We start from the raw sequence: 114,295 nt of genomic DNA on the forward strand, positions 1-114,295 counted from the left end.
ACAAGCAGTAGGAGCTCGCAAGAGTGACTGCGTACCTTTTGTATAATGGGTCAGCGACTTACTGTTCGTGGCAAGCTTAACCGTATAGGGGAGGCGAAGGGAAACCGAGTCTGATAAGGGCGCATAGTCGCGGGCAGTAGACCCGAAACCGGGTGATCTAGTCATGCCCAGGGTGAAGGTCAGGTAACACTGACTGGAGGCCCGAACCCACTCCCGTTGCAAAGGTAGGGGATGAGGTGTGATTAGGAGTGAAAAGCTAATCGAACCCGGAGATAGCTGGTTCTCCTCGAAAGCTATTTAGGTAGCGCCTCATATGTATCCTCTCGGGGGTAGAGCACTGTTATGGCTAGGGGGTCATCGCGACTTACCAAACCATTGCAAACTCCGAATACCGAGACGGACTGTATGGGAGACACACGGCGGGTGCTAACGTCCGTCGTGAAAAGGGAAACAACCCAGACCCACAGCTAAGGTCCCAAATTCACTGCTAAGTGGAAAACGATGTGGAAAGGCATAGACAGCCAGGAGGTTGGCTTAGAAGCAGCCACCCTTTAAAGAAAGCGTAATAGCTCACTGGTCGAGTCGGTCTGCGCGGAAGATTTAACGGGGCTAAGCAGTGAACCGAAGCTTGGGGTGCATCGCGATAAGCGATGCGCGGTAGAGGAGCGTTCCGTAAGCCTGCGAAGGTGGATTGAGAAGTCCGCTGGAGGTATCGGAAGTGCGAATGCTGACATGAGTAACGACAATGCGGGTGAAAAACCCGCACGCCGAAAGCCCAAGGTTTCCTTGCGCAACGTTAATCGGCGCAGGGTGAGTCGGCCCCTAAGGCGAGGGCGAAAGCCGTAGTCGATGGGAAGCAGGTTAATATTCCTGCACCTCGCGTAAGTGCGATGGAGGGACGGAGAAGGTTAGGTGTACCGGGCGTTGGTTGTCCCGGGGAAAGGCGGTAGGTTTGGATCTTTGGCAAATCCGGGATCCTTTAAGACCGAGCACCGAGACGAGTCTTTTAGACGAAGTCACTGATACCACGCTTCCAGGAAAAGCTCCTAAGCTTCAGCTTACGCAGACCGTACCGTAAACCGACACAGGTGGGTAGGATGAGAATTCTCAGGCGCTTGAGAGAACTCGGGTGAAGGAACTAGGCAACATGGCACCGTAACTTCGGGAGAAGGTGCACCCTTTTTGGTGGCTCGTGCGAGCTATAGCTGAAGAGGGTCGCAGAAACCAGGCCGCTGCGACTGTTTATCAAAAACACAGCACTCTGCAAACACGAAAGTGGACGTATAGGGTGTGACGCCTGCCCGGTGCTGGAAGGTTAATTGATGGGGTCAGCCGCAAGGCGAAGCTCTTGATCGAAGCCCCAGTAAACGGCGGCCGTAACTATAACGGTCCTAAGGTAGCGAAATTCCTTGTCGGGTAAGTTCCGACCTGCACGAATGGCGTAACGACAGCGGCGCTGTCTCCACCCGAGACTCAGTGAAATTGAAATCGCTGTGAAGATGCAGCGTTCCCGTGGCAAGACGGAAAGACCCCGTGAACCTTTACTATAGCTTTACACTGAACGTTGAGTTCGTCTGTGTAGGATAGGTGGGAGGCTATGAAACTGTGGCGCTAGCTGCAGTGGAGCCATCCTTGAAATACCACCCTGTCGTGCTTGACGTTCTAACCTAGGTCCGTAATCCGGATCGGGGACCGTGTATGGTGGGTAGTTTGACTGGGGCGGTCTCCTCCTAAAGAGTAACGGAGGAGCACGAAGGTACGCTCAGCGCGGTCGGACATCGCGCACTGTGTGCAAAGGCATAAGCGTGCTTGACTGCAAGATCGACGGATCAAGCAGGTACGAAAGTAGGTCTTAGTGATCCGGTGGTTCTGTATGGAAGGGCCATCGCTCAACGGATAAAAGGTACTCCGGGGATAACAGGCTGATACCGCCCAAGAGTTCATATCGACGGCGGTGTTTGGCACCTCGATGTCGGCTCATCACATCCTGGGGCTGTAGTCGGTCCCAAGGGTATGGCTGTTCGCCATTTAAAGTGGTACGCGAGCTGGGTTCAGAACGTCGTGAGACAGTTCGGTCCCTATCTGCCATGGGCGTTGGAGATTTGAGAGGGGCTGCTCCTAGTACGAGAGGACCGGAGTGGACGAACCTCTGGTGTTCCGGTTGTCACGCCAGTGGCATTGCCGGGTAGCTATGTTCGGAAGCGATAACCGCTGAAAGCATCTAAGCGGGAAGCGCGCCTCAAGATGAGATCTCCCGGGACACAAGTCCCCTAAAGGAACCATGTAGACTACGTGGTTGATAGGTCAGGTGTGTAAGTGCAGCAATGCATTGAGCTAACTGATACTAATGATCCGTGCGGCTTGACCATATAACCTCAAGATGCTTCCTCATTAAGCATCCCTTAGCGCGACACACGTCGATCGCTCTCACTCGCTCGCTACATCACACCCTATGAGAGGCTGGCGCCCATGCCGTCCTCGGTCCAACAACCGAGTACCGTGCACGTGGCGACACTCCAACCGTCTCCCTGGTGAAATTAGCGCTGTGGAACCACCCGATCCCATCCCGAACTCGGAAGTGAAACGCAGCTGCGCCGATGGTAGTGTGGCTCAAGCCATGCGAGAGTAGGTCATCGCCAGGGGCTTTACCCCAAATCCCCGTCCCAAAAGGACGGGGATTTTTTATTGCGCGAGAAAAAAGCGATTGCGCGAAAAAAACTTCGATCCATGCGATTGCTGCGTCAGTCACGCGAACGCCGCCGCGTCGGCCGTAAACCACAGCACCAGCGGCGACCTCACGCCCTCTGCTGCGACCCTGATCCTGCGCCGATCATGCAACTGGCTTCCCTCGCTGCAACGGCATGACCGCGCCGTAGAATCGGCCCAACCGCCGGAGCCACGCAGACCTGCACCCACCGGATACCTGCGACTGCCGCCGCCATCGTGGTCGCTGCCACGGTCACGTCGTCTTCTGCACCGTGCGTTTCACGGATCGCCCTGATGGCGTTGTAAGGCAGCTGGCTCGCCTCGATGGCAAGCGCTGAACCAGTGGGATGCGCCGGCAGGGACGGATGCGGCAAGACATGCGACGGCATCCTGGGTGGCGGGTGCCGACAAGGGGCTCTGCGGCCTACCGAACAGATCGCCAGGGCCACCCGGATGCACAGCGCGACAGGCTGCCGGCTCAATTAAACAGCCTTGCTGCCCGGCACCAGGTCCCGTGCGATCAGCCGCCATTCAATCCCGTCCGAACGCCACTGCATCCGGCGGCGTCTCGCGTCCAGCCGGGCGCCCAGCGAGTCGGCGCCCGGCGCAACCGCGGCGCCACGAGGGGGCCGCGCTACCGTGCCTTGTCCGGCAACAGGCTGATCCCCAAACGCCAGGACGATGTGCCGTGGCCGAGTTGTTGGGCCAGGCGCGCGCAGGCTGGATCGTAGGCCGCCGCAAGCACCAGCAACGGTACCGCGCCCTCCGCTGCGTACGGCGCACCGATTACGTGGCCGGCTTCGCCGTTGTCCGAGCGCGCCTTGTCGAAGGGCACCTGGCTGCCGACGAACTCGGCATGGCTGCGTTCGCCGCGCAGATACGGCAGCAGCCAGTCGACGCTGCGCGCCAGCGATGCGCCGTTCGGCGCGCGCCAATGGTACAGATCCTCGCCGCGTTCGGAGAACAGCAGCGCCAGCGTCACCAGCGGGCGCAGGTCGTAGACGTGATAGGACAGCGCATCGCGCTCGACGAAATCGATGCTGCGGCCGTCGGGCAGCAGATTGTCGGCGATCTGTTGGCGAAAGCCGGTGCGGGCGTAGTCCAGCAAGCGGGTGTCGTCGAGCGCGGCGCCGATCATGCCTACGGTCTTCAGGCGGTGACTGTGCCAGTTGTTGGTGGCGGTCTTGCGCTTGAGATCGCGCGAGCCGATTTCGGCGTCGGCGATCTTTCGCATCCACGCGTCGATGGCGCGGCGTTGCGCGTCCGGCAGCGCCGGGCGGACGATGCGGTAGGCGAAGATCGCCGGTTCCAGCCCGGTCTCGTCGATCGGGTTGCCGTTGGGCACGTTGCGCGCGGCCCATTGCGCAAGTTGGTCGCCCGCGGCCAGCGCGTCTGCGCGCTCGCCCTGCAAGGCGAAGCGCAGGGCCAGTGCCTGGATGCGTGCCATATCGCCGAGGCTGGCTTCGGTCGCCGCCTTCACCGGATCGCCATGCAGGCGGCCGCCGGTGCTCAGGTTGTCGAGCGGATGCGCGCCCTGTGCGCGTGCCGTATCGGCTAGCCGGGTCTGCGTCGCCTCGACCTCGCGCCAGGTTGGGTCGGTTGCTGCTGACGCATGCAACTGTTGCCATTGTGCTGTGGTCGGCCAAAGCCGCTGTACTGCAGCGGCCGGAGTGCTGTGCGTCAGCGAGAGTCCGGCAAGCACCATGCCGAGCATGGCGTGCGATGAGCGAGGCATGGCGATCTCCAGAGCCAGGTGCGCGAGCATTGTCGGGCGACTGTAGGCGCCGTGCGGTGAATGGGGGATGGCCCGGGTGCGGGAGCACGGTGGTCAGCATGCTCGCCGGTTCGTGTATGGCGATTGGGCGTATCGGCGCCAGCGCGGCGTCATGCGCGCCAGGCTGCTTTCTCCCGATCTGAGGCGGCGTGCGCCGAATCGTTGTGGCGGCGACATGCGTGCCGTTACGCGGTGTGAGGGCACGGAGCAGCAGTGGCTTCAGTCTAGGCGTGCCTGCCCTGTCAGGCCCGCCCGAAGCCGCTCCATGACCGGATCGCCCCGATGAGGCGTGCTGATCGCCTTCTCGGCTGCCGGCTGTCGGCTGCCGAGAAGGTGACGTCATGCTGGATCACCACGTCGTTTGTGGGGCATCGCCGCATGGGCACGATGGCCATTGAATGACTGGCAAGGCGCCAAGCCTCGCATCGTCCGCCAGCGAGGGCGCTTCGCGCTCCGTACCCTCACCCCAACCCCTCTCCCGATGGGAGAGGGGCTTTCGCGTTCCGTTCTCTTCCCGGGACCGCGGCCCTTTTCGGGGAGGCCCCGAAAGGGCGGATGAGGGGGCGGGCGATGTCTCGTTCGATGTTCCGTTGCGTCGATGTGCCCGATCACCAGCATCCATTCACCCTCTGCAACGCACCGCCCTACCGGGCCCGATCCAGCAACCAGAGTTCGACGCGCTCGTTGCGTGCCTTGGCCTCCGCGTCCTCGCCGCCGACCAGCGGACGCAGCGCGCCGAGGCCGCGGACGCGTTCTACCGCGACGCCACGTTGCACCAGGTACGCGGCGACGACGTCGGCGCGGTCGTTGCTGGCGATGGTCGGGTACAGGCGGTTGGCGCTGTCGGGTGTGGCGAAGCCGATCACCGCCAGGGCGCGGCCATGCATTGCCGGCTGTTGCATGAAGGCGACCAGCCGGTCCAGGTCCTGGGCGCTGCGCGCTTCGTACATCCCATTGAGCGACTGCAGGCTGAAACGCAGCGTGGTGGTCAGGCGCCGGGCGCCGGTGCTTGCCTGGCCATAGGCAGCGTCCGCGCGGGCAGCAGCGGTCCCGGTTTGTAGCGTGGCCGGATCCACGTCGATCGCCAGGGAGATCGGGCCGAGCCGACGCACCAGCTGTTGCGCCTGGGGTCCGATCGCATACAGGGCCAGGCTGCGGCCGAGCGCCGACATCATCTGGCCGCCATACAGGCTGTAGCGCTGGACCAGCGGATAGTCCTCGCCGCGCACTGCGGCCGCGCTCGGGGCCACGGCGGCACCGCCGTCGGCGATGGCCAGCGCTCGCGTGCCGGCCGGCACCGACGTGGTCAGTCCGACGATCGCCAGTGCCTCGGGATGGCCGACGACGGCGCGTGCAGCCTCGGTCAGGTCGGCATGCACGACATCTCCCGGCGCGCGCAGCGCGGGCAGCGCCAGACGTTCGCGCAGGAAGTCGTCGAGCCCGCCGGGCGTGGCGCGACGATGCAGCGCGATCGGCAGGTCTGCGCCGCCGACTTGCGACCAACGGGGCGCGCGTCCACTCAGGATGTCGCGCAATTGCGCCACGCTCAGCGTGGCGATGGGGTTGTCGGCGGCGACCAGGACCCGCGCACCGTCCAGGGCCACGACGAACTGCTGGTCGGGCGAGGCGAGGTCGCCGAGCTGCCAGGCGGCCTCGCGCTCGCGCGCGTCGGGCTGGCGCGCCAGCATCGCCAGCTCGGCATCACCATGCACGAGGTCGGCGATGCCGGCGGCCGAGCCGGTGCCAGCGATCTCGACCACCAGCGGCGCATCGTCGCGCACCGCGGCGATCTCCAGCGTGGTCGCATCGACGCGACGACGTTGCAGTTGCCGGTAGCCCATGCTCTGCAGCCAGGATTCCACCAGCGCCGGCATCAGCCGCGCGCCGAGGCTGTTGGAGCCGTGCACGCGCAGGCGCTCGGCCGGTTGCGCAGACGCGGATGGAAGCGCGCACAGCGTGGCCGCGCCGAGCAGCAGCAGGCGCAGGGTGAAACGCAACATGGGATCCCCCCTGGGATCTGGACAGGCGCGGCAGTGTTGGCGATCGGCGTGACATCGCGGTGACTGTGCGCGCGGTCACGCACGACAACGCGGCGTCACGGCGTGACCTGTCGGCGGTCCGCGCGTGCTGCGATCGCGCGGGACCGGAGGAACGTCAGGCAGACGCGAGGCGGCGGTCGGCGGCTTGCGCCCAGCGTGCGGCGATCGCCGGCGAGGTGATGCACACGGCGCTGTCGGTGACCGTGGTCACCGCGCGCTCCAGCAACTGGATATCGGCTTCGTGCTGGCGCGCGACATGCGGATCCTCGAAGAAGATCGCGCGGTGGCAGCGCCGTTCCAGCACGCGATCGGCGATCTGCGCGTCGCCGCCCATCGGGCCGCTCTGGTAGCGGTGCACCCAGGGCTGGCCCTGCGGCCAGCCGCGGCTCCAGGCCAGTTCGTTGAGCCGCTGTCCGGTGGTGCCGGTGGCCACGCGCTCGGCGAAGCGCGACAGCAGATCGAAATGTTCGCTGGCGAAGGCCAGCATCTGCGGCTTCATCGCATCGTGCGCGATCAGCGCCAGGGTCTGCCGTTGCAGCGCGTACAGATCGTTGGCGCGGCGGTCCGGAGCCAGCGCAGCGTGGATGCGTTCCATCTCCACCCAGTCGCGGGCGCTGGCCACGGTGGAGATGAACGGCTTGCCGTGGATCACGCACTGGCGTTTGAGTGCGATCGCCTCAGGAAAGATCGAGGACGGGTCGACCGGATCGATCAGGTAGATCGCGCCGTCGAGGGTGCGCTCGGCGCCTTCCAGGCCCACGACTTCGGCCACCAGCTTCATCAGTCCGCCCTCGCGGCCGAACGGGTAGCGCTTGAGGCCGGCATAGCCGTGCAACAACCCGGCACGCACGATCGCCTCGTGGGTGCGGCCGACCGCATGCAGGCCGAGCTGCAGCTCGCGGATGCCGGCCTCGCTGGCATGCAGCCAGCGGAACAGCGCGGCATCCTTGCCCTGGTGGTGCAGTCGGTTGGCGGCCAGGCCCAGGCGCATGCGTCGATCCGTGCGGGAAAGGTGCGACAGTCTGCGCCCGATCGCGGCGCAGACTCAATCGCGATGCGATCGCCGTGCCGCCGCCGCCGATCGCGGCCCCGCTGGTGTCATTGCGTGACCTGCTGCGCACGTACCGCCAGCACGTCCATCTGCGGCTTGTCGGCGCCGCTCTTGTCCGGCTGCAGGTTGAATGCATAGTCGCTGCGCCACCAGGCGCCGCCGGCCCAGGCGGTCCAGCCCAGCCATACGTCGCCGTTGGCGTGGATGTAGTCGAGCATGGTGTCGAGTGCGGCCAGGCAGGTGGCGTCGCTGCTGCCGCCGAACTCGCCGAGGAACCCGCGATAGCCGTTGGCGCGCAACCACTGGGTGAACCCCTGCAGACGGTCCGCGCCGATGCTGCTGCCGACGCAGGCGGCGCTGGTGCCGGAGGAGTCGGGATCCAGGTACTGGTGCACTTCGAACGCCAGGTTGTCGGCGGGGTCGTGCACCGCCAGCAAGGCCTGCGCGTTGGACACGCCGTACCAGGTGCTGTTCCAACTGTGCGCGCCACTGAAGGCCGTGCCGGGCACAAGGATCAAATTGTCGGCGCCGGTGGCGCGGATCGCGTCGATCGACGCCTGTGCGATGCCGGCCCAATCGCCCGAAGCGAGGCCGTTGGGTTCGTTCATCAGCCCGAACACCACGCTGGCGTCGTTGCCGAAGACCAGCGACAGGCGCCGCCACAGATCGGCCAGCGCTGCCGCCGGGACCGCGTCGCCGCCGATGCGTACGCCGTCGTACTTGGCGTAGTTGTGCACGTCCAGGATCAGCTGCAGGTCGTAGCGCTTGGCGCGTTCGACCGCGGTGCGCAGGGCGTCGAGCTGCACGGGGTCGAGCGGGCCATTGGCCAGCGGCTGCAGCCGCTCCCACAGGAACGGCAGGCGCACGATGTTCATGCCCTGCGCGGCGGTGTACGCATAGTCGGCGTCGGTGGGATACACATAGTCCTTGAACAGCACGCCGGGCTTCTTCGCCGAATTGAACTCGGCACCGGCCAGGTTGATGCCGGCATAGCGCAGCGTCTGCTGCGCGTGGGCGAATGGCACGCAAGCGGCCATGAGCAGGCATAGCGCGGCGCGACGCCGCCATTGCGAGGAACGGGAAACGTGGTCGATGCGTGGCATGACGGATCCTTCGTGGGGAAGAGCGACAGGCGCCGCCGCGATGCGGCGTGCGCGGCCATCGCACACCGCTGCAACCGCCATGCCAGAGCGATCGTGGTCATCAGGAAAGTGCGACGCATTGCACGTCGCACGTCATGTGCCGGTGCGCGCGACGCTGTCGCGTGGGTCGTCGGATGCGTTCGTCGTTGCGCCGGCGCCGCGCTCAGCGTGTGATGCGCTGCGCCCAGGGCGCGAGGATCGTCATCTGCGGACGGTCATGGCCGTCGGCGTCGGGCTGCACGTTGAACGGATAGTCGGCGCGCCACCAGGCGCCGCCGGCCCAATAGCTCCAGCCCAGCCACAGCGTCGGATGCTGCGCGATGTCGGCGAGCATGCCGTCCAGCGCGCGGCGGCAGACGGGATTGTCGGCGGCGGCGAATTCGCCGAGAAAACCGAGATGACCGGTCTGCTGCAGCCAGCCGGTGAAGGCGCGCAGGCGTTCGGCGCCGATGCCCGCGCTCACGCAGACCGGGCTGGTGCCGCTGGAATCGGCGTCCAGGTACTGGTGCACTTCGATCGCCACGCGTTGCAGCGGGTCGCGCAGCGTGGCCAGCGCATCGGCGTTGGAGGCGCCGGCCACCGGCGTGTACCAGCTATGCGCGCCGGTCCACAGTGCGCCCGGCACCAGGATCAGGTTGCTGGCGCCGGTGCCGCGGATCGCATCGACGGCGGCCTGCGCCACGGTGGCCCACGCGGCCGGGGTGATGCCGTGCGGCTCGTTCATCAACCCGAAGACCACTGCATTGTCGCTGCCGTAGGCGCGCGCCAGACGCTGCCACAGGTCGACGAAGGCGGCGACCGGCAGACCGGTGCTGCCGATGAGGCGGCCGTCGTAGCGCGCGTAGTTGTGGATGTCCACGATCACGTACATGCCCTGCGCCTTGGCCTGCTGCACGGCGTCGTCGATCAGCGCCAGTTGCGCGGCGTCGAGCGGACCGCGCGGTTGCGGCTGCAGGCGTTCCCAGCGCACCGGCAGGCGCAGCAGGTTCATGCCCTTGCCGGCGAAATAGGTGTAGTCGCTGCTGCGCGGATAGGTGTAGTCGACACCGACGATGCCGGGGATCTTCGACGGCGCGATCTCCGCGCCGGACAGGTTGACGCCGGCGAAGCGCAGCGCCTCCTGTGCGTGCAGCGACGCCAGCGGAACGGACAGGCAAAGCAGCAATGCGGCACGCGATACGTGCCGCGAACGCCACCGCAAGGTGCGCGCGATCATGGTGGGTCTCCTTCGGCATCAGAGGGGGAACCCGGCCGAGGGAGATGCCAGGCCGGGCTGATGACTACGGTGTGCGGACACCGTAGTGCATTGCCGAGGACGAGGCGATGCCTTGCATGCGCGCATGCATGGATCTGTGCGGCTATTGGCAGCGCGAACCGGTACTGGATCGCGCTGCACCATGCGTGCAGCGCGAACGCCAGTGCGCCGTGCTGCGGTGATACGCGAAGTGTTGCCGGCATGCGGCGCCGGCAACGGCGGCTCACTTCTTGCCGGTGATCTCGCGGGCGTACTTGGACAGGATCGCCATCTGCGGCTTTTCGCTGCCGTCCTTGCCGGGCTGCACATTGAACGGATAGTCGGGCTTCCACCACGCGCCGGCCGCCCACCAGGTCCAACCCAGGATCACGTCGTCGTTCTTCTGCATGTAGCTGAGCATGTTCTCCAGCGCCTGGTTGCAGGTGGGCGTGTTGGCGGTGGCGAACTCGCCGATGAAGCCGACCTTCTTGTTTTCGCGCAGCCAGCTGACGAACCCGGCCAGCTTCTCGGCGCCAGCGGTGGCGCTGACGCACTCGCCCTTGGTGCCGCTGTTGTCGCGGTCCAGGTACTGGTGCGCTTCGAACGCCATGCGGTTGCGCGGATCCTTGAGCGGCTGCAGCGCCACTGCGTTGGATGTGCCGTAGGACGTGCTGCGCCAGCTGTGCGCGCCGGTGTAGGCGGTGCCCGGCACCAGGATCAGATTGTTGGCGCCGGCCTTGCGGATGGCGTCGATCGCCGCCTGCGCCGCGCTGGCCCAGTCGGTCGAGGACACCGCGTTGGGCTCGTTCATCAGCCCGAAGATGACGTTGTCGTCGCCCTTGAACTCTTTGGCCAAGCGCCGCCACAGATCGGCGAACACCGCGTCCGGGGCGCCCTCGCTGCCGACCAGCGCGCCGTTGTACTTGGCGTAGTTGTGCGGATCCAGGATCAGGTACAGGTGGTTGGCCTTGGCCTGCTCCACCGACTTCTTCAACAACGCCAGTTGCGCCGGGTCGAACTCGCCCTTGGCGGTGGGCTGCAGGCGCTCCCACAGGAACGGCAGGCGGATGGTGTTCATGCCCTTGCTGGCGAAGTAGCTGTAGTCGGTCGCCGTCGGGTAGGTGTAGTCCTTGTACAGCACGCCCGGTTTCTTGCCGGAGTTGAACTCGGCGCCGGACAGGTTGACGCCGGCGTACTTGAGCACGCTGCGGCCTTCGGCGGCGGCGTTGCAGGCGACGGTGGCGAGCAGCAGCGCCAGCGGCAGGGAACGCCAGCGCAGGGAACACGACGAGGAAAGCGACATGGGGGAGCTTCCTGGAGTGAGGGGGAGGCGCCGTCCGCGTCGGGGGAGTGCGGAGCGGCAGGCGCAAGCGTGCAAGGATCGCCCCCGTGATCGCCAGCCTGCATGCACCCGTGTTAGCCCGGCATTCACCTGGCGCAGACACGCCGCGCGCGGACGTTTGCTGCATCACGGCGCGTGCGTGGTGCAGCCGGCAGCGGCGCGTGACCGCCGTCGCGGCACTGCGTCCACCGTCTGCGCGCCAGTTGGGCGCAGCGAAGGTTGAGCGGTGGAGGGATGATCGCTAGGCCAGCGACGCTGCGTGCGCCGCGGCGGTGGAGGCGATCGTCGCCGCCGGCGGCAGCGACGAGGCGGTGGTGCTCGACGTGGCCGACGCCGCAGCCAGCGCGCAGGCGCTGGTGACGCTGCTGGAGGCCGACCGATCCAGGCATCACAGTATCTCGGCGACTGCATGGCACCGCGGTTGGGCGACGCGGCCTTCGGCCGCATCCCCTAGTCGAGCAAGTTTTTCCGTCGTCGTCGCTGTCGCCGTTCGCTCAGGCAGCGGCCTGGGTCGTCACCGGCAGACGGTTGCCGATCCATTCGGCGATGCTGGCCGCGGCGTCGCGGCCTTCGGCCACCGCGGTGACCACCAGATCGGCGCCGCGCACCGCGTCGCCGCCGGCGAACAGTTTCGGGTTGGTGGTCTGGTACGGCAGGCGGCCGCTGCCGTCGGGCTCGCTGCCGCCGGCGAGGATGCGACCGTTGACGGTGCCTTCCACGCCCTGCGCGGCCAGCCACTCGGGCACGCTCGGCGAGAAGCCGAAGGCGATGATGACCACGTCCGCGTCCAGCAGCGATTCGCTGCCTTCCACCGGGACCGCCGCCTGGCGTCCGCGCGCGTCCGGCTCGCCCAGACGGGTCTGCACCACACGCACGCCGACCAGGTTGCCGGCAGCGTCGGCTTCCACCGCCAGAGGCTGGCGATTGAACAGGAAGCGCACGCCTTCCTCGCGTGCATTGGCCACCTCGCGCGCCGAGCCGGGCATGTTGGCCTCGTCGCGCCGGTAGGCGCAGGTGACCTTGGCCGCGCCCAGGCGGATCGCGCTGCGCACGCAGTCCATGCCGGTATCGCCGCCGCCCAGCACGACCACGCGCTTGCCGCTGAGGTCGGGCAGCGCGATCTTGTCTTCCCAGCCGGCGATCGGCCGGCCCCAGGGATCGTTGCCGCCGACGATGCGGCTGTTCTGCACCAGGAACGGCAGCGCCGGCAGCACGCCGGGCAGATCCTGGCCGGGCAGGCCGCCATCGGTGTAGCGATAGGCGCCGGTGCCCAGGAACACCGCGTCGTACTCGCCGAGCAGCTGCTCCAGGCTCACGTCGCGGCCGATCTCCACGCCCAGCCGGAACTGCACGCCCATGCCTTCGAGCACCTCGCGGCGCTTGCCGATCACGCTCTTGTCCAGCTTGAAGCTGGGGATGCCGAACTGCAGCAATCCGCCGATCTGCTCGTAGCGGTCGTACACCACCGCCTGGATGCCGGCGCGGGCCAGACGGTCGGCGCAGCTCAGCCCGGCCGGGCCGGCGCCGATCACCGCCACGCGCTTGCCGGTGGGCTCGACCTGGCTCAGGTCCGGGCGCCAGCCGTTGTTGAGCGCGGTGTCGACGATGTACTTCTCGACCGCACCGATGGTGACCGCACCGAACTCCTCCAGCGTGCAGCTGCCTTCGCACAGGCGATCCTGCGGGCACACCCGGCCGCACACTTCCGGCAGCGGGTTGGTGCTGTGGCACAGCGCCGCGGCCTCTTCGATGCGGTTTTCCTGCACCAGTTGCAGCCACTGCGGGATGGCGTTGTGCACCGGACACTTCCAGCTGCAGTACGGGTTGCCGCAATCCAGGCAGCGCCCGGCCTGGTACTGCGCATCGGCCTTGTCGAACTTGCCGTACAGCTCGTTCCAGTCGCCGGAGGTGCGCAGTTCCACCGGAATGCGCTGCGGCATCTGCCGCGGCAGGTCGAGGAACTGGAAGGCGTGTTTGCGGCTCATAAGGCTGGGATTCGTAATTGGGGATTGGGGATTCGCGAACCCCGGGAGAGGGCGCTGGGGTGGGACGAATCCCGAATCCCCAATGCCCAATCCCGGCCGTTGCGGCGCGCCGCCATCAGGCAGCTCGGCGCAGCGATTCCGTCAGCGACTCGATGCTCGCCGCCTTCGGTTTGACCAGCCAGAACTTGCCGACGTAGTCGCGGAATTCGTCGAGGATCTGCTGCGCCCAGATGCTGCCGGTCAGCTCGCGGTGGCGGCTGATCAGTTTGTGCAGGTGCTGGCGGTGGCTCTCGAAGCCTTCGGCGGAGATGCGGTGGATGTCGATCAGTTCGTGGTTGTAGCGGTCGACGAAGTCGCGGTCCACGTCGAGCACGTAGGCCAGGCCGCCGGTGAAGCCGGCGCCGAAGTTCAGCCCGACCTTGCCCAGCACCAGCACGATGCCGTCGGTCATGTACTCGCAGCAGTGGTCGCCGGCACCCTCGATCACCGCCAGCGCGCCGGAATTGCGCACCGCGAAGCGCTCGCCGGCGCGGCCGGCGGCGTACAACTCGCCGCCGGTGGCGCCGTACAGGCAGGTGTTGCCGACGATCGCGGTGCTGCGCGCCTCGAAGCGCGCCCCGCGCGGCGGGCGCACCACCAGCCGGCCGCCGGCCATGCCCTTGCCGACGTAGTCGTTGGCCTCGCCCTCCAGTTCCAGCTGCAGGCCGCCGGCGTTGAACGCGCCGAAGCTCTGCCCGGCCGAGCCGCGGAAGCGCAGGGTCAGCGGCGCATCGGCCATGCCATGGTTGCCGTGGATGCGGGCGATGGCACCGGACAGGCGCGCACCGATCGAGCGGTCGGTGTTGTGGATCAGGAAGCGATGATCGCCGCCGGTCTTCTTGGCGATCGCGTCGGCGAGCAGGCCGTCCATCTGCGTGGCCAGGCTGTCCGGCGATTCGTACAGGCGCTGCGCGGCGCAGTGGCCGCCGTCGTGGCGCACGTCCTTGAGCAGCCGCGACAGGTCCACGCGCACGCCTTCGCGCGGCGACACGTCCAGTTGCTGCAGCAGTTCGGTGCGGCCGACGATCTCGTCCAGCGAGCGCACGCCCAGGTACGACAGCCATTGCCGCACTTCCTCGGCCAGCAGGCGGAAGAAATTCTCCACGCGCTCGGGCAGGCCGACGAAATAGTTGGCGCGCAGGCGCTCGTCCTGGGTGGCCACGCCGGTGGCGCAGTTGTTGAGGTGGCAGATGCGCAGGTACTTGCAGCCGAGCACGATCATCGGCCCGGTGCCGAAGCCGAAGCTGTCCGCGCCCAGGATCGCCGCCTTGACCACGTCCAGGCCGGTCTTCAGGCCGCCGTCGGTCTGCAGGATGGTGCGCGTGCGCAGGTCGTTGGCGACCAGCGCCTGGTGCGACTCGGCCACGCCCAGTTCCCACGGCACGCCGGCGTAGCGGATCGAGCTGACCGGGCTGGCGCCGGTGCCGCCGTCGTGGCCGGACACGGTGATCAGGTCGGCGCCGGCCTTGACCACGCCGGCGGCGATGGTGCCCACGCCGGCATGGCTGACCAGCTTCACCGACACCAGCGCGCTGGGGTTGACCTGCTTGAGGTCGTAGATCAACTGCGCGAGGTCTTCGATCGAGTAGATGTCGTGATGCGGCGGCGGCGAGATCAGGCCGATGCCCGGCTTGGCGTAGCGCAGCCGCGCGATCAGTTCGTTGACCTTGTGCCCGGGCAGCTGGCCGCCTTCGCCGGGCTTGGCGCCCTGCGCGACCTTGATCTGCAGCACTTCGGCGTTGACCAGGTATTCGGGGGTGACGCCGAAGCGGCCGGAGGCCACCTGCTTGATCTTGGACCGCTTCTCGGTGCCGTAGCGCGCCGGGTCTTCGCCGCCTTCGCCGGAATTGCTGCGCCCGCCGAGGCGGTTCATCGCGATCGCCAGCGCCTCGTGCGCCTCCGGCGACAGCGCGCCGAGGCTGATCGCGGCGGTGTCGAAGCGGCGCAGCAGGTCTTCGGCCGGCGCCACCTCGTCCAGCGGTGTCGGCGTCGCCGCGCGCTTGAGTTGCAGCAGGTCGCGCAGGGCCGAGGCCGGACGCCCGTGCACCGCGGCGGCGTAGGCGTCCCAGTCGGCCTGCAGGCCGCTGCGCGTGGCGCGCTGCAGGGTCAGCACCACGTCCGGGTTGTACATGTGGTACTCGCCGCCGTGCACGTACTTGAGCAGGCCGCCCACTTCCGGCTTGAGCAGGTCGTTCCAGGCGCGCGCGGCCAGTTGCCGCGCCTCGGTGTCCAGCCGCGCCAGGTTCACCCCGCCGATGCGCGCGGCGGTGTCTGGGAAGCACAGCGCCACCACGTCCGGATCCAGCCCGACGATCTCGAACAGTTGCGCGCCGCGGTAGCTGGCGATGGTGCAGATGCCCATCTTGGAGATGATCTTGGACAGGCCCTTGTAGATGCCCTTGCGGTACTTGCGGCCGATCTGGGTCTGCTCGCCGCCGCTCTTGAGCAGCAGGATGCCGCGCCGGCCCAGGTCGAACAGGGTCTGGTAGGCCAGGTACGGATACACCGCGGTGGCGCCGAAGCCGAGCAGGCAGGCCATGTGGTGCGGATCGCGCGCGGTGCCGGTCTCGATGATCAGGTTGACGTCGCAGCGCAGGCCGACCCGCGAGAGGTGGTGGTGCACCGCGCCGGTGGCCAGCAGCGCATGCGCCATCGGTCGTTCCGGCACCGGGTAGCGGTCGGTCAGCAGCAGCATGACCTTGCCGTCGCGCGCGGCCTGTTCGGCCTCGGCGCAGATGCGCTTGAGCCCGGCCTCCAGGCCTTCCTCGACGCTGTAGGACAGGTCGATCTGCGCGTTGCGGGTCTGGTACTGCTCCATCTTCAGCAACTGCCGCAGCTTGCGCTGGCTGAGCACCGGCGAGTTGAGGATGACGTGGTTCACCGTCTCCGGGCCGGCATGGAAGATGTTGGTCTCCTTGCCGAGCTGGGTGGTCAGCGACATCACGCAGTCTTCCCGCAACGGGTCGATCGGCGGGTTGGTGACCTGCGCGAACGCCTGGCGGAAGTAGTCGTACAGCGGCCGGGTATGGCGGCTGAGCACCGCCATCGGCGTGTCGTCGCCCATCGAGCCGGTGGCTTCCTGCTCGGTCTCGGCCAGCGGCCGCAGCACCTGCTCCACTTCCTCGGTGCTGAGCTGGAACAGCTTGTGGTAGCTGCGCAGGGTGCGCTCGTCGAACGGCTCCTCGACCAGCGAGGGATCGATCAGCTCGGTCTGCAGGTAGGTCACGCCCTGCTGCAGCCACTGCTTATACGGCGCGCGGCCGCGGTTGATGCGGTCGATGGCGTCCGAATCGAGCAGGTCGCCGCGCTTGAGGTCGATGGCCATCATCTCGCCGGGGCCGAGCTTGCCCTTGCGGGTGACGCGCTCGGCCGGCAGTTCCCACACGCCGGCTTCGGAGGCGACCAGGAAATGCCGGTCGGAGGTCAGCATCCAGCGGGCGGGGCGCAGGCCGTTGCGGTCGAGCATGCAGGCGGCGTAGCGGCCGTCGCAGGCGACGATGCCGGCCGGGCCGTCCCACGGCTCGGTGTTGAGCCCGTAGAACTCGTAGAACGCGGCCAGGTCGGCGTCCTTGAACTCCAGCGACTGGGTGGCCGGCGGCACCAGGATGCGCAGCGCCTGCAGCAGGTCCATGCCGCCGGCGACCAGCAGCTCGAGCATGTTGTCCAGGCTCTGCGAATCGGAGCCGTGCATCGAGATCACCGGGTCGAACTCGGCGATGTCGAAGCGTGGGGTCTGCCACACCTTGCTGCGCGCCTGCGCCCAGTGCCGGTTGCCCTCGATGGTGTTGATCTCGCCGTTGTGCGCGAGCAGGCGGAACGGGTGCGCCAGCGGCCAGCGCGGCAGCGTGTTGGTGGAGAAGCGCTGGTGGAACACGATGGCGCTGGAAGCCAGGTCGTTGCGCTGCAGGTCCGGGTAGAAGGTGCTGAGCTTGTCCGGCAGCACCATGCCCTTGTAGCTGATGCCGTTGGGCGAGAGCGTGGTCACGTAGAAATCGGCGACCTCGCGCAGGCGCTGCTCGGCGCGGCGGCGCGCCAGGAACAGGGCCAGGGCGAAGGCGTCCTCGCCCTGCTCGGCGCCGGCGTCGACGAACACCTGCTCGATGCGCGGCAAGGTGTCCTTGGCCAGTTGCCCGCACACCGCATCGTCGGTGGGGGTGAGGCGCCAGCCGCAGGGCTGCGCGCCGGCACGCCGCAGTTCCTCCTCCAGCACCTGGCGGCAGCGCGCGGCATCGGCATCGTCGCGCGGCAGGAACACGTTGCCGGCGGCGAAGCGCGCGCCGACGCTCAAACCGGCCTCGCGCGCCAGCGCGCGCAGGAACGGCTCGGGTTTGCGGATCAGCAGGCCGCAGCCGTCGCCGGTGAGGCCGTCGGCGGCGACGCCGCCGCGGTGGGTCATGCGCGACAGCGCGGCGATGGCGGTGTCCACCAGCGCCCGCGAAGGTTGGTCGTCGAGCTGCGCGACCATGCCGAAACCACAGGCATCGCGCTCGTCTTGGGGGTCGTAGAGCCCGTGGCGGTTGCGGGGGGCCATGTCTGCCTCTGAAAGCGATCCGAAGGAACGCGGCGACACTCGCCCCCGCTCTGTCCTGGAGCGCTTCTTGAGGTCACCGGAATCCCGACTAAAACATAGTTGGTGCGGTGCCGCAATACACCGTTACACCTGCAACTTCAGTGCTGGCGGCGACGCTGCCACCGTTGCCGCACCGGGGTCCTGGCCGAGCGCTCAGCCGCAGCGCACGCCGGTGATCTGGTTCTTGTCGTCGACCTCGATGTTGAGCCGTTCGCCGTTGAACTCCATGGTCACCGCCTGGTTCGGCTTGAGCACGCGCGCCATCTTGGCGCCGGTGTCGCTGCGCGCCTGATCCAGCAGGTCCGGTGCGAAGGTCTGGCCGACCAGGCCCTGCGCCTGCGAGGCATCGCAGGTCCCCACCGGCGGTGCGTCCGGGGCACTGGCCGGGTCCGGCGCGGCGGCCTGCTGCGCGGCGGCCTGGGCCTTGGCGGTCACCTGTTCCTGCTCGTCCGGCGGCGGCGCGCCGCAGGCGGCCAAGGCCAGCGCCAGGCAGGCCGTGCCGAGCAGGCCGACACGCGTGGACGCACGGGAGGAAAGGGGTGTGCTCATCGGGGCTCCTATGGATGGAGGGAAGATGGGGTGAAGCATAGAACGTGCGCCGCGCTTTGAGACCGGCCGGGGCCATCGGCGGCGAACGGCACCGCCGACACGCCGACGGCCGTTGCGGTGTCTGCCGGCGCGACGCACGTTCCAACCCAGGCAGCATCGGACACGCCGCGTTCGCCACACGTTAAGCGGCACGACCCTGCCGACATCACGCGCCGTAGCCGCTGCGCTGCCGACAATCCGGGCTCGTGGAACCGGCGGCGCGGACCGCGGTTCCGGCTTACGGAGGTCCGATGTCCAACGCGTCCCGTTCCACCGCCGCCGCCGAGGCGGCGCGTGCCCGCCAGTCCCGCCAGGCCGCCAGCAGCGCGGGCCTGGTCTACGTCAGCGATCAGGAGCCGGGCATCGCCCGTCGCCGTGCCGGCAAGGGCTTCGGCTACCGCATGCCCGACGGCAGCGCGGTGCGCGACGCGGCCACCCTGCAGCGCATCCGCCAGCTGGCGATCCCGCCGGCCTATACCGAGGTGTGGATTTGCGCGCGCGACAACGGTCATCTGCAGGCCACCGGCCGCGACGCGCGTCGGCGCAAGCAATACCGCTACCACGCCGACTGGGCGCAGGTGCGGGGCGATGGCAAGTTCGAGCGCATCGTCGCCTTCGGCCAGGCGCTGCCGCGGCTGCGCCGGCGCCTGCGTCGCGACATGGCCCTGCCCGGCTACCCGCGCGACAAGGTACTGGCGATGGTGGTGGCGCTGATGGCCGAGACCCTGGTGCGCGTGGGCAATGCCGAATACGCGCGCAGCAACCGCTCCTATGGCCTGACCACATTGCGCAACCGCCACCTGGCCTTCGTCAAGGGCGGCCGCGCGCGGCTGCAGTTCCGCGGCAAGGGCGGCCAGGAGCACGACATCGAGGTCGACGACGCGCATCTGGTCAAGCTGATCCGCGGCTGCCAGCAGCTGCCCGGGCAGGCGCTGTTCCAGTACCGCGACGACGACGGCCAGCTGCAGCCGGTGGATTCGGGCGAGGTCAACGACTACCTGCGCGAGGCGATGGGCGAGAGCTTCACCGCCAAGGACTTCCGCACCTGGGGCGGTACCCGCGCCGCGCTGCAGCGGCTGGCGGCGTTGCCGCTGCCCGACACGGGCGGCGAACGCGCGCTGGCGCAGGCGCAGAACGCGGTGATCCGCGAGGTGGCCGAGGCGCTGGGCAATACCCCGGCGGTGTGCCGCAAGGCCTACATCGACCCGTGCGTGTTCGACGGCTGGCGCTGCGGGCGCCTGCACGGCCTGTGCGAGGGCGTGCGCGGTGAGCGCCAGTGGGATCTGATCACGCTGAAGTACCTGGGGCGGGCGCGCACCGCGGCGCGCAAGGCGGCCAAGGCCGCCGGGCGCACCTCGGCCAAGGCGCCGTCGCTGCCCAAGGCCACGCGTGCCACGCGCAAGGGCGCGGCGGCGATCCCGCAGGGCGGCGGCACCCGCGCCAAGCGCAAGACCGCGCCCGCGGCACGCAAGCGCGCCTGAGCACCGCGCCGCCGCGCGCGGCGGGCGGGCCCGGCGGCGCAGATCAGCCGCAATACACGGTGGTGATGTTGTTGGTCGGGCCGATCTCGATGGTGAGGCGGTCGCCGCCGGTTTCGCGGGCGCCACGATTGGCGCTGTCCACGCCGCTGGAGGTGGCGCCGTTGTCGCTGACGCTGCTCCTGACCACCTGCACCTTGAGGCTGTCGCTGTCGACGCGGGCGCGTTCGACGGTCATGCGCGAGGCGGCCAGGCCGACCGCGCCGCGGACCTTGTCGATATGGCATTGGCCGGAGATGACGCCGTCGATCGGCTGCACCTGCGCCACCTGGGTGGTACTGCAGGCGCCGAGCAACAGCACGGCGGCGAACGGGGCGAGGCGGGCGAGTGGGTGGCGGATCATGGGGCGTCTCCTTCGATCGATGGCGCGAGCCTGTCGCGGCGCATGTTTGCGCCGCATGAAGAGATCGCGCCGGGGTTTCACCGGTCGTGGCCGCCGGCGGGGCCAGACTCGGGATTCCCCCAGCAACCGGAGCCGATCATGGCCACCTGCGATGTCTGCGGAAACGACGACGACCAGGCCTTCACCCTGACCCAGGGCACGCGCAGCGGCACCTTCGATTCGTTCGAGTGCGCGATCCACGCCTTCGCCCCGCACTGCAGCCACTGCGATTGCCGCATCGTCGGCCACGGCGTGCAGGCCGGCGAGCGCATGTTCTGCTGCGCGCATTGTGCCCAGCACGCCGGCGTGAGCGGTCTCGCCGACCGCGCCTGACCGGGCCCCTTCCTTCCTCTCGAGGAGGTCAGCGCGTCTGTGTCCTCCTCCCGCATCCGGAGTATTGCCGATGGCCTCCCGCAAGCGTCCTGCCGCCACCCCGTCCGCCCCGTCCAAGCGCAGCAGCGCCTCCTCGTCCAGCGCCAAGACTGCGCAGCAGCAACGTGCGCTGCAGCGCGCAGTCGATGCCGGCGATGCCAAGCCCAAGCCCAAGCGCGCCAAGCCGGGCGACGCCGGCCAGGCCGGGCCGCGCAAGCAGCCGCAGCGCATGCCCAAGCAGCACCTGGCCAAGCCCGGAAACGAGTACGAACTGGCGCTGCAGCCGCGTTTCGAGGCGCCTGAGTACGTGGGCAGCGGCAAGCTGCGCGGCATGAGCGCGATCGTGACCGGCGCCGACTCGGGCATCGGCCGCGCGGTGGCGGTGTTGTTCGCGCGCGAGGGTGCGGATGTGGCGGTGCTGTACCTGGACGAACACGAGGATGCGCAGGTCACCCGCCAGCACGTCGAGAACGAAGGCCGCCGCTGCATCACCATCGCCGGCGACGTGAAGGATCCGGCGTTCTGCGAGGATGCGGTGGCGCAGACCGTGCGCGCCTTCGGCGGGCTCGACGTACTGGTCAACAACGCCGCCTTCCAGTTGCATTGCGATGCGCTGGAGGACCTGAGCGAAGAGCACCTGCAGGAAACCTTGCAGACCAACATCGCCGGCTATTTCCACATGGCGCGCGCGGCGTTGCCGCATCTCAAGCGCGGCGCGGCGATCGTCAACAGCGGCTCGGAGACCGGGCTGTTCGGCAGCAAGTCGCTGCTGGACTATTCGGCGACCAAGGGCGCAATCCATGCCTTCACCATGGCCCTGGCCAGCCAGTTGCAGCCGCGCGGCATCCGCGTCAACGCGGTCGCGCCGGGGCCGGTGTGGACGCCGCTCAACCCTGCCGACAAGTCTGCGGAGGACGTGGCCGAGTTCGGCAAACAGAACCCGATGGGACGCCCGGCGCAGCCGGAGGAGTTGTCGCCGGCGTATGTGTTCCTCGCCTCGCCGATCACCGCCAGCTACATCAATGGCGCGATCCTGCCGGTGATGGGTGGGCCGACGGGGTGAGGTGCTGTCGGTGGGTGTTCTGGCGCCCGTACCCTTACCCCAACCCCTCTCCCGAGGGGAGAGGGGCTTTGATTTCCTTCTCCCTCCGGGAGAAGGTGCCCCGTAGGGGCGGATGAGGGTAAGGGCGCTCATGTCGCTTTGAGCCTTCGCACGTGTGCCATGACGTACCGACTGCGCGTGGCTTCGCGCCGGACCCTCACCCCAACCCCTCTCCCGGAGGGAGAGGGGCTTCGCTTACTCCGCTTCGGCCCAGCGCGCCAGGTTTTGCTTCAGCGTGTCGATGCCGGCCCACGGATCCTTGCGTCGCCGCTTCAGCTTGGCCGGGACGTCGCGCAGCTTGAAGGCGTCGGCGCGGTGCAGCTTGGGCAGGTCGCTCCAGGCCAGCGGCATCGCCACCGGCGCGCCGGCGCGGGCGCGTAGCGAGTACGAGGCCACCGCGGTGGCGCCGCGGCCGTTGCGCAGGTAGTCGACGAAGATGCGCTGGTTGCGCAGGCGCTTGCTGGCCGTGGCGAGGAAACGGTCCGGTTGCGACTGCGCCATCGCGTCGGCGAAGCCGTGGGCGAAGCGCTTGGTCAGGTCCCAGTCGCAGCCCGGCGCCAGCGGCACCACCACGTGCAGGCCCTTGCCGCCGGACACGCGCAGGAACGACTCCAGCTCCAGTTGTGCCAGCAGCTTGCGGATGTCGGTAGCCGCGCGCTTGACCTCGGCGAAGGGTACGTCCGGGCCTGGGTCCAGGTCGAACACTACGCGGTCGGCCACGTCCGGGCGCTGTGCCTTGGCACCCCAAGGATGGAATTCCAGGGCGTTGAACTGCACCAGTTCCAGCAGCCCGGCCGCGTCGTCGACCACCAGATACTCGGCCTGGGTGCCGCTCTCCTCCTTCAGCTTCACCGACGACACCAGTTCGAGCCCGGCGGTGTGGTGTTTCTGGAAGAAGCACGCGCGCTCGGCACCGGCCGGGCAGCGGATGATCGACAACGGGCGGCCGGCGATCTCCGGCAACAGGTGATCCATCACCGCGCTGTAGTAGTCCCAGACCTCGCGCTTGGTCGCGCCGATGTCGGGGAAGACCACGCGGCCCGGGCTGGACAGCGTCGGCGGCGTGCGTGCGCTGTCGGCGCTTGCGACGTCGCGCTTGCCGCTTCCGGCCTTGGCCACGTTCGCAGCCGTTTTGGTCGCTTTAGTCGCTTTGGCCGTCTTGTCTGGCTTCTCTGTTTTGGCCTTTCTGGCGGCCGGCGTGGCGCGCGCTGCCGCCGCGCGCGGCGCCGGGGCGGCGCTATCGCCGCCGAGGTCGGTAATGTCCTTGTCGGGGCGCACCGCCTTCAGCGAGGCCTGGCGCAGCAACTGCTGGCCACCGATGCCGCGGTAGAACACCTCCACTACGAAGCGCGGTGCGAACCAGCGCGCGCTGCGCAGGTCGGTCTCGGTGGTCGGCACGTGCACGCTGGGCGTGGCGCTGCCGGCCTTGCCGATCAGCGCGGTCAGCTCGCGCAGCAGGGCGTCGGAGAAGCCGGAGCCGACCCGCCCGGCGTACAGCCAGCCGTGCTCGGGATCCGGCCGTGCCAGCAGCAGCGAGCCGAAGCCGCTGCGGCTGCCCTTGGGCGCGGTGTAACCGACTACCGCGAACTCGTCAGACCGCAACTGCTTGGTCTTGCGCCAGTCGTCGCTGCGGCCGCCGTGGTAGCCGCGGTCGGCACGCTTGGAGACGATGCCTTCGAAACGCTGCGCGCCGGCGAGCTGGAATGCGGCGTCGCCATCGCCGTCGATGTGCGAGCTGAAGGCCAGGTGCGCATCGGCGCCCTGCAGCAGCCGCTGCAGCAGCGCCTTGCGCGCGGACAGCGGTGCGGCGGCGATGTCGATGCCGTCCAGGTGCAGCAGGTCGAACAGGGCCAGCGCCAGCTTGCCCTGGCGCTCGCCGGACAGCACCGCCTGCAGCAGGTTGAAGTCTTCCTTGGTCCCCTTGCCGGCGATCAGTTCGCCGTCCAGCGCCGCCGAACGCAGGCCCAGCGCGGCGATGGCATCGCGGATCTCGGGGATCTTGTCGGTCCACTCGATCGCGTTGCGCGACCACAGCCGCACCACGCCATCGGCGACGGTGGCCAGGATCCGGTAGCCGTCCCACTTGATCTCGTGGATCCAGTGCGCGCCCTGCGGCGGCGCGTCGCCAAGCCGGGCCAGTTGCGCCGCGAACGGCCCATCCGGTGCCGCGGCCGGCACCGCGCCAGGCAGCGCCTGGGCGAGCTTGGCCCAGTTCGTCCGGCGGCCCTTGTGCGCCGGGACCGCGACGACCTTGGCCTTGCGTTTGTCGGGTTTGCCGGCGCCGGCGCGCTTCACGTCCTGCGCAGGCGCCGCGGTGACATCGGCCAGCAGATCGTCGGCCTCCAGATCGCCGGCGAAGGCGTCGTCCTCCTTGAACAGCAGCCACTGCGGTTGCCGCGCCGGCTTGCCCGAGCGCACCAGGTGCCAGCCGCCCTTGAGCTTGTCGCCGAACAGTTCGAAGCGCAGATGGCCCTTGGCCAATTGCGCCTCCGGATCGTCCGCGCTGCTCCACACGCCGTGATCGAATTGGGCGACGTGGCCGCCGCCATATTCGCCCTGCGGGATCTCGCCCTCGAACGTGGCGTAGTCCAGCGGGTGGTCTTCCACTTCCACGGCCATGCGCTTGACCTTGGGGTCGTAGCTCGGCCCTTTCGGCACCGCCCAGCTCTTCAGCGCATCGCCGACCTGCAGGCGGAAATCGTAGTGGCGGCGGCTGGCGTGGTGCAGCTGCACGACGAAGATCGGCCGCTGCCCGGCCGGCACCGGCTTGCCCGGCTCCGGCTCGCGGGTCTTGTCGAAGCGGCGCTTGCGGCGGTAGTCGGCAAGGCTCATGGCGCGGGTCCGGCCCGCGTCACTTGCGCAGGTGCGCGCGGACCGCCGCGGCGCTGCTGCCCACCGCCTGCACCGCGGCGCGGAGTTCGTCGGCGGAGACGCCCAGGGCCTGCGTCCAGTAGCGCACTTCGTAGTCTTCGTGGAGGTTGATGCGGTCGCGATCGGGCGAACCGGTGTTGCGGGTGTCGTCGCTCATGCCGATGTCCTGTGCAGAAGCCGCTGCGGTCGTGGGGCGCACGCCGCAGCGCGGCGGCGGGGGCCGACGGACGCGGCATGCGTCGGCGGACCGGTGCGGAAACTTCTAGTCGCGCCGGCGTGGCACCGCCGTGAACGCCGTGTCTGCCCCATGCATGCGCGCCCGCCGGGGTGGGGCGCGCATGCCGCCCGCTCAGAACGCCAGCGAGGTGCTGAACAACAGTTGCCGTGGTGCGCTGCGCTGCAGCGTCTGGTAGTCGCCAGCGAACGACGAGCCGGCGATATTGGCGGTGCCGATGTTGTGGCGGTCGAGCAGGTTGCTCACGTCCAGGCGCAGTTCCAGGCCCGGCAGCCGGCTGTCCGCGCCCAGCGTGTAGGCCGTGTACGCGTTGACCTGCCAGAACGCCGGCACGCGCAGGTCGTTCTCGTAGGTGAAGGGCTGATGCAGGTATTCGGTGCTGGTGGCGCCAAGACGCCAGTGGCGCACGTGCGCCGACAGGTCGCTGACCAGCGACACCTGCGGATAGCCTGGTTGCGCCTTGCCCCGGATCGGGTAGACGTCGCCGTCGACGACGACATCGCGGTCGTAGACCGAACGCGCCAGCGCCACGCCCTGGTAGAGCTGCAGGTGCGGGGTCAGGTCGACGGTCACGCCCAGGTCGGCGCCGAACGTGTGCATCTTCGGCATCACCTGCACGGTGTTGACCTGCGCGAACTGGGTGCCGACCGCGGCCGACAGCAGGCGATGGCGGATGTCGCCGTAGAACACGTCCGCGGTGACGGTGGCGCGGTCGAAGCGATGGGTGCCGCCGACGGTGAGGTTCCAGTCCTGTTCGGGGCGCAGGCTGCGGGTGAGGCGGTCGAAGGCGCCCTGGTCGGGCACGGTCCAGGCCGAGGCGGTATAGCCGATGTTGCCGCGCTGGGCGACGCGGAAGCCGTTCATGGCGCTGCCCAGGTCGATGAAGCCATCGGTCTGCGCGGTCGGGCTCCAGAACAGCGACAGGTGCGGCAGGAACGCGCTCTTGGCCCGGAGCGTGCCGGATGCGGGCCGGTCCGGCGCATCGCCGACACCGCCGCCGCTGGTGCGAAAATCCACCGCCTTGGCGCCCACGCCCAACACCAGCGTGTCGTTCAGTGCGATGTCGTCGTGCACGTAGGCCTGCCGCGTGCGCGTGGTCCACTGCGAGACGTTGTCGGTCTTGAACGCCGGGCCGTACACGTCCCACGGTCCGATGGTGCGCAGCGGCCGGCCTTGCCCCAGCAGCGGCTCGGTGTACCAGGACGTCGCCGCGTCGGCGCGGCCGTGCTCCTGCCACACGCCGGCGCTGAGGGTGTGCCGGCCGTCCACATAGGTCAGGCTGAGCAGGCCGCCGGTGCGCTGCAGGTGCGGCGCCTGTACCTGCTCGGAGAACGGCGCACCGTCGGGCGAGGGCGTGGTCGGATCGCTCAGCGTGGCGTGGGTGCGGCTGCGCGCGCTATAGACCTGCACCCGTCCGCTGAGCGCGTCGGAGATGCGGAAATCGTGCGCGAGCGAGGCGATGCGGTCGTCGGTGACCTGGCCGGTGTCGTACGGCAGCAGCCCGGCCAGCGCGCCGCAGCTGTAGGCACCGCAGGAGGCGCTAGCGTTCTGCGGCAGGGCGATGGCATAGGCCCTGGCGTAGTCGGGATAGACGCTGTCGGCGTGCCAGCCGAGCTTGCCGAGCATGTCGAAGGACAGATTGTTGTAGCCCCACATCGCCGCATGGCTGGCGGACAGGAACACGGTGAACGTGCCCCAGGCCACGTCCTGCGTCGCCTTCAGGTCGCCGCGCAGGAAGCGCTGGGTGCCGCCGCCCTGGTACTTGTCCGCGACCAGCCGCTGCAGGTCGACCTGCAGTTTCGGACCGTTGTCGCCGAGTTGCCCGCTCTGCGCGGAGACCGTGGTGACCCGGGTCGCGTCGCTGCCCACGCCCTGCTTGAGGCGCAGGCCGGGCGTGTCCTTCGGTTCGCCCAGGCGATACTCCAGCGCGCCGCCGTTGGCGCTGCTGGAGAACACGCCGACCGGCGCCGCGCCGGGGCTGACGGTGATGGTGCCGATGGCATCGGGCACGGCCACGTTGACCACGCTGGTCCCGGTCAACGACAGGAAACCGCTGTCGTTCAACGGCACGCCTTCGAAGGTGATGCCCATTTCGTTCATGCGGAACCCGCGCACGAACAGGCTGGTGGCGGAGACGTCCAGGCCCAGCTCATCGGTGGCGGTATAGCTGGCGCCGGGCACGGTCTTCAGCCGCGCCAGGCCGTTGCTGCCGGCGATGTCGGCGTCCATGTCGCCGGCATTGATGACATAGCGGTTCGGGCCCACCACCTGGGTGGGCGCCACCGCGGCCGCATGCGGCGAGGCCACCACGTCCAGCGCCGACAGCGTGGTCGGCGTGGTGTCGGCATCGGCGCTGGCGGCCGCCTCCGCGGCATGCGCCGAGGACGCGGCCAGGCAGGCGCCCAGCGCCGCGGACAACAACGACGGCGTGCACGCGCGCATGGGGCGATGCGGTGCGGACAACGGCAGGGCGGCGGCGCGGAGGCGGGAGGAAGTCGCGTGCATGGTCGGATCCGGCGTGGAGTGAGGGAGCGATGGCGCAGGCGCGCACCCAGCGCAGGGTTGCGGCCTGGTGGCGGCGCCCGGCTGACTGTGCGTTTGCGATGGCAGGGCGCCGGCGGTGCGGCGCGGATCAGGAGAGGTGGCGCGCGGCAGTTGCGGCCGTTCGCTCCGGAGCGATGGAGGCGAACGGCGCAGCTGCGACAGTGCGCTTCCCGAGGTGGGTACAGCGGCGTGAAGCGATGCAGGGAATTCTTGCATCGCATGTGCGCTTGCACCATTGCGCGTTGGTACAGCCCTGCCTGCTGCGCGTATGCGATGCGATACCTGGGTATAAGCCAGCGGTGTCGCTACGCAAACAAGACCGGCTCGCCGCGAACGTCTACGGCGAATGCGAGCATGTGGGCGGTGGATGCGGACCTCGCGCCGCACACGTGCGCGGGGCATGGCTGATCGAACGCCCAGGACCGATGCGGCATCCGCCGGGATGCGATGAGCCGCTACCGCCGCGTCCCGGACGGACGTCAGTGCCAGCCTGCAGCCAACCGCTAGCCCATGACCTGCGACCTATTGACGACATTTGTCGTCACGGGTAGCTTTGCCGACACGTGTAGTCATCGGAGTGGGCGGATGCGCCGCAAATCGATCGGGGACCAGGAGCTGGCCCTGCTGCAGTACATCGCCGAACAGGGCGATGCCAGCGTCGGCGAGGTTGCCGCCGGGTTCGGCGAGGCGCGCGGGCTGGCGCGTTCGACGGTGCTGACCATGATGGAGCGCCTGCGTGCCAAGGCCTATCTGCGCCGGCGCCAGGTGCAGGGCGTGTACCGCTATGCCGCCACCAGCGGCCAGGACGACGTGGTGCGCAGCGCGGTCGGCAGCTTCGTCGAGAAGACGCTGCAGGGCTCGGTGTCGCCGTTCGTGGCGTGGATGTCGCAGCGCGCCGAGGTCAGCGATACGGAACTGGCCGAACTGGAGGCCCTGGTGGCCAAACTGCAATCGCAACGGCGGGAGGACTGAGCCATGCACAGCCTGTTGGGGACGGACGTGTTCGAGAGCCTGTTGTCGCGCTTGTTGGCGACGAGCGTGCAGACGGTGGTGCTGGTCGCGCTGATCTGGGCGCTGTGCCGCTGGCTGCCGACCTTGCCGGCGGCGACGCGTTGCCGGCTGTGGTGGCTGGTCGCCGCGCAGAGCGTGCTGGGCCTGTTGTGGGCCGGTGCGCTGCAGTTGCCCGTACTGCCGTCCGCGCCTACGCCGGTGGCGGCGGCACCGGCGGTCGCCACGGTGCCGGTGACGCCGGCAGGTCCTGCGACCCCGCCTGTGCCTGTATCGGCGCAGGCGCCGATGCAGGTCAACGTCAACGCGACTGCCGCGACCGCGGCGGCGATCACCGCCCCGTCGGCAACGGCATCCGCAGTCGGCTTGCCCTGGGCGCAGGCGCTGGTGGCGCTGTGGCTGGCCGGCGTGCTGGTCTGCACCGCGCACAGCGTCCTGGCCTACCGCCGCAGCCGCCAGCGTGCACGCGAGGCGGCACCGTGCACCGACACCGCCCTGCTCGGCGCGCTGCGCCTGGCGGCCGAGGCACACGGCCTGCGCGAGCCACCGCAGTTGCGGTTGTGTGCGCACACCGATTCGCCGCAACTGATCGGGCCGTGGCGGCCGGTGCTGTTGCTGCCGGCGCGGCGCATGGCCAGCCTGCGCGCCGACGATCTGGACATGGCGCTGACCCATGAGCTGGTGCACCTGCAGCGTCGCGATCTGTGGTGGGGGCTGCTGCCGGCGGTGGCGCAACACCTGTTCTTCTTCCATCCGCTGGTGCACCTGGCCAACCGCGAGTACGCCCTGGCCCGCGAAGCGGCCTGCGATGCGGCCGTGGTCGCCGGCCACCGCCATTGCCGCCACGACTACGCGCGGCTGCTGGTGCAGCTGGGCGTGGCGCCGCGACCCAGCGCCGGCCTGGCCAGCGCGTCGCCGACCTTCCTGAGCCTGAAACGGAGATTGCTGATGCTGCAGACCACGTCCGCTTTTCCGCGCCTGGGCGCGGCCCTGATCCTGACCGCGGTGACCGTGCTCGGCGTGACGCCGCTGCGCCTGGTGGCCCAGCCCGGCCACGCCGTCGCGCCTGCCAGCAAGTCGGGTTCCGCCCGTGCAGCGGCGCCGACCGCCGCCGAGGCCGATACCGCAGCCGAGGCGGCCGACGCTGCAGCCGACGCAGCCGAGGCCGCTGCCGATGCGGCCGCCGAGGCAGCGGAGAAGGCGGCCGACGCCGCCGATGCGGCCGGCACGGACAACGACACGGCCATGGATGACGGCGCCGCCGCACGTGCCGCCAATGTGCCCGGTGCGCCGCTGCCGCCGCGTACGGCCACCTCCGCCACTTCTGCGACGCCGTCGCGCCGTGCGTCGGCGCCGGTCGCGCCGTTGCCGCCACCCGCGCCGCTTGCGCCGCCGGCACCGGCCGTCCCAGCCGTCCCGCCAGCCATCGGTTCGCGGATCAGCACGCGGTCGGTACAGAAGACCCGCAACGGCCGGCTCGAACAGTCGTATGTCCGGGTCAAGGGCAGCCATTCGACGATGAGCGGCAGCAGCGACGATCTCGCCGCCATGAAGCGCGAGACCCAGGGCGATGGCCTGTGGTTCCGGCGCGGCGACAAGCGCTATGTAGTGCACGATCCTGCATTGTTGGCCCGCTTCGATGCGCTGTTCGAGCCGATGGGCAAGCTGGGCGCGCAGCAGGGCGAACTCGGCAAGCGCCAGGGCGCATTGGGCCGCGAGCAGGGCGAGTTGGGTCGGGAACAAGGCAAGCTGGCGCAGGAAGCCGCGGCGCGGGCGCTGGAGCGCATCGACATGGACGCCATCGCTGCCAAGGCGCAGGGGCATGCCCAGGCGGAACTTGCCAAGCGCCAGGACGCGCTGTCGGCGAAGATGCGCGCGCTCGGCGAACAGCAGGCCGTGCTGGGCCGGCAGCAGGGAGAACTGGGCGCGCGCCAGGGCGAATTGAGCGCCCAGGCCGATCGCGAAGTCGACCGCCTGCTCGACGCCGCCATCGCCGCGGGCAGCGCGCAGCGGCTGGAGTGATCGGGCGCACGCCGCGCGCCAGGCGCACGCGGCGTGCTCTTGCGTTGACGTTGCGCCGTCTCTAACCACGCGCAGTCCGCCGTGACACTCGGCAGGCAGTGTGGGAGCAACTTCAGCTGCGACGGACTTTACCGGTCGTCGCGACTTGGGGCATTTCAGGGCGGCAAACGCTGCAGCACGCCATCGACAGGCCACAGACTGCGCGTCGCGCGTTGATGAGGTCGCGGATTTTCGGAACGCGCCATGCGCGATCCGCTGTCGTAGGAGCGGCTTCAGCCGCGACAGCTTTACCGGTAACGCCCGTCGCGGCTGAAGCCGCTCCTACACGCGTGCTTGCCAACATGACTTGACGCTTCTGACGTCATTTCGCACCGGTCGCGCCCCTGGATGCATCGCCCTTGCAAATCTCCATGCCGCGTTCGCAGCATGTCGTCTGCATCAGCGCGCTATGTTCGCGCGATGCAGCATCATTAGGTCGGCAAGGCACCACCCGAGTGCCCAGCGACTACACCGACGCAGCCGCCGCCAACGCCCGCTCCTCGGCCTCGGCGGCGACCAGGCGCTGCAGCAGCAGCGCCAGCGTGACCACGTCCTGATGGTTGTGCGCGGCGACGCGGCGCAGGTTGCGTGCGTTGCCGCCGCGCAGGTAGCCCAGCCACGCCGCCGGTGCTTCGGATCCTGGCAGGTCGTCCTCGCGCACCACCCGCAGCAACTGCCGCTCGATGGTGGCGAGCTTGCAGTTCTCCCAGGTGCCGCGGTAGCGGCGGCGGGTGGGATGCAGCAGGTCCACGTGGTCCAGCGCCGACAGCGGATCGGCGCAGCGCGCCAGCCGGTAACGGGTCTTCAGCAGCGGCGCGTCGTAGCAGCGGCCGTTGTAGCTGGACAGCACCGTGCCCGGCCGCAGCCAGGCGCGGAACGCTTCCAGCATCGCCTTCTCGGCGCCCATCGTGGCCATCAGCAACTGGCGGATGCGCAGGCCCGGGCCATCGGCCGGATGCACGGTCCAGTCGGCGGCACCGATCATGAAGGCGCGGGTGCCGGTGCCGCCGGCCAGGCCGGTGGTCTCGGTATCGAAGAACAGCAAGTCGGTCGGCGCCACCGCATCCTCGCGCCGGGCGAAGGCGAGCGATAGCGACGTCGCGGGAATCGGCTGCGGCAGAAACGCCTCGATCAGGTGCAGGCCGGGCGCGATCTCCACCCCGGGCAGATGCCGGTCCGGCGCCGTCGCCGGCCTGCGTACGCCCGCAGCCGCGGCGGGCGCGACGGCACGCTCGCGCAGGCCGAGCAGGCGCCGCAGTGCGGACACATCGGTGCCACCGCGATCGAACGGGGCGATGGCGATGGGCGGGGCCACTGCAGTATCGGTGCCGCCGCTGCGCGGGGGAGCCGGTTGCGTGCGTGCGGTTGGCGGTGCAGTCGGACGCGATACGTCGTCGCGCGTCGCCGCCGATGATTGCCGCGACACGTGCATGGGCGTCGCCGCGGCAGCGCCCGCGCGCGACGCAGGAGCCGCGTCCGCCACGGTGCGGTTGCCAGCGGACGCCGGCGTGCGCTCCGCGCTGGCGTCGCCGGCCTGCCGACGCAGTGCGCGCAGGCGCTCCAGGCTGATGCTCATGCGCTCCACTCCGGCAGCGCGTCGGCATCGGCATCGGCGACGATCGTGGTCGCGCCGTGCGCGTCCAGCGCCGCGTCGTCCTCGCCGTCGAGCAGCAAGCGCAGCACGCGCAGCGCCAGCGCCCGGGGCGTGGTCGCGCTGGCTTCCTGCGCCGCCAGCACCGGGCCGACGCAGGCCGGGCAGCCTGCGACGCAGTCGCAGCCCTGCACCAGTTCGCGCGCGCGCTGCACCAGCTCGGCCTGGCGCCGCCACAGCGGCTCGCTCAGGCCGACGCCGCCGGGGAAGTTGTCGTACAGGTACACGGTGGGCACGAACTGCTGCAGTTCGATGCTGGCCGGCTCGCCGGTGTCGCCGCCGCGCAGCTGGCCGCGGCCCTTGGCGTCGGCTACCGCGAACCAGGCGCCGTCGCCGTCGCCCACCGCCTGCTGCAGGTCGCGCGCATCGGCCATCACCGCCACCGTGGCCACCACGTGCAGGGCGTAGGCGGCGCCGAGGAAGCCGTCCAGCGCGTCCTGCTTGCTGCCGAACGCCTTGAGCAGCGTGGCCTGCGGCAGCTGCCACCACACCGCGGTGGTGTGCAGTTCCTGGTCGGGCAGGTTGACCGGGCCGTAGCCGATGTTCTCGTGGGTGTAGTAGCGGATCTTCTTGTAGCCGGCCACGCGCCGCACCACGTGCACCTCGCCGTGGTGCGCGTCGCCGCGGCCGGCCGCGCCGCCGTCGAAGCGGTCCAGCACCTTGAGCTTGGTGAAGTCGATGCTGTCGGTGTAGTAGTCGACGTGGGTGCGGGTGACGTAGGCCTTGCGTCCTTCCCAGTCCAGCTTCTCCACCTGGTACGGCGTGCTCTGCACCATGTGGATGGCGCCTTCGTAGAGGGTCAGCGCGGCAGCGGAATAGTCCACCTCGGCGATGATCTGCTGCTTGCCGTCGGTCTTGTCCACCACCACGAAGTTGCCGTCGGCGACCGAGCGCAGGCTCACCGCGTTGGCCGGATAGCTGTCGGCGATCCATTCCCAGCGGTCGCCTTCCTGGTGCACCACCTCGCTCTCGGCCAGCGCCTCCAGGAACACCGCCGGGTCCATTGGCCCGAACGCCTCGCCGGCGACGAAGGTCAGTTCGAACGCGGCGCAGCGGATGTGGTCGAACAGGATCAGCGGCTGGTCCGGGGCGATGCGGGCGTGTTCGGGCGAGGCGTCGGCGAAGAAGTCCGGGTGCCGCACCACATACTGGTCCAGCGGCTGCGAACTGGCCACCAGCACGCCCAGCGCCGGCTGCTGGCGGCGCCCGGCGCGGCCGAAGCGCTGCCAGGTGGCGGCGACGCTGCCGGGGTAGCCGTTGAGCACCACCACGTCCAGCGCGCCGATGTCCACGCCCAGCTCCAGCGCCGAGGTGGAGACGATGCCGTCGATGCTGCCGGCGCGCATCGCCCGCTCGGCCTCGCGGCGCTCGCTGGGCAGGTAGCCGCCGCGGTAGGCGCGGATGCGTGGCGGCTTGCGCGGGTCGTGGTCGAAGATGTCCTTCAGGTACTTGGTCAGCACTTCCACCATCAACCGGGTCTGCGCGAACACCAGGGTCTTGAGCCCGGACTTGATCGCGATGCGCGCGATGCGATTGCTCTGCGAGCGCGCCGAGGCGCGCAGGCCCAGGTCGGCGTTGACCACCGGCGGGTTCCACAGCAGTACGTGCTTGTCGCCGCTGGGCGCGCCGGAGTCGGTGATGGCGTGCACGCGCTGCTCGATCAGCGCCTCGGCATGCGCACGCGGGTTGCCGATGGTGGCCGAGCACAGGATGAACTGCGGCGTGACGCCATAGAACGCGCAGATGCGCTTGAGCCGGCGCAGCACGTTGGCGACGTGGCTGCCGAACACGCCGCGGTAGGTGTGGATCTCGTCGATCACCACGTAGCGCAGGTTCTCGAAGAACTGCGCCCACTTGGTGTGATGCGGCAGGATCGCCTGGTGCAGCATGTCCGGGTTGCTGACCACGATGTCGCCGTGCAGGCGGATCGCCTGGCGCGCATCGCCCGGCGTGTCGCCGTCGAAGGTGAAGGCCTTCACCCCGAGGTCGCCGGCGCGGTTGAGGTCCAGCAGCTCGGCCACCTGGTCCTGCGCCAGCGCCTTGGTCGGGAACAGGTACAGCGCCTTGGCCTGCGCGGTCATCGCCGCGGCCACCACCGGCAGCGTGTAGCACAGCGACTTGCCCGAGGCGGTGGGGGTGACGATGGCCACGTGCTCGCCGCGCTGTGCCGCGTCCCAGGCCTGTGCCTGGTGGCTGTACAGCTGCGCGATGCCGCGTTCGCGCAGCGCGGCGGCCAGCGCTGGCGGCACGTCGTCCGGGATCGGCGCGTAGCGGCCGGCCTGGCCGGGGATGGTGAAGCTGCCGGTGATGCGGTCGTGGTAGCGGCGCTCCAGCCGCGCGCTGAGCAGGGCGCCATCGCGCGAGGGCATCCCGTCGGTGGTGGACAGGGCGCGCTCGGCGTCCTCGGTGCGCGGGGCTAGGGCGTGGGCGGGCATCGGCACGGCTCTCAAAGCGGAACAGGGAAGCGAAATCGCGTCTCAGGGTATGAGACGGGGCCTGCCGAGGCGAGGAAGGCAGGCTGAGCGGATTCAGGCGGCAGGCTTGCGTGTGTGCCGTTTACCCGATCGCTGACGCGCCATACGGCAACGACGCTGCCGTCGTGTGACGCGCGTTGTCGTCATCGACAGGTATCCTGTCGTCCCCCTCGGCAACGGCGGCTCCTGCCGTCTACTTCCCTTGCCCGTGTCCGCTTCCCCGATTCCCCCGCACTACCGCACCGCTGCCGCCCGCCGCGCCGATCTGCTCGTGCATGCCGCCGGCCTGCTGCTGGCCGTGGTCGGCGGCGCGCTGCTGGTCTGGCGCGCGCATGCCAACGACGCGCTGATCGCAGCCACCTGCGTCTACGCGCTGGGACTGCTGACCATGTTCGCGTGCTCGGCGGCTTACAACTTCGCCCCGCCGCAGCGCCAGCCGGTGCTGCGCAAGCTCGACCATGCCGGCATCTTCGTGATGATCGCCGGCTCCTACACGCCGTTCTTCGTGCTGGCGCTGTCCGGTGCCTGGGTCTGGTCGATGACCCTGGCGGTGTGGGGCGTGGCCTTGTTCGGCGTGTTCGCCAAGCTGTTCCTGCCCGGCATCGCCAAGGGCTTCTGGGTGGCGATCTACCTGCTGCTGGGGTGGGCGGGGATGGTCGCGGTCAAGCCGATCGTGGCCGGGTTGGACACGCCAGTGCTGTGGCTGATCGCCGCCGGGGGTGCGATCTACACGGTGGGCGTGGCGTTCTACGTGCGCAAGTCGATGCTCTACAACCGCGCAATCTGGCATGCGCACGTGCTCGGCGGCGCGCTGGCGCACTGGTGCGCGATCTGGTTGTGCCTGCGCCCGCTGTCGCCGACGTGAACAGCGGCGATGATGCGCTAGAGATGACCGCGCCGCGTCCGTAAGCTCGGGCGCCATGGACAGCATCGACGCAGCGGATCCGATCGGCCGGCGCCTGCGCACGGTGCTGGCCGTCGCGCTATTGGCGGCGTGCATGCAAGCGCAGGCGCAACAGACGCCGCCTGATGCGCAGGCGTCCGCACCACCGCCGCCCTCGGTCGCCGCACCGCCCGCGCCCGATGCCGCCGCGCAGCCCGACATCCAGACCCTGGGCGAAGTGCGCGCGCTGCCACCGGACGAGGGCGAGCCGCTGGATCTGTACCGCTTCAAGAATCCGGTGTCGCCTCCGCCCAACCGCTTCGACAAGGATTGGCGGCCGCCGCCCTCGGTGGAGCAGGTCAGCCAGAGCGGCGGCTACATCGCGCTCGGCGTCTACTACCTGGCCGGCAAGGCGGCCAAGGGCCTGCACGCGCTGACCGGCGGCCCCGACCAGGTCCAGGCCGCCGTCGCGCGGCCGCCACCGCAGCTGAGCGAGGCCGAACTGCAACGCGCCATGAAGGTGTGCGCGGAACAGGGCGGGGGCTGCGCGGTCGGGCAGTGAGATGGGTCGTCTGAACCGTTGCACCGTATAGCGCCGTGCGGTCCAGCAGCCATGCCGCAAGTGTGAGCGCGCTTAGCCACAGCCAGTCGTAACGTTCGACGTACTAGGTATAGAATACACACTTGCAGTAATAGCGCCTTGTCCTATGTGCTAGTTATAATCGATTCAATAAATCTAGAACCTTTCTCATCCGAGAAAATCGCCCATCCTGAATATACAAAGGCCTTTTCTCTGTTGGAGGTTATTTCTGATCTTATTATTTCCCGGGCTTTTTCATGTACGCCAAGCAAGTAGTGCGCGCAAGCTTTCGCGTCTTCATTGTCAGATTTTTCAACTACATCACTTAATCTTCTCTTATTCAGAGTCTCGCCTCTTTTCTGTCGGCTTAGTTCATAATTTATTATCAGATCTGGATGGTGAATACTCCAGTTAACTTGCTCCAGGGAGCTCTTCGCCAAAGCTTCGGCCTCTTCATATCTTTTTAAGAGCAAAAGATCGTGGATTTCTTCTGTAAGGATACTAACCCCTAGCAAACGCTTTCCTTTAGTGGAGCGAAGCTGATTCAACGCGGCGTCTATAGAGTTTTGCGCTTGATAAAAGCGCCTCTTGATTATTGATTTTTCTATCGGATTCATAGCTGAACTATAGTCCGAAAGAATTTTATCGATGCTGCCATGATCTTTCTTGTACACGTAAAGATCACAAACTTCAAAGACATCTACCAGATTCTTTTCACGCTCAAGCGCAACTTCCAGACATCGAATTGCTATATCTAGAGCGCCACTTTGGCGCATAAGGAATTTGGCTTTTCTATACAAAAATTCTCGTTGCCCACACATGGCGGGATTTACATCTATTTCGCTGATTTTTCTTGAAAGATCTTCGAGGCGATCAAGCTTGTTATAGCAGTCGATTTCAAGCCAATCAAAAAATCTTTGGACCGATTTTGGACTTTTTGATTTGGCAATTTTAACCTTCTCTATGTATTCATCGGCCTCCTTTCCTTTTCGATCCTCCTTGTACTTTGAAATCCTGTGGAGCTTTATCCTAAGCGTGGAAATGGCAAGAGGATTCATGCTCTCGCATTTGCGAGATATGAAGTCTAGCTTTTCTTTGGTTTCGTCTTTCGATAAGGCTGTTGCGCTAATAAAGTCTGCGTACAAACGCCAAGCAGGATTTGAGAGCGCAGGATTAAACTCAATACTTTTTCTGAAATTACTTTCTATGCGTTCAAGTTGCTGTTGGCGGTCAAACCCAATTGATGCATTTACTGCATCAATAGATACTCGCATAAATGCGTTGCATATTTTATAGCTGTAGGGAGCAATGGCAACGGCGTGCTCTAAAACATCCATCCGTTCAGTGTGCTCGTAGAGAAGATGACTTTTTCGTATGTAATTTTCTGAATTATTAGGGTCTTCGTTAATCAAGCTGTCCACTGCTGCAATCGCCGCATGCAAATCACCTGCTAGTTCTTCGGTGTTAATTTTCAGATCTGAGAGTCTTTCCTTGAACGCATGCCGCGGAACCTTCTCCATTTCTTTGGCAATTCTGTCTCGAGCTTCTGAGAAATTAGATGCATCTAGCAACTGCTTTATCTCAAGAGTTACGAGGACTTCCCCATCATTCAGATCATCCTCCTCCAGCGTCGAACTCTTTTGCATGTCTAGCACAGTGTTTAGTAGTGCTTCCCTGTTATTTTGTCTCTCTAGTCTTTCGAGATCTCTTTTAATAACTTCGGAGTTTGACTTTTTTAAGTAGGGATTTTCACAAAATCCACGAATGATGGTTCGAGGCTTTTCGTTAACGATTTTAGTGTCGATAGGCAGCTCGCTGCCTACTAAATCATTATGTAATTGCCCCATGAGTTCATCAAAGCCATCTATCTCAACAAAATAAACCCTGTCTCGCCACAGCAGCTTAATTAGTTCGTCACTCGGTGTGTCTCCTTTGCGGATGCACCAGTAAATTCCGTGCTTGAAATGATCTTCACTTCTAAGTAGATATTGCAAAACATCCATTATCGATCTGTCGCAGCCGCTATACCCGACTACTACAAGTCCAAAATCCCTGCCGAATTCAATAAATTTCTTTCTAGTGTTTTCTTCAAGTGATTCAGTTTCTCTTACCGTGGATTTTATGTCGTCAAAAAGATAGTCGCCATGTAGTTTTATTATTTTTGGCCTGCTGGAAGTAACAGTGACACTAGAAATAGCTGAGTCATGAGCACAGACCATTGGTCGATCAACAGAAAATTGGAAAAAAGCTTCGTTGAGCAAATCATCAAAGTTTGTTGTGAATATCGTGTTTATAAATCCCTTGTCGGTGAGCTTGATCAGATAAGCGTAACCTAGATTTGGATTTTTCCCCGAAACTTCTTTTTCTACAAACATTCGACGTTGTCGGGGGAGGTCGAAGTTTTTTTCAAAAAGAGATGAATATTCTCGGTTGGTGTTGTACCAAACACCCTCGGATTTACTTAGTATTTCTTTCGCCTGCTCCTGGTCATATTCTTTATCCGGATAGATCCTCTCGAATACCTCTTTTCTCCATTCTTCGATTAGTTGGTTTGCACTGCGAACTCCTGACGAAACCGAGCACCCCGATCCGAGTAAGAAGGTATAATTTGGAACTCCAGAAGTTCGTGAAGATATAAATCGGCTTAGATCAGCATAATTACGGCGTTTGCTGGTTAATTGCTTTAAAGGGTCAAATGATTCCATTTCCGCCTCCGGTGGTGATGCGCAGCAACTCAATGCTCGACAGGTGGCTTCGGGAAAGCGCCCTTTAAGTTGAGCAATAGCTTTATCAGGCAATGTAATGCCGCAGAAGGAAACATTCAGCAAAATCTAATTATTTGTCTACAGCGCCTATTGGAGCTTATGACCGCTGAAGTCGAACCCGATCCCGGCCAACTGGAATAGGAAAAACAGCCCCGTAGAGCGTCGAGTGCAGCGCCCTCAACGCCCGCCGCGCGTATAGCCTTCCAGTTCGTCGGCGCGGGAGCTGATCCGGCGCAGGGTGGCTTCGGCGCTTTGCAGGGCCGCTTCCTGGCCGCGTGCGCCGAGCGCCCGGTCCAGGTGTGCGGCCTGTTCGTTGGACTGCTGCCAGGTGTATTGCGCATCCATCAACCGGGAACGGTCCATGCCGCTGAGGCGGTAGCGCAGCTTGTCGTAGGCGCGGTCCAGGCGCTCCTGCTGCACGCGCTGTTCGCGCTGGATGCAGCGGCGGCTCTCGTCCAGGCCCTGCGCCTGCTTGCGGCAGTCGTGGTAGGTGGCGGACAGGCCATCGCCCGGGGTGCCGCCCTCGGCGCCCGTGCCGGGCGGCGGCATCTGCTGCAGTTGCTGTTGCATCTGCTGGATCTGCTCGGCCTGCTGCTGCAGCAGGCGCTGCTGTTGCTGCAGTTGCGCATCGCGCGGGTCGGTCTGCTGCGCAGCGGCGTTGCCGCACACGCCAGCGACCATCGCGGCGATCAGCCACGCGCGCAGGCGGCGCTGGCCCTGGGTTCCCTGGTGCTGGTGCATCGTCCTTCTCCTTCGATCGGCAGCCGATCCTGCCGCGCGCCGCATCGCCGGTGCGCGGTCGAGGTGGCGCCAAGCATACGGGAAGGGCGGTGATGGCTTCATGGCACGGCGATGGGCGCGCTCAGCGGGGAGACACCGCGCTCGTCGAAGGCTTCGACCGCGAACACGTAGTCCTGGTCCAGGTTCAGCGCCCGGATCTCCAGGTCGGTACCGCGGTCGGCGAACACCTGGTAGGTGAGGGTGAGGCGGTCGGCGCGCAGGCCCCAGCGCACGTTGTAGCCGACGGCGCCGGGCACTGCCTGCCAGCGCGCGCGGGCGTTGCGGCGGTCGGCGTCGCGTTGCACGGCGACGCCGGTCGGCGCCGGTGGCGGGGCGCCGTCGGCGTTGCCGAACACGCGCAGGTCGCTGATCGCCAGGTGCGCGGCGCCGACGTGGCCGTGCACGTAGCGGATGTAGCGGGTGCGCACCGGCGCGGGCAACTGCAGGTAGGCGTTGGGCCGGTCGCGGCGATCGGCGCCGTCGCCGACCTCGGCCAGCGGCAGCCAATGGCGGCCGTCGCGCGAGTGCTGCAGCCGGAACGCGGTGTAGATGTCCGGCGCATCGCCGTAGCGGCCGGCGCGGTAGTCGGCGAAGTTGACCTGTACCGCGCGCACGCTGCGTTCCCCGCCCAGGTCGACGGTGAGAGTTTCGCCTGGCGCGTTGCGCGCGGCCACCCAGTAGCTGCGCGGGTCCTCGTCGGTAGCGCGGTCGGCGTCGAAGCCGTTCAGGGTGGACGAGGCGGTGGCCGGTTTGCGGTAGGACAGCAGCATCCAGCCGGTGAACAGCGCCTCCGGGTCGGCCACCGTCCCCTCCGGCATCCAATGCGGGAAATCGCCGAAGCGGGTGGACACCCGCATCTGCCCATCGGCGGCGAACGCGGCGGGGAACAGCACGATGCGCCGTTCGAAGGTCCAGTTGGCGCCGATCCAGGCGGTGCCGCTGTTCCACCAGTTGGCGTGCGCGTCCTGGAAGGTGGAACCGTGGCCGGCGCCCTGCATGAAACCGCCGGGCTTGTACGCCACCGGGTTGTACGCCGCATAGACGAACGGGCCGAGCGGGTGCTCGCCGACGAACACGCCGTTGGCGTAGGCGTTGTACTCGCTGCCCGGCGCGCCGTACTGCAGGTAGTAGCGGCCGCCGGTCTTGGTCATCCACGCGCCTTCCAGGAAGCTGCCGATCGGGCTGCCGTCGGGGAAACGGGCGCCGCGGTGGTCGGGGCCGAAGCGCTCCCAGCCGTGCTGCGCCGGATCCAGCGCAAGCAGCGGCGTCGGCGTGCCGCGGAAGGCGAAGCCCTGCGCACTGCGGTCCATGGCGATGCCGTACAGCGGATAGCGGTCCGACGAGCCCCAGTACAGGTACCACTGGCCGTCGTCGTCGATGAACAGGTCCGGGTCCCAGGGACCGGGCGGCACGTCGCTGAGCGGGCGGCCCTTCATCTCGGTGCCGATCGGCTGGGCGCGCGGCAGCTTGGGCAGCAGCCGGGTCAGGAAGTCGAGCGTGCCGCTGGCCGGGTCGCGGGTCTGCAGCAGCGGGCGCGGTTCGAAGGCCGACTGCATGATCACCAGGCGGTCGCCGTCGGCGACCACCGCCGGCGCGACGATGCTCTCGAACGGCCAGCGGCTGGGCGTGACGAACTGCCAGTCGAGCAGGTTGCTGGAGCACCAGTAGCCGTCGGCCAGGGTCTGGAACAGGTAGTAGGCATCGCCGAAGCGCACGAACACCGGGTCGGCGCCGGTGCGGTAGGAGATGCCGTCGTTGAGTTGTTCGAAGTTGTAGCGGTAGTCCAGGTCGATCGGGTTGGCGTAGCTGCGCGTGCCCGGCGCCTGTGCCGCGGCCAGCCCGGCGGATGCCAGCAGCGCCAGCGCTGCGAATGCTCTGAACATGGCGATGGCCTTCCCCCCGTGGCGGCGCCGGCTACCGTAGCAAAGGCGGTGGCGGGGTGCGATGCGGCAGGCCATGCCGCCGCGGTTACCATGATGCCCGCCCGTTCGCCGGTGCCGCGCTGCGGCTGCGGCGCCGTCTCTCGCCGATTCCCCCGATGCCCATGACCGCCACCCTCTCGCCGCGCCGCCTGCTGCCCCTGTTGTTGTCGCCCTTGCTGTTCGCCGCCGCCGCCTTCGCCAACGACAGCAGCATCGGCGACGCCAATGGTTCGATCGAGCTGATCCGCCAGCCGGACATCCGCATGAGCAAGGAAGATCTGTTCATCAGCGAGGATCGGGTGCAGGTGGACTACGTGTTCACCAACACCAGCACGCGTGACCTGCTGGTGCCGATCGCCTTCCCGATGCCGCCGATGTACTTCGGCATGGCCGACCACAGCACGCTCACCGACTTCAAGCTGTGGGTGGACGGCAAGCCGGTGCGCACCGAGCGCCGGCTGGTGGCGAAGCTGGATGGCAGCGACATCTCGCGCGCGTGGGCGGCCAGCGGCTGGACGCCCGACGACCTGGCCGCGTACGTCGAGAGCGGCACCCTCCCGGCCGGTCGCAAGCCGCTGCCGGCACGCTGGCTCGATGCGGACGGGCAGCCGCGTTTCACCCTCAGCGAGTACTTCGTCTGGCAGCAGCGCTTCCCGGCAGGCGCCGCGGTGGCGATCCGCCACAGCTATGTGCCCAGCGTCGCCACCGGCGTGCCGATGCCGGTCAGCGACCTGATCGGCGAATACGCCAAGCCCACCTGCCTGGACGCCGCCATGCAGCAGCGCATGCGCCGCCGCGCCGGCGCCGACGGCCTGGCGTGGGGCAACCTGCGCTACGTGTTGCGCACCGGCGCCAACTGGAAGGGGCCGATCCAGGACTTCCACCTGACCCTGAAGAAGCGCGCGCCCGGCGACCTGCTCAGCCTGTGCTTCGACGGCGAACTGCAGCGCACCGATGCGCTGACCTTCGAGTTCCGCCAGCGCGACTTCGTGCCCGAGCGCGACCTGGACATCCTGTTCCTGCGCTGACGCGCTGCCGGCACCCGCAGCGACCGGCCGCGCCGAAGCCGACACCCGGCTGAACGCCGATCCGGCGCGGTCGGCAGTTTGCGCCCGATGCGGTGGCGCGCGTGCGCGCGGATCGGGCAGCATGCGCCGGCGCGTTTCCTCCCTCAGGACCTGCCCGCATGCGCGATGCCGCCGTTGCCGCTTCCGATCCCGTCGCCCTGGTGGCGGCGCGCCTGGAACGCCTGCCGCCCACCCGAACCCTGTGGCGCCTGGTCGCGCTGCTGGCGCTGGGCGGCTTCTTCGAACTGTACGACCTGTTCCAGACCGCCTACCTCAGCCCCGGCCTGCTGCGCGACGGCCTGTTCGCCGAGGGCGCGGCCGGTGTGTTCGGCATCGCCGACCAGGCCGCGTTCGCGTCGGCGACGTTCCTGGGCCTGTTCCTCGGCGCGAGCCTGCTCAGCCCGCTGGTCGATCGTTTCGGGCGCCGCGCGGTGTTTTCCTTCGCGCTGCTCTGGTACAGCGCGGCCACCGTGGCGATGGGCCTGCAGCACAGCGGGCTGGGGGTGATCCTGTGGCGCGGCGTGGTCGGCATCGGCCTGGGCATCGAATTGGTCACCATCGACACCTATCTGTCGGAAATGGTGCCGCGGCAGATGCGTGGGGCGGCGTTCGCGCTGGCGTTCTGCGTGCAGTTCCTGGCGGTGCCGGCGGTGGCGTTGAGCGCCTGGGCGTTGGTGCCGCACGCGCCGCTGGGGATGAGCGGCTGGCGCTGGGTGGCACTGCTCAGCGGCGGCTTCGCGCTGGCGGTGTGGTGGCTGCGCAGCCGCCTGCCGGAATCGCCGCGCTGGCTGGCCACGCAGGGCCGCCACGCCGAGGCCGACGCGGTGCTGCAGCGGCTGGAGGCGCGCTGCGCCGCCGACCTGGGGCGGCCGTTGCCGGCGCCGGAGCCGACGTCGGTGCCGGCCGTGCCGACGCCGCAGCTGTCCGCGCTGTGGCAGGCCCCGTACCGGCGCCGCATGGCGATGCTGGTGAGCTTCCACATCTTCCAGGCGATCGGTTTCTTCGGCTTCGGCAACTGGCTGCCGGCGCTGCTGGCGCGGCAGGGCGCCGATAGCGTGCACGGCCTCGGCTACGCCTTCGCCATCTCGCTGGCGTATCCGCTTGCGCCGCTGCTGCTGATGGGCGTGGCGCAGCGTTGGGAGAACAAGTGGCAGGTGGTGGTATCGGCGCTGGGTGCGGTGCTGTTCGGCCTGCTGTTCGCCTGGCAGCAGCAGCCGCTGCTGCTGGTCGCCTGCGGCGCGGCGGTCACCTTTTGTAATGCCTGGATGAGCTTCGCCTACCACGGCTACCAGGCCGAGCTGTTCCCCACTGCGCTGCGCGCCCGCGCGGTGGGTTTCTGCTATTCCTTCAGCCGCTTGTCCACCGCCGCCAGCAGTCTGCTGATCGGCATGCTGCTGGACCGCACCGGCCACCGCGGTGTGCTGGGCTTCATTGCCGCCAGCCTGCTGCTGGCCGCCGCGGTGGTGGGCCGGTTCGGGCCGCGCACCCACCAGCGCGTGCTGGAGCGGATCTAGCGGGGATGTTCCGCCGATTCCTGAATGTCCTGCCGCGGTCATCGGCCCTCGACACCATGCCGCCGCCGCCCGGTGCATGCTGTCGCCTCCTTCGCCACGAGCCTCGGCCATGACCTCGCTACTGCCCGTCCCCGTGATGGATGCCGCCGACCACCGCGACCTGGCCCAGGCGCGTGCGCTGCTGGAATACCCCGGCCTGGCGGCCAAGATCGCCAATACGGTGGGCGCGCCGATCGAGGCGTTGATCAGCAAGCGCATGCCGAAGATGCTGTCCTCGCGCATCGATGCGGTCAGCCAGCGCGCGCTGCGTGTGGCGCTGCGCTCTGCACTGCTGACCTTGCGGACGCAGGCGCCGGAGCGGGCGCGGCCGCGCCTGCACGGGGTCGCGGTGGCGGCGACCGGCGCCGCCGGCGGCTTCTTCGGCCTGCCCGGGCTGGTGGTGGAACTGCCGCTGACCACCACCCTGATGCTGCGTTCGATTGCCGACATCGCACGCGCCGAAGGCGAGCGCCTGGACGACCCGGCCACCGCCCTGGCCTGCCTGGAGGTGCTGGCGCACGGCGGCCGCAGCCAGCGCGACGACGGCAGCGAATCGGGCTATTTCGCGGTGCGCGCGGCGATGGCGCAGCAACTCAGCGCCGCGGCGCAGTACATCGCCGCGCATGGCCTGGGCAGCAAGGGCGCGCCGGTGCTGGTGTCGCTGCTGTCGCGCATCGCCGCCAAGTTCTCGGTCACGGTCAGCGAGAAGCTGGCGGCGCAGGCGGTGCCGCTGGTCGGCGCGGCCAGCGGCGCGTTGCTCAACACGGTGTTCATCTCGCACTTCCAGGCGATGGCGCGCGGCCACTTCATCGTGCGCCGGCTGGAGCGCCGCTACGGCGAGGCGGCGGTACGCCAGGCCTACGAGGCCTTGCCGGCACGCAGATAGCGCCGCATCGGCGAAACGGCGGGATCGTGCAAAGTCGCGCCCGCGCCGCCCCGCTATCCTCGGCGATCGATCGATGCCGTGGAGGGCAGGTGGACGTGAGCGGAGCGAAGTACAAGCAAGGAGTGCGCCTGCTGGCGCTGATCGCGGGGCTGCTCCCGTCGGCCCTACAGGCCGCGGCCGATGCGCCGCAGGATGGGGTGCGGCACATGCCGGCGTTCGATCTGCCGTTGTCGCCCTTCCTCAGCCCGCAGGCGCAGGCGGCTGCGCGCAAGGACATGGCGCACGGCGATCCGCTGGGGAAGATGGACCACGCCACGCTGCGCCGCGAACTGCCGCGCATCCGCGCCGAGACGGAAGCCTGGGCGAAGACCGTGGTGGAACCCCTACGCGAACGCTATGGGGTGACGCTGCAGCGGACCACCTGGGACGGCGTGCCGGTGACCCTGGTGCAGCCGCGCGATGCATCGCCGGCGCAACGCCAGCGGCTGCTGATCGAACTGCACGGCGGCAGCTTCGTGATGGGCAGCGCGGCCTCGTTCGGGATGATGGAGGCGATCCCGGTGGCGGCGATGACCGGCGTCACCGTGGTCAGCGTCGACTACCGGCAAGGCCCGGAACACCACTTTCCTGCCGCCAGCGAAGACGTGGCCACCGTCTACCGCGCCGCGCTCAAGCGCTACGCGTCGCAACACATCGGCCTGTTCGGCTGCTCGGCCGGCGGCGTGCTGACCGGCGAGTCGCTGGCCTGGTTCGCCAAGGAGAAACTGCCGATGCCGGCGGCGGCGGGCATGTTCTGCGCCGGCGGCGACGCGCGCTACCGCGGCGATTCGCGCTACGTGGTGGCGGCGGTGAACGACGCGCCGTTGCCCGACGCGCAGGGGGCGCTGCCGATCATGGAAGACCTGTACTACGGCGAAGGCGTGGACTTCCACGATCCGCTGGTGTCGCCGGTGTTCTCCGATGCGGTGCTGGCGCAGTTCCCGCCGCTGCTGTTCATCACCGGCACGCGCGCGGCGGAGTTGAGCAATGTCGCCTACACCCATACACGGCTGGTCGATCTGGGCCGCGAGGCCGATCTGCACGTGTGGGACGGCATGGGCCACGCCTTCCACCTGAACACCGCATTGCCGGAGAGCCAGCAGGCGCTGCGGGTGATCGCGCGCTTCTTCCGCCGGCACCTGGACCTGCCGCCATTGCCGGCAACAGCGCCGGTGGCCGCGGCGCAGGACTGACCGGCGTACTGCGCGTCGCGACTGGCCGTTGTCGCGCGGCGGTGGCACAGTGGCGGCCGCTGCCTTGCGGCCGCCTTCGTCTCCGTTCTCTGCCAGGTGCTTCGCCATGAAAACCCGCCATCGTTCCGACAGCGACGACGACCAGCCGCGGCTGGCGGTGCTGATCGACGCCGACAACGCGCAGCCGTCGGTGATCGAAGGCCTGCTCGCCGAGGTCGCCAAGTACGGCCTGGCCAGCGTCAAGCGCATCTACGGCGACTTCACCAGCACGCGCATGACCCAGTGGAAGCAGGCGCTGCTGAAGCACTCGATCAGCCCGGTGCAGCAGTTCGCCTACACCAGCGGCAAGAACGCCACCGACAGCTCGCTGATCATCGATGCGATGGACCTGCTCTACACCGGCCGCTTCGACGGCTTCTGCCTGGTCTCCAGCGACAGCGACTTCACCCGCCTGGCGCAGCGCCTGCGCGAGGAAGGGCCGACCGTGTACGGCTTCGGCGAGCGCAAGACCCCGGACGCCTTCGTGCAGGCCTGCGACAAGTTCATCTATACCGAAGTGCTGCGCAGCGAGGCCAGCGCCGCCGAGCCAACCAAGCCCGCTGCCGCAGCCAAGCCGGCGGCCAAGGGCCGCAAGAAGCCGGCCGCGACGCCGGCCAAGCCCGAGCCAGCGGCAGCGCCGACCGAGACCAAGGCGGCGGCGCCGCTGACGCTGCTGCGCCAGGCCATCGAGGAAGCCTCCGACGACCAGGGCTGGGCCGGACTCGGCAGCGTCGGCAGCTATCTGAACAAGGTACGCCCGGATTTCGATCCGCGCCTGTACGGGCACAAGAAGCTCAGCGACCTGCTGCGCCGGCTGTCGGCGCACTTCGAACTGGAGGAGCGCGGCAACGAAGGCGGCGGCAAGCGCATCTTCGTGCGCTCGCGCGGATAAGCCGGCTGTCGCCGCCGCTTGCGCCGTTGCGTGGCGCCGCGGCATGGCCCAGCGCAGACAGGTGCACGACACGATGAGCGATCGACCCTACGCCCCCTCTTGCGACCGCAACCGCGATCCGATCCTGCAAGTGCTGCAGCGGCAGTTCGCCGACCGCCGCCGCGTGCTGGAGATCGGCAGCGGCACTGGCCAGCATGCGGTGCACTTCGCCGCGGCGCTGCCGCAGCTGACCTGGCAATGCAGCGAGCGCGCCGAGCACCTGCCCGGCATCGCGCAGTGGCTGGAGTCGGCGGGCCTGCCGAACACGCCACCGCCCCTGGCGCTGGACGTGCGCGAAGGGCCGTGGCCCCACACCGGCTACGATGCGGTGTTCACTTCCAACACCTTGCACATCATGGGCTGGGAGGCGGTGCAGGCCTTCTTCGCTGGCGTCGGCCACCTGCTGGCAACCAGCGCCGGCGGCATGCTGGTGGTGTACGGTCCGTTCAATTACGGCGGCGCCTTCACCAGCGACAGCAATCGCGACTTCGATGCGTGGCTGAAGGCGCGCGACCCGGCCAGCGGCATTCGCGATGCCAAGGCGGTGGACGCGCTGGCGCAGGCGCAGGGCCTGGCGTTGCAGGAGGACGTGGCGATGCCGGCCAACAACCGCTGCCTGGTCTGGCGGCGCGTCTAAGCGCGGCTGGCGGGTGTGCGAACGCTAGCGTGCGTCGTACACGCGCGTCGTCACGCATCCATGGTGGCGTGCGCACGCCGCTCGTTTCCTCTGTCGCAACGCCTCGCGGCATGCGTGCAATACGGCTGCGACAGTACGACAGTACGACAGTACGAACGTCGCCGCGGCGCTATGCAGTGTAGTGACGCTGCCGATCTGAGTGCGTCAGCAATGTCATCGCCACGTGTCTGCACGGTGGCACTTCACTGACCGCTGCCTCCTTGCCGCAGAGCGTTGGCTGCCAAGCTCCGCAACGCTGAGGCCATCGACCTGACGGGCATGCGTTGCGTCCGGGTGACGAAGACGCACTGTCTCCCTCATGGCGGGTTCACTGCAATGCCACGGCCGATTCACCGCCGGCTTGCGACTGTGCGCCGACACCAGCCGCTGCAAACCAGCAACGGCCGGCACCTTTCTTCTGCGACGGAGCGTTCCCATGCATAGCAACGACGAATCCCGCGATCTCAATCGCGACCCGATCTCCGGTACCCCGGGCTCGCATCCGGTCGGCGTCGGTATCGGCGGCACCGCCGGCGGTGTGGCCGCGGGCGCGCTGGCCGGCACCGTGTTCGGCCCGCTCGGCACCCTGATCGGCGCGGCGGTTGGCGTGGTCGCCGGCGCGGCGGCGGGCAAGGGCGTGGCCGAGCGCATCGACCCCACCGGCGAGGATGCCTACTGGCGCGAGGAATACCGCAACCGTGACTACGTCAAGGCCGATTACGACTACGACCGCGACTACGCCGCCGCCTACGGGCTGGGCCTGCAGGCACGCGAGCAGGATCCGTCACGCAGCTGGGAGGACCACGAGCGCGAGCTGTCGCACGACTGGGGCACGCGCCGTGGCGACTCGCGCCTGGAGTGGGACGAGGCGCGGCTGGCCGCGCGCGATTCCTGGCAGCGCGCCGATGCCACCTACCGCACCTACGAGGACAGCGACCGCTACTACGCCGATCGCTTCGACACCGTGGACTACCGTGGGACCGACAGCAGCTACGACGACTACCGCCCGGCCTACCGCTACGGCGTGCAGGCGCGCAGCCGTTACCGCGATCGCGTCTGGGACGATCGCCTGGAGTCGGATCTGGAAAGCGGCTGGGAACGCGTCAAGGACCGCTCGCGACTGAGCTGGGCGCAGGCCAAGGCGGCCGTGCGCGAAGCCTTCGATTCCGATCGCTACGATCGTCCCGGCCACGGCAACCCGCCCGATCCGCGGGTCTGATTTCAACGTTCGTTGAGTTGAATGCCACTCGGTCGAGTTGCCACGTGGCAGTGGCACTCGACCCAATCGCGTCTTGATACGACACAGCGGCCGCTTGCCTGGGGCCGCTGTGTCGTATGCGGAGTGTACGGAAGCAACCATGTGGGAGGGACTTGAGTCCCGACGCGCAGTCCCTTCCGTCATCGACACCATCGCGAGCGGCCGGGATCCGATTGCATGTTGCTGGCGCGTGGAATTCGCTTGCATCGGCCGCATCGTGGCCTGGTGACCTGGCAGGTCGCGGCTGAAGCCGCTCCTACGGCCTTACCCCTACAGACTGTCCGACGTCGGCGAACGATCTGGAAGTTCTTGAACCGTCGGTTGCAACGGATCGTCCTCCTGCGCATCCGCCTGCGCCTCAGCCTTGGCTTGCGCCTCCGCTTCCGCGTCTTCCTTCAAGGCGGCGTCCCACCAGGCCGGAGCCGCCAGCCGTTCTTCTCCATAGCCGTTCATGCAACCTGTTCGTTGCTGCTCCAGGCGCTTGTAGTCCAGGGTGAGACGCTGCACGTCCTGCTGCTCTGGCCAATCGGTGTACGCGAAGTAGCCCTCGTACTGGTTCCTATCGATGCAGGCGATATACGCGTCGGCCCGCAGCCCGGCTGCCTGGAAGACCAACACCCGCGCTTCGCCGTTGCGATCCAGGCGGCCATGGAAGACCGTCCATTTGCCCGATGCGCAACTCGCGCCGGAGATCCCCATGTAGCTCAGGCACGGGATCGACCACACGTCCTGCAGGACGCGAATCCTCGCACCCGAGAGTGGCCGATCGGGTCCCGCCACGACACGGATCGTGATGAACCGCGGCATGATCCAGGGGCCGGCGTGCTCTGCCAGCAGGTAGAAAAGCAGAAGGGCGCCCACCAGCGCCACACATGCGAGGCTGCCCAGCTTCACGCGATGCTCCTTCGATGATGGTGCGAGCGTGGACCGATGGCGATCCGCGCAAGGTTCGGGTGGTGGCGGTCCGCAGCGAGCCACCCTGGGCGAGGCGGCAGGCCTGCGTCCTGATGGAATTCAGGTCGCGGCCGATGCCGCTCCTACGGCAGACGCAGATGCACTAGGAATCGCGGCAGCGTTGCAGGCGCGGCTTGGGCCACGCCGCGTTCCGTCGATCGCCTTCGGTGCCGCTGCTGCGACGCCGCCTCACGGTGGCGGCGCTGCGCCTCCCGCTCAGGCCGCCTGCACGATATGCAGCGCTTTCGGATTGCGCCAGGTCGCCAGCAGCCGCGCTTCGCGCTGCTTGGCTTCGTGCAGGTGCGCTTCCTTGACGTGGCCGTAGCCGCGGATGTGCTCCGGGATGCTGGCGATCTGCACCGCCAGCGCCAGGTTGTCCGCCTGCAGCCGCTGCAGCAGTTCGTCCACGGTGGCGACGTAGTCCACGATCAGCTGCCGTTCGCCGCGCCGCTCGGCGCTATAGCCGAACACGTCGAAGGTGCCGCCACGCAGGCGGCGCAGCTTGGCCAGCCACTGGAACGCGGTGAACATCCATGGGCCGTACTCGCGCTTGCGCAGCCGACCTTGCTCGTCCTTGCTCGCCAGCAGCGGCGGCGCCAGGTGGAAGCGCACGCGGTAGTCGCCTTCGAACTGCGCCTGCAACTGCTGCGCGAATGCGCCGCTGGTGTACAGCCGCGCCACTTCGTATTCGTCCTTGTAGGCCATCAGCTTGAACGCGTAGCGCGCCACCGCTTCGGTCAGCGCGGTCGAGGCCGGGGCCACGCGCTGCTCGGCGGCGCGCACGCGCTCCACCAGCGCGGTGTAGCGCGCGGCGTAGGCGGCGTCCTGGTAGTCGACCAGGAAGGCATGGCGACGCGCGATCAGCTCGTGCAGCGAGCGCGACAGGCGGCTGTCGTCCAGCGACGCGTACCCGGCCTCGCTGCTGTCGGCGCCAGCCGGCAGTTCGCGCGCCGGACGTGGATTGGATGGATTGCGCGGCGCGGCGCTGGCGCCGGCTTCGTGGCCTTCCCACTCGCCCGGCGGCAACTGCTGCAGGCCCAAGGCGTGGCGTTCGCGCTCGTCCGCGGCAGGATCGGTGAGGCCGGCGGCACGCCGTACCGCCGGCAGGTCCAGTGCCGCCAGGCGGCCCCAGGCAAAGGCCTGCTGGTTCATCGCCACGGCTGCGCCGTTGAGTTCGATGGCGCGCATCAGCGCGGCATGCGATAGCGGCACCAGCCCCTGCTGCCAGGCGTAGCCGAGCATGAACAGGTTGCTGGCGATGGCGTCGCCGAGCAGCGCGGTGGCCAGCTGCGTGGCGTCGAGCAGCAGTGGATCGCGCCCGCCCAGTGCAAGGCGCACGCCGGCAATGATCTCGGCGGCGGGGAACTGCATGTCGGCATGCGTGGTGAAAGTGCCGGGCATCGCCTCGTAGGTGTTCAGCACTACCTGCGAGCGGTCGCCGCGCACCTTGGACAGCGCCCAGTAGTCGTTGACCACCACCATGTCGCAACCCAGCACCAGGTCCGCCTCGCCGGCGGCGATGCGCACCGCGTGCAGGTCTTCGGGCTGTCGTGCCAGGCGGATATGCGTGGTGACCGCGCCGCCCTTCTGCGCCAGGCCGGTCTGGTCGAGCACGCTGGCGCCCTTGCCCTCCAGGTGTCCGGCCATGCCCAGCAGCGCGCCGATGGTGACCACGCCGGTGCCGCCGACGCCGGTGATGAGGATGTTCCAGGGCTGGCTCAGGTCGCTGCGGAAGGTCGGCGCCGGTAGTTGCTCCAGCAGTGCCGCGGCGTCGGCCTTGCGGCCCTTGCGCGGCTGCCCGCCGTGCACGGTGACGAAGCTGGGGCAGAACCCGGACACGCAGGAATAGTCCTTGTTGCAGCTGGACTGGTCGATCTGGCGCTTGCGTCCGTATTCGGTCTCCTTGGGCAACACCGACACGCAGAAGCTCTTCTCGCCGCAATCGCCGCAGCCTTCGCAGACCAGCGAATTGACCAGCACGCGCTTGGGCGGATCGGCCAGCTTGCCGCGCTTGCGCCGGCGCCGCTTCTCCGTGGCGCAGGTCTGGTCGTAGATCAGCACGCTGGTGCCCTTGACCTCGCGCAGGCGCCGCTGCACCGCGTCCAGTTCGCTGCGGTCGTGGAACTCCACGTCGCTGGGGAACAGCTCCCGGCGCCGCGTCCACTTGCCGATGTCGTCGCTGACCAGGGCGATGGTGTGCACGCCTTCGGCGCGCATCTGCCGGGCGATGTCCGGCACGCTGAGGGTGCCGTCCACCGGCTGCCCGCCAGTCATCGCCACTGCGTCGTTGTAGAGGATCTTGTAGGTGATGTTGACGCCGGCGGCGATCGACTGGCGGATCGCCAGCGAGCCGCTGTGGAAATAGGTGCCGTCGCCCAGGTTCTGGAACACGTGCGGGGTGTCGGTGAACGGCGCCTGCCCGGCCCAGGTGACGCCTTCGCCGCCCATGTGGGTGAAGGTGTCGGTGGCGCGGTCCATCCACGTCACCATGTAGTGGCAGCCGATACCGCCGAGCGCGCGCGAGCCCTCCGGCACCACCGTGGAGGTGTTGTGCGGGCAGCCGGAGCAGTAGTGCGGCACGCGCGGGAAGTTGGCACGCGGCAACGCCATCTCCGCTTCCTTGGCCTCCATCCAGCGCAGCCGCTGCTCGATCGAACCGGTGTCGAGCGCCGTGGCCTGGGTCAGGCGCAGGATGCGCTTGCCGATCACCCCGGCGATGGTGGCCGGGGTCAGTTCGCCGGTGGACGGCAGGATCCATTCGCCGGCCTCGTCGTACTTGCCGACGATGCTCGGGCGCGGGCCGGCGCTGGCCGGCCAGTTGTAGAACTGCTCCTTCATCTGCCGCTCGATGAAGGCCTTCTTCTCCTCCACCACGACGATGTCCTGCAGCCCGCGCGCGAACGCGGCGATGCCCAGCGGCTCCAGCGGCCAGGTCATGCCGACCTTGTACACGCGGATGCCGATGCGCGCGCAGGCGTCCGCGTCCAGGCCCAGGTATTCCAGCGCCTGCAGTACGTCCAGGTAGCTCTTGCCGGTGGTGACGATGCCCAGCCGCGCCTGCGGCGCGTCCATCACCGTGCGGTCGATGCCGTTGGCGCGGGCGAAGGCCTGCGCCGCACGCACGGCATAACGATGCAGGCGCATTTCCTGGTCCAGCGGCGGATCCGGCCAGCGGATGTTGAGGCCGCCGGGCGGCAGGTCGAAATCCTCCGGCAGCACGATCTGCCGCGCGAACGGGTCCACCTCCACCGAGGCCGAGGATTCCACCGTCTCGGCGATGGTCTTGAAGCCGATCCAGCGCCCGGTGTAGCGGCTCATCGCCCAGCCGAGAAGGCCCATGTCGAGGATGTCCTGCACCCCGGCCGGATTGAGCACCGGCATCATCGCGCTGACGAACTCGTCCTCCGAGCCGTGCGGCAGGGTCGAACTGCGGCAGGCGTGGTCGTCGGCGGCCAGCGCCAGCACGCCGCCGTGGCGCGAGGTGCCGGCGGCGTTGCCGTGCTTGAACACGTCCCCGCAGCGGTCCACGCCGGGGCCCTTGCCGTACCACATGGCGTACACGCCATCTACGCGTGCGCCGGGGAACAGGTTGGTCTGCTGCGTGCCCCAGACCATGGTCGCGCCCAGATCCTCGTTGAGCCCGGGCTTGAACACCACCTTGGCTGCGTCCAGATGCTTGCGCGCGCGCCACAGTTCCAGGTCGAAACCGCCCAGCGGGCTGCCACGGTAGCCGCTGACGAAGCCGCCGGTGTTCAGTCCGGCGGCGCGGTCGCGCAGTTGCTGCATCAGCGGCAGCCGTACCAGCGCCTGCACGCCGGACAGGTAGATGCGGCCGTCGGTGCGGGTGTACTTGTCTTCCAGCGTATAGCCGGTATCCACGCCGTCGGTGGTCGCGGCGGCAAGGGAGGACGACGGACGCGGATCGGCGATGCGGTTCATGGCTTGCCCGGAGATGGAAGGCTGGCGGGCGCGCAGCGCCTGCCGCGCGCGATCGCCCCGATTGTATCAGTGGCGATTTTTGCGCTCGTTCTCGTCCGTGCCGGCGCGGGCGGGGTAGGATGGGACCCGGGTGAGGGGATCACTCCAGGGGATTGCAGCAGTGAAGGCATACACATACGCAGTGGCCGCGATGCTGGCCTGCATCGGTCTGGCCACCGCGGCCACCGTGCGGGCGCAGGCATTGCCGGCACCCAAAGAGTTCTATTTCGACGAAGACCGCAGCACCACGCGTCCGGTGACCGCCATCGCCGGCAGCGGCGATGCCCTGGTCGATCGCCTGGCCAGCACCGTGCAGCGCAATCCCGACGCCCACGAGGCGCGTGCGCAGCTGGCCGGCATCGCCATGGCCGGCGGCCGCCGCGAACTGGGTGAACAGCTGTACCAGGCGGCGCTGCATGGACTGCCCGCCGGCATGCAGCGGCGCCAGGTGCAATGGAACTACGGGTGGGATCTGCTGCGCGCCGGCGACCCGGGGCGCGCGTTGAGCGAGTGGAGCGCCCTGGTCAACGGCCGCCCGGCAGCGCCGGATTGGCTCCCGCCGACCCTGGCGCTGGCCTTGTGGCGGTTGCAGCGCAAGGACGAGGCGGTGAAGTGGTACGCCGCGGCGGCGCGCACCTGGCCGGACAAATGGGGCGCCGGCGCCGATTTCGCCGCGTTGCTGCCGACCTGGCGCGACGACGAGCGCGCCACCCTGGCCGAGGTGCAGGCCGCCTGGAAGGCAGCGCCGCCGGCCTGGCCCTGAGACACGCGCGTGCAAGGAGCGCGGCGCGACCGGCGCAATCCTTGGCGCTGGTCGTGGCCGATCGTACAGGGCAACGTGTTGTCGCTCCCACAGGGGCTTGCGGCGAGTTCGCCGGGTGCAGTGTGGGAGGGACTTCAGTCCCGACGCATGGCGCCATCGAAAAGCGCGCCGCTTCGCGGGTCGCCTCTGCATGAAAGTTGACTCCCGCATGGAGAGCCCGCCTGCCGCGAAGCGCAAGGTAGGCGCGGCTTCGGTGGCTGCATCGGCACTCGCAGGATGCAGATCGCGTCAGGCGCCGGTCGCGGCTAAGCCGCTGCTTGCATCTATGGTTGTCCACGCCCAGCGCTCCATGGCGTGTGTCGTGGTTGATCGCGCTGGAGACGGCGTCATCGCTCCTGCAGGGACATGCGGCCGGCCGTTGGACGCGAGGTCGGCGTGGCATCGGCAGCGGCCGCATAAAGATGCCGTGTGCGGGACGTGTCGGTCGCCGCCCGAGTCGCTGCTCCGGCTACTCGCGCCGGATCCCTGCCTGTCGTTGCCGGCCAGCGTGTGGCCAGGCCGCCACCCAGGCCTGGATCGCCCACTGTGCGCGACGCCTCGACGGCCCACGCGCGCATGCCATGCGATGATGCCGCGTACCCGCTGATGTCGTGCTGTGCCGATGGCTTTCGATGCGTTCGCCCTGATGTTGGTCATGCTCGCGCTCGGCAAGCTGTTCGCGCGCCAGCGCGTCCTGCCGGCCAACACCACCGAGGTGCTCAACGGGGTGGTGCTGTACCTGTGCCTGCCCGCCTCGGTGCTGATCTACGTGCCGCGCCTGCAGTTCAACCTGGAACTGCTCGGGCTGATGCTGACCCCCTGGCTGCTGACCGGCGTGAGCGCGCTGGCGATGCTGGCCTTGCGCCGGCCGTTGCGGCTGCGCCGCGACCAGCAGGCGGTGCTGCTGCTGTGCGTGGCGCTGGGCAATTCCAGCTTCATCGGCTACCCGATGGTGCGCGCGCTGCTCGGCGAGGCGGCCTTGCCGTATGCGGTGGTCTACGATCAGTTCGGCACCTTCGTGCTGCTGTCCAGCTTCGGCCTGTACGTGCTGGCGCGCTACAGCGGCGAGGCACCGCCGTCACCGCGGCAGACGATGTTGCGCATGGCGCGGTTCCCGCCGCTGTGGGCGCTGCTGTTCGCGCTGACCCTGATGCCGGCGCAGCCGCCGGCGTGGATCGCCTCCGGTCTGCAGCACCTGGCCGACGCGATGTTGCCGCTGGTGATGCTGGCGGTGGGGTTCTCGATCCAGTTGCGGCTGCCGCGCGAGGAACTGGCGCCGCTGGCCGCCGGCCTACTGTTGAAGCTGCTGGTGCTGCCGGCCCTGGCCTGGCCGCTGTCGTGGGCGCTGGGCTTGCGCGGGCAGGCGCTGCAGGCGAACGTGCTGGAATCGGCGATGCCGACCATGATCACCGCCGCGCTGCTGGCGATCTCGCATCGCCTGGCGCCGCGCCTGGCCGCCGCCCTGGTCGGCTACGGCATCCTGCTGTCGCTGGTCACTTTGCCGGCGTGGGCGTGGTTGCTGGGGGCGTTGCGGTAGCGGCGATGGCACGTCTCGCTGCAAGGTGTCGGGGCTGAAGGCGGCGCCTCGATCTGCATTGCGCGCGCGTCCGTACCCTCATCCGCCCCTTCGGGGCACCTTCCCCCCGGGGGGAGAAGGAGAAGCATAAGCCCCTCTCCCCCCGGGAGAGGGGTTGGGGTGAGGGTCGGGCGCAGCCTCGTACAGCGGCATCGCCTGATCTCGCCCGCCGCCCGCAGCTAATCCGCCGGCACCGTGCGTCCACTGGCCCAGCTGCGCAGCGCCTGCACCTGTTCGGCCATCAGGACCGACAGCGGCCGGGTATTGCGGATCTCCTGCATCAGCAGCTCGGTGTCCAGCGGTCGCTGTTCGGCGTGCGCGGCATACAGCCCGGAGACGATCGCCTGCTCGATTTCCGCACCGGAGAACCCGTCCGCGGTAGCAGCCAGCGCCGGCAGCGCGAACGCGTCCGCATGCAGCTGTCGCCGGGTCAGGTGCAGACGCAACAGCTCCACCCGGGCCTGCGCATCGGGCAGGTCGACGAAGAAAATCTCGTCGAAGCGGCCCTTGCGCAGCAGTTCCGCCGGCAGCTCGTGCACTTGGTTGGCGGTGGCGACGATGAACACGCCGGCGCTGCCGTCGGCGTTGCCGCGTTCGGCCATCCAGGTCAGCAGCGTGCCGAGCACGCGCCGCGACACGCCGCCGTCCTCGCCGCCGTTGGCCAGGCCTTTTTCGATTTCGTCCATCCACAGCACGCACGGCGCCAGTTGCTCGACCGCGGCCAGCGCGTCGCGCAGGTTCTTCTCGGTCTCGCCGTGGTATTTGGCGTACAGCGCGCCCATGTCCAGGCGCAGCAGCGGCACGCCGAACCCGGCCGCGGTGGCCTTGGCCAGCATCGACTTGCCGCAGCCCTGCACGCCGAGCAGCAGCACGCCCTTGGGCGGATCCAGCCCTGGCGGCGCGGTACCGGCGAATACCGCGCGGCGCTGCGCGATCCACTGCTTGAGCCGGCGCGCGCCGGCCACGTCCTCGAAGCGCGTGGCGTCGTTGTCGTACTGCAGGTGGCCGCTGCGGTTGAGCAGTTCGAACTTGAGCTTGGCCAGTTGCGGCAGGTCGGATGCGGTGAGCGCGCCGTCGGCGTAGATCAGTTGCCGGGCGATGCGCCGCGCATCGATCAGGCTGAGCCCGCGCAGGTTGCGCAGGATCTGCTTGACCGCGTCGCCGTCGACCTCGACCCGGCGTCCGCCGAACTCGCGCGCATAGCCCTGCGCCTCCTCCTGCACCATCTTCAGCAGCGCGTTGGCGTCGGGCAGGCGCGGATTGAAGCGGGTCGCCAGCGCCTCGAGTTCGGGCGGCAGTTCGATCCGCGTGCCGATCAGCACCAGCACATGCGGCTGGCAGTGGCGGCGCTCGACGATGTCGCGCAGCAGGCGCTGGTGGCTGGCGTAGCCCAGGTACGGGGTGACGTCGAGCAGCAGGTAGATGCCGCGCTGATCGGCCTGCTTGATCGCCTGCAGCACCGCGCTGGCGTCCGGCGGCCCGCTCGGCGGGTCCTCGCGGTCCAGGTCGATGCGGCGCAGGCCCTCGGTGATCGACCAGCGGTGCAGGGCGCGCCAGACCTGGATCAGCGCCTGCCGGAACAGATCGACGATGCGCGCTTCTTCCTGCGTCTCGATCACGATCAGGGGCGTGTTGGCGCGGATCAGCGCGACCAGGTCCTGCAGCTCGCTCATGGCGTCGGTGGGGGAGAGGGGCCGCCACGATAGCAAGCCCGGCGCCGGCCGGCGTGCTGCACGTTGACTACCGGCTGACGGAGGGCCGGTGTACGCTGCGGCCTCTTCCCCCGGAAGCGAGGCGTGCATGAAGACGATCCTGGTGGCCGGCTCCAAGGGCGGCGTGGGCAAGACCACGGTTGCCACGCACCTGGCGGCGTCCTATGCGCTGGCGGGCAAGCGCACGGTGCTGGCCGATGCCGATCCGCAAGGCTCCTCGACCCGCTGGGCCGAACGCCGCGCCGGCCTGGACAGCGCGGTGCTGCCGATCGACGCCAGCCGCAAGCGCAGCTGGCGCGCGGCGCTGCCGGACGACGCGCAGCGGGTGATCGTCGACGCCGCCGCCGGCGCCATGGCCGAGGATCTGACCCATTTCCTCGACGAGGCCGACGCGGTGGTGGTGCCGGTGATGCCCTCGGCGCTGGACATCGAGGCCACCGTCGGTTTCCTCAACACCCTGGCCAAGGTGCCGCGGGTGCATCAACGCAAGCTGCCGGTCGGGCTGGTGCTCAACCGCAGCAAGCCCTGGACCAATGCCACCCAGCAGGCGCTGCAGATGCTTGCCGAATGGCCCTATCCGGTGGTGGCGCAACTGCGCGACAGCCAGGCCTACGTGGTGCTGGTGGGGCTGGGCCGCAGCCTGTTCGATTACCACTCCGTCCAGGTCCGCGACCATCAGCAGGACTGGGAACCGTTGCTCAAGTGGCTCAAGAAGGCCTGACCGATGACCATCGTTTTGCGAGAAGTGATCCTGCTGCGCCATGCCCACGCCGAACCGGCCGACACCGGCCAGGCCGATTTCGACCGGCCGCTGTCGCCGCATGGCCTGGCCGAGGCCGAGGCGGCCGGGCGCTGGCTGCTGGAACAGCGGCTGGTGCCGGACCGGGTGCTGTGTTCGCCGGCGCGGCGCGCGCGCGAGACCCTGGAGGCGGTGCTGGAGCTGACCGGTTACGTCGAGCAGCGTCTGGAGCCGCGCATCTACGAGGCCACCTCGGGCACCCTGGCCGACCTGCTGGACGGCCACCGCGACGTCGAGCGGCTGTTGCTGGTCGGTCACAATCCGGGCCTGGAGCGGCTGGCGGCGCTGATGCACAGCGGCCAGTCCGGCGACTACCGCGGCATGCCTACCGCCAGCGTCGCCGTGCTCGGGGTGCCGCACGACGCGGCGATCGAGCCGGGCGTGGCGCGGTTGACCGCGTTCTGGTGGCCCTGAGGCCGCTGCGCAGGTCCTTGCGGCCGGCGCTGTGCGCCGCGCTGCTGCCGTTGTGTCTGTTGTGCGCCATCGGCCATGCGCAGGTGGCGTCTGTGCCTGCGATTGCGCCGCTCGCACCCGGCGAGTACGCCCTGGACCCGGCGCAATCGCGCTTCGGGTTCGAGATCCGTACCCGCTTCGGGCAGCGCATCGAAGGCTTCTTCCCGCGCTACGAGGGCACCGTGCACGTGCTGGCCGATGGCCGCCACCAGGTGCACCTGCGCCTGTTCACCGCCTACGTGGAAATCCCCGGCAAGCCGCGCTACACCGGCTGGATGCGCGGCGAGGATTTCTTCGACGCGCCGCGCTACCCGACCGTGTCCTTCGACTCGCAGCCGTTCTCGCCGCAGGTGCTGGGCAAGGGCGGACCGATCCCCGGCACGCTGAGCATCCGCGGGGTCAGCCACGCCGAGACGCTGACCGTCATGCCGGCCGCATGCACCCGTCCAGGCTATGATTGCGATGTCATCAGCCGCGGTACGGTATTGCGTGGACGTTACGGAATGGACAAGTGGGACCTGGCCTTGAGCGACCGGGTCACGTTCGTGCTGCGCGCACGCCTGACCGAGGCGGCAACTCGGTGACATCGCGGCTGATGCGGGTGCTGGTGGTGGTGGCGCTGCTGCTCGGCAGTGGCTGCGCGAGCCTGTCGCAGGCGCAGCACGGCCGTGCCGTGGCGATCGCCGAGGCCGCGCGCGACCGCCAGGTCGATTGCACGCGCAGCGACCATTGCGCGTTGGCCTCGCCGCTGCGCGGGCTGGCCGGCAAGGCCTTCGCCCAATCCGGCGACGCCGCCCCGCGCCACTACGCCACCATCCTCGACCACGGCGAAGAGGCCTTGGTGGCGCGGGTCAACCTGATCCGCAGCGCCAGCCGCAGCATCGACCTGCAGACCTACATCTTCGACAAGGACGACAGCGCGCGGCTGGTGATGGACGAACTGCTGGCCGCGGCGCGCCGCGGCGTGCAGGTGCGGGTGCTGATCGACCAGCTCTCGGCGATCTCCGACCTGCAGATCCTCGGCGCGCTGGCCGGCGCGCACGAGAATTTCTCGCTGCGTATCTACAACCCCACCTTCGGCCTGGCCAAGCCCAACTACTTCCACTACGCCGCCAGCGTGCTGTGCTGCTTCCGCCGCTTCAACCAGCGCATGCACAACAAGCTGCTGGTGATCGACGATGCGATCGGCGTGGTCGGCGGGCGCAACTACCAGGACGACTATTTCGACTGGGACGCCGAGTACAACTTCCGCGACCGCGACGTGCTGGTCGCCGGCCCGGTGGCGCGGTCGATGGCCGCCAACTTCGACGCCTACTGGGCGGCCCGGCGCAGCGTGCCGGTGGCGCGGCTCAACGACGTCGGCAAGCTGCTGCTGCGCGAGGGCGTGCCGGCGATGCCGCCGGCGCGGTTCCTGCGCCCGGAGCGGGTGCAGCGGGTCAGCGAGGAGGCGTCCGATCCGGCCTTCGTGGAGAACGCCTTCGTGCTGCCGGCGTTGCCGGTCAGGCATGTGGACTATGTCGCCGACCTGCCGCAGAAGCACCGCCGCGAACACGGCCCCAAGGCCATCTCCACCGCGCCCAAGCTCGACCGGCTGATCGCCGAGGCGCGCGAGGAGATCATCCTGCAGACGCCGTACCTGGTGCTGTCGGACCCGGCGCAGGAGATCTTCCGCGACCTGCGCAAGCGCACCCCGCCGCCGCGCGTGGTGGTGGCCACCAACAGCCTGGCGGCCACCGACAACCCGGTAGTGTACGCGTTGTCCTACAAGTACAAGCGCCGCAACCTGCGCGAGCTGGGCTTCGACATCTACGAGTACAAGCCGTTCCCGCTGGACGCGCCGGTGGACTACGCCAACCTGTTGCCGGAGCCGCTGCAGGGAGAGTTGCCGTCCGCGCCGGCCAGCGGCGAGAGCGGCGGCGATGCCGGCGGCGGGCGCAACAGCCTGCTGGGCGGCAGCGCCGCCGGGCGCAGTTCGCTGCTCGGCAGCGGCAGTGGCGGGCCATCCGGCGATCGCGCCGACGGCAGCCAGGTCGAGCGCCGCGTGCTGCGCACCGAGACCCGCCCGTCCTACCTGAGCCGGCGCATCGCCAACCGGCCGCTGCCGGTGACCCGCGAGGGCGCGCGCATGGGCCTGCATGCCAAGTCGCTGGTGGTGGACCGCCGCGTCGGCGTGATCGGCACCCACAACTTCGACCCGCGCAGCGAGACCTACAACACCGAGGGCGCGGTGATCGTCGACGATCCGGCGTTCGCGCAGGCGCTGGCGGCCAGCATCGGCCGCGACATCGAGCCGGAGAACTCCTGGGTGGTGGCGCCGCGGGTCAAGCCGCCGGTGCTGTCGGGCCTGAACTACAGCATGGGCAAGGTCTCCGAGGCGCTGCCGGTGCTGGACTTCTGGCCATGGCGCTACGCCACCGACTACGAATTCCAGCCCGGCCCCGACTGCCCGGCGCCGCTGACCCGGCGCGACCCGGGCTTCCACCGCTGCTATAGCGCGGTCGGCGACTTCCCCGAGGTCAACGTCGGCCCCAAGTGGCTGCTGGTGCGCATGTTGACCGCGTTCGGCTCGGGGCTGGTGCCGATTCTTTGAGGGGCGGGGATTGGGGATTCGGGATTGGGGATTCGTAAAAGCGAGTTTCTGCGACCGGAGGCCTCGTCCTGGCGCGATAATGTCAGCGCCGGGGATGCGCTCTTGCGGCTCCTGGCTTCTCAGCAGCCGAATGGCTGCTCATCCCCAATCCCCAATCCCCAATCCCGGCCTCCCAATGCCCTTTCGCGAACCTGCCGATCTCGCCGTCCTCAACGCCGATTGCCGCGACACCCTGATCGCGCACCTGGGCATCGTCTTCACCGAGGCCGGGCCGGACTGGCTGCGGGCGACGATGCCGGTGGATGCGCGCACGCGGCAGCCGTACGGGCTGCTGCACGGCGGCGCGTCGGTGGTGCTGGCCGAGAGCCTGGGCAGCACCGCCGGCAACCTGTGCGTGGAGCCGGGGCGGATCTGCGTGGGCCTGGAGATCAACGCCAACCACCTGCGCAGCGCGCGCAGCGGCGTGGTCACCGGCACCGCGCGGCCGCTGCACGTGGGCCGGACCACCCAGGTGTGGGAAATCCACATCGAGGACGCGGCGGGCAAGCCGGTGTGCGTGTCGCGATTGACCCTGGCGGTGGTCGACCGCGGCTGAGCCCGGTCCCGGGCTGAACCGCGCCTCGGCGGGCGCGGACGACGTGTCTGCGCCCGCGTCTTCGGGCTGACACAATTGTCCGCTAGGCCCCTGCTTCCGGTACCCTTGTCCGAATGAGCGAGTTCTCCCCACCCGCCACGCGCCAATACGGTGGGGCGCTGCGCTGGGTCCGTTACGGCTACCGCGTGCCGCTGCTGGCGTTGCACGTGCTGTTGTCGCTGCCGTTCCTGCTGGTGTGCATGGCGCTGTCGCCCGGCCGCGCCGGCACCGAGTCTTTCGGCGACCGCATGGTCTGCTGGTGGTCGACCTGGCTGCTGCGCATCTTCGGCCTGCGCGTGCGCCGCATCGGCACGCCGCTGCCCAATCCGGTGCTGTTCGTCGCCAACCACGTCAGCTGGATCGACATCGTGATGCTGCACAGCCAGCGCATGATGGGCTTCGTCGCCAAGCGCGAGATCGCCGGCTGGCCGCTGGTCGGCTGGCTGGCCGCGCGCGGGCAGACCATCTTCCACCAGCGCGGCAGCACCGAGTCGCTGGGCGGGGTGTTGCAGGCGATGCTGGAGCGGCTGCGCTCCGGATGCTCGGTCGGCGTGTTCCCGGAAGGGCGCACCCGCGGCGGCCAGGACGTCGGGCCGTTCCATGCGCGCATCTTCCAGGCCGCGGTCGAGGCCGAGGTCGCGGTGCAGCCGGTGGCCTTGCGCTATGGCGCCGGCGGTGAGGCGCAGCAGATCGTCGCGTTCGGACCGCACGAGAGCTTCTTCGCCAACTTTCTGCGCCTGCTCGGCGAGCCGGCACGGGTGGCCGAGGTGCATTTCCTGGAGCCGATCCGGCTGCAGGACGTGGAAGGGCGCCGGCGCATCGCCGAGATCTCGCGCGCGCGCATCGTCACGGCGATGGCACAACCCTGAACACCGGGATACCGGTCGCACACCGCCTGACCGATTACTCCAGTCGGCGGGTGCAAGCTCGCTCCCCATGAACGCGACCGATTACTCCCCCCCACGCTGGCTGCGCAACCCGCACGTCCAATCGGTACTGGGTTCCAGCCTGCTGCGCGTGCGCCGTGGCGAGCAGCTGCTCGCCGCCAGCGGCGCCACCACCACCTCGCACATCCTCGACGGCGGCGACGGCGTGCGCCTGCAGGGCTGGCTGAGCGTGCCGGCCGGCGCCGCGCCGCGCGGCACCGTGCTGCTGCTGCACGGCTGGGAAGGCAGCGCCGATTCCAGCTACATGCGCCTGACCGCGGCGAAGATGCTGGCGCTCGGCTACCAGGTGTTCCGGCTCAACTTCCGCGACCACGGCGGCACCCACCACCTCAACGTGGACCTGTTCCACTCCGAGCGCCTGGACGAAGTGGTCAACGCCGCCTGCGACCTGTGGCAGCGCTTCCCCGCGCCGACCCTGCTCGCGGCCGGCTACTCGCTGGGCGGCAACTTCGCCCTGCGCCTGGCGCTACGCGCGCCGGCGGCGGGGCTGCCGCTGCAGCACGTGGCCGCGGTGTGTCCGTTGCTGGATCCGGCCACCACCATGCAACGCATCGAGAACGGCCCGCAGTTCTACGACTGGTACTTCCGCCGCAAGTGGCGCGAATCGCTGCTGCGCAAGCGCGAACTGTTCCCCGACCGCCACGGCTACGATGACGCCACCCTGGCGCTGGACATGCGCGGCCTGATGGCCTGGCTGGCCGAGCGCCATGCCGGCTTCGCCAGCCTGGATGCCTACTTCGACAGTTACTGCATCGCCGGCGAGCGCCTGCTCGGGCTGAGCGTGCCGGCCGACATCCTGATGGCCGAGGACGATCCGGTGATCCCGCTGGACGACTTCCGCAACTGGCGTCTGCCTGAGCTCGCCCGGCTGGAGATCGCGCACTGGGGCGGGCATTGCGGCTTCATCGAGAACGCGCGCGGCGACGGCTTCGCCGAACGCTGGGTGGCCGAGCGGCTGACCGAGGGGCTGGTGGAAGCCTAGCCAGCGTCACGGATCGCCTGGCGGGTGAGCTTATTCGCTCCCCCGCGGCAGTCTTGGAGCGGCGTTTCGGGCGGGCAGGCGTGTGCCAGAGTGCGGATGCACCGAGCGGCGATGATCCTCTGGCGGCTGCATGCATCCACGGTGCGGTCTTGCGCGGCGCGAGGGTCTGGTGCCGCATGCATGGCAGCGCGCAGACCATGCGTCGTGCGCTTTGCCGATCGTGCGCGCAGCATCCCGCGACACGATCGACCCGCAACCGGTCCGGCGCGCCGTAGGCGCCACCGCAGTGCCGTCGGGCGCTCCCGCTACAATGCGGGTTTGCCCCGAAAGCCGGACCCACATGCACCAGCCCATTCTCGACGCCCTGCGCCGCCAGGACACCGCCGACGCGCTGCGTCTCGCCCAGACCTGGGCCGCCGAGGCCGGCGACGACCCGCAGGCTCTCCGCTGGCTGGCGCTGGCGCAACAGCAGCATGGCGACACCGCCGCCGCCCTGGACAGCATCGGCCGCGCGATCGCGCTGGCACCGGAAGACGCCAGCCTGCACCTGCTGCATGCCGGCATGCTGGTCAGCGCTAACGACCTGGCCCAGGCCGAGGACGCACTGGCGCAGACCGCGGCGCTGGATCCCAACGAATTCCTCGCCTACGTGATGCGCGCGCACCTGGCGCTGGGCCGCGGCGACCTGGACGAAGTGGAGCGGCTGAGCCGCACCGCCGCGCGCCTGCAGCCGGAGCATCCGCAGTTGCTCGGCGTGGACGGCATGCTGGCGCTGCGTCGCGGCGATGCCGACCGCGCGCTGGCGCTGCTCTCGCGCGCCAGCAATGCGCTGCCGGACGATCCGCGCCTGCTCTACGCGCTGGGCTTCGCCTATCTGGACAAGCAGCACTTCGCGTTCGCCGAGACCGCGTTCCGCCGCGTCGCCGCGCTCACCCCGGGCACCAGTGCGGCGATGATGGCGCTGGTCGCGCAGCTGGCCTACCGCCAGGGCCGCCTGGACGATGCGATCACCGCGCTGGAAGCGGTGCTGGCCTCTCCGGCCGGCGACACCGTCAACATGCGCCGGCTGGCCGGCGAATATGCCTTGCAGGCCGACCGCCCGGCCGAGGCGCTGGAGCATCTGCGCCGGACCCTGGCAGTGGCACCGGCCGACCGCCGCACCCTGCACGCCGCGCTGATCGCCTGGCAGCGGCTGGGCACGCTCGACGATGCCCGCGCCACCCTGGAAGCGGCGCTGGCCACCACCACCGACGCCCACGACCTGTGGCTGGCGCGGCTGGCGCTGGAGCCGGTGGGCGGCCCCGAGGCGCGTGCGCTGATCGCGCGCTGGCAGGCGGCGATGCCGGCGCACGTGCCGGCGCTGGAAGCGCAGCTGCGCGTGCACGACATGGCCGGCGAGCGCGACCAGGGCGAGGCCGTGGCGCAGCGCATCGTGGCGCTGGAACCGGGCCGGCTCAGCGGCGAGGAACGCCTGGTCGAGGCGCTGCTGGAGCGCGGCGAGCACGATGCCGCCATCGACCACGTGCGCGGCCTGATGCAGCGGCTGCCCGAACGCGACCGCACCGTGGTGCGGCCGTGGCTGGCGGCGGTGCAGGATGCGGCCGGGCGCCCGGAGGAGGCGCTGGCGACCTGGCTGGCCTTCCAGCAGGAACAACTGCCGCACCGGCTGCCGCTGCCGCCGTTGGGCCAGGCCCCGGCGCAGTGGCCGCCGCTGGGCGCGGTCGACCCGCAGAACCAGGCGCGCCCGTTGTTCGTCTGGGGTGCGCCGGGCAGCGGCGTGGAGCGGGTGATCGCGGTGATCGACGCGGCCAGCCCGGTGCTGCGCGGCGACCGCTTCGGCCCGCAGCCGCCGACCGACGGCCTGCAGCGCTTCCGCAGCGTCGAGGAACTGGACAGCGGCGCCCTCGACGGTGCGGCGCTGGTCGCCGAGTGGCGCGCGCAGCTGCCGGCGCGCGGCGTCGGCGACGGCAATATCGTCGACTGGCTGCTGTGGTGGGACAACGCGCTGCTGCGCGCGCTGCGCCCGCACCTGCCGGAAGGACGGCTGCTGATCGTGCTGCGCGATCCGCGCGACATGCTGCTGGACTGGCTGGCCAACGGCGCCCCGGCCCCGCTGGGCCTGGCCTCGCCGGAGGCCGGCGCGCAGTGGCTGGCGGCGGTGCTGGCACAGGTCGCCGACCTGCACGAACAGGATCTGTATCCGCACCATCTGGTGCGCCTGGACGGGACCGAGCACGATCCGGCCGGGGTGGCGGCGGCGCTGCAGGACGCGTTCGGCGTACCGTTCCCGGCCATTGCCTCGGTCGGCCCGCCGCGCCTGGACGCCGGCCACTGGCTTGCCTACGCCGCACCGCTGGCCGCCGCGTTCGCGCTGCTGACGCCGGTCGCGGTCCGCCTTGGCTACCCTGAAACCTGATCCCCCAAGGAGTTCTTCGCATGCGTCTTCGCAGTGACAGCCTGCAGCCGGGTCAGCCCATCGCCGCGACCTACGCGATGGGCCAGGCCGACGGCTTCGGCGGCAACCGCAATCCTCACCTGGCCTGGGACGCGGTGCCGGCCGGCACCCAGTCCTTCGTGCTGCTGTGCGTCGATCCGGACGTGCCGACCGTGGCCGAGATGGTCGGCCGCGACGACGTGCAGATCCCGGTTGAGCAGCCGCGCACCGAATTCGTGCATTGGGTGGCGGTGGACCTGCCGGCCGACCTGCGTGAAATTGCCGAGGGCAGTGCCAGCGACGGCGTGGTGGGCAAGGGCAAGCAGCAACCGCCTGGCCTGGCGGGCGCGCGCCAGGGACTGAACAGCTACACCGACTGGTTCGCCGGCGACGCGGCGATGGGTGGGGACTACTACGGCTACGATGGCCCGTACCCGCCGGCCAACGACCGGCGCGTGCACCGCTACTTCTTCCGCCTGTTCGCCCTGGACGTGGCGCGGCTGGACGTCCCCGCGCGCTTCACCGCCGCCGACGCCCTGCGCGCCATGCAGGGCCATGTGCTGGCCGAAGCCAGCCTGCACGGCACCTACAGCCTCAATCCAGCGGCGAAGTAAGCCGCAAAGCCCCTCTCCCGCCGGGAGAGGGGTTGGGGTGAGGGTCCGGCGCGCTAAGCGCCTGCATGGATCTGTCACTGCGAGGCTACGCCCGTACCCTCATCCGCCCCTGCGGGGCACCTTCTCCCGGCGGGAGAAGGGAGACGCCCAAAGCCCCTCTCCCACCGGGAGAGGGGTTGGGGTGAGGGTACGGGGCGCGCAGCGCCTGCATGGATCTGTCACTGCGGGGCTACGCCGTACCCTCATCCGCCCCTGCGGGGCACCTTCTCCCGGTGGGAGAAGGGAAAAGCCAAAGCCCCTCTCCCGCCGGGAGAGGGGTTGGGGTGAGGGTACGGGGCGCGCAGCGCCTCGCCGACCCAGCCCTTACGCCGCCGGCAACCACAGCAGCAGCGCCGTGCCCAGCACGATGCGGTACACCGCGAACGCGGTGAAGCGGTGCGACTTGATATAGCCCAGCAGCCACTTCACCACCACGAAGCCGGTGACCATCGAGGCGACGAAGGCCAGCGCCACGTCGCCCCAGTTCTCGCTGCCCAGCCCGCCGTCCTTGTACAGCTCCAGGAACGAGTAGGCGCTGGCCGCGAACATGGTCGGGATGCCGACCAGGAAAGCGAACTCGGCCGCGGCCGAGCGCTTGCTCAGGCCCAGCAGCATCGCCAGGAAGATCGTCGCCGCCGACCGCGAGGTGCCGGGGAACACGCCGGCCACCACCTGCGCCAGGCCGACCGCGATGGCCACCGTCCAGGTCACCGTCTCGCGCTCGGGCAGACGCGCGGCGAAGTACTCGGCCACCAGCATCCACACGCCGCCGATCACCAGCGCCCAGGCCACCGGCTCCACGCTGTCCGGTAGCTGCCAGCCGGCCTTGCGCACCACCAGGCCGACCACCGCGGTCACCAGGAAGGCGGCGCCCAGCTTGAACGCATAGTCGCGGTTGGCGCGGTCGCCCAGGCCGGTGGCCAGGTCCCACAGGCGCTGCCGGAACACCAGGGTGGTGGCCAGGATCGCGCCGGCCTGGATCACGATGTTGAAGAAGTCCGAACGGTGGCCGAGCCAGCGCTCGGCGATCAACAGGTGCCCGGTGCTGGAGATGGGCAGGAATTCGGTCAGGCCTTCGATGATGCCCAGCAGCAGGGCCGACAACAGATCGCTCATGGAGGGGAGGGTCGCGTTTTGGGGGAGGGGAAGCTGCGCAAGGATAGAGCATCCGCCTTGCGCACAAATTTGGTGCGTTCAGCTGTGAATGCACCACTGCAGTGCAGTGCATTTGCATCGTTCGCGTGCACGCTTCAGCAGAATCAAAGGCTTGTGAGTGCCACACGCTTGGCATGGCGATTGCTGATACTTGCCCACGCCCTTCACAACCCGAGGTTGCATCGAATGTCTGCGGAAACTATTGAGAAGCTGGTCAAGGACAACAAGATCGAGTTCGTCGATCTGCGTTTCGTCGACATGCGCGGCGTGCAGCAGCACGTCACCTTCCCGGTCAGCATCATCGAGCCGGCGCTGTTCGAGGAAGGCAAGATGTTCGACGGCAGCTCGATCGCCGGCTGGAAGGGCATCAACGAATCGGACATGGTCCTGCTGCCCGACGCCGACACCGCCTTCGTCGATCCGTTCATGGCCGATCCGACCCTCGTGCTGACCTGCGACATCCTCGACCCGGCCACCATGCAGAGCTACGGCCGCGACCCGCGCGGCGTGGCCAAGCGCGCCGAGGCCTACCTGAAGTCCAGCGGCATCGCCGACCAGGCGTTCTTCGGCCCGGAGCCGGAATTCTTCATTTTCGACGGCGTGCGCTTCGGCAACGAAATGGGCCACACCTTCTTCAAGATCGACTCGGAAGAGGCGGCCTGGAGCAGCGGCAGCAAGATCGAAGGCGGCAACAGCGGCTACCGCCCGGCGGTCAAGGGCGGCTACTTCCCGGTGCCGCCGACCGACTCGCTGCAGGACCTGCGCGCCGAGATGTGCAAGACCCTGGAGCAGGTCGGCATCGAAGTCGAAGTGCACCACCACGAAGTGGCCACCGCCGGCCAGTGCGAGATCGGCACCAAGTTCAACTCGCTGGTGAAGAAGGCCGACGAGCTGATGATGATGAAGTACATCATCAAGAACGTCGCCTACCGCAACGGCAAGACCGCGACCTTCATGCCCAAGCCGATCGTCGGCGACAACGGCTCGGGCATGCACGTGCACCAGTCGTTGGCCAAGGGCGGTACCAACCTGTTCTCCGGCGACGGCTACGGCGGCCTGTCGCAGATGGCGCTGTGGTACATCGGCGGCATCTTCAAGCACGCCAAGGCGATCAACGCCTTCACCAACTCCGGTACCAACAGCTACAAGCGCCTGGTGCCGGGCTTCGAGGCGCCGGTGATGCTGGCCTACTCGGCGCGCAACCGTTCGGCCTCGTGCCGCATTCCGTGGGTGTCCAACCCGAAGGCGCGCCGCATCGAGATCCGCTTCCCGGATCCGCTGCAGTCCGGCTACCTGACCTTCGCCGCGCTGATGATGGCCGGCCTGGACGGCATCAAGAACCAGATCGATCCGGGCGCGCCCAGCGACAAGGATCTGTACGACCTGCCGCCGGAAGAGGAGAAGCAGATCCCGCAGGTGTGCTCCAGCCTCGACCAGGCGCTGGAAGCGCTGGATGCTGACCGTGAGTTCCTCAAGGCCGGCGGCGTGTTCAGCGACGACTTCATCGACGGCTACATCGCGCTGAAGATGCAGGAAGTGACCAAGTTCCGCGCGGCCACGCACCCGCTGGAATACCAGCTGTACTACGCCAACTGAGTTCCACGCGCGGCGATGGCGAAGGCTTCCCCTCCCTCCTTCGCCATCGCCGCCACCTGCCCGGCTGGGGAGCCGCGCCGGTGGTCCGCGCCCGCCATTGCGTCATCGATTTTCCAGGGGATGTACCGCGCAACAGAGCGCTTGCGTGCCGTGGGCCACGTTCCCTCCCACGTCGCCGTCGCCGCCGCACCTCGGGTGCGGTGGGCCACGGCGTGATCCACGGAACGCATCGCGCAGCAGCACCCGCGCCGTTCGCGGCGCGGTCGATGGGCCCAGTGCCGGTCGGCCTTCGGCGGCCGGTTCCTTCCACCAACGGGGTATGCGCATGAAACTGATCACCGCCATCATCCGGCCATTCAAGCTCGACGAGGTCCGCGAGGCCTTGTCGCAGGCTGGGGTGTCCGGCATCACCGTCACCGAGGTCAAGGGCTTCGGTCGGCAGAAGGGCCACACCGAGTTGTATCGCGGTGCCGAATACGTCGTCGACTTCCTGCCCAAGATCAAGATCGAGACCGTGGTGACCGACGAGCGTCTGGACGCCGTGGTCGAGGCGATCCAGGGCGCGGCCGGCACCGGCAAGATCGGCGACGGCAAGATCTTCGTCACCGCGATCGAACAGGTCATCCGCATCCGTACCGGCGAAATCGGCGCCGATGCGCTCTAACCCCACCTTGGAGCCCTTCATGAAGACAGGTCTGTTCGCCGGGTGGAAGGCCCGGTTCTACGCGGTATGCATGCTGATGCTGGTCAGCGCGATGGCGGTCGGCGTGCCCGGCAACGCCTTCGCCCAGGCCGAAGTCAGCCCGGCGCCGACGCCGGATGTGGTCACCGAACAACTGACGCCGCCGCCCGCGCCGGCCGCCGCGCCGGCACCGGTTGCGGCCGCGCCGGTGGTGGACAAGGGCGACGTCGCCTGGATGCTCACGTCCACGCTGCTGGTGCTGCTGATGGTGGTGCCCGGCCTGGCGTTGTTCTACGGCGGCATGGTCCGCGCCAAGAACGTGCTGTCGGTGCTGATCCAGGTCGGCGTGGTGTTCTCTCTGATCGCGGTGCTGTGGGTGGTGTACGGCTATAGCCTGGCGTTCGCCGACGGCGGTCCGTTCATCGGCACGCTGCACAAGGCGCTGCTCGCCGGCGTCGACACCACCACGCTGGCCGACACCTTCTCCAAGGGCTTCAAGCTGCCGGAGTACGTGTTCGTCGCCTTCCAGCTGACCTTCGCCGGCATCACCGGCGCGCTGATCGTCGGCGCCTTCGCCGAGCGGGTGAAGTTCGCCGCGGTGCTGCTGTTCGTGGTCATCTGGTTCACCTTCGGCTATCTGCCGCTGGCGCACATGGTGTGGTCGGCCCCGGGCTTCCTGTTCGGCAAGGGCGCGCTGGATTTCGCCGGCGGCACCGTGGTCCACATCAACGCCGGCGTGGCCGGCCTGGTCGGTTCCTACTTCGTCGGCAAGCGCCTGGGCTTCGGCCACACCGCGCTGAAGCCGCACAACGTGACGCTGACCTTCGTCGGCGCCTCGCTGCTGTGGGTGGGCTGGTTCGGCTTCAACGCCGGCTCGGCGCTGGAAGCCAACGCCACCGCGGCGCTGGCCTTCCTCAACACCCTGCTGGCCACCGCCGCGGCGGTGCTGGCGTGGTCGCTGACGGAGAAGGTGGTCAAGGGCAAGTCCTCGGCGCTGGGCGTGGCCTCGGGCATGGTCGCCGGCCTGGTCGGCATCACCCCGGCCGCCGGCACCGTGGGGCCGTTCGGCGCCATCGCGATCGGCGTGGCCGCCGGCGTGATCTGCGTGTGGGGCGTGACCGGGCTGAAGAAGCTGCTCAATGCCGACGACACCCTGGACGTGTTCGGCGTGCACGGCGTCGGCGGCATCGTCGGCGCGATCCTCACCGGCGTGTTCACCGACAAGGCGCTGGGCGGCATGGGCTACGCCGAGGGCGTGACCATGGGCCATCAGGTGCTGGTGCAGGCCGAAGGCGTGCTGATCACCGTCGGCTGGATCGGCGTGGTCTCGGTGGTCGGCTTCCTGATCGCCAAGCTGGTGATCGGCCTGCGCGTGCCGGAAGACGCCGAGCGCGAGGGTCTGGACATCACCTCGCATGGCGAATCGGCCTACGAGTCCTGAGGTTCGCCGGCCCGCGACGGCGGTCGCGGGCCTTGTCGCAGTGCGTGCGGCCGGCCCTGGCGGCCGGCCCTCGCAACCGCGGCCTTCGCCGGCGCTTCCTGGGGGGAAGCGCCGGCCATTCTCCAGCGATCGAGGTATTCCGCGTGGCCATTTGCCTCGCCACAGCCCCCTGTTGTCGCAAAACCGCTCTCTGCGGCGCGGTCCAAGGCCGAGCAGTACCGCCAGCCGGCGCGGGAGCGTCCATACGCCGCGCCGTCCGCATGGACAGGGTGCGCGCCATGCGCCGCTCGCCCGTGCCGCCTGCCAGGCTTTGCACTACATTGGTGCAATGGCCATGAACATCACGCCGCCCCCTCTTTCCGCGCTTGGCACTCCGGTGGTCTGGGCCGATACCGACGGCCGCCTGCGCGGCGCCAATCCCGCCTTCGCACGCTGGCTCGGGGTCAGCGTGCGGCGCCTGCTCGACCAGCCGCTGGCCTCGCTGGAAGTGCAGGGCGATGCGCTGGCGCGGTTTCTGCGCAACGACGAACGCGACGTGCTGCGCCTGCATCGCATGGCCCTGGCCGTGCCCGGCGAGCCCCCACGCTTCGCCGAGGGCTGGCTGTCGCGGCTGGACGATGGCGGCTGGCTGTTGGAAGCGCATCCGGTCGACGAATTCCCCACGCTGGATCCGGCGCAGGCCCTGCCGAACGCGCTCAGCGCGGCGCTCAAGGGCCTGGCCCACGAACTGCGCAATCCGCTGGCCGGGCTCAAGGGGGCGGCGCAATTGCTGGCACGCCGCGCCCAGCACCGCGACGAGGACGAGCGCGAACTGATCGAGCTGATCGGCGCCGAGATCGAGCGCCTCAACAGCCTGCTCGACCAGTTGCTGTCGCCGGCGCCGGCGCGGCCGCACGCCATGCTCAACATCCATGCGGTGCTGGAACGGGTGCTGCGCCTGGCCGAGAACGAAGGCGGCTGGTCGGTGCGCCTGCAGCGCGACTACGACCCCAGCATCCCCGAATTCCTGGGCGATGCCGACCGCCTCACCCAGGCGGTGTGGAACCTGGTGCGCAACGCGATCCAGGCCGGCGCCGCCCAGGTCACCCTGCGCACCCGCGTCGAGCACGGCCAGCGCATCCGCGACCGCGTGCATGCGCGCGGCCTGCGCCTGGAGATCGTCGACGACGGCCGCGGCGTGCCCGAGGAACTGGCCGAACACCTGTTCCTGCCGCTGGTCAGCGGCCGCGCCGAGGGCAGCGGCCTGGGCCTGGCGCTGGCCCAGCAGGTGGCGCGCGAGCATGCCGGCTCGCTGACCTACCGCTCCCGCCCCGGCCACACCGTGTTCACCCTGCTGCTGCCGCAGCGCGCAGCGGACACCGATTAGGAGCACTGCGATGACCGATTCCCTGCAAGGAACGCAACGTATCTGGGTGGTCGACGACGACCGTTCGGTGCGCTTCGTGTTGTCCACCGCGCTGCGCGACGCCGGCTACAGCGTCGACGGCTTCGACAGCGCCGCCGCCGCGCTGCAGGCGCTGGCGCAGCGGCCCATGCCCGACCTGCTGTTCACCGACGTGCGCATGCCCGGCGACGATGGCCTGGTGCTGCTGGACAAGCTCAAGGCCGCGCATCCGCAACTGCCGGTGATCGTCATGTCCGCCTACACCGACGTGGCCAGCACCGCCGGCGCGTTCCGCGGCGGCGCCCACGAGTTCCTGTCCAAGCCGTTCGACCTGGACGATGCGGTGGCGCTGGCCGCGCGTGCGCTGCCCGATGCCGGCAGTGCCATCGCCGCGACGCCGGCGGTGGTGCCGGCCGGGCAGGGCAGCGCCGAACTGATCGGCGACACCCCGGCGATGCGCGCGCTGTTCCGCGCGATCGGCCGGCTGGCGCAGGCGCCGCTGTCGGTGCTGATCAACGGCGAGACCGGCACCGGCAAGGAACTGGTCGCGCATGCCCTGCACACCGAGTCGCCGCGCGCGCGCAAGCCGTTCGTCGCGCTCAACACCGCCGCGATTCCGGCCGAACTGCTGGAGAGCGAACTGTTCGGCCACGAGGCCGGCGCCTTCACCGGCGCCCAGCGCCGCCACATCGGCCGTTTCGAGCAGGCCGACGGCGGCACCCTGTTCCTCGACGAGATCGGCGACATGCCGTTGCCGCTGCAGACCCGGCTGCTTCGCGTGCTGGCCGAGAACGAATTCTTCCGCGTCGGCGGACGCGAACTGATCCGGGTCGATGTGCGGGTCATTGCCGCCACCCACCAGGACCTGGAGGCGCTGGTCGAACAGGGCCGCTTCCGCGCCGACCTGTTGCACCGCCTGGACGTGGTGCGGTTGCAGTTGCCGCCGTTGCGCGAGCGCCGCGCCGACGTGCCGCAACTGGCCGAGAACTTCCTGGCGATGGCCGCGCGCAAGCTCGACACCCCGCCCAAGCGGCTGGCGCCGGCGGCGCTGGACGCGCTGCGCGCCTATCCCTGGCCGGGCAACGTGCGCGAACTGGAGAACGTGTGCTGGCGCCTGGCCGCGCTGGCGCCGGCGGAGATCATCGATGCCGGCGATGTCGAGGCCGCCCTGCTGCGCGGCGGCCGCCGCGAGCGCAGCGGCGACGGCGGCGAGTGGGACGCGCAGCTGTCGGCCTGGGCGCAGCAGCGCCTGTCCGACGGCGCCGAGGGCCTGCATGCCGAAGCCCGCGAACGCTTCGACAAGGCGCTGCTGGAAGTGGCGCTGCGCTTCACCCAGGGCCGCCGCGCCGAGGCCGCCGCCCGCCTGGGCGTGGGCCGCAACACCGTCACCCGCAAGTTGGGGCCTGGGCGGCGCCGGCGCTGAGGATCGGGATTGGAGATTGGGGGATTGGGGATTCGCAACGGCGACGTCCCGTGCCCGGACGGGTGGCCTCCCTCTGCGTGGAACGCTTGCTGCGGCATGGCGTGACAGGGCAGTGCACCGAGCTGCATGGCGCCCGCTTTTGCGAATCCCCAATCCCCAATTCCCAATCCCGCCGATTAGACTGCGCCCCGTGCGCCTTCATGAGGTCTGCACGGCTGCCCCTCTAGTTTCGCCCTGACACAGGAGTCGATGTCGATGCGTTATGGATTGCCCCTCGCCGCGAGCGCCTTGTTGATGCTGGCCGCGTGCAGCAGCGCGCCGCCCAAGGCGCCGCCACCGCCGCCCAAGGCGCCGCCGTTGCCCAGCGCCGGTACGGTGCAGCAGGCGCAGGCTGTGCTGGCGCCTGCCTCCGGCAGCCTGGTCAGCGGCAAGCTGTCGCTGGTCGCGGCCCCGGGTGGCGTGCGCATCACCGGCACGCTCGGCGGCCTGCAGCCCAACCGCAGCTTCGCCTTCCATGTGCACGAGCGCGGCGATTGCAGCGCGGCCGATGCCAGCAGCGCCGGCGGCCACTTCAATCCGCTCGGGGCACCGCATGGCCGCGCCGGCAACGGCCCGCACCACGCCGGCGACATGGACAACCTCAACGCCAATGCCGATGGCACCGCGCAGATCGACGTGCTGCTGCATGGCGTGGTGCTCGGCGGGGGCGTGGCCAACGACATCGTCGGCCGCGCACTGGTGGCGCATGCCGATCCGGACGATTACCGCAGCCAACCGGCCGGCAACGCCGGCGCACGCGTGGCCTGCGGCGTGATTCGCCCGCTGCGCTGACATCGCTTCGATACTGCCGCCCGGGTCCGCCTGGGAGGTCCGTCCGCATCCTGCGGCTCTGCAACGAAGGAGAACCCCCGTGCGTCGTACCCTTCCCAGTCTGTTGTTCCTGGCCACCACCCTGGCGCTGAGCGCCTGCAAGCGCGAAGAGCCGGCAACCACGCCGGCGGCGACCCCCGAACCTGCCGCTGCGCCCGCGGCGAGTGCACCGCCGGCCGCTCCCAACGCCAGCGGCAGCGCCAGCGCCTCGCTCAGCCCGACCCAGGGCAACGAAGTGGCCGGCGAGGTCAAGTTCACCACCGTCGACGGCGCCGTGCACGTCACCGGCACCATCACCGGGCTCAAGCCCAACAGCGAGCACGGCTTCCACATCCACGAGTTCGGCGATTGCAGCGCGCCCGACGGCAGCAGCGCCGGCGGCCACTTCAATCCGGCCAAGACCGAGCACGGCCAGGTCGGCAGCGATCCGCACCACGGCGGCGACATGCCGAACCTCAAGGCCGATGCCGAGGGCAAGGCGACCATCGATGCGGCGGTGTCCAACAACGTCAACATCGGCAAGGGCGACGGCTTCGACATCCTCAACCACGCGGTGATCGTCCACGCCGACCCGGACGACTACAAGAGCCAGCCCACCGGCAATGCCGGCGGCCGTTTGGCCTGCGGCGTGATCAAGGGCGACGCCGCGGCCGCGCCGGCGCAGTAAGCAGCCGCTGGATGGTCACGATGCCGGCGTCCGCGTGTGCGGGCGCCGGTGTCCCCGGGTATTGGATGTCGACCTGCCTCAACGCCGCTGGGCAATCGGCGGCGCGGCGGGCCGCGTCTTGGTGATGCAGCAGCGCCGCGATCAGTGATGACCTGATTCCGCCAGCTGCTGGCGGACCTGCATCAGGGCGAAGCCCAGCAGATTCTCGCCCTGCCACGTCCTCGGGTCGGCTGCGCGCGGGTCGTCCGCGGCCAGGCCGATGCCCCAGATCCGGTCGACCGGGCTGGCTTCGACCAACACGTGATCCCCGGTCCCGAACAGGAAGGCTTTCAGCGCCGCATGCTGGCCGAACTTGCCCAGGTTGCCCTCGATTACCAACTGCATGCGGGCGTCGCGCCAGGTCGGTTCATCGAAACCGTGGATCTCCCGCCCGATCGCCTTGGCTTCCTTTGGATGGGATGCGGCCAGAATGCGGGCGCAGGCTGCGTGATCGCCGAATAGCCGCGCCTTCCCGGCCATCATGTAGTGCTCGGCCGTCGGGTAGGACACCGAATCGAGCACGAAGGGCGCCTCGAACCATTGACTGAAGCAACTGCTGTCGATGGCGCCGGCCTGCTTCGGCGTGTGCCCCCAGAAGTAGACGAACGTGAGGTGTTCGCCCGCCTGCTGGCGTGCGCACAGCGCTTCCACGGTCAGTACGTTGTGCATGGATGTTCTCGCTAAGAATCAAGCACGGGTATACCGCGACAACGCCGCGGTGCTCAGACAATGCCGCGGATGATGCGACACGCCGATGTCCGCCCACATCTGGCCATGTCGCCATGTCGGTCCTGTAGCCGGACCGGGATCGTCGTGTCGACGTAGCGCGTGTCCGCTCGAAGGGCAGGTCGGTCCGCGTACTCCGGCCGGGCGGTGCACGTCCCGGCGCCATGCCAACGCGGCTCAGGCCGCCAACAGCGCCTGCTTCGCGTCCTGCCCGCTCTCGCAGTGCACGTACAGCACGGGCAGGCCGTGGGCCTCCAGCACCGCGGCCAGTTGCCGCTGCCGGGCCAGATACTGCTCGTAGACCCGTTGCAGGCGTTCGCAATCCTGGCGGTCGTAGGCGTAGTGCGCGCACCAGCTGGCCGGATCGAACAGGGCCATGCGCACCTCGCCGCCGCGGTAGCGCAGCAGCGGCTCGGGCGGGGCCTGCAGCCATTCTTCCTGGTCCGGCGCCAGCAGTGCGGTCTCGATCAGCGGCCACAGCGGCGCCAGGCCCTGGTTGTCGTACTGCATCGACATCATCGCCGCCAGGTCGTTGCCGGTCAGGTAGCGGGCGTGCTCGACCTGCGCGCCAAAGCCCTGCTGCGCCAGCAGCGCGGTGTCGGCCTGGGCCATGCCCTGCGCCAGCAGCACCTCCTCCAGCGCCGCGGCCACCGCCTGCACGGTGTCGTCGGGGCCGCTGAGCAGGAAGGGCACGATCCGCAGCGCGCCGCCGCGCAGACCGGCGTCGGCCTGGAATGGCAGCGGCACACTGCCGTCGGCATCGGTGCCGAAGGCCAGCAGGCGCGGGCCATCGGCGCGGCCTGGCGCACGAGCGCTGAGTTCTTCCAGGCGCCGGTGCAGCGGCCAGCCCGGTCGCAATGCTTCGGCCGGGTCGAAATGCGCGCCGGCCAGGCTCAGCTCCAGATCGCGCACCGCCGGCACCAGCTGCGCCAGGTCGCGGCCGACCTTCTCGGCCAGTTCGGCGGCCTGGGTGTGCGGCAGCGCCGGATGCGCCGGTTCGCGCCCGGAGGACAATTCCAGGGCGATGACCCCGCGGGCATGGCTGTTGGCGAAGGCTTCGGTCATGGGGATTGGCGGTTGGCCCGTCGCGGGCGCATAGCTACACTCGCTTCATTATGCCTGCGCTAACGTGCAGGCCATGTCCCCGACTCCCCTCGCGCGAGGTAATCCCATGCCAGCAGCCCGTCCCGTCGCCATTCTCGGCGGCGTCCGCATTCCGTTTTGCCGGCAGAACACGGCGTATGCGGATGTCGGGAACCTCGGCATGTCGGTGCGCACGCTGGGCGCGCTGGTCGAGCGTTACGGCTTGCATGGGCAGCAGCTGGGCGAAGTGGCGATGGGTGCGGTGATCAAGCACTCCAGCGACTGGAACCTGGGCCGCGAGGCCGCGCTGTCCTCCGGGCTGTCGCCGCTGACCCCGGGCATCACCCTGCAGCGCGCCTGCGGCACCAGCCTGGACAGCATCATCACCGTGGCCAACAAGATCGCGCTGGGGCAGATCGAGTCGGGCATCGGCGGCGGCTCGGACACCACCTCCGAAGTGCCGATCGTCTACGGCAAGAAGCTGCGCGCGCGGCTGCTGGCGGCCAACCGCGCCAAGAGCGCCGGCGACAAGCTGCGCGCGCTGACCCGCGGCTTCAAGTTCGCCGAGCTCAAGCCCGAGTTCCCCGGGGTGGCCGAGCCGCGCACCGGCAAGAGCATGGGCGACCACTGCCAGGACATGGCCAAGCAGTGGAACATCTCCCGCGATTCGCAGGACGCCTGGGCGGTGTCCTCGCACCACAAGCTGGCCGCCGCCTACGAGAGCGGCTTCTTCGCCGACCTGATCGCGCCGTTCCGCGGCGTGGAGCGCGACAACATCCTGCGCGCGGACACCTCGCTGGAGAAGCTGGCCACGCTGAAGCCGGCGTTCGACAAGGTCAGCGGCCGCGGCACCCTGACCGCGGCCAATTCGACCCCGCTGACCGACGGTGCCGCCGCGGTGCTGCTGGCCTCGGAAGAATGGGCGCAGGCGCATGGCCACGTGCCGATGGCCTATCTGCGCGATGCGCAGGTGTCGGCCGTGGATTTCGTGCACGGCGAAGGCCTGCTGATGGCCCCGACCGTGGCCGTGCCGGAGATGCTCAAGCGCCATGGCCTGCGCCTGCAGGACTTCGACATCTACGAGATCCATGAAGCTTTTGCCGCGCAGGTGCTGTGCACGTTGCGCGCCTGGGAGAGCGAGGATTACTGCCGCACCCGGCTTGGCCTGGACGCGCCGCTGGGGCAGATCGACCCTGCCAAGATCAATCCGGTGGGCTCGTCGCTGGCCACTGGCCACCCTTTTGCCGCCACCGGCGCGCGCATCGTCGCCACCGTCGCCAAGCAGTTGGTCGAACGCGGCGGTGGCCGCGCGCTGATCTCGATCTGCACCGCCGGCGGCATGGGCGTGGTGGCGATCGTCGAACGCTGAGCGCGTCCGCGGGCCGTGCGTGAGCATGCGCCCGTGCTCGTCCCACGCGCCGGTCTCGGCCGCCGGCCACTCCTGACGCCGTCCGATCGAAGGCGCTCATGGCGTGCATCGGCCGCGCTACCATGCCCGCCGATTCGTCCGCGCCACGCGGGCGACACGGCGCGCAGGGGGCGCAGGCCATGACCGAGCAGGGCAGTTTCAATCCATACCAGGCGCCAAGCGTCGCCACCTCGTCCAGCCTGCCGCCGCTGCCGGGCGAGACGCTATGGCGCGACGGCAACGAGCTGCTGTGCCTGCGCGACGCGCCGTTCCCTCCGCATTGCGTGAAGTGCGGGGTGGCGCTACGCAACGACGAGCTGAAGAAGCGCACCTTCTACTGGCACGCGCCAGGCTGGTACGCACTGATCCTGGTGAGCATCCTGGTCTATGCGATCGCGGCGTTGGTCGCGCGCAAGCGCAGCAGCCACGTGCTGGGGATGTGCGCAGAGCATCGCCGCCGGCGCAACCGGTTCATCCTGTTGAGCGCCGCTGCCTTCCTAGTGGGTCCGGTGCTGGGATTCGCCGTCGGCGACGAGGGCGGGTTCTGGCTGGGAGGCGCCGTGTTCCTGGTGATGCTGATCTGGGGCATGTTCGGCGCACGCATCCTGGTTCCACGGCGCATGGACGAGCGCTATGCGCGCTACAAGGGCCTGGCACCCGCGTTCCTGGCGCGCCTGCCGGCACTGCCGCCGGCCTTGCGGCGCTGAGCGAGCGGACGCGGGCAGTCGGCCGGTCCCATCGGGTGCTATACGGCTCCTGGCCCGGATGATCGAGGCGCGGCGGCCATGGCCACACGCCGTTAACCTTGCATCCTGCCGCGCTCCTGGGGTCGTTGCAGTTGCGCGTCGGTCCCGGAGCGATGCGATGCGGGTGTGCCGCCGCGTCTGGTGGCATCCAGCATGCGTTTTCGCCAGCGACCAGCAGGACGCGCCGGGGGTCTTGTAGGAGCGGCTTCAGCCGCGACGGGCTCTACCAGGAACGCCCGTCGCGCCAAGCAGCACACCGCATGCTGCTTGAGTGTGGCGAAGCAGGTGATCAGGGACGCCCTGTCGCCACGGCGGGCATTCCAGATCGTGCGCCTCGCGGCTGATCCCGAAGAGACGAGCGCACCGCTCCTACGCTAGCGGTCGTACCGGACTCAGCCTTCCAGCCGCGGGAACCCATGGTCGTCGCGGCGTTCCGTGCTGTCCGGATCCGCCGCGATCGGGGTCACCAGGGCGACCGGCTCGGGCAACGCCAGCGCGGGTTCGCCGCGCTGCACGCGCAGCGCATTGGCGTAGCAGCGCTGCGCCGCGAGCATGTCGCCGGCGTCGGCATAGCCGTCGCCGAACACTTCCCATGCTTCGGCACCGGCGCCGAGCGCCAGCGCGCGATGCAGGAATTCCTCGGCCTGCGGCCACTGCTGCTGGTGGCGGGCCAGGCGCGCCAGGGTCAGCAGCAGCGCCGGACTCTCGGGATGCGCCTGCAGCCAGCGCTGCGCACTGGCGCGACGCGAATCGTACTTCTCCACCGGCAGGCGTCCGTACAGCGCGGCCAGGCCTTCGTCCCAGCGCGTGTCCAGCGCCTGCTCCAGGCTGCGCAGTGCCGCATCGTCCCAGCGCAGCGCCGCCGCGCGCACCGCATAGGCGGCGACCACCGCCGGCTCGCTGCGCAGCGACTTGGGCAGGCTTTCCCAGCGCTCGGCCAGGGCATTGGCGTCGCCGGCCTGGTCCAGCGAGGCCGCGGCCAGACGCGTTTCCAGCGTGGCGATCGCCTCCAGCGGCAAGGCCTGCTGCTGGCGGATCGCGCCGAGCTGGCCGTAGGCCTCGCCGGCGCGGCCGATGCGGGTCAGCGCCTCGGTGCGCAGCAACAGCCCGCGCGGCGGCAGCGGCTGTGCCGCGGCCACGTCCAGCGCATTGATCGCATCGACCGGACGCTGTTGCTCCAGGTGCAGTTCGGCCTGCAACAGTGCATGCGCGGCGGCATCGCGTTCGCCCAGGCGCCGCAGATGGCGCTCGGTCGCCTCGCGGTCGCCACGCGCATCGGCCGCGCGCACCGCGGCAATCAGGGCGATGGCGGTCACCTCCGGGTCCTCGGCGGCAGCGTTGAGTTGCTTCTCGGCCCGCGTCCACTGGCCGGCGTGGGCGGCGGCCAGGCCATCGAGCAGACGTGCGCGCGACTGCTTGCGGCGGCGCCGACCCCAGGCGCGGAACGGAAAGCTGAGCACGTTCCACACCAGCCACAGCGCCAGGAACGCGATCACCAGCAGCAGCGAGGCCTGTGGGAGCGAGGCGATGTAATCGGTGCCGCCGACGCGCACGATCACCTCGCCCAACTGGCGCACCTGGTCCTGCCCCAGCCATTGCGCACCGATCACGCCCAGCGCGATGACGATCAACAGCACGATCAGGGAACGGAGGGATTTCATGACGGGCTCCTTGCGTCGCGCATCGCGCGCAACTGCTGCAGGGTGGTTCCCAGTTCGGGAATGGTCGGGCGCAGATCGGCGTTGGCCAGAGTGCGCAGCGCGGCGCGGCGTTCGCGCAGTTGCGGCGACTCCGGCCACAGCCGCGACAGCCAGCGCCCGGCGCCGGCCAGTGCGCTGCGATAGCCGCGCGTGTCGCCGCGTTCCAGCGCCGCGCGCGCCAGGGTCAGGTCCAGCTGCAGCGCATCGTGGGCAGCAACTCGCTCCGAGCTGGCGACCAACACGCCGCCCTGCGAGGGGCGGATCTTCACCAGCGGCGCCAGCACGCGCTGCCACAGCGGCTGTTGTGCGTTTTCCGGCAATTGCGTCGGCAGGGCGGCGAGGCTGGCAGAGAAGGCATCCAGTTGCGCCGCCAGGCGCGCCTGCGGCCCATCGCCCAGCGCGTCCAGGGCGGTGCGTTCCTGCAGCAGCGCCTGGCGCAGGTTGAGGAATTGCGGATCGTCGATGCCGTCCAGCACACCGCTGGCCAGGGCGTAGGCGCGGCGCGCACCGGCCGCATCGCCGGCCAGCAGCAGCCGCTGCTGGCCCTGGTTGAGCAGCAACTCGACCTCGTCCAGGCGCAGCGCCTGCGCACCGTGGCGGTTGGAATCGGCGAGCTTGGCGACATTGGCCTCCAGCAGCGCGCTGCGCTGGCTCAGGCCGAGCATCTCATCGCGCAGCACGCGGTTGGTGCTGGCAGCGTCCTGCAACCGCTGCACGGTGGCGCGCTGGTCGCGGCGCAGGCTGTCCTGGGCCTGCTGCAAGGCCTGCAGTTGCTGCTGCAGGTCCGATTGCTGGGCCAGTTCGCGCGCGCTGCGCGCCTGCCACCAGTCCCAGCCACGCCAGCCGGCGAACGCCAACGCGGCCAGCGTGGCGAGTACCAGCAGCAACCAGATCCAGCGTGTGGAACGGCGAGGCGTGATCGGGATTTCGTCGGTCATCGGCAGCGTCCTGAGGGCCGTCGCCCGTCGCGAGCAAGGCGGCGGTCGGCGCGGCACCGCCGGAGCATGGCGTGATCGGCACCGCGGCCGCAACCCGGGCGCAGGTCCGCGTTCAGCGAGGTGGCAAGCGCGTTACGATCGCCGCCGCGGCGGCCACCATTTGCTCCGGCATCGGGCCGGCCGCCTGCGCGACGTCGACGAATCCCAGGTCCGCCGCCAGGGTCGCCAGGCGCGCGCTGGCCGCGACCACCGGCCGCGTGCGCCAGGCCTGCGCCAGGTCCTCGGGCAACTGCGCCAGCACCTGTTGCAGCGCCTCGCCGCTGCTCAAGGCCAGCACCCCGGGCGGTGCCGCACGCAGGCGGGCCAGGTCGGCCGGGCGCAGTTGCACCGGTTCGCGGACATAGACGTCGGCGCGCAGCAGCGGGGTGCCGCGCGCCTGCAGGTGCGCGGCGATCAGGCCGCGCCCGCCGGGGGCGGTGATCAGTCCCACCGGCAGGTCGCGCGCGGCCAGTGCCGGCAGCGCCAGCAGGCCGTCGCTGTCCATCCGCGCCGGCGTCGCCACCTCGGCGATGCCGTGCTCGTGCAACGCGCGCGCCGTGCCTGCGCCCACCGCCAGCCAGCACTGGCCTGGACGTGCCGCCAGCGGCTGCAGCGCCGCTGCCGCGCGCACCGCCGCCGGGCTGCTGACGATGACCCGCGGCGCGTCCAGCGCCGTGGCCAGGGCCGCACGGGTGGCGGGATCGGCGCGCGGCCGCAGCCGCCACGGCGACACCGCCAGCACGCGTCCGCCGCAGCGCGCCGCGGCGCGTCGCAGCGGTGCGTGCTCGCCCTGCGGGCGCAGCGAGATCAGGGTCCAGGCCGGGGCGGCGGTTGCATGCGCGCTCATGCCAGGCATTATGCGAGCCCCCACCGGCAGCACAATCGCACCATGGCAGCGGATCTTTCCTTCGAGGCGTTCCTGCAGCAGTTGCAACGGCAGTTCCAGGCCATGCCGCCGGTGGCCGCGCTGCAGGTCGCCGTGCACGGCTATGCCGACCAGCGCCTGCAGCTGGTCGCACCGCTGACGGCCAACATCAACGACAAGGGCAACGCCTTCGGCGGCAGCTTGGGCTCGGTGATGACCCTGGCCGGCTGGGGACTGGTCAACTGCGAACTGCACCGCGCCGGCCTGCAGGCCGACGTCTATGTCGCCGACAGCCAGGTGCGCTATCTGGCGCCGCTGTACGCCGATCTGCACGCCCAGGCCACTGCCGACCCCGAGGGCGACTGGGACGTGTTCGTGAACACCTTCCGACAGCGCGGCCGTGCCCGCATCGGCATCCAGGCCCAGGTCGGTGTCCCCGGCGAGGCGGCGGCAGCGACCCTGAGCGGTCGCTTCGTGGCCATCGCCAAGGGGTAGGATGCGCGGATCGCGCGCCCCGCGCGCCGCCCTGGACGCCACCATGCCTTCGATGTTCCGCGCGCTCGCGCTGCTGTTGCTGCTGGGCTGGACCGGCGCGGCCGTGGCCGGCAGCCGCGCGCAACAGCGCAAGCTCGACGACCTGCAGACCGCTTACGCCGCCGCGGTCCGCTGGAGCGAGTTCGAAACCGCCTGGCAGGTCGTGGATCCGGCCTACCGCCAGGCGCATCCGCTGACCGACCTGCAATTGGAGCGCTACCGGCAGATCCAGGTCTCCTCCTACAAGGTCGGCGGCGCCGCGGTGGGCGACGGCGAGGCGCTGCGCGAGATCGAACTGGGCGTGATCAACCGCAATACCCAGGCCGAACGCGTCGTCCGCTACCGCGAGCGCTGGCGCTGGGATCCCGAGGCCAAGACCTGGTGGCTGCAGGACGGCCTGCCGGACCTGTGGAACGGCCAGTAGCGCGGTCGCCGAGCTGTGCGACAATCGGCGCCCGCTTCCCGCCCCCGAGTCCCGTGAACTTCGAAGAACTGCTGGCCTTCGCTGGCCGCAACCCGATGCTGGCCCTGGCCCTGGTGGGCCTCACCATCGCCCTGATCGTCACCGAAGTGGCGCGCCTGTTCCGTGGCTACAAGAGCCTGCGGCCGGCCGAGCTGACCCGCCTGATCAACGCCGGCAACGCGGTGCTGGTCGACCTGTCGGCCTCGGCCGATTTCGAGAAGGGTCACATTGCCGGCAGCCGCAATGCCACCGCCAGCCAGTTCGGCCCCGAGCACAAGCTGGTGGCCAACGCCAAGGCGCAGCCGGTGGTCTTGGTCTGCCGCACCGGCACCACTGCCGACGGCGCCGCCAAGCAGTTGAAGAAGGCCGGCTTCGAGCAGGTCTACGTGCTGGAGGGCGGCATCGCCGCCTGGCAGCAGGCCGAGCTGCCGCTGGTCAAGGGCCGCTGAGACCGCGTCCGGCCGGACCCGAGGGTCGCGGCCGGCGTGTGATAATCCCGTTTCTTTCTGTCACCGAATCCACCGGAGTCACGCAATGTCCGACCTCACCAACAACGGCGCCGCGGCGCCGGCCGACGCCGCGGCCGGCCCCGCTTTCACCATCGAGAAGATCTACGTCAAGGACGTGTCCTTCGAGTCCCCCAACGCGCCGTCGGTGTTCAACGACAACGCCCAGCCGGAACTGCAGCTCAACCTCAACCAGCGCGTGCAGCAGCTGAACGAGCAGGCCTTCGAAGTCGTGCTGGCCGTGACCCTGACCTGCACCGCCGGCGGCAAGACCGCCTACGTGGCCGAAGTGCAGCAGGCCGGCGTGTTCGGCCTGGTCGGCCTGGACCCGCAGGCGGTGGACGTGCTGCTCGGCACCCAGTGCCCGAGCATCCTGTTCCCGTACGTGCGTTCGCTGGTCAGCGACCTGATCCAGGCCGGCGGCTTCCCGCCGTTCTTCCTGCAGCCGATCAACTTCGAGGCCCTGTACGCCGAGACCCTGCGCCAGCGTGCGCAGCAGGGCGAGGGTCAGTCGCTGGCCGATTCGGAGCCGGCCGGCAACGCCTGAGCGCGTTCGCCGTTGCGCATGCGCGATAACGCCAAGAAGAAGATCGCCGTCCTCGGCGCCGGCTCCTGGGGCACGGCGCTGGCGTCGCTCACCGCGCGGCACGGGTATCCGACCGTGCTGTGGGGCCGCGATGCCGTGGTCGCCGAGGCCATCGGGCAGCGCCACGAAAACCCGCGCTATCTGCCGGGGATCGCGCTGCCGGAGGGCCTGCAGGCCACCACCGACCTGGCGGCGGCCATCGACGGCGCCGACTGGATCCTGGTCGTAGTGCCGTCGCATGCGTTCACCGAGACCCTGCGCCAGCTGGCGCCGCTGCGCCCGTCACAAGCCGGCGTGGCCTGGGCGACCAAGGGCTTCGAGCCCGGATCGGGGCGTTTCCTGCACGAAGTGGCGCAGGAGATCCTCGGCGAGGCGGTGCCGCTGGCGGTGGTCACCGGCCCGTCCTTCGCCAAGGAAGTGGCCCTGGACCTGCCGACGGCGGTGACCGTGCACGGCGATGCCGCGTTCGCGCAGCAGGTCGCCGACGCGATGCACGGCCCGACCTTCCGCGCCTACACCGGCGACGACATGGTCGGCGCCGAGCTGGGTGGGGCGATGAAGAACGTGCTGGCGGTGGCCACCGGCGTGGCCGACGGCATGGAGCTGGGCCTCAACGCCCGTGCCGGCCTGATCACCCGTGGCCTCAACGAGATGCTGCGGCTGGCCGCGGCGATCGGCGCCAAGCCGGAGACCCTGATGGGCCTGGCCGGACTCGGCGACCTGGTGCTCACCTGTACCGGCGACCTGTCGCGCAACCGCCGGCTGGGTCTGGCGCTGGGGCGTGGGCAGCCGCTGCAGGAGGCGGTGCGTGCGATCGGGCAGGTGGTCGAGTCGGTGCAGACCGCCGACGAGGTGATGCGCCAGGCCGAGCGCCACGGCATCGATCTGCCGATCTCCAATGCGGTGCGCGCGGTCCTGCACGGCGAACTGACCCCGGCGGTCGGCCTGCAGCAGTTGCTGGCGCGCGAACAGAAGCCCGAGTACCCGACCACCCTGTTCAGTTGATCCGGCCCACTGCCGGAAACGAAAACGCCCGGCCTGGCCGGGCGTTTGCGTATCTGCACGCCAGCGCGTAATGGACGACGGCCGGATCGACAGGCAAAAAAAAGCCCGGTCGTGGGACCGGGCTTTCCGAACCGCGCGCGGCGGGAGAGAGAGACGACGCGCGCAGCGCTAGGCAACGCTTACCAGCTGAAGCGCGGGCCGACGAACCATTCCTTGTCGCCGTTGCGGTCCATCTTCAGGTCGGCGCTCAGGCCCCAGTTCTGGTTCAGCTTGGCCTGGGCACCCAGACGGCCGTAGAACTCGCCTTCCGGATTGATGCCGTCCTTCTTCAGGTAGTCCTCGTAACCACCCAGGACATAGACTTCCAGGTACGGGTTGAACGCGGTGCGGATACCCGCTTCGGCGCTCCAGCCGTTGAACTTGGTGCCGTATTCCGGGGCGAAACGGTTGTAGGCCACGCGGGTCACCAGGTCGGTGCTGGTCGCGATCTCGTGGTTGTAGCCGGCGCCGACGCGCCACTGGTCGACGCGCACGTCGCCGAAGTCGGTCTTCTGGCGGTTGAAGTCGCCGAACACGCTGAAGTTCGGGTGGAACGCGTAGGAACCCTTCACCGCCCAACCGTCGGCGTCGCCGCCGTTGGCGTCGGTCTTGACGTAGCCGGCTTCGGCGTAGTTGTAGGAAAGGCCTTCGGCAGCCGAAGCGGCGAACGGCAGGGTGGCCAGGAGGCCGAGAGCAAGCAGAGAGGTCTTCATAATCGGGTACCTTCGTTATTAGGTTTGTCGGCGCTGAGGCGTGGGGCCGTTCGCTGCCGATATGTAAATTATCCGTTAGCGACCCGAACTCGCCCTGAATCCCAAACTAACTAGTGCATAAATTAAACGCCCCGTTCAGGCGGGTGAGGTGCATTGTTTGGGCGGGCATCCGGTTCTTTCAGAACAACGAAGTCCTGATTCGGGCGTGCCATCGCCGGCTGCGACGCGCTTCGCTCGCGCGATCACTCTTTACAGCGCGGCGAGCTTCTCGATCGCATCGTGCACCCGCCGTCTGTCCATGTGCACGACCGAGCGGTGGATCGTCGCGCCTTCGATGAAGGCGTCGATGGCGGCGGATGCCGTAGCGGAGAAATGCGTTTCCAGGGCCGCCCGGCTCCTGGCCATCCACTGCTGCATGATCGCGGTCATCTCCGGATGCCGGCGGGCGAAGGCATACAGTTCGTAGCTCAGCAGCAGCACGCGCGGGGACGCCGTGCCCTCGGCGAAGATGATGTTCACCACCGCCTCGCAAGCCTGCGCGTGGTTCTGCGCGGTGCGGATTTCGGCGGCGAAGTCGGTGGACACCTCCTGGGAGAAACGGGTGAACGCGGCCACCAGCAGCGCGTGCATCGAGCCGAAGTAATACGTGGTGGCGCTGAGCGGAACGCCGGCTTCCTCGGCGACCTTGCGGAACGTGGTGCCTGCGACGCCGTGCTCCAGGATCACCCGCAGCGCGGCCTGCTCGATCGCTTCCTTCCGGTGCGGATCCTGGCGCCAGGTCCTGCCGCTCATGCCTGTCCAACGCTGTTTCGACGAAGGCCGATGATCGCAGTTCGCGGTTGACACCTCAATTGGTACGGATGTACAAATTCGCCGATGAGGTCGACGAAGGCCATCGCAGCGATGGCGCCTCCGAAACAGCAACGTGAGGAGCACAGCGATGGCGAATTCCGGGGAGCGGGACGTGGATATCGGCCGCCGGGCGACCCTGGGCGGCCTCGCCGCCGGTGGCGTCGTGCTGGCCACCGGGGCACGCGCGGTGGCGCCTTCCGGTTGGGAGGCGGGCACCTGGCTCAATGCACCGAAGGTCCATCGGATCCTGCCCGACGGCGTGCTCGAGGTCGTCACCGCCAAGGGCAGCGACTTCTGGCGCGAAACCCACTACGGGTTCACCCGCGACAGCGGGCACTTTCTCGGCATCGCCGCGCCCGCGCGCTTCACCTGCCAGCTCCGCGTCCGCGGAAAATTCGAGCAACTCTACGATCAGGCCGGCCTCATGGTCCGGGTCGACGAGCGGCGTTGGGTGAAGGCCGGTATCGAATTGAGCGATGGGCGCCCGATGCTCAGCAGCGTGTTGACCGACGGCCGCTCGGACTGGGCCACCGGCCCGTACGAAGCGGACGCCTCGGACTTCTGGATGCGCGCCACGGTGGACAAGGGGGTGCTGCGCCTGCAGGTCTCGCGCGACGCGAAGTACTGGCCGCTGGTGCGGTTGTGTCCGTTCCCGGTTGCGTCCTCTTACCTCGTCGGCCCGATGACCTGCACGCCGGAGCGCGAGGGATTGATCGTCCGCTTCTCCGACTGGAGCCTGGGACCGGTGCTGGGCAAGGATCTGCACGATCTCTCCTGACGCCTCGCCTGCGCCAGCGCGCGTCTAACGATGCAGTGCAAGGCCCTTGGTGGCTTTTTCGATGGCCTTCTTGGGTCCGCGCAGGCCGAGCCCCACCAGGTTCAGAGCGACAGGATCTTCCGCCGCGAACGCCTGGCGATTGGCCGCGTCATGGCCGGTCGAGAACATGGCGAAGACATACGGCAGCACGGTGATCTCGCGGGCCAACCCCACCCGGTGCGCGGCCCGAAGCCCGTCGAGATCGGCTTCGAACACCAGCATCGGCTGGCCGAGCAGGCAGCCGTAGCGATGGCCGTTGGCATCGATGTAAGGGTCGCCCATGGCGTCGGGGGCGGCCGCGGCGACGCCCGTCGCCAGGAAGGCGGCGACGTTCAGGCGCTGCCACATCGCCAGGTCGTTGCGGACGATGATGGCCACTTTGGTGTCGAACATGTGCAACTCCGCAGTCTGGATGACGCGGCCATGGTCCGAGTTGCCGCCGCCGCGTTCTAGAACGTCTGTGCAGCACCGCCGGCACATTGCCGCTGGTACGCGGCCGGTGTGAGCCGGTAGGCGCGCTTGAACCAGCGGCCCAGATGGCTCTGATCGGCGAATCCGACCTTGAGCGCCACGTCCGCCGGTTCCTGTCCATCCGCCAGCAGGGCACGGGCAACGCGCAGGCGCAGCCGGATCAGGTAGGCATGCGGCGAGAGGCCGAACGTGCGCTGGAATTGCCGGGTGAGGCGGAACCGATCCAGGTCGGCGTGGTCGGCAAGCTCATCGAGGCTGACGTCGCGTTCCATCTGCGCGTGCAGAAAATCCCTGGCGCGCGCCACCGTTGGCGTGGACGCGCACGGGCGCTGCGCCTCGGCCGACAGTTGCGGAGACAGCAGACGCATCATGCGGTCCAGGCTCTGGTCCCGCGCCAGCCGGCCTTCGCGTTGATGGATCGCGAGGAAGGCCTGGCATATTGCCGCGCTCAGCGCCGCGTCGTCGGCCAGGGTCGTGCGGAACGCCGGATGGAGCGCGGACATGTCCTCCTGGCCGAGGCGTTGCAGTGCGCTGGCCACCCAGCGCTGAGGCAGGTAGAGCATCGCGTAGGTGAAACCGTCCTCGGCGGGCGCATGTCCGTCGTGGACCGCGCCAGGCTCGATGAGGATCGCGCGCCCGGGCGTGCTGGTGTGCAGCGAACGATGGCAACGGAAGCGCTGCAGGCCCTGCAGGGTCACGCCGACCAGCACTTCGTCGTGATCGTGCGGATCGTAGGCATGCCCACGGAAATGCGCATGCACGCTTTCGATGCCGGTCTCCCGGTCGCGGCGGATCCTGACCCAGTCACTGGCGTCGGGTTGGGTGTTCGATGCCATTCGCGAAACCTGATGGGGCACGACGGGCGGCGTTCTCGCTGGATGCAGAGGATGCGCCGAGATCCAGTGTAGGAACGGAGCGTCATGGGCTTCAAGCTGGACGCGGCGCGATCGGGAGGAAGAGGCTACGGATGTTTTCGCTGCCCCTGGATCGAAGCATCTTCGCTTCCGGGCGCGTGCCCTACGCTCAGTCGGCGCCGGGAAATTCCAGTTGTCGCCAGGCCTCGAACACCACCACGGCCACCGCGTTGGACAGGTTGAGGCTGCGGTTGTGCGGCTGCATCGGCAGGCGCAGGCGCTGCGCGTCGGGCACTTGTTCCAGCACGGCGTCCGGCAGGCCGCGGGTTTCCGGGCCGAACAGGAAGGCGTCGCCGTCGGCGAAGGCGGGTGTGTCGTAGCGGGTGCTGCTGCGGGTGCTCAGGGCGAACAGGCGGCGCGGGGCGATGGCCTGCAGGGCCGCTTCCAGCGATGCGTGGACCTGCAGTCGTGCGTATTCGTGGTAGTCCAGGCCGGCGCGCTTGAGCTGGCGGTCGCCGAGGTCGAAGCCCAGCGGCTCGATCAGGTGCAGTTGCGCGCCGGTATTGGCGCAGAGGCGGATGACGTTGCCCGTGTTGGGCGGAATCTCGGGATGGTACAGCAGAACGTGCAGCGTTGGGGTCGCGATCATCGGCGAAGTGTACGCGCCGGCGTGGAGGGCTTGGTGCGGGTTCAGCGCACCAGGCCGACCGCCAGGTCCTGGCCCAGCTTCTGCAGGCTCGGCTGCAACTGCAGCATCGCGGTGTCCAGCGTGTCGCCGACCACGTCGCCGATCGCCAGCATGCTGCCCATGTCCGCATCCGGGCGCACCTGCACGGTGGCCAGGGTCACCACGCGCTGGCCGGCGGCCTGTTGCATGTCGCGTTCGGCCAGCTGGTCTGCCGACGGGCGCACCTGCACCGCGGCGAGAGTGGCGATGCGGCTGGACAGCTCGGCCTCGCGCTGGGCGATCTGCTCGGCGGAGGGACGCACTTGCACCGCCGCCAGGGTGGCGATGCCGCTGGCCTGTTCGATGGTGTGCTGGGCGATCTGGTCGGCCGACGGGCGCACCTGCACGGCATCCAGGGTGGCGATCCGCGTGGCGGCGAAGGACGGCGCGGCGAACAGGGCGGCGATGGCGGCGGTCAGGAGCAGGGTGGTGGTTTTCATGGCGGGCCTCGTTGGTGTTGTTGATCAGTGGTGTGGTAGTAATGTAGTACACCTAATCAGGGGCTGCAAGAGCTTTTTTGCTTTCCGCAGTTTCATTAAGCTTTCGTTCACTTGCTGATGGCATCTGTTGCGTTCGAGGATATGTACGCAGGCTGCGTGCCAACTCCAAGTAACTGTATTTGCAAGGGAATTGATTCCAGTAAAGTGTCCGCCGGCGGACACCCGGGCGCTCGCGTACGCCGGACGCGGACACTGCGGCACCTTCCGTGGCGGCAGCCGCCCCGCTTGGTGCGGTTGCGACGTCGTCGAAGAAGGACGTCAGCGACAACGGCGGAATACGCGCAGGGCGGTACGCCCGGTACGATCGGCGTTCACCGGCTGTTTACTGGCCCCAAGGAAGAAGGATCCGCATGACCGTCTCGACCCGCCCGCGTGGCGCCCTGCTGGCCGTCGCCCTGTCCGCCGCACTCGGCGCACTGAGCTACGCGCCGCCCTCGACGGCGGCAAGGTCCGCCGCCGCCACGTCGGTGGATATCGCCTACGAGCAATTCACCCTGCCGAACGGGCTGCGAGTGGTGGTGCATACCGATCGCAAGGCGCCGATCGTGGCGGTCAACCTCTGGTATCACGTGGGCGCCAAGGACGAGCCGGCCGGGCGCACCGGCTTCGCGCATCTGTTCGAGCACCTGATGTTCCAGGGCAGCGAGAACCACCACGGCGAGTTCTTCGAGCCGTTCAAGCAGGTCGGCGTCACCGACCAGAACGGCACCACCAACAGCGATCGCACCAATTACTTCGAGAACGTGCCGACCACTGCGCTGGACATGGCGCTGTGGATGGAGTCGGACCGCATGGGCCACCTGCTCGGCGCCATCGACCAGGCCGCGCTGGACGAACAGCGCGGCGTGGTGCAGAACGAGAAGCGCCAGGGCGAAAACCAGCCGTACGGCCAGGCCTGGAGCCGGCTGAGCCGCGCGCTGTACCCGGCCGGCCACCCGTACCACCACACCGTCATCGGCTCGATGAACGACCTCAACGCGGCCTCGCTGGCCGACGTGAAGCAGTGGTTCCGCACCTGGTACGGGCCCAACAACGCGGTGCTGGTGCTGGCCGGCGACATCGACGTGGCTACGGCCAAGGAAAAGGTGACGCGCTACTTCGGCGATATTCCGGCCGGCCCGACCATGGCCCAGCCCAAGGTCGACGTCGCCCAGCGCAGCCAGTCCACCCGCGAGACCATGACCGACAAGGTGCCGCAGACGCGGATCTACCGCGTCTGGAACGTGGCCCAGACCGGCACCGAGGATGTCGACCGCCTGCAACTGTTGGCGCAGGTGCTGGGCGGCGCGAAGTCCTCGCGGCTGGACCGGCGCCTGGTCCACGAGGACAAGCTGGTCGACCAGATCAGTGCCTCGGTATGGCCGTCGCAGCTCGGTTCCGGCTTCGGCATCATCGCCATGGTCAAGCAGGGCGTGGACCCGGCCAAGGTCGAGGCGGCGATCGACGAGGAAGTGCGTCGGCTGCTGGACAAGGGGCCGGACAAGGCCGAACTGGCGCGCGCCAAGACCGCCTTCCGTGCCGGCTTCATCCGCGGCGTCGAGCGCATCGGCGGCTTCGGCGGCAAGGCCGACGTGCTGGCCGAGTGCGCGGTGTACACCGGCGACCCCGGCTGCTTCCGCACCTCGCTGGCCACCATCGCCTCCACCCGCTCGCGCGACCTGACCGCGGTCGGCCGCAAGTGGCTGGGCAAGGGCGACTACACCTTGCTGGTCCAGCCGGGCGAGCGCGTGGCCCTGGCCGAGGAGCCGACCGTGCAACCGGCGCCGTTGAACCCGCCGCCGGCCGATCCCAAGTACCGCGTCCTGCCCAGCGTGGTCGACCGCAGCGCCGGCCCGCCCAAGACCACCCAGTTCCCGCAGCTGAAGTTCCCGGCGCTGCAGCGCGCCACGCTGAAGAACGGCAGCACGGTGATCCTGGCCGAGCGCCACGACGTGCCGGTGGTGCAGTTCAGCTACGAGTTCCGCGGCGGCTACAGTGCCGACCAGGGGCGCAAGCCGGGGACGGCCAGTTTCGCCATGGGCATGCTCGACGAGGGCGCCGGCGAGCGCGATGCGCTGGCGTTCGCCGATGCGGCGGATGCCCTGGGCGCGTCGCTGTCCGCCGGCGCCTCGCTGGACGGCAGCAACGCCTATCTGTCGGCGCTGAAGGAAAACCTGGCGCCGTCGCTGGCGCTGTATGCGGACATGCTGCGGCGGCCGCGCTTCGCGCCGAACGAGATCGAGCGGATCCGCGCCAGCTGGATCGCCGGCATCCGCCAGGAGAAGGCCCAGCCCAACGGCATGGCGATGCGGGTGCTGCCGCCGCTGCTGTACGGTGCCGGCCATCCGTATGCGATCCCGTTCAGCGGCACCGGCACCGAGGCGGCGATCGCGGCCCTGCAGCGCGAGGATCTGGTCGACTTCCACCGCGACTGGGTGCGTCCGGAGAACGCCACCGTGATCGTGGTCGGCGACACCACCCTGGGCGAGATCGTGCCGCTGCTGGACGCGCAGTTCGGCGACTGGAAGGGCGAGGGCCAGGCGCCGTCGGTGCCGGCCGCGGCCAGCGTGGCGCGCCCGGCCAAGCCGCGCGTGTACCTGATCGACCAGCCCGGCGCGGTGCAGGCCAACCTATTCGCATCGGAACTGGTGCCGCCGACCACCGATCCGGCGGCGGTTCGCTTCGACATGGCCAACGGCGTGATCGGCGGCGACTTCACCTCGCGCCTGAACATGAACCTGCGCGAGAACAAGCATTGGTCCTACGGCGCGCGCAGCGGCGCGGCCAGCGCGCTCGGCCAGCGGCCGTGGACCGCCTCGGCGCCGGTACAGATCGACAAGACCGCGCCGGCGCTGCAGGAGATGTCCAAGGAGATCAGCACCTTCGCCAACGGCAAGGCGCCGCCGACGGCGGAAGAGGTGGCGCGCATCCGCAACATCCAGACCCTGAGCCTGCCCGGTGCCTACGAGACCGCCAGCGCGGTGATGGGTGCGATCGGCGGCATCGTCCGCTACGGCCGCCCCGACGACTACGTGTTCAGGCGCAAGGCCGAGATCGAGACGATGACCCCGGCGCAGGTGCGCGAGGCGGCGTCGATGCTCGATCCGAACAGCCTGACCTGGGTGGTGGTGGGCGACCTGAAGCAGATCGAGGCGCCGGTGCGCGCGCTGAAGCTGGGCGAGGTCACGGTGATCGATGCCGACGGGGTGCCGCAGGGCGGCGCGGCGGCGGCCCCGGCGCCACGCTGATCTGGGCGGGCGCGCGTCGGCGATGGCTGGCGCGCGCTGTGGCCGGGTGTGCGCCGGCGTTGTCATGGCGGATTCAGCGTTTTGCGGCACAATCCGGATTCACCTGCCAACGGGCTTGTCCATGCGTCTACCGATCGCTTTCGTCCTGCTCGCCACGCTCGCCGGCTGCACCTGGGTCCCGATGGCGCCAGAGGGCAAGGGCGTGCGGGTCCTGCCCCCGGGGCAGGCGGCCAGCGGCTGCGAGAAGCGCGGTGAGGTGGTGGTGTCGGTGAAGAGCAGCGTCGGCTTCTACCAGCGCAACCCGCTGCGGGTGCGCGAGGAGCTGGAGACCCTGGCCCGCAACGAGGCGCCCGGCGTGGGTGCCAACACTGTGCAGGCCATGGGCGACCCGGTCGACGGCGACCAGCGCTTCACCGCCTACCAGTGTGGCGGTCGCTGAACCGCTCAGACCATACGCTTTTCGGGGATTTGTTAAAGATGCGGTAAAACGGTGTAACCGCTAGAATTGGCGCCCCCTCGCCTGACCCTGGCGTACACCTCGATGCTTTTCACCAACGTCTCGATCGCGGGACTGGCGCATATCGACGCGCCGCATACGCTGACCTCCAAGCAGATCAATGCGCGCCTGCAGCCGACCTTGGACCGGCTGCGGATCCGCGCCGACGTGCTCGGCGACATCGCCGGCGTCCACGCGCGGCGCATGTGGGACCAGGACCTGCAGGCTTCGGACGTGGCCACGCTGGCGGCGCGCAAGGCGATGGGCGATGCGGGCATCGAGGCCGGGCAGGTCGGACTGCTGGTCAATACCTCGGTCAGCCGCGATTACCTGGAGCCGTCCACCGCCAGCATCGTCGCCGGCAATCTGGGCGTGAGCGAGCAGTGCATGACCTTCGACGTCGCCAACGCCTGCCTCGCCTTCATCAACGGCATGGACATCGCGGCGCGGATGATCGAGCGTGGCGAGATCGACTATGCGATGGTGGTCGATGGCGAGACCGCCAACCTGGTGTACGAGAAGACCCTGGAGCGGATGGCCTCGCAGGACCTGACCGCCGACGCCTTCCGCGACGAAATGGCGACCCTGACCCTGGGCTGCGGTGCCGTGGCGATGGTGATGACGCGTACCGAGCTGGCACCGGATGCGCCGCGCTACCGCGGCGGCGTGACCCGCTCGGCCACGCAGTGGAACGCCTTGTGCCGGGGCAACATGGACCGCATGGTCACCGACACCCGGATGCTGCTGATCGAAGGCCTCAAGCTGGGCCAGAAGACCTTCGCCGCCGCGCGGCAGGCGCTGGGCTGGGCGGTGGACGAACTGGACCAGTTCGTCATCCACCAGGTCAGCCTTCCGCACACCAAGGCCTTCATGAAGAGCTTCGGCATCGACCAGAAGAAGGTCATGACCATCTTCGGCGAATACGGCAACATCGGCCCGGCCAGCGTGCCGATCGTGCTGAGCAAGCTGCGCGAGCTGGGCCGCCTGAAGAAGGGCGACCGGATCGCGCTGATGGGCATCGGCTCGGGCCTGAACTGCTCGATGGCCGAGGTGGTCTGGTAAGCGGAACAGGCACTGCGGCGTTCGCGACGCAAATGTGCATAATTTCTGCCTGAAATTATGCATGTTGATGCGGAAATACATCTAAACTCCGCTTTTCTTTGCATGTGGCGGCCGCGATGCCCCTCTCCGCCTTACAGCATCTGGATCCGGCCCGCTTCGACACCACGGCGATCCTGAAGCGACTCACGATCGCCAGCCGCAGTCTGGCGGAGCTGAAAGGTGTCGCAGCCAGCATTCCGAATCAGAACATCCTGATCAACACGCTGACCCTGCAGGAAGCGCGCGACAGTTCGGCGATCGAAAACATCGTCACCACCCAGGACGACCTGTATCGCGAAGACAATCCGGCCGATGCCACCGGCACTGCGATCAAGGAAGTGTTGCGCTATCGGCAAGCGCTGTGCGCGGGATTCGATCAGGTGCGGGTATCGGGGTTGCTGACCCTCAATACGATCGTCGGCATCCAGGAACAGCTCGAATGCAACCGCGCGGGTTTCCGCAGACTTCCGGGAACGGCATTGCGCGACGGGCTGGGACGTGTGGTCTACGAACCGCCGCAAGGCGCCGACGATGTCGTCCGCCTGATGGGTGAACTGGAGCGCTTCATCCACGATGCGCCGCCGTTCGCGGCGGATCCGCTGGTGAAGATGGCGCTGATCCATCACCAGTTCGAAAGCATCCATCCGTTCTACGACGGCAATGGCCGCAGCGGGCGCATCCTCAACGTGCTGTACCTGGTCAAGGAGCGCCTGCTCGACATTCCCGTGCTGTGCCTCAGCCGGCACATCGTCCGCACCAAGCCCGAGTACTACCGCCTGCTGCAGGCGGTGCGCGAAGACGATGCCTGGGAAGACTGGGTGCTGTACATGCTCGATGCCGTCGCCATCATCGCTGCCGAGACGGTCGCTACCATCGTCGCGATCACGACGCTGTTGCAGGATACCAAGCAGCGTGTTCGCGAAAACTACCGGTTCTACAGTCAGGACCTGATCAACAATTTGTTCAACCATCCGTACACGCGCGTGGAGTTCGTGCAGCGCGACCTGAGCGTCTCGCGTCTGACCGCAACCAAGTATCTCGATGTCCTCGCGCAGGACGGGGTACTGCAGAAGCGACGGGTCGGCCGCAACAACTATTATGTAAATCTCCCCCTGTTCGAATTGCTCGGGCGCGGCGCCGATACAACGGGCTCCCGCTGAAGCGTCACGGCGCCTTCGTCATTGGCGTAGGCGCCGCGAGCGATGCAACATCCACTTCGTCTCCATCCCGAGAAGCGCCGACGCATGAACTACCCCGGCTACCCCTTCACCCCGCAGCGCTTCCAGGTCCGCCCGGGGCTGCATATGTCCTATCTCGATGAGGGCCCGCGCGACGGCGAGGTGGTGCTGATGCTGCACGGCAATCCGTCGTGGAGCTATCTGTGGCGCACCTTGGTGAGCGGGTTGTCGGACCGCTACCGTTGCATCGTGCCCGACCACATCGGCATGGGCCTGTCGGACAAGCCGGACGATGCGCCGGGCGCGCGGCCTGGCTACGACTACACCCTGCAATCGCGCGTGGACGACCTCGACGCGCTGCTGCGGCATCTGCGCATCGACGGGCCGGTGACGCTGGCGGTGCACGACTGGGGCGGCATGATCGGCTTCGGCTGGGCGCTGTCGCACCACGCGCAGGTACGGCGCCTGGTCATCACCAATACCGCGGCATTCCCGCTGCCGGCGGCCAAGCCGATGCCGTGGCAGATCGCAATGGGCCGGCACTGGCGCCTGGGCGAGTGGTTCATCCGCACCTTCAATGCGTTCTCCTCGGGCGCGTCGTGGCTGGGCGTGTCGCGGCGCATGCCCGCCGACGTGCGTCGCGCCTACGTGGCGCCGTACGACAGCTGGGCCAACCGCATTTCCACCATCCGCTTCATGCAGGACATTCCGCTGTCGCCGGCGGACAAGGCGTGGTCGTTGCTGGAGCGAGCCGAGCAGGCGCTGCCATCGTTCGCCGATCGTCCCGCCTTCATCGGCTGGGGCCTGCGCGACATCTGCTTCGACCATCATTTCCTGGAGCGCTTCCGCCGCGCGCTGCCGCAGGCCGAGGTGATGGCGTTCGAAGATGCCAACCACTACGTGCTGGAAGACAAGCACGAGGTGCTGGTGCCGGCAATCCGCCGCTTCCTGGACGCGCATCCGCTGTCCTGAGCGCACTCGCCGGCATGATGCCGGCGTGCAGTGGTGCGCCGCATCGATGCGCAGTCCACGAGGGAGGGGCATTGCGGCGAAGTGGCGCGAGACGGCTCCGCCGCTGCGCCGCGGATCGTCTACACAGGCGCACGCAAAGTGTTACCGATTGCCGTGCTGCAACATTTTGGCCTGTGTACAGTCGCGCCGATGTGCGCGACGCGGCGCGGCGAAGCGAACGCTGCACGCAATCCAACCGGAGACGAGAGTGAAAGCGATGACGATGGCGATGCTGCTGATGGCGATGAGCGTGCCTGGCGCGCACGCGGAAGACCTGACCACGTCCGCAGACGGCAAGACGCTGACGGTGGGATTCGGCCAGCCCACCTGGAAGCAGGTGCTGCACTACCGCAAGCTGTACGACAAGAAGCCGTTCCCCGATGCGGAGATCTACTACTACAGCAACGGCATGTACAAGATCATTTCGCAGGGCGAGAACCACTACGGCGTGTACGTGCTGCAGGGCAGCTTCGACGACCAGACCTATACGGTCCGTTTCATCTCGTTGCCGTCCGAGGACTGGGGCAACAAGACCGCCTTCCACCAGTTGACCTTCATCCGCGGCGAGGACAAGAACGTCTTCATCCAGAATGCGATCGTCGACACCGGCGAGGCCATCGCCCAACAGAACGGCACCTACACCCTGGAAAAGAACACCGTGACCAATCCGGTGCCGACCGCCTGGAAGCATCGCTGAGCCAATGCGGCGTGCGGGCGCACGTGCGCCACGCCGTTCGCCGGATGCCGGATGCCGGCAGGCTGGGCGTCTGTACGGGTTTCCGTAGGAGTCAGCTGTCATGCAGTCGCGAGGAGCGAAGGCGAAGGCCGACTGACACCCGCCGTCGTCGGGACTGAAGTCCCTCCCACAGTGCAGTCCTCCGACAAGGCGAGTGCCGCACCTGTGGGAGCGGCTGTCGTCCCGTTTTGTGGGATCAGCTGCGACTGGCGTTGCGGGTCACGCCCGGTCGCGGCTGAAGCCACCCCCACGGCATCCCTGCCGTGCTTGCGGCGCCGTCGCTCAGGCGTCCGGCAGATTGCGTTCGACCACGCCGTCCCAGTCGGCCGGGGTCAGCAGCGGCAGCCCGTGCGCCAGCCGCGACTTGTCGCATTGCGCGCTGCGTTCGCCGAACTCCAGCGAGGCCGGCACCGCCGCGCACACCGACGGCCGCCGCTCGTGGATGCTGCAGCGGCTGTAGCGGCCGATGTCCGCGTCCAGGGCGATGCAGCGCGGCTGCGCCTGCGAGGTGCCGCGCATCACCCGCTCGTGGGTACGCAGCGGCTCGGTCAGCTCGAACGGGACCCTGCCGCCCAGCGCGGGATCGGCTTCGCTCCAGTGGAAACTGACGCGGAAGTAGGCGCAGCAGGCGCCGCAGGTGAGGCAGGGATGGGACATGGTGGCCGGGCCTTGCGCGGCGAACAGCGGTGGGGGGGCGCGGCATTCTGACCGAACCGGGGCGCGCTGCAAGCACTGCGGCATTCAGCCGCGGCCGCCGCGGGTGGGCTGTCGGCTGCGGCCCGGCGCATCGGCGATAATCGGCGCATGACCACGACCTGCAACATCGCGGCCACGCTGCCGCGGCTGGCGCGCGAGCGCCCGGACCAGATCGCCATGCGCTGCCCCGGCCGGCTCGGCCCCGGTGGCATGGCCGCCTACGACGTGACCCTGAGCTATGCGCAGCTGGACGCGCGCAGCGATGCCATCGCCGCTGGCCTGGGCGCCTACGGCATCGGCCGCAGCACCCGCACGGTGGTGATGGTGCGGCCGTCGCCGGAGTTCTTCCTGCTGATGTTCGCGCTGTTCAAGGTCGGCGCGGTGCCGGTGCTGGTCGATCCGGGCATCGACCGGCGCGCGCTCAAGCAATGCCTGGACGAGGCGCAGCCGGAGGCCTTCATCGGCATTCCGCTGGCGCAGCTGGCGCGGCGCCTGCTCGGCTGGGCGCGCTCGGCGAAACGGATCGTCACCGTCGGCCGGCGCTGGGCCTGGGGCGGCACCACGCTGGCGCGGATCGAGCGCGCCGGCCAGGGCGCCGGCAGCCAGTTGGCCGACACGGCCGCGGACGACGTCGCCGCGATCCTGTTCACCAGCGGCTCCACCGGCGTGCCCAAGGGCGTGGTCTACCGGCACCGCCATTTCGTCGGCCAGATCGAGCTGATGCGCAATGCCTTCGACATGCAGCCTGGCGGCATCGACCTGCCGACCTTCCCGCCGTTCGCGCTGTTCGATCCGGCGCTGGGGCTGACCTCGGTGATCCCGGACATGGACCCGACGCGTCCGGCCAAGGTCGACCCGCGCAAGCTGCACGATGCGATGCAGCGTTTCGGCGTGACCCAGCTGTTCGGCTCGCCGGCACTGATGCGGGTGCTGGCCGACTACGGCAAGCCCTTGACCAACGTGCGCTGCGCCACCTCGGCCGGTGCGCCGGTGCCGCCGGACGTGGTGGCGCGGATCCGCAGTCTGCTGCCGGAGGATGGCAAGTTCTGGACGCCCTACGGCGCCACCGAGTGTCTGCCGGTGGCGGTGATCGAGGGCCGCGCGCTGCAGGACACGCGCGCGGCCACCGAGAGCGGCGCCGGCACCTGCGTCGGTACCGTGGTGCCGCCCAACGAGGTGCGCATCATCGCCATCGACGATGCCGCCATTCCCGAGTGGAGCGACGTGCGCGAAGTGCCGGCGGGCACGGTCGGCGAGATCACCGTGGCCGGCCCGACTGCCACCGACACCTATTTCAACCGCGACGCGGCCACGCGGCTGGCCAAGATCCGCGAGCGCCTGGACGATGGCAGCGAACGCATCGTGCACCGCATGGGCGACGTCGGCTATTTCGACGCGCAGGGCCGGCTGTGGTTCTGCGGGCGCAAGACCCAGCGCGTGGAGACCGCGCAGGGGCCGTTGTACACCGAACAGGTGGAGCCGATCTTCAATGCGTTGCCGGGCATCGGCCGCACCGCCCTGGTCGGCATCGGCGAGCCGGGGCGACAGCGCCCGGTGCTGTGCTACGAGTTGGGCGACAACGCCTGGATGGCGAGCCAACTGGAACTGGACGATCTGCTCCAGCAACTACGCGATACCGCCGCCGCGCACGCGCACACGGCCGGCATCGTCGACTTCCTGAGCCACCCGGGCTTTCCGGTGGACATCCGCCACAACGCCAAGATCGGCCGCGAGAAGTTGGCGCTGTGGGCGGCGGAACAGGTGCGCTGAGGCGCGACGATGGCCGAGCGCTACCGGCTGGGCGATCTGCGCATCGACGCGGCGCGGCAGCGGGTCGAGCGCGATGGTGACGTCCTGGAGGTGGGCGGGCTGAGTTTTCGCCTGCTGCATTACCTGCTGCAGCAGGGTCAGCGCGTGGTGGGGTTCGATGAACTTATCGCGCAGGTGTGGGCGCCGGCGCTGGTCAACGAGGAGACCGTCACCCAGCGCGTGCGCCTGCTGCGCCAGGCGTTGGGCGATGCCTCGCGGCAACCGCGCTATCTGCGCTCGGTGCGCGGCCAGGGGTATCAGCTGTGCCTCCCGGTACAGCCCGACGCCGATCCGGTTCCTGCCGACGCCGTACCCGCACCGCGGCCGATGTGGCGCAGGCGTGGCGTCTGGACGATCGCGGCCGGTGCGGTGGCGATCGCCTCGGCATTGGTCGTATCGCGCTGGCAGGCAGCCGTGCCAACGCCGGCCGCGTCGCCGTTGTTGCAGCGCGCCGAGTACTACGCCGGCATCGGCCAGCGCGACAACAACACGCGTGCGATCGCGCTGTACCAGCAGCGCCTGCAGCAGGCACCGGACGAGGCGGCAGCCCTGATTGGCCTGAGCCGCGCCTACAGTGCGCGCGTCTGCCAATACGACGGCGACCAGCAGGTCGCATTGCGCGCGCAGCGGTTGGCGACGCAGGTACTCGCGGCGCATCCGCGTCTGGCCGCCGCGCATGCCGCGCTCGGCTATGCGTACGATTGCCGCGGCGACAACGCCGCGGCGCTGGCCGCCTATGAGCGCGCGTTGCAACTGGACCCGCAGGCCGATGCCGTGCGTGGCTCGGCGGCCTATCTGTACGAACGCCAGGGCCGCCTGGCGCAAGCGCTTGCGGCCAACCTGCAAGTGCGCGATCCGGCGCGGGTGCGCTTCCTGCCGCTGCAGATCGCCAGCAACCTCGACCTGCTGGGCTACGTCAGCGCCGCCGAAGCGCGCTACCGCGACAGTTTCCAGCTCTATCCCGACAGCGCGTATTCCAATCTGGCGTGGCCGCGCTTCCTGTTCGTGCATGGGCGCACGGCCGATGCGCAGGCTACGCTGGATCAGGCGCTGGGGCGTGGCACCGACTCCGCCGGACTGTTCCTGCTGCAGGCGGAAGTGGCGCTGGCGCGTGGCGACCCCGCGCGGGCACGCCAGGCGAGCCTGCAGGCCATGCGTCTGCGCCCGCAAGGCAGTTTTGCCCAGGCCGTGGCCTGGACGCTGCAGGCGCAACCGCCGCTCCCGGCGCCGCAGCTGCGCGCGCGGGCGCAGACCTTGCTGGACGCCGTGGCGCGCGGCACCGACCCGCTGGATGCGCTGGATGCAGCGCTGCTGCTGCAGTTGGCCGGCGACCGGCCGGCGGCGCTGGACGCGCTGCGTCGGGCCCAGGCCGCGGGCTATCGCGACGGTGCCTACCTGCGGGTGTCGCCGCTGCTGGCACCGCTGCGCGCGGAGCCGGGTTTCGCGGCGTTGCTGGCGCGCAACGAGGCCGATGTCGCCGTGCAACGGGTACAGGCGCAGCGTGCCGGACTGGTGCCTACGGCAATGCCGTGAGCACGTAGTCGGCGAGCAGCGCCTGCGATTGCGGGTGCATCTGCGGGCGGTTGTAGGCACGCCGGGTGATCACCACCACCAGGCGTTCCTCCGGCAGCACGAACACATAGTTGCCGCCGTTGCCCGACATCGCCCAGACCCCGCGTTCGACGCCGTGGGCCTGGAAGCGGAAGCGCCACAACAGGTAGCCGTAGTCGGCATCGTCGCGGGCCTGCGCATGCGCTTGGGTCATCGCCCGGATCCATGCGGCCGGCAGCACTTGCGTGCCGTGCCAGCGGCCGTCGTCAAGCAGCAACTGGCCGAACTTGGCCAGGTCGCGGCTGCGGTAGCGGGTGCCGCCACCGCCCATGCCCACGCCCTCGGCGGCGTGCAGCCAGTGCGCACCGACGATACCCAGCGGCCGCTCCAGGACCTGCGCGGCGAAGTCCTCCAGACGCTCCCCGGTGGCCTTCTCGAGCAGCGCGCCGAGCAGGAAGCTGCCGGCGGTACAGTAAGAGAAGGCGCGTCCATATGGACTCTCCTCGGGGCGGCGCATCCACGGTGCATAGCCCTTGAGCGGCAGGTCCAGTGCGAACTGCGTCCAGTCGGCACTGACGTACATGCGTTCCTCGTGGCCGCTGGAGAAGGCGTTGTCGTCGTCGCACTCCCATTGCGAACTCATCGTCAGCAGGTCTTCGACGGTGATCGCGCGCTTGCGCGGCGCATCGTGCTGCCACTGGCGGTCGCCGAAGAAGTCGTAGACGTGGGTCTGCACGCCAGGCAGACGGCCGCGCGCGATCGCCGCGCCGACCAGCAGCGCGGTCACGCTCTTGGTCGCCGAGCGGGTGTCGTGCAAGGTCTGCCGGTCGGCCCCACCGAAGTAGTGCTCGTAGACCAAGGCGCCGTCGCGCACGATCAGCACGCTGGTGGTGTCCGGCGCCGCGCCATCGGCGATGGCGCGTTCCATGGCGGCAAGCCGGTCCAGCTTCCAGCCGCTGGCGGCGGCGTCGGCGACCGGCCAGCCGTCGTCCTGCGCCGGCGGTGTGGTCGCGGCCGCTGGTGCGGCGGCGCAAGCAAACGGAACGATGAGGGAGAAGATGGCGCACAGCAGCAGTTGCAGGCGTGACATGGCAGAACTCCGGTGGAAAGGCCGGTGCACTTACGCCCATGGCATCGCTGAAGTGCCTGATGCCAGACTTAAGAATTCTGAAGGTCAGTCGGATCAAGGGCTTGCACGGCTTGTGTCGCCGGCGTCGTCATCGCGGATCGCCTTCACCGGCGGCCCCGGCTATCGTGTGCGCCCTGGTTCGATCGGTGCGACGCGATGAAGATTGTGGTGACGGGCGGTGGTGGATTCCTGGGCCAGGCGCTGTGCCGCGGGCTGGTCGCGCGGGGGCACGAGGTGGTCAGTTACAACCGCGGCCACTATCCGGAATTGCAGGCGTTGGGTGTGGCACAGGTGCGGGGCGACCTGGTCGACGCGCAGGCGCTGCAACATGCGCTGGCCGGCGCCGATGCGGTGTTCCACAACGCCGCCAAGGCCGGCGCCTGGGGCAGCTACGACAGTTACTACCAGCCCAACGTGGTCGGCACCGAGAACGTGCTGGCTGCCTGCCGCATGCAGGGCGTGTCGCGCCTGGTCTACACCTCCACGCCGAGCGTGACCCACCGCGCCACCCATCCGGTCGAGGGCCTGGGCGCGGACCAGGTGCCCTACGGCGAGAATTTCCAGGCGCCGTACGCGGCGACCAAGGCGATCGCCGAACGCATGGTGCTGGCCGCCAACGACGCGCGCTTGGCCGTGGTGGCGCTGCGCCCGCGGCTGATCTGGGGGCCGGGCGACAATCAGATCCTGCCCAAGCTGGTGGCGCGGGCGCAGGCCGGGCGTGTGCGCCTGGTCGGTGGCGGCGACAACAAGGTCGATTCCACCTACATCGACAATGCCGCGCAGGCGCATTTCGACGCCTTCGAGCACCTGGCGGTAGGCGCGCCCTGTGCCGGCAAGGCCTACTTCATTTCCAACGGCGAGCCGTTGCCGATGCGCGAGCTGCTCAACAAGCTGCTCGCCGCGGTCGGCGCGCCGGTCGTGACCAAGACGCTCTCGTTCAAGGCCGCCTACCGCATCGGCGCCACCTGCGAAACCCTGTGGCCGTTGCTGCGCCTGCGCGGCGAGCCGCCGCTGACGCGGTTCCTGGCCGAGCAGTTGTGCACGCCGCACTGGTACAGCATGGAACCGGCCCGACGCGACTTCGGCTACGTGCCGCAGGTGTCGATCGAGCAGGGCCTGCAGCGGCTGGCGTCCTCATGGCGCAACGACACGTCCGTCACCCGCTGACGACCGCTGGTTTCCGAAGATGATGCCGCGCCGATTCGGCACGACAACTTCTGGATATTGCCATGCTGCATTACGCCATCATCTTCTTCGTGATCGCCATCATCGCCGCCGTGCTCGGTTTCAGCGGCATCGCCGGCGCGGCGACCAACATCGCCTGGATCCTGTTCGTGGTGTTCCTGATCCTGGCGGTGATCTCGATGTTCCGCCGCGGCAAGGTCTAGTCCTTTCGCGACAATCGAACGTCGATGCTTGCCCGCGGCGCTTTGCGTCGCGGGCAAGTCGTTTCTGGGGCAGGGCGCCGCGATGGCGCTGGCTGACCGCACGCCGGGCCGCTTAGTGGCGCTGCGGGCTAGACGTTTTGCCTGACGCTTGTCACCATCCTCCGCTCAGGGGATAGGGGCGGATCGAATGCGAGCGTGGATCGTATGGGCAGGCCTTGCGCTTGCGGGGAGCGCGTGCGCGCAGGTGCCGCCGGTGGACCTGGCGCCATACCTGCAGCGCGATCAGTTCGAACGGGTCAAGATCTCGCCGACCGGTGCCTACTACGCCGTCACCGCGCCGCTCGAGGACCGCACCGTGCTGGCGGTCATACGACGCAGCGACAAGCAGGTCTCGGCCAAGATCATGGGCCAGGCCGACTCGGTGGTGCACGATTTCTGGTGGGCCAGCAACGAGCGCATCGTGGTATCGATGGCCGAGCGCCTGGGCGCGCTCGACCGGCCGGTGGCGATCGGTCAGCTGCATGCGGTCGACGCCGACGGCAAGAATCCGCGCTTGCTGGCCAGCCCCTACGGGCTCAACGACAGCGTCAATGGCGTCACCTACAAGGCCGGCCTGGATCCGTCGGTGTTCATGCTCGACACCTTGCCGGACGATCCGCGCTCGGTCCTGGTGTCGGTGGTGGAGCAGACCAAGGATCCCACCGTGCATGTGGACAAGCTAGACATCTACAACCACCGGCGCATGCCGGTGGCGCGCGCACCGGTGGCACGCGCGGACTTCGTCACCGACCACGGCGGCCACGTGCGCTTCGCGCAGGGTGCCGAGACCGGCAGCAACGCCAGTAAACTGTTCTACCGCAGCGACGACGCCAGCCCATGGCGGCTGATCAACGACGAGGCCAGCAGCGGACATCGCAGTTTCCCGCTGGGCTTTTCCGCGGACGACAAGATCGCCTACCTGCAGGTAGAGCAAGCCGAAGGACCCGATACGGTTGTGTCCTGGGATCCGCAAAGCGACCGCTCCACACCGCTGTTGCGCGACGCACGAGTCGATCCCTACCAGGTGCTGCGCGACCTGGACGGCCGTACCCCGATCGGCGTGTCGTTTATGAGCGACCGCGTGCACAACCGCTTCTTCGACGACAACGCACCGATGGCACGGCTGTACCGCGCGCTGGAGCAGGCCTTCAACGGCGATGCGGTGTTCATCACCTCGGCCACCGCCGATCGGCGCCTGCTGATGCTCTATGTGTGGAGCGATCGCAACAACGGCGATTACTTCCTGTTCGACACCGCGGACAAGTCGGCAAAGCGGGTGTTCAGCCGTCGCGAATGGTTCGTGCCGGATAGGGTGCCGCACACCCGCGAGGTCGCCTTCAAGGCCAGGGATGGCATGGACCTGTACGGCTATCTGACACTGCCGTTGCAGGCGCCGGCCGGCAAACCACTGCCGATGGTGCTGTTGCCGCATGGCGGACCGTTCGGTCTCTTCGATGGCTGGGAATTCGACGACGATGCGCAGGTGCTGGCCGCGGCTGGGTACGCGGTCTTGCGGGTGAACTACCGCGGCTCCGGCAACTATGGTCGCGCCTATACCCAGGCAGGCGCCCGGGAATGGGGCGGGCGCATGCAGGACGATCTCACCGATGCCACCCGCTGGGCGATCGATCAGGGCGTCGCCGACAGCGCGCGCATCTGCATCTACGGCGCCAGCTACGGGGCCTATGCTGCGCTGATGGGGGCGGCGAAGGAGCCGGCGCTGTACCGCTGCGCGGCCGGCTACGTCGGCGTGTACGACCTGGAGACCATGTACCGTGACAAGGCCAGATATGCGCGTTGGACCAAGGCCTGGGCGGGCGATTGGCTGGGCGAACGCGACAGTTTGGCGACGCGTTCGCCGGTCAACCTGGCCGAACGTATCCGCGTGCCGGTGTTTCTGGCCGCTGGCGGCAAGGACGAACGTGCCCCGATCGAACATACCGAGCGGATGGAGAAGGCATTGAAGAAGGCCGGGGTGCCAGTAGAGGCGCTGTATGTCCCCACCGAGGGTCATGGCTTCTACACCGAGGCGCACCGGCGCGCCTACTACACGCAGTTGCTGGCGTTCCTGAGCAAGCACCTGGGCGGCGCGCAGGCGCAATAGCGGCAAGCGGCGGCCTGGGTGGGGCATCTGTCTCGCCCTGCGCACGGCCTTGCGACGTGTCTGCCGCTAGAATGCGGGCATGTCTGGATCCCCCCTCGATGCTCTCAAGCCCCTGGCCGGCCGCGCGCTGGAAGCGGCGCTCAATCGCGCGCTGGCGCTGGACCCGGAAACCGGCGAGGCCCTGCGCGACCTCGATGGTCAGCGCGTGGCGCTGACCCTGGAGGCGCCCGCACTGGCCCTGCAGATCCGCGTCGATGGCTCGCAGTTGCGGGTCGGCCCGGTGGATCCGGCGCAGGAGCCGGAACTGGCGGTGCGCAGCACGCTCGGCGGGCTGCTCGCGCAGTTGCCGTTCCTGGCGCAGGCGCGGCGTACCGGCGGACGCGTGCGGGTCTCTGGCGATGCCGAACTGGCGCGACGCCTGCAGCACCTGGCGACGCGCTTCGATCCGGACTGGCAGCGGCCGTTCGTGCAGGTGTTCGGCGAGGTGCTCGGCGTGCAGGTGGCCAATACCGCGCGTTCGGCCCTGCAGCAGGCCCGGCGCAGTGCGCAGGACCTTGCGCAGAGTGCGGCCGAGTACGTCACCGAAGAGTCGCGTGACGTGGTCGCGCGCGCCGAACTGGAGGCCTTTTACGACGACGTCGACGTGCTGCGCGACGATGTCGAGCGCATCGCCGCGCGGGTGGCGCGGCTGCAGCCGGAGCGTGGCGCATGAAGGCGATGTTCCGCGCCAGCCGCATCGGCCGGGTGATCCTGCGCTACCGCCTGGACGACCTGCTCGACGGCACCCCGGCCGAACGCTGGTTGCGTTTGGCCAAACCCTTCGTGCCGCGCGCCAGCCCCGACATCGCCGCGCAATCGCGCGGGGCGCGCCTGCGCCTGGCGCTGCAGGACCTGGGGCCGATCTTCGTCAAGTTCGGGCAGATCCTGTCCACCCGCCGCGACCTGATGCCGCCGGACGTGGCCGAGGAACTGACCCTGCTGCAGGACCGGGTGCGCCCGTTCGACGGCGAGGCCGCGCGGCGCATCGTCGAGCAGGCGCTGGGACAGCCGATCGGCGTGGCCTTCGCCAGTTTCGACACCACGCCGCTGGCCTCGGCCTCGATCGCGCAGGTGCATGCGGCGACGCTGCACGACGGCCGCGAAGTGGTGGTGAAGGTACTGCGCCCGGACATCGAGCGGCAGATCGACGCCGACATCGCCTTGCTGAAATCGGCCGCCGCGCTGGTCGAACGCACCCATCCGCGCGCCGACAAGATCCGCCCGCGCGAGGTGGTGGCCGAGATCGAGACCACCCTGGCCGCGGAGTTGGACCTGCAGCGCGAGGGCGCCAACGCCAGCGTGCTGCGCCGTTTCTGGCTGCACTCGGACGACCTGTACGTGCCCGAGGTGATCTGGACCCACACGGCCGAGCGCGCGCTGACCCTGGAACGGGTGCGCGGCATTCCGTCCGACGACATCGCCTCGCTGGACGCCGCCGGCATCGACCGCCGCGCGCTGGCGGCCAAGGGTGTGCGGGTGTTCTACACCCAGGTGTTCCGCGACAACTTCTTCCATGCCGATGCGCACGCCGGCAACATCTGGGTCGACAGCGATCCGGCGCGCCGCGACAACCCGCGCTTCATCGCGCTGGACTTCGGCATCATGGGCCAGCTCTCGCAGGAAGATCAGTACTACCTGGCCGAGAACTTCATGGCCATCTTCAACAAGGACTACCGGCGCATGGCCGAGCTGCACGTGGAGGCCGGCTGGATGCCGGCCAACGTGCGCATCGACGAGCTGGAGGCGGCGGCGCGCTCTGTGTGCGAACCGTACTTCACCCGGCCGCTGTCGCAGATCTCGCTGGCCGAGGTGCTGATCAAGCTGTTCCGCGTGGCCCAGCGCTACCAGTTGACCCTGCAGCCGCAGCTGATCCTGCTGCAGAAGACCCTGCTCAACATCGAAGGCGTCGGCCGCCAGCTCGACCCGGAACTGGACATCTGGGCGGTGGCGCGGCCGGTACTCGAGCGCATCCTGATCGAGCGCTACAGCCCGCAGCGGGCGTTGCACGAACTGCGCAAACGCCTGCCGGAGATCATGACCCACGCCCCGGACATGCCAAGGCTGATCCACGGCTGGCTGCGCCAGCAGGTCGAGGGCCGGCACGAACTGTCGATGCGCTCGCGCGACCTGTTCGAACTCAACCTGCTGGTGCGGCGCATGCAGCGGCGGGTGGTCGCGGCGATCGCCGGCGTCGGCCTGCTCACCGTGGCCACGCTGCTGTACGCGCTCGACGCCGGCGGGCCGCAGTTGGCCGGGGTGTCGCTGTGGGCGTGGATCAGCGGTGGTGCCGGCACGGCGGCCTTGCTGTCGGCGTGGTGGCGGCGCTGAGCATGAGCGCGCTGGACCGCACGCGACTGCGGGCGGTGCGCGCTGAACTCGGCGCGGAGGGGCCGCGCCACGACGCCGGCCAATCTCAGCGCGCGCAGCGTCTGCTCAACATCGCCCCGGAAACCGGCGAACTGCTGGCGGTGCTGGTCCGCGCCAGCGGTGCGCGGCGCGTCCTGGAGATCGGCACCTCCAACGGCTATTCCACGCTGTGGCTGGCCGAGGCCGCGGCGGCCCTGGGCGGCAGCGTGGTCACCGTGGAGCACGCCGCGCACAAGATCGCGCTGGCGCAGCGCAGCTTCGCGCGTGCCGGCGTGGAAGGTTGCGTCGACCTGGTCCACGCCGATGCCGGCGCCTGGCTGGCGGACACGGGGTCGGCTGCGTTCGACCTGCTGTTCCTCGACGCCGAGCGCACGCTGTATTGCGACTGGTGGCCGCAGTTGCGTCGCGTGTTGCGGCCGGGCGGGCTGTTGGTCGTGGACAACGCGCTGTCGCATGCGGCGGAGATGGCACCCTTCGCCGCGCTGCTGCACGCCGATGCCGCGTTCACCTGCACCACGCTGCCGGTCGGCAACGGCGAACTGCTGGCAGTCAAGGACGCGTAGGCGTCCCGCGACGGCGTTGCGGACGTGCGGCGTGCATCGCCGGGTCACGCAACTGGACGCACGAACTGCAGCCAGGTTGTCATCCGAGCAATGAGCGTCGTGTCGTGAGCGGCATCGTGGGGGCATGGCGTCGGACGCTGCCGCTCATCGCCACCTGCCACCTGCATGCGCGCCGCATTCCCTGCCATGCGCATTGTCGCGCCGCGGCACGGCGCGGATAATCCGGTGGTGAATACCGACGCCGCGCCTCTACAGATCCTCTACCAAGACCCATTGCTCGCCGTGGTCGACAAGCCCGCCGGGCTGATGGTCCACGACAGCAAGCTCGCCCGCGGCGAGGACGATTTCCTCGCCGACCGCCTGCGTGCGCAGCTGGGCCGGCCGATCTTTCTGGTGCACCGACTCGACCGCGCCACCAGCGGCTGCCTGCTGCTGGCCTTCGATCGCGACACCGCCAGCGCACTGGGCAAGGCGCTGATGGGCGGCGAAGTGGACAAGGATTATCTGGCGATCTGCCGCGGCTGGCCGGCCGAAGACCGCTTCGACGTCGACCACGACCTCGACGGCGGCCCCGGCAAGCCGCTGAAGAAACCGGCGCAGACCCGCTTCGAGCGCCTGGCCTGCGGCGAGTTGCAGGTACCCTCGGGCGAGTTCGCCACCTCGCGTTATGCGCTACTGCGCTGCAGCCCGGTGACCGGACGTTTCCGGCAGATCCGCCGCCACCTCAAGCATCTCTCGCATCACCTGATCGGCGACACCAGCCATGGCGATGGTCGCCACAACCGCATCTTCCGCATGCAGGGCGTGCACCGCATGCTGCTGCATGCCGAGCGCCTGGCGTTTCCGCATCCCGATGGGCATCGGATTGTGGTCACTGCGCCGCTGGATACGGAGTTCGTGCGCGCGTTCGGGTTGTTCGGTTGGGATCCTGCGCCGTGGCAGGTGGCTGTGGGATGTGGTGTGGCGGGGTAGCACCGCTCCCTCCATGAGGCTGTTGCTGTGGCAAGGTGCCGTCACTGGGGTGATCTGTTCGAGGCTGATCTTTTATATGCACAGTGCCAAAGCGTCCGCAGCGGGATGGCGGCGAAGCTCGGTTTCGTTTATCTTGATAAACTTAATTCCGTAGTTTTCTCAGGGGGATAATATGTGGAATAAGGTTCGTTTGGTTCTTGCTGTCTCGATTATTTCCATGCTGCCGTTTTCTGCATCGGCAGGAGATGCGTCGGGAAAAGTGTCAACGATCATGGCGCACTCTCAGGATGTCGTATTTTTCTCCCTCGATGGGCCCTACACGAACGTGCCCGCATGCTCCAGCACGGCATTGGCGTTGTCATTGGCGACCCAGTCCGGAAGAGCTCAGTACGCACTGCTGCTAAGCGCTTCCGCACAAGGCAAGGTGGTCTACGTGCATGGAACCGGCGATTGTGCTGTATGGGGCGATCGTGAAACGGCCGCATATATCTGGATGAACTGACATGCTGCGTTATCCGGCCGGATATTGCGGGCCGCGAACTATTGATCGTGCTGGTAGCAATGATGGAAAGCTACCGTGTATGCCTGAGCAATGAGCTGTAGGAGCGGCTTTAGCCGCGACCAGGCGTCCCCGATGCATCCCGGTCGCGGCTGAAGCCGCTCCTACGACAGCGTAAAATCGATGCCGCCTTACTTCGCCGGCGGCGCGTTGACCGTCTGCTCCAGGTCCTTCTGCAGGTCGGCGAACAGCGGGGTCATCTTCTGCTGGATCGCGCCCATCAGGTTTTGCATCAGCTGCGGGGTCTTGTCGAGCAGGCTCTGGCCGGCCGGGCTCTCGTAGAACTCGGCCATCGCCAGCACGTCCTGCTTGGAGAAGGTCTGCTTGTACAGGTCGACGTAGAGCGGGCGCATTTCCTGCCAGGACAGCGCCTTGCGCACGGTGGCCTGGGTGCGCTCCTGGATCTGCTGCAGCTTTTGCTGCTGGGTGGCGTCGAGCGGGTGCTGTGCGGTGAGCTGGGCGAACTGCTGGCGCTGCATCGCCTCGATCTGCGGCAGCATGGTGTCGAGCATGTTCTGCGCACGCGAGGCCGACAGCAGGCGGTTGACGTCGGCCTCGCTGGGCGGTTCGGCCAGCGCGGGGAGGGCGACCAGGGCCAGCAACAGGGCCAGCAGCAGGCGCTGCGGCCAACGGAAGAAGCGTGGAGTCGGGGACATGGAGCATCCTGCAGAACGATGACCGGCGGCCAGAATACGGCAATCGCCGCG

General features: G+C 68.7%; 92 protein-coding genes and 2 rRNA genes (1 of these 94 cut by a window edge). 58 read left to right on the plus strand and 36 right to left on the minus strand.

The window, feature by feature from the left end:
- Positions 1–2,369: ribosomal RNA gene (locus QN245_RS00685) — 23S ribosomal RNA — on the plus strand; it begins 511 nt to the left of the window's first position.
- 158 nt (positions 2,370–2,527) lie between these two features.
- A 5S ribosomal RNA gene (gene rrf / locus QN245_RS00690) occupies positions 2,528–2,642 on the plus strand.
- A gap of 698 nt (positions 2,643–3,340) precedes the next feature.
- Here rrf and QN245_RS00695 read toward each other — a convergent pair.
- The 9 genes from QN245_RS00695 to QN245_RS00735 all read right to left on the minus strand — a co-directional run bounded on the left by QN245_RS00695 (position 3,341) and on the right by QN245_RS00735 (position 18,431).
- Entirely contained in the window at positions 3,341–4,441 is a 1,101-nt protein-coding gene (locus QN245_RS00695; RefSeq protein ID WP_317844272.1) for an alginate lyase family protein, read from the minus strand.
- Between the two features lie 683 nt (positions 4,442–5,124).
- Positions 5,125–6,480, minus strand: a complete 1,356-nt coding sequence (locus tag QN245_RS00700; protein ID WP_317844273.1) for a substrate-binding domain-containing protein — start codon at positions 6,478–6,480, stop codon at positions 5,125–5,127.
- Between the two features lie 154 nt (positions 6,481–6,634).
- Positions 6,635–7,510, minus strand: coding sequence for a methylglyoxal synthase (locus QN245_RS00705; protein WP_317844274.1), 876 nt, complete (start codon positions 7,508–7,510; stop codon positions 6,635–6,637).
- A gap of 107 nt (positions 7,511–7,617) precedes the next feature.
- Positions 7,618–8,673: a glycoside hydrolase family 5 protein gene (locus QN245_RS00710; RefSeq protein ID WP_317844275.1), complete on the minus strand. Its 1,056-nt coding sequence runs from the start codon at positions 8,671–8,673 to the stop codon at positions 7,618–7,620.
- A 202-nt stretch (positions 8,674–8,875) separates the two neighbouring features.
- A complete protein-coding gene (locus tag QN245_RS00715; RefSeq protein WP_317844276.1) occupies positions 8,876–9,928 on the minus strand; it encodes a glycoside hydrolase family 5 protein in 1,053 nt (350 codons plus the stop codon).
- A gap of 262 nt (positions 9,929–10,190) precedes the next feature.
- On the minus strand, positions 10,191–11,249 hold the full coding sequence (locus tag QN245_RS00720; protein WP_317844277.1) for a glycoside hydrolase family 5 protein: 1,059 nt from the start codon (positions 11,247–11,249) through the stop codon (positions 10,191–10,193).
- Between the two features lie 533 nt (positions 11,250–11,782).
- Positions 11,783–13,273 carry an FAD-dependent oxidoreductase gene (locus QN245_RS00725; RefSeq protein ID WP_160964752.1) on the minus strand — a complete coding sequence of 497 codons (1,491 nt, stop codon included), beginning with the start codon at positions 13,271–13,273 and terminating at the stop codon, positions 11,783–11,785.
- 115 nt (positions 13,274–13,388) lie between these two features.
- Positions 13,389–17,843: a glutamate synthase large subunit gene (gltB, locus tag QN245_RS00730; RefSeq protein ID WP_317844278.1), complete on the minus strand. Its 4,455-nt coding sequence runs from the start codon at positions 17,841–17,843 to the stop codon at positions 13,389–13,391.
- A 192-nt stretch (positions 17,844–18,035) separates the two neighbouring features.
- Positions 18,036–18,431, minus strand: coding sequence for an I78 family peptidase inhibitor (locus QN245_RS00735; RefSeq protein WP_160964748.1), 396 nt, complete (start codon positions 18,429–18,431; stop codon positions 18,036–18,038).
- A gap of 290 nt (positions 18,432–18,721) precedes the next feature.
- On the opposite strand from QN245_RS00735, the gene QN245_RS00740 reads away from it, so the two are divergent.
- Positions 18,722–19,951: a DNA topoisomerase IB gene (locus QN245_RS00740; RefSeq protein WP_317844279.1), complete on the plus strand. Its 1,230-nt coding sequence runs from the start codon at positions 18,722–18,724 to the stop codon at positions 19,949–19,951.
- 43 nt (positions 19,952–19,994) lie between these two features.
- Here QN245_RS00740 and QN245_RS00745 read toward each other — a convergent pair whose 3' ends face one another.
- Positions 19,995–20,351, minus strand: coding sequence for a hypothetical protein (locus QN245_RS00745; protein ID WP_160964744.1), 357 nt, complete (start codon positions 20,349–20,351; stop codon positions 19,995–19,997).
- Between the two features lie 138 nt (positions 20,352–20,489).
- Between QN245_RS00745 and QN245_RS00750 the strand changes: the two genes are divergently transcribed.
- Together QN245_RS00750 and QN245_RS00755 are read left to right on the plus strand one after the other, a co-directional pair.
- Entirely contained in the window at positions 20,490–20,723 is a 234-nt protein-coding gene (locus QN245_RS00750) for a hypothetical protein (RefSeq protein WP_160964742.1), read from the plus strand.
- 70 nt (positions 20,724–20,793) lie between these two features.
- Positions 20,794–21,825: an SDR family oxidoreductase gene (locus QN245_RS00755; protein WP_317844280.1), complete on the plus strand. Its 1,032-nt coding sequence runs from the start codon at positions 20,794–20,796 to the stop codon at positions 21,823–21,825.
- Between the two features lie 234 nt (positions 21,826–22,059).
- Here QN245_RS00755 and ligD read toward each other — a convergent pair whose 3' ends face one another.
- The 3 genes from ligD to QN245_RS00770 all read right to left on the minus strand — a co-directional run bounded on the left by ligD (position 22,060) and on the right by QN245_RS00770 (position 27,412).
- On the minus strand, positions 22,060–24,696 hold the full coding sequence (ligD, locus tag QN245_RS00760; RefSeq protein ID WP_317844282.1) for a DNA ligase D: 2,637 nt from the start codon (positions 24,694–24,696) through the stop codon (positions 22,060–22,062).
- Positions 24,697–24,715: 19 nt separating this feature from the next.
- Positions 24,716–24,892 (minus strand): DUF3606 domain-containing protein, encoded by a 177-nt coding sequence (locus QN245_RS00765; protein WP_048491671.1) that lies wholly within the window; start codon positions 24,890–24,892, stop codon positions 24,716–24,718.
- 192 nt (positions 24,893–25,084) lie between these two features.
- Complete coding sequence (locus QN245_RS00770; protein WP_317844283.1) at positions 25,085–27,412, minus strand: TonB-dependent receptor; 2,328 nt, start codon at positions 27,410–27,412, stop codon at positions 25,085–25,087.
- A 687-nt stretch (positions 27,413–28,099) separates the two neighbouring features.
- Here QN245_RS00770 and QN245_RS00775 point away from each other — a divergent pair.
- Together QN245_RS00775 and QN245_RS00780 are read left to right on the plus strand one after the other, a co-directional pair.
- A complete protein-coding gene (locus QN245_RS00775; protein WP_048491669.1) occupies positions 28,100–28,486 on the plus strand; it encodes a BlaI/MecI/CopY family transcriptional regulator in 387 nt (128 codons plus the stop codon).
- A 3-nt stretch (positions 28,487–28,489) separates the two neighbouring features.
- Complete coding sequence (locus QN245_RS00780; RefSeq protein WP_317844284.1) at positions 28,490–30,544, plus strand: M56 family metallopeptidase; 2,055 nt, start codon at positions 28,490–28,492, stop codon at positions 30,542–30,544.
- A 505-nt stretch (positions 30,545–31,049) separates the two neighbouring features.
- On the opposite strand, the gene QN245_RS00785 is transcribed toward QN245_RS00780, so the two are convergent.
- Both QN245_RS00785 and QN245_RS00790 read right to left on the minus strand, forming a co-directional pair.
- Positions 31,050–32,159 carry a ribonuclease H-like domain-containing protein gene (locus tag QN245_RS00785; protein ID WP_160964728.1) on the minus strand — a complete coding sequence of 370 codons (1,110 nt, stop codon included), beginning with the start codon at positions 32,157–32,159 and terminating at the stop codon, positions 31,050–31,052.
- The gene (locus QN245_RS00790) at positions 32,156–34,669 is read right to left on the minus strand and encodes a DEAD/DEAH box helicase (RefSeq protein ID WP_317844285.1); all 2,514 of its coding nucleotides are present in this window, start codon (positions 34,667–34,669) and stop codon (positions 32,156–32,158) included. Before QN245_RS00790 ends, QN245_RS00785 begins: the two co-directional genes overlap by 4 nt.
- Positions 34,670–34,910: 241 nt before the next feature.
- On the opposite strand from QN245_RS00790, the gene trhA reads away from it, so the two are divergent.
- Both trhA and QN245_RS00800 read left to right on the plus strand, forming a co-directional pair.
- Positions 34,911–35,573, plus strand: a complete 663-nt coding sequence (gene trhA, locus QN245_RS00795) for a PAQR family membrane homeostasis protein TrhA (protein ID WP_317844286.1) — start codon at positions 34,911–34,913, stop codon at positions 35,571–35,573.
- Positions 35,574–35,628: 55 nt separating this feature from the next.
- The gene (locus tag QN245_RS00800) at positions 35,629–36,153 is read left to right on the plus strand and encodes a hypothetical protein (protein WP_317844287.1); all 525 of its coding nucleotides are present in this window, start codon (positions 35,629–35,631) and stop codon (positions 36,151–36,153) included.
- Between the two features lie 143 nt (positions 36,154–36,296).
- Here QN245_RS00800 and QN245_RS00805 read toward each other — a convergent pair whose 3' ends face one another.
- The 3 genes from QN245_RS00805 to QN245_RS00815 form a co-directional block, all read right to left on the minus strand.
- Positions 36,297–38,999: an SIR2 family protein gene (locus tag QN245_RS00805; RefSeq protein WP_317844288.1), complete on the minus strand. Its 2,703-nt coding sequence runs from the start codon at positions 38,997–38,999 to the stop codon at positions 36,297–36,299.
- A 114-nt stretch (positions 39,000–39,113) separates the two neighbouring features.
- Entirely contained in the window at positions 39,114–39,677 is a 564-nt protein-coding gene (locus QN245_RS00810; protein WP_317844289.1) for a lysozyme inhibitor LprI family protein, read from the minus strand.
- 98 nt (positions 39,678–39,775) lie between these two features.
- Positions 39,776–41,599, minus strand: coding sequence for a family 43 glycosylhydrolase (locus QN245_RS00815; RefSeq protein ID WP_317844290.1), 1,824 nt, complete (start codon positions 41,597–41,599; stop codon positions 39,776–39,778).
- A gap of 161 nt (positions 41,600–41,760) precedes the next feature.
- Here QN245_RS00815 and QN245_RS00820 point away from each other — a divergent pair, with 161 nt between their 5' ends.
- The 7 genes from QN245_RS00820 to QN245_RS00850 all read left to right on the plus strand — a co-directional run bounded on the left by QN245_RS00820 (position 41,761) and on the right by QN245_RS00850 (position 49,241).
- Positions 41,761–42,666 (plus strand): DUF4424 family protein, encoded by a 906-nt coding sequence (locus tag QN245_RS00820; protein WP_317844291.1) that lies wholly within the window; start codon positions 41,761–41,763, stop codon positions 42,664–42,666.
- Positions 42,667–42,824: 158 nt separating this feature from the next.
- Entirely contained in the window at positions 42,825–44,219 is a 1,395-nt protein-coding gene (locus QN245_RS00825; protein WP_317844292.1) for an MFS transporter, read from the plus strand.
- Between the two features lie 109 nt (positions 44,220–44,328).
- The gene (locus QN245_RS00830; RefSeq protein ID WP_317844293.1) at positions 44,329–45,144 is read left to right on the plus strand and encodes an EcsC family protein; all 816 of its coding nucleotides are present in this window, start codon (positions 44,329–44,331) and stop codon (positions 45,142–45,144) included.
- A gap of 128 nt (positions 45,145–45,272) precedes the next feature.
- On the plus strand, positions 45,273–46,376 hold the full coding sequence (locus tag QN245_RS00835; protein WP_425612934.1) for an alpha/beta hydrolase fold domain-containing protein: 1,104 nt from the start codon (positions 45,273–45,275) through the stop codon (positions 46,374–46,376).
- 106 nt (positions 46,377–46,482) lie between these two features.
- On the plus strand, positions 46,483–47,307 hold the full coding sequence (locus QN245_RS00840; RefSeq protein ID WP_317844294.1) for an NYN domain-containing protein: 825 nt from the start codon (positions 46,483–46,485) through the stop codon (positions 47,305–47,307).
- 73 nt (positions 47,308–47,380) lie between these two features.
- Positions 47,381–47,983 (plus strand): DUF938 domain-containing protein, encoded by a 603-nt coding sequence (locus QN245_RS00845; RefSeq protein WP_160964710.1) that lies wholly within the window; start codon positions 47,381–47,383, stop codon positions 47,981–47,983.
- A gap of 475 nt (positions 47,984–48,458) precedes the next feature.
- Positions 48,459–49,241, plus strand: a complete 783-nt coding sequence (locus QN245_RS00850; RefSeq protein ID WP_160964708.1) for a hypothetical protein — start codon at positions 48,459–48,461, stop codon at positions 49,239–49,241.
- Between the two features lie 309 nt (positions 49,242–49,550).
- Here the strand turns inward: QN245_RS00850 and QN245_RS00855 are convergent, their stop codons facing one another.
- Both QN245_RS00855 and QN245_RS00860 read right to left on the minus strand, forming a co-directional pair.
- Entirely contained in the window at positions 49,551–50,174 is a 624-nt protein-coding gene (locus QN245_RS00855; RefSeq protein WP_317844295.1) for a hypothetical protein, read from the minus strand.
- A 276-nt stretch (positions 50,175–50,450) separates the two neighbouring features.
- Positions 50,451–54,173 carry an indolepyruvate ferredoxin oxidoreductase family protein gene (locus QN245_RS00860; RefSeq protein ID WP_317844296.1) on the minus strand — a complete coding sequence of 1,241 codons (3,723 nt, stop codon included), beginning with the start codon at positions 54,171–54,173 and terminating at the stop codon, positions 50,451–50,453.
- A gap of 190 nt (positions 54,174–54,363) precedes the next feature.
- On the opposite strand from QN245_RS00860, the gene QN245_RS00865 reads away from it, so the two are divergent.
- On the plus strand, positions 54,364–54,975 hold the full coding sequence (locus tag QN245_RS00865; RefSeq protein ID WP_184450278.1) for a tetratricopeptide repeat protein: 612 nt from the start codon (positions 54,364–54,366) through the stop codon (positions 54,973–54,975).
- Positions 54,976–55,636: 661 nt separating this feature from the next.
- Positions 55,637–56,551, plus strand: a complete 915-nt coding sequence (locus QN245_RS00870; RefSeq protein WP_317844297.1) for an AEC family transporter — start codon at positions 55,637–55,639, stop codon at positions 56,549–56,551.
- A gap of 218 nt (positions 56,552–56,769) precedes the next feature.
- Here QN245_RS00870 and QN245_RS00875 read toward each other — a convergent pair whose 3' ends face one another.
- Complete coding sequence (locus QN245_RS00875) at positions 56,770–58,263, minus strand: AAA family ATPase (protein ID WP_317844298.1); 1,494 nt, start codon at positions 58,261–58,263, stop codon at positions 56,770–56,772.
- Positions 58,264–58,390: 127 nt separating this feature from the next.
- On the opposite strand from QN245_RS00875, the gene QN245_RS00880 reads away from it, so the two are divergent.
- The 9 genes from QN245_RS00880 (at position 58,391) to QN245_RS00920 (ending at position 67,755) form a co-directional block, all read left to right on the plus strand.
- Entirely contained in the window at positions 58,391–59,023 is a 633-nt protein-coding gene (locus QN245_RS00880) for a ParA family protein (protein WP_017913046.1), read from the plus strand.
- A 15-nt stretch (positions 59,024–59,038) separates the two neighbouring features.
- Positions 59,039–59,515, plus strand: a complete 477-nt coding sequence (locus QN245_RS00885) for a SixA phosphatase family protein (RefSeq protein ID WP_010340932.1) — start codon at positions 59,039–59,041, stop codon at positions 59,513–59,515.
- An 83-nt stretch (positions 59,516–59,598) separates the two neighbouring features.
- A complete protein-coding gene (locus QN245_RS00890) occupies positions 59,599–60,138 on the plus strand; it encodes a YceI family protein (RefSeq protein WP_425612935.1) in 540 nt (179 codons plus the stop codon).
- 11 nt (positions 60,139–60,149) lie between these two features.
- Complete coding sequence (locus QN245_RS00895; protein WP_317845278.1) at positions 60,150–62,144, plus strand: phospholipase D family protein; 1,995 nt, start codon at positions 60,150–60,152, stop codon at positions 62,142–62,144.
- A 175-nt stretch (positions 62,145–62,319) separates the two neighbouring features.
- Positions 62,320–62,739, plus strand: coding sequence for a hotdog fold thioesterase (locus QN245_RS00900; RefSeq protein ID WP_317844300.1), 420 nt, complete (start codon positions 62,320–62,322; stop codon positions 62,737–62,739).
- A gap of 113 nt (positions 62,740–62,852) precedes the next feature.
- Complete coding sequence (locus QN245_RS00905; protein WP_317844301.1) at positions 62,853–63,647, plus strand: lysophospholipid acyltransferase family protein; 795 nt, start codon at positions 62,853–62,855, stop codon at positions 63,645–63,647.
- A 67-nt stretch (positions 63,648–63,714) separates the two neighbouring features.
- Positions 63,715–64,707 carry a YheT family hydrolase gene (locus QN245_RS00910; RefSeq protein WP_184647889.1) on the plus strand — a complete coding sequence of 331 codons (993 nt, stop codon included), beginning with the start codon at positions 63,715–63,717 and terminating at the stop codon, positions 64,705–64,707.
- A 340-nt stretch (positions 64,708–65,047) separates the two neighbouring features.
- Positions 65,048–67,123 carry a tetratricopeptide repeat protein gene (locus QN245_RS00915; protein ID WP_317844302.1) on the plus strand — a complete coding sequence of 692 codons (2,076 nt, stop codon included), beginning with the start codon at positions 65,048–65,050 and terminating at the stop codon, positions 67,121–67,123.
- 20 nt (positions 67,124–67,143) lie between these two features.
- Positions 67,144–67,755: a YbhB/YbcL family Raf kinase inhibitor-like protein gene (locus tag QN245_RS00920; protein WP_317844303.1), complete on the plus strand. Its 612-nt coding sequence runs from the start codon at positions 67,144–67,146 to the stop codon at positions 67,753–67,755.
- 363 nt (positions 67,756–68,118) lie between these two features.
- Here the strand turns inward: QN245_RS00920 and QN245_RS00925 are convergent, their stop codons facing one another.
- A complete protein-coding gene (locus QN245_RS00925) occupies positions 68,119–68,910 on the minus strand; it encodes an undecaprenyl-diphosphate phosphatase (protein WP_048491647.1) in 792 nt (263 codons plus the stop codon).
- 225 nt (positions 68,911–69,135) lie between these two features.
- On the opposite strand from QN245_RS00925, the gene glnA reads away from it, so the two are divergent.
- From glnA to QN245_RS00960, 7 genes are all read left to right on the plus strand, one after another.
- Entirely contained in the window at positions 69,136–70,545 is a 1,410-nt protein-coding gene (gene glnA, locus QN245_RS00930; protein WP_160964690.1) for a type I glutamate--ammonia ligase, read from the plus strand.
- 325 nt (positions 70,546–70,870) lie between these two features.
- Positions 70,871–71,209, plus strand: coding sequence for a P-II family nitrogen regulator (locus QN245_RS00935; RefSeq protein ID WP_160962503.1), 339 nt, complete (start codon positions 70,871–70,873; stop codon positions 71,207–71,209).
- Between the two features lie 19 nt (positions 71,210–71,228).
- Positions 71,229–72,668 carry an ammonium transporter gene (gene amt, locus QN245_RS00940; protein WP_317844304.1) on the plus strand — a complete coding sequence of 480 codons (1,440 nt, stop codon included), beginning with the start codon at positions 71,229–71,231 and terminating at the stop codon, positions 72,666–72,668.
- A gap of 328 nt (positions 72,669–72,996) precedes the next feature.
- Positions 72,997–74,034 carry a two-component system sensor histidine kinase NtrB gene (locus QN245_RS00945; protein ID WP_425612893.1) on the plus strand — a complete coding sequence of 346 codons (1,038 nt, stop codon included), beginning with the start codon at positions 72,997–72,999 and terminating at the stop codon, positions 74,032–74,034.
- 10 nt (positions 74,035–74,044) lie between these two features.
- A complete protein-coding gene (ntrC, locus tag QN245_RS00950) occupies positions 74,045–75,475 on the plus strand; it encodes a nitrogen regulation protein NR(I) (RefSeq protein ID WP_317844305.1) in 1,431 nt (476 codons plus the stop codon).
- Positions 75,476–75,730: 255 nt separating this feature from the next.
- Positions 75,731–76,306, plus strand: coding sequence for a superoxide dismutase family protein (locus QN245_RS00955; protein ID WP_317844306.1), 576 nt, complete (start codon positions 75,731–75,733; stop codon positions 76,304–76,306).
- Positions 76,307–76,385: 79 nt separating this feature from the next.
- Positions 76,386–77,012, plus strand: coding sequence for a superoxide dismutase family protein (locus QN245_RS00960; protein WP_317844307.1), 627 nt, complete (start codon positions 76,386–76,388; stop codon positions 77,010–77,012).
- 141 nt (positions 77,013–77,153) lie between these two features.
- Here QN245_RS00960 and ybiA read toward each other — a convergent pair whose 3' ends face one another.
- Both ybiA and QN245_RS00970 read right to left on the minus strand, forming a co-directional pair.
- Positions 77,154–77,720 carry a riboflavin biosynthesis intermediates N-glycosidase gene (gene ybiA / locus QN245_RS00965; protein ID WP_317844308.1) on the minus strand — a complete coding sequence of 189 codons (567 nt, stop codon included), beginning with the start codon at positions 77,718–77,720 and terminating at the stop codon, positions 77,154–77,156.
- A gap of 234 nt (positions 77,721–77,954) precedes the next feature.
- Positions 77,955–78,842 (minus strand): hypothetical protein, encoded by an 888-nt coding sequence (locus tag QN245_RS00970; protein ID WP_160964676.1) that lies wholly within the window; start codon positions 78,840–78,842, stop codon positions 77,955–77,957.
- 106 nt (positions 78,843–78,948) lie between these two features.
- On the opposite strand from QN245_RS00970, the gene QN245_RS00975 reads away from it, so the two are divergent.
- Positions 78,949–80,229, plus strand: a complete 1,281-nt coding sequence (locus QN245_RS00975; protein ID WP_317844309.1) for an acetyl-CoA C-acetyltransferase — start codon at positions 78,949–78,951, stop codon at positions 80,227–80,229.
- A gap of 179 nt (positions 80,230–80,408) precedes the next feature.
- Complete coding sequence (locus QN245_RS00980) at positions 80,409–80,975, plus strand: hypothetical protein (RefSeq protein WP_184450203.1); 567 nt, start codon at positions 80,409–80,411, stop codon at positions 80,973–80,975.
- 431 nt (positions 80,976–81,406) lie between these two features.
- Here the strand turns inward: QN245_RS00980 and QN245_RS00985 are convergent, their stop codons facing one another.
- The 3 genes from QN245_RS00985 to QN245_RS00995 form a co-directional block, all read right to left on the minus strand.
- Positions 81,407–82,675, minus strand: coding sequence for a heme biosynthesis HemY N-terminal domain-containing protein (locus tag QN245_RS00985; RefSeq protein WP_184450201.1), 1,269 nt, complete (start codon positions 82,673–82,675; stop codon positions 81,407–81,409).
- The gene (locus QN245_RS00990; protein WP_317844310.1) at positions 82,672–83,652 is read right to left on the minus strand and encodes a uroporphyrinogen-III C-methyltransferase; all 981 of its coding nucleotides are present in this window, start codon (positions 83,650–83,652) and stop codon (positions 82,672–82,674) included. Before QN245_RS00990 ends, QN245_RS00985 begins: the two co-directional genes overlap by 4 nt.
- Before the next feature lie 112 nt (positions 83,653–83,764).
- The gene (locus QN245_RS00995; RefSeq protein WP_317844311.1) at positions 83,765–84,538 is read right to left on the minus strand and encodes a uroporphyrinogen-III synthase; all 774 of its coding nucleotides are present in this window, start codon (positions 84,536–84,538) and stop codon (positions 83,765–83,767) included.
- Positions 84,539–84,580: 42 nt separating this feature from the next.
- Here QN245_RS00995 and QN245_RS01000 point away from each other — a divergent pair, with 42 nt between their 5' ends.
- The 5 genes from QN245_RS01000 (at position 84,581) to QN245_RS01020 (ending at position 87,650) form a co-directional block, all read left to right on the plus strand.
- On the plus strand, positions 84,581–85,051 hold the full coding sequence (locus QN245_RS01000) for a YiiD C-terminal domain-containing protein (protein ID WP_317844312.1): 471 nt from the start codon (positions 84,581–84,583) through the stop codon (positions 85,049–85,051).
- A gap of 43 nt (positions 85,052–85,094) precedes the next feature.
- Positions 85,095–85,514: a hypothetical protein gene (locus QN245_RS01005; RefSeq protein ID WP_317844313.1), complete on the plus strand. Its 420-nt coding sequence runs from the start codon at positions 85,095–85,097 to the stop codon at positions 85,512–85,514.
- A gap of 53 nt (positions 85,515–85,567) precedes the next feature.
- Entirely contained in the window at positions 85,568–86,002 is a 435-nt protein-coding gene (locus QN245_RS01010; protein WP_019797227.1) for a rhodanese-like domain-containing protein, read from the plus strand.
- An 85-nt stretch (positions 86,003–86,087) separates the two neighbouring features.
- The gene (secB, locus tag QN245_RS01015) at positions 86,088–86,606 is read left to right on the plus strand and encodes a protein-export chaperone SecB (RefSeq protein WP_017907745.1); all 519 of its coding nucleotides are present in this window, start codon (positions 86,088–86,090) and stop codon (positions 86,604–86,606) included.
- Positions 86,607–86,624: 18 nt separating this feature from the next.
- Positions 86,625–87,650 carry an NAD(P)H-dependent glycerol-3-phosphate dehydrogenase gene (locus tag QN245_RS01020; protein ID WP_317844314.1) on the plus strand — a complete coding sequence of 342 codons (1,026 nt, stop codon included), beginning with the start codon at positions 86,625–86,627 and terminating at the stop codon, positions 87,648–87,650.
- 179 nt (positions 87,651–87,829) lie between these two features.
- On the opposite strand, the gene QN245_RS01025 is transcribed toward QN245_RS01020, so the two are convergent.
- Both QN245_RS01025 and QN245_RS01030 read right to left on the minus strand, forming a co-directional pair.
- Positions 87,830–88,402, minus strand: coding sequence for an OmpO family porin (locus tag QN245_RS01025; protein ID WP_048490709.1), 573 nt, complete (start codon positions 88,400–88,402; stop codon positions 87,830–87,832).
- Positions 88,403–88,651: 249 nt separating this feature from the next.
- Positions 88,652–89,194 (minus strand): TetR/AcrR family transcriptional regulator, encoded by a 543-nt coding sequence (locus QN245_RS01030; RefSeq protein WP_317844315.1) that lies wholly within the window; start codon positions 89,192–89,194, stop codon positions 88,652–88,654.
- A gap of 148 nt (positions 89,195–89,342) precedes the next feature.
- On the opposite strand from QN245_RS01030, the gene QN245_RS01035 reads away from it, so the two are divergent.
- Positions 89,343–90,032: a DUF1349 domain-containing protein gene (locus QN245_RS01035; protein WP_317844316.1), complete on the plus strand. Its 690-nt coding sequence runs from the start codon at positions 89,343–89,345 to the stop codon at positions 90,030–90,032.
- Positions 90,033–90,056: 24 nt separating this feature from the next.
- Here the strand turns inward: QN245_RS01035 and QN245_RS01040 are convergent, their stop codons facing one another.
- From QN245_RS01040 to QN245_RS01055, 4 genes are all read right to left on the minus strand, one after another.
- Positions 90,057–90,464, minus strand: a complete 408-nt coding sequence (locus QN245_RS01040; RefSeq protein WP_317844317.1) for a DUF2000 family protein — start codon at positions 90,462–90,464, stop codon at positions 90,057–90,059.
- Between the two features lie 56 nt (positions 90,465–90,520).
- A complete protein-coding gene (locus QN245_RS01045) occupies positions 90,521–91,378 on the minus strand; it encodes an AraC family transcriptional regulator (protein WP_317845424.1) in 858 nt (285 codons plus the stop codon).
- Between the two features lie 187 nt (positions 91,379–91,565).
- A complete protein-coding gene (gene trmL / locus QN245_RS01050) occupies positions 91,566–92,045 on the minus strand; it encodes a tRNA (uridine(34)/cytosine(34)/5-carboxymethylaminomethyluridine(34)-2'-O)-methyltransferase TrmL (RefSeq protein ID WP_317844319.1) in 480 nt (159 codons plus the stop codon).
- 41 nt (positions 92,046–92,086) lie between these two features.
- A complete protein-coding gene (locus QN245_RS01055; protein ID WP_317844320.1) occupies positions 92,087–92,563 on the minus strand; it encodes a hypothetical protein in 477 nt (158 codons plus the stop codon).
- 410 nt (positions 92,564–92,973) lie between these two features.
- On the opposite strand from QN245_RS01055, the gene QN245_RS01060 reads away from it, so the two are divergent.
- From QN245_RS01060 to QN245_RS01085, 6 genes are all read left to right on the plus strand, one after another.
- The gene (locus QN245_RS01060; protein ID WP_317844321.1) at positions 92,974–95,850 is read left to right on the plus strand and encodes a M16 family metallopeptidase; all 2,877 of its coding nucleotides are present in this window, start codon (positions 92,974–92,976) and stop codon (positions 95,848–95,850) included.
- Between the two features lie 121 nt (positions 95,851–95,971).
- Positions 95,972–96,289 carry a DUF4156 domain-containing protein gene (locus QN245_RS01065; RefSeq protein WP_017907737.1) on the plus strand — a complete coding sequence of 106 codons (318 nt, stop codon included), beginning with the start codon at positions 95,972–95,974 and terminating at the stop codon, positions 96,287–96,289.
- Positions 96,290–96,391: 102 nt separating this feature from the next.
- The gene (locus tag QN245_RS01070; RefSeq protein WP_160964646.1) at positions 96,392–97,408 is read left to right on the plus strand and encodes a 3-oxoacyl-ACP synthase III; all 1,017 of its coding nucleotides are present in this window, start codon (positions 96,392–96,394) and stop codon (positions 97,406–97,408) included.
- Positions 97,409–97,524: 116 nt separating this feature from the next.
- The gene (locus QN245_RS01075; RefSeq protein ID WP_317844322.1) at positions 97,525–98,607 is read left to right on the plus strand and encodes a Fic family protein; all 1,083 of its coding nucleotides are present in this window, start codon (positions 97,525–97,527) and stop codon (positions 98,605–98,607) included.
- Positions 98,608–98,691: 84 nt separating this feature from the next.
- On the plus strand, positions 98,692–99,597 hold the full coding sequence (locus QN245_RS01080) for an alpha/beta fold hydrolase (RefSeq protein ID WP_317844323.1): 906 nt from the start codon (positions 98,692–98,694) through the stop codon (positions 99,595–99,597).
- Between the two features lie 256 nt (positions 99,598–99,853).
- Entirely contained in the window at positions 99,854–100,333 is a 480-nt protein-coding gene (locus QN245_RS01085; protein ID WP_317845279.1) for a hypothetical protein, read from the plus strand.
- 321 nt (positions 100,334–100,654) lie between these two features.
- Here QN245_RS01085 and QN245_RS01090 read toward each other — a convergent pair whose 3' ends face one another.
- The gene (locus QN245_RS01090) at positions 100,655–101,029 is read right to left on the minus strand and encodes a YkgJ family cysteine cluster protein (RefSeq protein ID WP_043095431.1); all 375 of its coding nucleotides are present in this window, start codon (positions 101,027–101,029) and stop codon (positions 100,655–100,657) included.
- A gap of 147 nt (positions 101,030–101,176) precedes the next feature.
- Between QN245_RS01090 and oleC the strand changes: the two genes are divergently transcribed.
- Both oleC and QN245_RS01100 read left to right on the plus strand, forming a co-directional pair.
- Positions 101,177–102,838, plus strand: coding sequence for an olefin beta-lactone synthetase (oleC, locus tag QN245_RS01095; protein WP_317844324.1), 1,662 nt, complete (start codon positions 101,177–101,179; stop codon positions 102,836–102,838).
- A 9-nt stretch (positions 102,839–102,847) separates the two neighbouring features.
- Positions 102,848–104,410 (plus strand): winged helix-turn-helix domain-containing protein, encoded by a 1,563-nt coding sequence (locus tag QN245_RS01100; protein WP_317844325.1) that lies wholly within the window; start codon positions 102,848–102,850, stop codon positions 104,408–104,410.
- Here QN245_RS01100 and QN245_RS01105 read toward each other — a convergent pair.
- The gene (locus QN245_RS01105) at positions 104,394–105,518 is read right to left on the minus strand and encodes a serine hydrolase domain-containing protein (RefSeq protein ID WP_317844326.1); all 1,125 of its coding nucleotides are present in this window, start codon (positions 105,516–105,518) and stop codon (positions 104,394–104,396) included. The genes QN245_RS01100 and QN245_RS01105 overlap by 17 nt on opposite strands.
- Before the next feature lie 195 nt (positions 105,519–105,713).
- On the opposite strand from QN245_RS01105, the gene oleD reads away from it, so the two are divergent.
- From oleD to QN245_RS01145, 8 genes are all read left to right on the plus strand, one after another.
- Positions 105,714–106,724, plus strand: coding sequence for a 2-alkyl-3-oxoalkanoate reductase (oleD, locus tag QN245_RS01110; protein WP_317844327.1), 1,011 nt, complete (start codon positions 105,714–105,716; stop codon positions 106,722–106,724).
- 62 nt (positions 106,725–106,786) lie between these two features.
- Positions 106,787–106,945, plus strand: a complete 159-nt coding sequence (locus tag QN245_RS01115) for a DUF1328 domain-containing protein (RefSeq protein ID WP_003468167.1) — start codon at positions 106,787–106,789, stop codon at positions 106,943–106,945.
- A gap of 187 nt (positions 106,946–107,132) precedes the next feature.
- Complete coding sequence (locus tag QN245_RS01120) at positions 107,133–109,088, plus strand: alpha/beta hydrolase family protein (protein ID WP_184450157.1); 1,956 nt, start codon at positions 107,133–107,135, stop codon at positions 109,086–109,088.
- A gap of 79 nt (positions 109,089–109,167) precedes the next feature.
- Positions 109,168–109,800, plus strand: coding sequence for a ubiquinone biosynthesis accessory factor UbiJ (locus QN245_RS01125; RefSeq protein WP_317844328.1), 633 nt, complete (start codon positions 109,168–109,170; stop codon positions 109,798–109,800).
- Positions 109,797–111,455, plus strand: a complete 1,659-nt coding sequence (gene ubiB / locus QN245_RS01130; RefSeq protein ID WP_160964626.1) for a ubiquinone biosynthesis regulatory protein kinase UbiB — start codon at positions 109,797–109,799, stop codon at positions 111,453–111,455. The genes QN245_RS01125 and ubiB overlap by 4 nt, the downstream gene beginning before the upstream one ends.
- A 2-nt stretch (positions 111,456–111,457) precedes the next feature.
- Positions 111,458–112,057: an O-methyltransferase gene (locus tag QN245_RS01135; protein ID WP_317844329.1), complete on the plus strand. Its 600-nt coding sequence runs from the start codon at positions 111,458–111,460 to the stop codon at positions 112,055–112,057.
- A gap of 165 nt (positions 112,058–112,222) precedes the next feature.
- Entirely contained in the window at positions 112,223–113,029 is an 807-nt protein-coding gene (locus QN245_RS01140; RefSeq protein WP_425612894.1) for a pseudouridine synthase, read from the plus strand.
- Positions 113,030–113,201: 172 nt separating this feature from the next.
- A complete protein-coding gene (locus QN245_RS01145; protein ID WP_184647850.1) occupies positions 113,202–113,531 on the plus strand; it encodes a hypothetical protein in 330 nt (109 codons plus the stop codon).
- A gap of 188 nt (positions 113,532–113,719) precedes the next feature.
- Here QN245_RS01145 and QN245_RS01150 read toward each other — a convergent pair whose 3' ends face one another.
- Positions 113,720–114,244 (minus strand): DUF2059 domain-containing protein, encoded by a 525-nt coding sequence (locus tag QN245_RS01150; protein WP_160964624.1) that lies wholly within the window; start codon positions 114,242–114,244, stop codon positions 113,720–113,722.
- Positions 114,245–114,295: the final 51 nt, after the last annotated feature.

The sequence above is a fragment of the Xanthomonas rydalmerensis genome, assembly GCF_033170385.1.
Lineage (GTDB): Bacteria > Pseudomonadota > Gammaproteobacteria > Xanthomonadales > Xanthomonadaceae > Xanthomonas_A > Xanthomonas_A rydalmerensis.

What these genes read in the sequence shown, in the direction of transcription:
- QN245_RS00695 (WP_317844272.1), bottom strand. Translation starts at nt 4,441, where the DNA reads ATGCCTCGCTCATCGCACGCCATGCTCGGCATGGTGCTTGCCGGACTC.
- QN245_RS00700 (WP_317844273.1), bottom strand. Translation starts at nt 6,480, where the DNA reads ATGTTGCGTTTCACCCTGCGCCTGCTGCTGCTCGGCGCGGCCACGCTG.
- QN245_RS00705 (WP_317844274.1), bottom strand. Translation starts at nt 7,510, where the DNA reads ATGCGCCTGGGCCTGGCCGCCAACCGACTGCACCACCAGGGCAAGGAT.
- QN245_RS00710 (WP_317844275.1), bottom strand. Translation starts at nt 8,673, where the DNA reads ATGCCACGCATCGACCACGTTTCCCGTTCCTCGCAATGGCGGCGTCGC.
- QN245_RS00715 (WP_317844276.1), bottom strand. Translation starts at nt 9,928, where the DNA reads ATGATCGCGCGCACCTTGCGGTGGCGTTCGCGGCACGTATCGCGTGCC.
- QN245_RS00720 (WP_317844277.1), bottom strand. Translation starts at nt 11,249, where the DNA reads ATGTCGCTTTCCTCGTCGTGTTCCCTGCGCTGGCGTTCCCTGCCGCTG.
- QN245_RS00725 (WP_160964752.1), bottom strand. Translation starts at nt 13,273, where the DNA reads ATGAGCCGCAAACACGCCTTCCAGTTCCTCGACCTGCCGCGGCAGATG.
- gltB (WP_317844278.1), bottom strand. Translation starts at nt 17,843, where the DNA reads ATGGCCCCCCGCAACCGCCACGGGCTCTACGACCCCCAAGACGAGCGC.
- QN245_RS00735 (WP_160964748.1), bottom strand. Translation starts at nt 18,431, where the DNA reads ATGAGCACACCCCTTTCCTCCCGTGCGTCCACGCGTGTCGGCCTGCTC.
- QN245_RS00740 (WP_317844279.1), top strand. Translation starts at nt 18,722, where the DNA reads ATGTCCAACGCGTCCCGTTCCACCGCCGCCGCCGAGGCGGCGCGTGCC.
- QN245_RS00745 (WP_160964744.1), bottom strand. Translation starts at nt 20,351, where the DNA reads ATGATCCGCCACCCACTCGCCCGCCTCGCCCCGTTCGCCGCCGTGCTG.
- QN245_RS00750 (WP_160964742.1), top strand. Translation starts at nt 20,490, where the DNA reads ATGGCCACCTGCGATGTCTGCGGAAACGACGACGACCAGGCCTTCACC.
- QN245_RS00755 (WP_317844280.1), top strand. Translation starts at nt 20,794, where the DNA reads ATGGCCTCCCGCAAGCGTCCTGCCGCCACCCCGTCCGCCCCGTCCAAG.
- ligD (WP_317844282.1), bottom strand. Translation starts at nt 24,696, where the DNA reads ATGAGCCTTGCCGACTACCGCCGCAAGCGCCGCTTCGACAAGACCCGC.
- QN245_RS00765 (WP_048491671.1), bottom strand. Translation starts at nt 24,892, where the DNA reads ATGAGCGACGACACCCGCAACACCGGTTCGCCCGATCGCGACCGCATC.
- QN245_RS00770 (WP_317844283.1), bottom strand. Translation starts at nt 27,412, where the DNA reads ATGCGCGCGTGCACGCCGTCGTTGTTGTCCGCGGCGCTGGGCGCCTGC.
- QN245_RS00775 (WP_048491669.1), top strand. Translation starts at nt 28,100, where the DNA reads ATGCGCCGCAAATCGATCGGGGACCAGGAGCTGGCCCTGCTGCAGTAC.
- QN245_RS00780 (WP_317844284.1), top strand. Translation starts at nt 28,490, where the DNA reads ATGCACAGCCTGTTGGGGACGGACGTGTTCGAGAGCCTGTTGTCGCGC.
- QN245_RS00785 (WP_160964728.1), bottom strand. Translation starts at nt 32,159, where the DNA reads ATGAGCATCAGCCTGGAGCGCCTGCGCGCACTGCGTCGGCAGGCCGGC.
- QN245_RS00790 (WP_317844285.1), bottom strand. Translation starts at nt 34,669, where the DNA reads ATGCCCGCCCACGCCCTAGCCCCGCGCACCGAGGACGCCGAGCGCGCC.
- QN245_RS00800 (WP_317844287.1), top strand. Translation starts at nt 35,629, where the DNA reads ATGGACAGCATCGACGCAGCGGATCCGATCGGCCGGCGCCTGCGCACG.
- QN245_RS00810 (WP_317844289.1), bottom strand. Translation starts at nt 39,677, where the DNA reads ATGCACCAGCACCAGGGAACCCAGGGCCAGCGCCGCCTGCGCGCGTGG.
- QN245_RS00815 (WP_317844290.1), bottom strand. Translation starts at nt 41,599, where the DNA reads ATGTTCAGAGCATTCGCAGCGCTGGCGCTGCTGGCATCCGCCGGGCTG.
- QN245_RS00820 (WP_317844291.1), top strand. Translation starts at nt 41,761, where the DNA reads ATGACCGCCACCCTCTCGCCGCGCCGCCTGCTGCCCCTGTTGTTGTCG.
- QN245_RS00825 (WP_317844292.1), top strand. Translation starts at nt 42,825, where the DNA reads ATGCGCGATGCCGCCGTTGCCGCTTCCGATCCCGTCGCCCTGGTGGCG.
- QN245_RS00830 (WP_317844293.1), top strand. Translation starts at nt 44,329, where the DNA reads ATGACCTCGCTACTGCCCGTCCCCGTGATGGATGCCGCCGACCACCGC.
- QN245_RS00840 (WP_317844294.1), top strand. Translation starts at nt 46,483, where the DNA reads ATGAAAACCCGCCATCGTTCCGACAGCGACGACGACCAGCCGCGGCTG.
- QN245_RS00845 (WP_160964710.1), top strand. Translation starts at nt 47,381, where the DNA reads ATGAGCGATCGACCCTACGCCCCCTCTTGCGACCGCAACCGCGATCCG.
- QN245_RS00850 (WP_160964708.1), top strand. Translation starts at nt 48,459, where the DNA reads ATGCATAGCAACGACGAATCCCGCGATCTCAATCGCGACCCGATCTCC.
- QN245_RS00860 (WP_317844296.1), bottom strand. Translation starts at nt 54,173, where the DNA reads ATGAACCGCATCGCCGATCCGCGTCCGTCGTCCTCCCTTGCCGCCGCG.
- QN245_RS00865 (WP_184450278.1), top strand. Translation starts at nt 54,364, where the DNA reads ATGCTGGCCTGCATCGGTCTGGCCACCGCGGCCACCGTGCGGGCGCAG.
- QN245_RS00870 (WP_317844297.1), top strand. Translation starts at nt 55,637, where the DNA reads ATGGCTTTCGATGCGTTCGCCCTGATGTTGGTCATGCTCGCGCTCGGC.
- QN245_RS00875 (WP_317844298.1), bottom strand. Translation starts at nt 58,263, where the DNA reads ATGAGCGAGCTGCAGGACCTGGTCGCGCTGATCCGCGCCAACACGCCC.
- QN245_RS00880 (WP_017913046.1), top strand. Translation starts at nt 58,391, where the DNA reads ATGAAGACGATCCTGGTGGCCGGCTCCAAGGGCGGCGTGGGCAAGACC.
- QN245_RS00895 (WP_317845278.1), top strand. Translation starts at nt 60,150, where the DNA reads ATGCGGGTGCTGGTGGTGGTGGCGCTGCTGCTCGGCAGTGGCTGCGCG.
- QN245_RS00900 (WP_317844300.1), top strand. Translation starts at nt 62,320, where the DNA reads ATGCCCTTTCGCGAACCTGCCGATCTCGCCGTCCTCAACGCCGATTGC.
- QN245_RS00905 (WP_317844301.1), top strand. Translation starts at nt 62,853, where the DNA reads ATGAGCGAGTTCTCCCCACCCGCCACGCGCCAATACGGTGGGGCGCTG.
- QN245_RS00910 (WP_184647889.1), top strand. Translation starts at nt 63,715, where the DNA reads ATGAACGCGACCGATTACTCCCCCCCACGCTGGCTGCGCAACCCGCAC.
- QN245_RS00915 (WP_317844302.1), top strand. Translation starts at nt 65,048, where the DNA reads ATGCACCAGCCCATTCTCGACGCCCTGCGCCGCCAGGACACCGCCGAC.
- QN245_RS00920 (WP_317844303.1), top strand. Translation starts at nt 67,144, where the DNA reads ATGCGTCTTCGCAGTGACAGCCTGCAGCCGGGTCAGCCCATCGCCGCG.
- QN245_RS00925 (WP_048491647.1), bottom strand. Translation starts at nt 68,910, where the DNA reads ATGAGCGATCTGTTGTCGGCCCTGCTGCTGGGCATCATCGAAGGCCTG.
- glnA (WP_160964690.1), top strand. Translation starts at nt 69,136, where the DNA reads ATGTCTGCGGAAACTATTGAGAAGCTGGTCAAGGACAACAAGATCGAG.
- QN245_RS00935 (WP_160962503.1), top strand. Translation starts at nt 70,871, where the DNA reads ATGAAACTGATCACCGCCATCATCCGGCCATTCAAGCTCGACGAGGTC.
- amt (WP_317844304.1), top strand. Translation starts at nt 71,229, where the DNA reads ATGAAGACAGGTCTGTTCGCCGGGTGGAAGGCCCGGTTCTACGCGGTA.
- QN245_RS00945 (WP_425612893.1), top strand. Translation starts at nt 72,997, where the DNA reads ATGGCCATGAACATCACGCCGCCCCCTCTTTCCGCGCTTGGCACTCCG.
- ntrC (WP_317844305.1), top strand. Translation starts at nt 74,045, where the DNA reads ATGACCGATTCCCTGCAAGGAACGCAACGTATCTGGGTGGTCGACGAC.
- QN245_RS00955 (WP_317844306.1), top strand. Translation starts at nt 75,731, where the DNA reads ATGCGTTATGGATTGCCCCTCGCCGCGAGCGCCTTGTTGATGCTGGCC.
- ybiA (WP_317844308.1), bottom strand. Translation starts at nt 77,720, where the DNA reads ATGCACAACGTACTGACCGTGGAAGCGCTGTGCGCACGCCAGCAGGCG.
- QN245_RS00970 (WP_160964676.1), bottom strand. Translation starts at nt 78,842, where the DNA reads ATGACCGAAGCCTTCGCCAACAGCCATGCCCGCGGGGTCATCGCCCTG.
- QN245_RS00975 (WP_317844309.1), top strand. Translation starts at nt 78,949, where the DNA reads ATGCCAGCAGCCCGTCCCGTCGCCATTCTCGGCGGCGTCCGCATTCCG.
- QN245_RS00980 (WP_184450203.1), top strand. Translation starts at nt 80,409, where the DNA reads ATGACCGAGCAGGGCAGTTTCAATCCATACCAGGCGCCAAGCGTCGCC.
- QN245_RS00985 (WP_184450201.1), bottom strand. Translation starts at nt 82,675, where the DNA reads ATGAAATCCCTCCGTTCCCTGATCGTGCTGTTGATCGTCATCGCGCTG.
- QN245_RS00990 (WP_317844310.1), bottom strand. Translation starts at nt 83,652, where the DNA reads ATGACCGACGAAATCCCGATCACGCCTCGCCGTTCCACACGCTGGATC.
- QN245_RS00995 (WP_317844311.1), bottom strand. Translation starts at nt 84,538, where the DNA reads ATGAGCGCGCATGCAACCGCCGCCCCGGCCTGGACCCTGATCTCGCTG.
- QN245_RS01000 (WP_317844312.1), top strand. Translation starts at nt 84,581, where the DNA reads ATGGCAGCGGATCTTTCCTTCGAGGCGTTCCTGCAGCAGTTGCAACGG.
- QN245_RS01005 (WP_317844313.1), top strand. Translation starts at nt 85,095, where the DNA reads ATGCCTTCGATGTTCCGCGCGCTCGCGCTGCTGTTGCTGCTGGGCTGG.
- secB (WP_017907745.1), top strand. Translation starts at nt 86,088, where the DNA reads ATGTCCGACCTCACCAACAACGGCGCCGCGGCGCCGGCCGACGCCGCG.
- QN245_RS01020 (WP_317844314.1), top strand. Translation starts at nt 86,625, where the DNA reads ATGCGCGATAACGCCAAGAAGAAGATCGCCGTCCTCGGCGCCGGCTCC.
- QN245_RS01025 (WP_048490709.1), bottom strand. Translation starts at nt 88,402, where the DNA reads ATGAAGACCTCTCTGCTTGCTCTCGGCCTCCTGGCCACCCTGCCGTTC.
- QN245_RS01030 (WP_317844315.1), bottom strand. Translation starts at nt 89,194, where the DNA reads ATGAGCGGCAGGACCTGGCGCCAGGATCCGCACCGGAAGGAAGCGATC.
- QN245_RS01035 (WP_317844316.1), top strand. Translation starts at nt 89,343, where the DNA reads ATGGCGAATTCCGGGGAGCGGGACGTGGATATCGGCCGCCGGGCGACC.
- QN245_RS01040 (WP_317844317.1), bottom strand. Translation starts at nt 90,464, where the DNA reads ATGTTCGACACCAAAGTGGCCATCATCGTCCGCAACGACCTGGCGATG.
- QN245_RS01045 (WP_317845424.1), bottom strand. Translation starts at nt 91,378, where the DNA reads ATGGCATCGAACACCCAACCCGACGCCAGTGACTGGGTCAGGATCCGC.
- trmL (WP_317844319.1), bottom strand. Translation starts at nt 92,045, where the DNA reads ATGATCGCGACCCCAACGCTGCACGTTCTGCTGTACCATCCCGAGATT.
- QN245_RS01055 (WP_317844320.1), bottom strand. Translation starts at nt 92,563, where the DNA reads ATGAAAACCACCACCCTGCTCCTGACCGCCGCCATCGCCGCCCTGTTC.
- QN245_RS01060 (WP_317844321.1), top strand. Translation starts at nt 92,974, where the DNA reads ATGACCGTCTCGACCCGCCCGCGTGGCGCCCTGCTGGCCGTCGCCCTG.
- QN245_RS01065 (WP_017907737.1), top strand. Translation starts at nt 95,972, where the DNA reads ATGCGTCTACCGATCGCTTTCGTCCTGCTCGCCACGCTCGCCGGCTGC.
- QN245_RS01070 (WP_160964646.1), top strand. Translation starts at nt 96,392, where the DNA reads ATGCTTTTCACCAACGTCTCGATCGCGGGACTGGCGCATATCGACGCG.
- QN245_RS01075 (WP_317844322.1), top strand. Translation starts at nt 97,525, where the DNA reads ATGCCCCTCTCCGCCTTACAGCATCTGGATCCGGCCCGCTTCGACACC.
- QN245_RS01080 (WP_317844323.1), top strand. Translation starts at nt 98,692, where the DNA reads ATGAACTACCCCGGCTACCCCTTCACCCCGCAGCGCTTCCAGGTCCGC.
- QN245_RS01085 (WP_317845279.1), top strand. Translation starts at nt 99,854, where the DNA reads ATGACGATGGCGATGCTGCTGATGGCGATGAGCGTGCCTGGCGCGCAC.
- QN245_RS01090 (WP_043095431.1), bottom strand. Translation starts at nt 101,029, where the DNA reads ATGTCCCATCCCTGCCTCACCTGCGGCGCCTGCTGCGCCTACTTCCGC.
- oleC (WP_317844324.1), top strand. Translation starts at nt 101,177, where the DNA reads ATGACCACGACCTGCAACATCGCGGCCACGCTGCCGCGGCTGGCGCGC.
- QN245_RS01100 (WP_317844325.1), top strand. Translation starts at nt 102,848, where the DNA reads ATGGCCGAGCGCTACCGGCTGGGCGATCTGCGCATCGACGCGGCGCGG.
- QN245_RS01105 (WP_317844326.1), bottom strand. Translation starts at nt 105,518, where the DNA reads ATGTCACGCCTGCAACTGCTGCTGTGCGCCATCTTCTCCCTCATCGTT.
- oleD (WP_317844327.1), top strand. Translation starts at nt 105,714, where the DNA reads ATGAAGATTGTGGTGACGGGCGGTGGTGGATTCCTGGGCCAGGCGCTG.
- QN245_RS01115 (WP_003468167.1), top strand. Translation starts at nt 106,787, where the DNA reads ATGCTGCATTACGCCATCATCTTCTTCGTGATCGCCATCATCGCCGCC.
- QN245_RS01120 (WP_184450157.1), top strand. Translation starts at nt 107,133, where the DNA reads ATGCGAGCGTGGATCGTATGGGCAGGCCTTGCGCTTGCGGGGAGCGCG.
- QN245_RS01125 (WP_317844328.1), top strand. Translation starts at nt 109,168, where the DNA reads ATGTCTGGATCCCCCCTCGATGCTCTCAAGCCCCTGGCCGGCCGCGCG.
- ubiB (WP_160964626.1), top strand. Translation starts at nt 109,797, where the DNA reads ATGAAGGCGATGTTCCGCGCCAGCCGCATCGGCCGGGTGATCCTGCGC.
- QN245_RS01135 (WP_317844329.1), top strand. Translation starts at nt 111,458, where the DNA reads ATGAGCGCGCTGGACCGCACGCGACTGCGGGCGGTGCGCGCTGAACTC.
- QN245_RS01140 (WP_425612894.1), top strand. Translation starts at nt 112,223, where the DNA reads ATGCGCGCCGCATTCCCTGCCATGCGCATTGTCGCGCCGCGGCACGGC.
- QN245_RS01145 (WP_184647850.1), top strand. Translation starts at nt 113,202, where the DNA reads ATGTGGAATAAGGTTCGTTTGGTTCTTGCTGTCTCGATTATTTCCATG.
- QN245_RS01150 (WP_160964624.1), bottom strand. Translation starts at nt 114,244, where the DNA reads ATGTCCCCGACTCCACGCTTCTTCCGTTGGCCGCAGCGCCTGCTGCTG.